Annotated in this window: 98 protein-coding genes and 1 tRNA gene (2 of these 99 cut by a window edge); 33 read left to right on the top strand and 66 right to left on the bottom strand. The window is 43.0% G+C overall.

What is annotated here, in order from left to right:
• Positions 1-1,121, bottom strand: partial view of a M28 family peptidase gene (locus O3Q51_03520; protein MCZ4407862.1) — the 5' portion only. It extends 100 nt beyond the left edge of the window; only the first 1,121 of its 1,221 coding nucleotides appear in the window; the start codon lies at positions 1,119-1,121; its stop codon lies off the left edge, out of view.
• On the bottom strand, positions 1,118-1,834 hold the full coding sequence (locus tag O3Q51_03515; protein ID MCZ4407861.1) for a hypothetical protein: 717 nt from the start codon (positions 1,832-1,834) through the stop codon (positions 1,118-1,120). The genes O3Q51_03520 and O3Q51_03515 overlap by 4 nt, the downstream gene beginning before the upstream one ends.
• Before the next feature lie 112 nt (positions 1,835-1,946).
• Here O3Q51_03515 and O3Q51_03510 point away from each other — a divergent pair, with 112 nt between their 5' ends.
• From O3Q51_03510 to O3Q51_03500, 3 genes are all read left to right on the top strand, one after another.
• Positions 1,947-2,555, top strand: coding sequence for a thymidine kinase (locus O3Q51_03510; protein ID MCZ4407860.1), 609 nt, complete (start codon positions 1,947-1,949; stop codon positions 2,553-2,555).
• The gene (locus O3Q51_03505; GenBank protein ID MCZ4407859.1) at positions 2,548-5,022 is read left to right on the top strand and encodes a bifunctional UDP-N-acetylmuramoyl-tripeptide:D-alanyl-D-alanine ligase/alanine racemase; all 2,475 of its coding nucleotides are present in this window, start codon (positions 2,548-2,550) and stop codon (positions 5,020-5,022) included. The genes O3Q51_03510 and O3Q51_03505 overlap by 8 nt, the downstream gene beginning before the upstream one ends.
• Positions 5,023-5,116: 94 nt before the next feature.
• On the top strand, positions 5,117-7,780 hold the full coding sequence (locus tag O3Q51_03500; GenBank protein MCZ4407858.1) for a S8 family serine peptidase: 2,664 nt from the start codon (positions 5,117-5,119) through the stop codon (positions 7,778-7,780).
• Here the strand turns inward: O3Q51_03500 and O3Q51_03495 are convergent.
• The 6 genes from O3Q51_03495 to O3Q51_03470 form a co-directional block, all read right to left on the bottom strand.
• Entirely contained in the window at positions 7,777-8,892 is a 1,116-nt protein-coding gene (locus O3Q51_03495; GenBank protein MCZ4407857.1) for a hypothetical protein, read from the bottom strand. The two genes, O3Q51_03500 and O3Q51_03495, sit on opposite strands and share 4 nt — an antisense overlap.
• 18 nt (positions 8,893-8,910) lie before the next feature.
• Positions 8,911-10,359: a hypothetical protein gene (locus O3Q51_03490; GenBank protein MCZ4407856.1), complete on the bottom strand. Its 1,449-nt coding sequence runs from the start codon at positions 10,357-10,359 to the stop codon at positions 8,911-8,913.
• An 88-nt stretch (positions 10,360-10,447) separates the two neighbouring features.
• Positions 10,448-12,103 carry a S41 family peptidase gene (locus tag O3Q51_03485; protein MCZ4407855.1) on the bottom strand — a complete coding sequence of 552 codons (1,656 nt, stop codon included), beginning with the start codon at positions 12,101-12,103 and terminating at the stop codon, positions 10,448-10,450.
• A gap of 71 nt (positions 12,104-12,174) precedes the next feature.
• On the bottom strand, positions 12,175-12,561 hold the full coding sequence (gene rnpA, locus O3Q51_03480; protein ID MCZ4407854.1) for a ribonuclease P protein component: 387 nt from the start codon (positions 12,559-12,561) through the stop codon (positions 12,175-12,177).
• Between the two features lie 68 nt (positions 12,562-12,629).
• A complete protein-coding gene (locus O3Q51_03475; protein ID MCZ4407853.1) occupies positions 12,630-13,376 on the bottom strand; it encodes a uroporphyrinogen-III synthase in 747 nt (248 codons plus the stop codon).
• Between the two features lie 29 nt (positions 13,377-13,405).
• Positions 13,406-14,083 carry a DUF4271 domain-containing protein gene (locus O3Q51_03470; protein MCZ4407852.1) on the bottom strand — a complete coding sequence of 226 codons (678 nt, stop codon included), beginning with the start codon at positions 14,081-14,083 and terminating at the stop codon, positions 13,406-13,408.
• A gap of 67 nt (positions 14,084-14,150) precedes the next feature.
• Here O3Q51_03470 and O3Q51_03465 point away from each other — a divergent pair, with 67 nt between their 5' ends.
• Positions 14,151-15,329 carry an acyl-CoA dehydrogenase family protein gene (locus O3Q51_03465; GenBank protein ID MCZ4407851.1) on the top strand — a complete coding sequence of 393 codons (1,179 nt, stop codon included), beginning with the start codon at positions 14,151-14,153 and terminating at the stop codon, positions 15,327-15,329.
• Between the two features lie 53 nt (positions 15,330-15,382).
• Here the strand turns inward: O3Q51_03465 and O3Q51_03460 are convergent, their stop codons facing one another.
• The 6 genes from O3Q51_03460 to O3Q51_03435 all read right to left on the bottom strand — a co-directional run bounded on the left by O3Q51_03460 (position 15,383) and on the right by O3Q51_03435 (position 23,051).
• Entirely contained in the window at positions 15,383-16,045 is a 663-nt protein-coding gene (locus tag O3Q51_03460; GenBank protein MCZ4407850.1) for a uroporphyrinogen-III synthase, read from the bottom strand.
• Positions 16,029-16,949: a hydroxymethylbilane synthase gene (gene hemC / locus O3Q51_03455; protein MCZ4407849.1), complete on the bottom strand. Its 921-nt coding sequence runs from the start codon at positions 16,947-16,949 to the stop codon at positions 16,029-16,031. The genes O3Q51_03460 and hemC overlap by 17 nt, the downstream gene beginning before the upstream one ends.
• Positions 16,949-18,181, bottom strand: coding sequence for a glutamyl-tRNA reductase (gene hemA / locus O3Q51_03450; protein ID MCZ4407848.1), 1,233 nt, complete (start codon positions 18,179-18,181; stop codon positions 16,949-16,951). Before hemA ends, hemC begins: the two co-directional genes overlap by 1 nt.
• A gap of 291 nt (positions 18,182-18,472) precedes the next feature.
• Complete coding sequence (locus O3Q51_03445; GenBank protein MCZ4407847.1) at positions 18,473-20,830, bottom strand: ribonucleoside-diphosphate reductase subunit alpha; 2,358 nt, start codon at positions 20,828-20,830, stop codon at positions 18,473-18,475.
• 40 nt (positions 20,831-20,870) lie between these two features.
• The gene (locus O3Q51_03440) at positions 20,871-21,908 is read right to left on the bottom strand and encodes a ribonucleotide-diphosphate reductase subunit beta (protein ID MCZ4407846.1); all 1,038 of its coding nucleotides are present in this window, start codon (positions 21,906-21,908) and stop codon (positions 20,871-20,873) included.
• A 564-nt stretch (positions 21,909-22,472) separates the two neighbouring features.
• Positions 22,473-23,051 (bottom strand): DUF3109 family protein, encoded by a 579-nt coding sequence (locus O3Q51_03435; protein MCZ4407845.1) that lies wholly within the window; start codon positions 23,049-23,051, stop codon positions 22,473-22,475.
• A 99-nt stretch (positions 23,052-23,150) separates the two neighbouring features.
• On the opposite strand from O3Q51_03435, the gene O3Q51_03430 reads away from it, so the two are divergent.
• Positions 23,151-24,692, top strand: coding sequence for a glycine--tRNA ligase (locus O3Q51_03430; GenBank protein ID MCZ4407844.1), 1,542 nt, complete (start codon positions 23,151-23,153; stop codon positions 24,690-24,692).
• A 76-nt stretch (positions 24,693-24,768) separates the two neighbouring features.
• On the opposite strand, the gene O3Q51_03425 is transcribed toward O3Q51_03430, so the two are convergent.
• From O3Q51_03425 to O3Q51_03410, 4 genes are all read right to left on the bottom strand, one after another.
• Positions 24,769-28,128, bottom strand: a complete 3,360-nt coding sequence (locus O3Q51_03425) for a T9SS type A sorting domain-containing protein (protein MCZ4407843.1) — start codon at positions 28,126-28,128, stop codon at positions 24,769-24,771.
• Between the two features lie 69 nt (positions 28,129-28,197).
• A complete protein-coding gene (gene pth / locus O3Q51_03420; protein MCZ4407842.1) occupies positions 28,198-28,761 on the bottom strand; it encodes an aminoacyl-tRNA hydrolase in 564 nt (187 codons plus the stop codon).
• A 19-nt stretch (positions 28,762-28,780) separates the two neighbouring features.
• Positions 28,781-29,422, bottom strand: a complete 642-nt coding sequence (locus tag O3Q51_03415; protein MCZ4407841.1) for a 50S ribosomal protein L25 — start codon at positions 29,420-29,422, stop codon at positions 28,781-28,783.
• 12 nt (positions 29,423-29,434) lie between these two features.
• Positions 29,435-30,370 (bottom strand): ribose-phosphate pyrophosphokinase, encoded by a 936-nt coding sequence (locus tag O3Q51_03410; GenBank protein MCZ4407840.1) that lies wholly within the window; start codon positions 30,368-30,370, stop codon positions 29,435-29,437.
• A 172-nt stretch (positions 30,371-30,542) separates the two neighbouring features.
• Here O3Q51_03410 and O3Q51_03405 point away from each other — a divergent pair.
• The 3 genes from O3Q51_03405 to O3Q51_03395 all read left to right on the top strand — a co-directional run bounded on the left by O3Q51_03405 (position 30,543) and on the right by O3Q51_03395 (position 32,852).
• Positions 30,543-30,624, top strand: a tRNA-Leu gene (locus O3Q51_03405).
• A 156-nt stretch (positions 30,625-30,780) separates the two neighbouring features.
• Positions 30,781-31,236: a dCMP deaminase family protein gene (locus tag O3Q51_03400; GenBank protein ID MCZ4407839.1), complete on the top strand. Its 456-nt coding sequence runs from the start codon at positions 30,781-30,783 to the stop codon at positions 31,234-31,236.
• Complete coding sequence (locus O3Q51_03395) at positions 31,233-32,852, top strand: S41 family peptidase (GenBank protein MCZ4407838.1); 1,620 nt, start codon at positions 31,233-31,235, stop codon at positions 32,850-32,852. The genes O3Q51_03400 and O3Q51_03395 overlap by 4 nt, the downstream gene beginning before the upstream one ends.
• Before the next feature lie 79 nt (positions 32,853-32,931).
• On the opposite strand, the gene cysQ is transcribed toward O3Q51_03395, so the two are convergent.
• Together cysQ and O3Q51_03385 are read right to left on the bottom strand one after the other, a co-directional pair.
• Positions 32,932-33,717: a 3'(2'),5'-bisphosphate nucleotidase CysQ gene (gene cysQ / locus O3Q51_03390; GenBank protein MCZ4407837.1), complete on the bottom strand. Its 786-nt coding sequence runs from the start codon at positions 33,715-33,717 to the stop codon at positions 32,932-32,934.
• Positions 33,718-33,723: 6 nt separating this feature from the next.
• On the bottom strand, positions 33,724-35,493 hold the full coding sequence (locus O3Q51_03385) for an SLC13 family permease (protein ID MCZ4407836.1): 1,770 nt from the start codon (positions 35,491-35,493) through the stop codon (positions 33,724-33,726).
• Positions 35,494-35,836: 343 nt separating this feature from the next.
• Between O3Q51_03385 and O3Q51_03380 the strand changes: the two genes are divergently transcribed.
• Genes O3Q51_03380 through O3Q51_03360 form a run of 5 tightly spaced genes read left to right on the top strand, consistent with a single transcriptional unit; the run spans position 35,837 to position 42,694 of the window.
• The gene (locus O3Q51_03380) at positions 35,837-36,628 is read left to right on the top strand and encodes a polysaccharide biosynthesis/export family protein (protein MCZ4407835.1); all 792 of its coding nucleotides are present in this window, start codon (positions 35,837-35,839) and stop codon (positions 36,626-36,628) included.
• Positions 36,628-39,018 carry an AAA family ATPase gene (locus O3Q51_03375; protein ID MCZ4407834.1) on the top strand — a complete coding sequence of 797 codons (2,391 nt, stop codon included), beginning with the start codon at positions 36,628-36,630 and terminating at the stop codon, positions 39,016-39,018. Before O3Q51_03380 ends, O3Q51_03375 begins: the two co-directional genes overlap by 1 nt.
• Positions 39,019-39,036: 18 nt before the next feature.
• The gene (locus O3Q51_03370; protein ID MCZ4407833.1) at positions 39,037-40,233 is read left to right on the top strand and encodes a glycosyltransferase; all 1,197 of its coding nucleotides are present in this window, start codon (positions 39,037-39,039) and stop codon (positions 40,231-40,233) included.
• 18 nt (positions 40,234-40,251) lie between these two features.
• A complete protein-coding gene (locus O3Q51_03365) occupies positions 40,252-41,652 on the top strand; it encodes an MBOAT family protein (GenBank protein ID MCZ4407832.1) in 1,401 nt (466 codons plus the stop codon).
• A 7-nt stretch (positions 41,653-41,659) separates the two neighbouring features.
• Positions 41,660-42,694, top strand: a complete 1,035-nt coding sequence (locus O3Q51_03360; protein ID MCZ4407831.1) for a hypothetical protein — start codon at positions 41,660-41,662, stop codon at positions 42,692-42,694.
• A 41-nt stretch (positions 42,695-42,735) separates the two neighbouring features.
• Here O3Q51_03360 and O3Q51_03355 read toward each other — a convergent pair whose 3' ends face one another.
• Genes O3Q51_03355 through O3Q51_03340 form a run of 4 tightly spaced genes read right to left on the bottom strand, consistent with a single transcriptional unit; the run spans position 42,736 to position 46,850 of the window.
• Positions 42,736-43,521 (bottom strand): WecB/TagA/CpsF family glycosyltransferase, encoded by a 786-nt coding sequence (locus O3Q51_03355; protein MCZ4407830.1) that lies wholly within the window; start codon positions 43,519-43,521, stop codon positions 42,736-42,738.
• The gene (locus O3Q51_03350) at positions 43,518-44,558 is read right to left on the bottom strand and encodes a sulfotransferase (protein MCZ4407829.1); all 1,041 of its coding nucleotides are present in this window, start codon (positions 44,556-44,558) and stop codon (positions 43,518-43,520) included. The genes O3Q51_03355 and O3Q51_03350 overlap by 4 nt, the downstream gene beginning before the upstream one ends.
• 1 nt (position 44,559) lies before the next feature.
• A complete protein-coding gene (locus O3Q51_03345) occupies positions 44,560-45,528 on the bottom strand; it encodes a sulfotransferase (protein ID MCZ4407828.1) in 969 nt (322 codons plus the stop codon).
• Entirely contained in the window at positions 45,525-46,850 is a 1,326-nt protein-coding gene (locus O3Q51_03340) for an O-antigen ligase family protein (protein ID MCZ4407827.1), read from the bottom strand. The genes O3Q51_03345 and O3Q51_03340 overlap by 4 nt, the downstream gene beginning before the upstream one ends.
• A 237-nt stretch (positions 46,851-47,087) precedes the next feature.
• Between O3Q51_03340 and O3Q51_03335 the strand changes: the two genes are divergently transcribed.
• Complete coding sequence (locus O3Q51_03335) at positions 47,088-47,993, top strand: sulfotransferase (GenBank protein MCZ4407826.1); 906 nt, start codon at positions 47,088-47,090, stop codon at positions 47,991-47,993.
• Here the strand turns inward: O3Q51_03335 and O3Q51_03330 are convergent.
• Positions 47,990-48,937, bottom strand: coding sequence for a sulfotransferase (locus O3Q51_03330; GenBank protein ID MCZ4407825.1), 948 nt, complete (start codon positions 48,935-48,937; stop codon positions 47,990-47,992). The two genes, O3Q51_03335 and O3Q51_03330, sit on opposite strands and share 4 nt — an antisense overlap.
• A gap of 81 nt (positions 48,938-49,018) precedes the next feature.
• Here O3Q51_03330 and O3Q51_03325 point away from each other — a divergent pair, with 81 nt between their 5' ends.
• The gene (locus O3Q51_03325) at positions 49,019-49,951 is read left to right on the top strand and encodes a sulfotransferase domain-containing protein (protein MCZ4407824.1); all 933 of its coding nucleotides are present in this window, start codon (positions 49,019-49,021) and stop codon (positions 49,949-49,951) included.
• On the opposite strand, the gene O3Q51_03320 is transcribed toward O3Q51_03325, so the two are convergent.
• Entirely contained in the window at positions 49,948-51,321 is a 1,374-nt protein-coding gene (locus O3Q51_03320; protein MCZ4407823.1) for a flippase, read from the bottom strand. The two genes, O3Q51_03325 and O3Q51_03320, sit on opposite strands and share 4 nt — an antisense overlap.
• Before the next feature lie 285 nt (positions 51,322-51,606).
• Between O3Q51_03320 and cysC the strand changes: the two genes are divergently transcribed.
• Genes cysC through cysN form a run of 3 tightly spaced genes read left to right on the top strand, consistent with a single transcriptional unit; the run spans position 51,607 to position 54,407 of the window.
• Positions 51,607-52,215, top strand: a complete 609-nt coding sequence (gene cysC, locus O3Q51_03315) for an adenylyl-sulfate kinase (protein ID MCZ4407822.1) — start codon at positions 51,607-51,609, stop codon at positions 52,213-52,215.
• Positions 52,215-53,120, top strand: coding sequence for a sulfate adenylyltransferase subunit CysD (gene cysD / locus O3Q51_03310; GenBank protein ID MCZ4407821.1), 906 nt, complete (start codon positions 52,215-52,217; stop codon positions 53,118-53,120). The genes cysC and cysD overlap by 1 nt, the downstream gene beginning before the upstream one ends.
• 12 nt (positions 53,121-53,132) lie before the next feature.
• Positions 53,133-54,407: a sulfate adenylyltransferase subunit CysN gene (gene cysN, locus O3Q51_03305; protein ID MCZ4407820.1), complete on the top strand. Its 1,275-nt coding sequence runs from the start codon at positions 53,133-53,135 to the stop codon at positions 54,405-54,407.
• Between the two features lie 76 nt (positions 54,408-54,483).
• On the opposite strand, the gene O3Q51_03300 is transcribed toward cysN, so the two are convergent.
• Genes O3Q51_03300 through O3Q51_03285 form a run of 4 tightly spaced genes read right to left on the bottom strand, consistent with a single transcriptional unit; the run spans position 54,484 to position 58,858 of the window.
• Positions 54,484-54,711 (bottom strand): hypothetical protein, encoded by a 228-nt coding sequence (locus O3Q51_03300; GenBank protein ID MCZ4407819.1) that lies wholly within the window; start codon positions 54,709-54,711, stop codon positions 54,484-54,486.
• 33 nt (positions 54,712-54,744) lie between these two features.
• The gene (glmS, locus tag O3Q51_03295) at positions 54,745-56,592 is read right to left on the bottom strand and encodes a glutamine--fructose-6-phosphate transaminase (isomerizing) (GenBank protein ID MCZ4407818.1); all 1,848 of its coding nucleotides are present in this window, start codon (positions 56,590-56,592) and stop codon (positions 54,745-54,747) included.
• Between the two features lie 6 nt (positions 56,593-56,598).
• Positions 56,599-58,008, bottom strand: a complete 1,410-nt coding sequence (locus tag O3Q51_03290) for a DUF4270 domain-containing protein (protein ID MCZ4407817.1) — start codon at positions 58,006-58,008, stop codon at positions 56,599-56,601.
• A gap of 16 nt (positions 58,009-58,024) precedes the next feature.
• Complete coding sequence (locus O3Q51_03285) at positions 58,025-58,858, bottom strand: glycogen/starch synthase (GenBank protein ID MCZ4407816.1); 834 nt, start codon at positions 58,856-58,858, stop codon at positions 58,025-58,027.
• 127 nt (positions 58,859-58,985) lie between these two features.
• Here O3Q51_03285 and panC point away from each other — a divergent pair, with 127 nt between their 5' ends.
• Genes panC through radA form a run of 4 tightly spaced genes read left to right on the top strand, consistent with a single transcriptional unit; the run spans position 58,986 to position 62,692 of the window.
• The gene (panC, locus tag O3Q51_03280) at positions 58,986-59,819 is read left to right on the top strand and encodes a pantoate--beta-alanine ligase (GenBank protein MCZ4407815.1); all 834 of its coding nucleotides are present in this window, start codon (positions 58,986-58,988) and stop codon (positions 59,817-59,819) included.
• Positions 59,820-59,831: 12 nt separating this feature from the next.
• A complete protein-coding gene (locus O3Q51_03275; GenBank protein MCZ4407814.1) occupies positions 59,832-60,839 on the top strand; it encodes a lysylphosphatidylglycerol synthase transmembrane domain-containing protein in 1,008 nt (335 codons plus the stop codon).
• Positions 60,823-61,341: an adenylyltransferase/cytidyltransferase family protein gene (locus O3Q51_03270; GenBank protein ID MCZ4407813.1), complete on the top strand. Its 519-nt coding sequence runs from the start codon at positions 60,823-60,825 to the stop codon at positions 61,339-61,341. Before O3Q51_03275 ends, O3Q51_03270 begins: the two co-directional genes overlap by 17 nt.
• Complete coding sequence (gene radA, locus O3Q51_03265; GenBank protein MCZ4407812.1) at positions 61,334-62,692, top strand: DNA repair protein RadA; 1,359 nt, start codon at positions 61,334-61,336, stop codon at positions 62,690-62,692. Before O3Q51_03270 ends, radA begins: the two co-directional genes overlap by 8 nt.
• On the opposite strand, the gene O3Q51_03260 is transcribed toward radA, so the two are convergent.
• Positions 62,689-63,666 carry an OmpA family protein gene (locus tag O3Q51_03260; GenBank protein ID MCZ4407811.1) on the bottom strand — a complete coding sequence of 326 codons (978 nt, stop codon included), beginning with the start codon at positions 63,664-63,666 and terminating at the stop codon, positions 62,689-62,691. The genes radA and O3Q51_03260 overlap by 4 nt on opposite strands.
• Positions 63,667-63,773: 107 nt before the next feature.
• Between O3Q51_03260 and O3Q51_03255 the strand changes: the two genes are divergently transcribed.
• On the top strand, positions 63,774-64,463 hold the full coding sequence (locus O3Q51_03255) for a hypothetical protein (protein ID MCZ4407810.1): 690 nt from the start codon (positions 63,774-63,776) through the stop codon (positions 64,461-64,463).
• 6 nt (positions 64,464-64,469) lie between these two features.
• Here the strand turns inward: O3Q51_03255 and O3Q51_03250 are convergent, their stop codons facing one another.
• Entirely contained in the window at positions 64,470-66,209 is a 1,740-nt protein-coding gene (locus O3Q51_03250) for an ABC transporter substrate-binding protein (protein MCZ4407809.1), read from the bottom strand.
• Complete coding sequence (locus O3Q51_03245) at positions 66,209-66,982, bottom strand: exodeoxyribonuclease III (GenBank protein MCZ4407808.1); 774 nt, start codon at positions 66,980-66,982, stop codon at positions 66,209-66,211. Before O3Q51_03245 ends, O3Q51_03250 begins: the two co-directional genes overlap by 1 nt.
• Before the next feature lie 116 nt (positions 66,983-67,098).
• Here O3Q51_03245 and O3Q51_03240 point away from each other — a divergent pair, with 116 nt between their 5' ends.
• The gene (locus O3Q51_03240) at positions 67,099-70,554 is read left to right on the top strand and encodes a hypothetical protein (GenBank protein MCZ4407807.1); all 3,456 of its coding nucleotides are present in this window, start codon (positions 67,099-67,101) and stop codon (positions 70,552-70,554) included.
• On the opposite strand, the gene O3Q51_03235 is transcribed toward O3Q51_03240, so the two are convergent.
• The gene (locus O3Q51_03235) at positions 70,555-71,466 is read right to left on the bottom strand and encodes a hypothetical protein (protein ID MCZ4407806.1); all 912 of its coding nucleotides are present in this window, start codon (positions 71,464-71,466) and stop codon (positions 70,555-70,557) included. It lies immediately after the preceding gene.
• An 80-nt stretch (positions 71,467-71,546) separates the two neighbouring features.
• Here O3Q51_03235 and O3Q51_03230 point away from each other — a divergent pair, with 80 nt between their 5' ends.
• From O3Q51_03230 to O3Q51_03220, 3 genes are read left to right on the top strand one after another with little or no spacing between them, the layout of a single operon-like run.
• Entirely contained in the window at positions 71,547-72,245 is a 699-nt protein-coding gene (locus O3Q51_03230; protein MCZ4407805.1) for a phosphoribosyltransferase family protein, read from the top strand.
• 20 nt (positions 72,246-72,265) lie between these two features.
• Positions 72,266-72,724 (top strand): GAF domain-containing protein, encoded by a 459-nt coding sequence (locus O3Q51_03225; GenBank protein ID MCZ4407804.1) that lies wholly within the window; start codon positions 72,266-72,268, stop codon positions 72,722-72,724.
• On the top strand, positions 72,721-74,370 hold the full coding sequence (locus O3Q51_03220; GenBank protein ID MCZ4407803.1) for an Ig-like domain-containing protein: 1,650 nt from the start codon (positions 72,721-72,723) through the stop codon (positions 74,368-74,370). The genes O3Q51_03225 and O3Q51_03220 overlap by 4 nt, the downstream gene beginning before the upstream one ends.
• Here the strand turns inward: O3Q51_03220 and O3Q51_03215 are convergent.
• From O3Q51_03215 to O3Q51_03205, 3 genes are read right to left on the bottom strand one after another with little or no spacing between them, the layout of a single operon-like run.
• Positions 74,349-75,134 (bottom strand): amidohydrolase, encoded by a 786-nt coding sequence (locus O3Q51_03215; protein ID MCZ4407802.1) that lies wholly within the window; start codon positions 75,132-75,134, stop codon positions 74,349-74,351. The genes O3Q51_03220 and O3Q51_03215 overlap by 22 nt on opposite strands.
• Positions 75,131-76,285, bottom strand: a complete 1,155-nt coding sequence (locus O3Q51_03210) for a methionine aminotransferase (GenBank protein ID MCZ4407801.1) — start codon at positions 76,283-76,285, stop codon at positions 75,131-75,133. The genes O3Q51_03215 and O3Q51_03210 overlap by 4 nt, the downstream gene beginning before the upstream one ends.
• A gap of 45 nt (positions 76,286-76,330) precedes the next feature.
• The gene (locus O3Q51_03205) at positions 76,331-80,500 is read right to left on the bottom strand and encodes a lamin tail domain-containing protein (GenBank protein MCZ4407800.1); all 4,170 of its coding nucleotides are present in this window, start codon (positions 80,498-80,500) and stop codon (positions 76,331-76,333) included.
• A 66-nt stretch (positions 80,501-80,566) separates the two neighbouring features.
• Here O3Q51_03205 and O3Q51_03200 point away from each other — a divergent pair, with 66 nt between their 5' ends.
• Positions 80,567-81,556, top strand: coding sequence for an aspartate-semialdehyde dehydrogenase (locus O3Q51_03200; protein MCZ4407799.1), 990 nt, complete (start codon positions 80,567-80,569; stop codon positions 81,554-81,556).
• Here the strand turns inward: O3Q51_03200 and O3Q51_03195 are convergent.
• From O3Q51_03195 to O3Q51_03185, 3 genes are read right to left on the bottom strand one after another with little or no spacing between them, the layout of a single operon-like run.
• Entirely contained in the window at positions 81,553-82,227 is a 675-nt protein-coding gene (locus O3Q51_03195) for a hypothetical protein (protein MCZ4407798.1), read from the bottom strand. The genes O3Q51_03200 and O3Q51_03195 overlap by 4 nt on opposite strands.
• Entirely contained in the window at positions 82,224-82,910 is a 687-nt protein-coding gene (locus O3Q51_03190) for a hypothetical protein (protein MCZ4407797.1), read from the bottom strand. The genes O3Q51_03195 and O3Q51_03190 overlap by 4 nt, the downstream gene beginning before the upstream one ends.
• Positions 82,903-83,241 carry a PadR family transcriptional regulator gene (locus O3Q51_03185; protein MCZ4407796.1) on the bottom strand — a complete coding sequence of 113 codons (339 nt, stop codon included), beginning with the start codon at positions 83,239-83,241 and terminating at the stop codon, positions 82,903-82,905. Before O3Q51_03185 ends, O3Q51_03190 begins: the two co-directional genes overlap by 8 nt.
• A gap of 140 nt (positions 83,242-83,381) precedes the next feature.
• Between O3Q51_03185 and O3Q51_03180 the strand changes: the two genes are divergently transcribed.
• A complete protein-coding gene (locus O3Q51_03180) occupies positions 83,382-83,870 on the top strand; it encodes a hypothetical protein (protein ID MCZ4407795.1) in 489 nt (162 codons plus the stop codon).
• Here O3Q51_03180 and O3Q51_03175 read toward each other — a convergent pair.
• Genes O3Q51_03175 through ileS form a run of 3 tightly spaced genes read right to left on the bottom strand, consistent with a single transcriptional unit; the run spans position 83,832 to position 88,286 of the window.
• A complete protein-coding gene (locus tag O3Q51_03175) occupies positions 83,832-84,467 on the bottom strand; it encodes a lipoprotein signal peptidase (protein ID MCZ4407794.1) in 636 nt (211 codons plus the stop codon). The two genes, O3Q51_03180 and O3Q51_03175, sit on opposite strands and share 39 nt — an antisense overlap.
• A 9-nt stretch (positions 84,468-84,476) precedes the next feature.
• Positions 84,477-84,860, bottom strand: a complete 384-nt coding sequence (locus tag O3Q51_03170) for a TraR/DksA C4-type zinc finger protein (GenBank protein MCZ4407793.1) — start codon at positions 84,858-84,860, stop codon at positions 84,477-84,479.
• Positions 84,861-84,872: 12 nt separating this feature from the next.
• Positions 84,873-88,286 carry an isoleucine--tRNA ligase gene (gene ileS / locus O3Q51_03165; protein MCZ4407792.1) on the bottom strand — a complete coding sequence of 1,138 codons (3,414 nt, stop codon included), beginning with the start codon at positions 88,284-88,286 and terminating at the stop codon, positions 84,873-84,875.
• Between the two features lie 140 nt (positions 88,287-88,426).
• Here ileS and O3Q51_03160 point away from each other — a divergent pair, with 140 nt between their 5' ends.
• The gene (locus O3Q51_03160; protein MCZ4407791.1) at positions 88,427-91,372 is read left to right on the top strand and encodes a sulfatase-like hydrolase/transferase; all 2,946 of its coding nucleotides are present in this window, start codon (positions 88,427-88,429) and stop codon (positions 91,370-91,372) included.
• 78 nt (positions 91,373-91,450) lie between these two features.
• Entirely contained in the window at positions 91,451-91,849 is a 399-nt protein-coding gene (locus tag O3Q51_03155; protein ID MCZ4407790.1) for a glyoxalase, read from the top strand.
• On the opposite strand, the gene O3Q51_03150 is transcribed toward O3Q51_03155, so the two are convergent.
• The 8 genes from O3Q51_03150 to O3Q51_03115 are packed head-to-tail and all read right to left on the bottom strand — an operon-like array spanning position 91,846 to position 98,205.
• On the bottom strand, positions 91,846-93,384 hold the full coding sequence (locus O3Q51_03150) for a cryptochrome/photolyase family protein (protein ID MCZ4407789.1): 1,539 nt from the start codon (positions 93,382-93,384) through the stop codon (positions 91,846-91,848). The two genes, O3Q51_03155 and O3Q51_03150, sit on opposite strands and share 4 nt — an antisense overlap.
• 36 nt (positions 93,385-93,420) lie before the next feature.
• Positions 93,421-94,743: an AarF/ABC1/UbiB kinase family protein gene (locus tag O3Q51_03145; GenBank protein ID MCZ4407788.1), complete on the bottom strand. Its 1,323-nt coding sequence runs from the start codon at positions 94,741-94,743 to the stop codon at positions 93,421-93,423.
• Positions 94,744-94,752: 9 nt separating this feature from the next.
• Positions 94,753-95,412, bottom strand: coding sequence for a TetR family transcriptional regulator C-terminal domain-containing protein (locus O3Q51_03140; GenBank protein MCZ4407787.1), 660 nt, complete (start codon positions 95,410-95,412; stop codon positions 94,753-94,755).
• A 1-nt stretch (position 95,413) separates the two neighbouring features.
• Positions 95,414-96,217, bottom strand: a complete 804-nt coding sequence (locus O3Q51_03135; protein ID MCZ4407786.1) for an alpha/beta hydrolase — start codon at positions 96,215-96,217, stop codon at positions 95,414-95,416.
• The gene (locus O3Q51_03130; protein MCZ4407785.1) at positions 96,217-96,504 is read right to left on the bottom strand and encodes a TIGR03643 family protein; all 288 of its coding nucleotides are present in this window, start codon (positions 96,502-96,504) and stop codon (positions 96,217-96,219) included. Before O3Q51_03130 ends, O3Q51_03135 begins: the two co-directional genes overlap by 1 nt.
• A gap of 5 nt (positions 96,505-96,509) precedes the next feature.
• A complete protein-coding gene (locus tag O3Q51_03125; GenBank protein ID MCZ4407784.1) occupies positions 96,510-97,220 on the bottom strand; it encodes a lycopene cyclase domain-containing protein in 711 nt (236 codons plus the stop codon).
• Between the two features lie 19 nt (positions 97,221-97,239).
• Positions 97,240-97,704, bottom strand: a complete 465-nt coding sequence (locus O3Q51_03120; protein MCZ4407783.1) for a sterol desaturase family protein — start codon at positions 97,702-97,704, stop codon at positions 97,240-97,242.
• 6 nt (positions 97,705-97,710) lie between these two features.
• Positions 97,711-98,205, bottom strand: a complete 495-nt coding sequence (locus tag O3Q51_03115) for a SelL-related redox protein (protein MCZ4407782.1) — start codon at positions 98,203-98,205, stop codon at positions 97,711-97,713.
• Between the two features lie 59 nt (positions 98,206-98,264).
• Here O3Q51_03115 and O3Q51_03110 point away from each other — a divergent pair, with 59 nt between their 5' ends.
• Entirely contained in the window at positions 98,265-98,819 is a 555-nt protein-coding gene (locus O3Q51_03110; protein MCZ4407781.1) for a hypothetical protein, read from the top strand.
• On the opposite strand, the gene O3Q51_03105 is transcribed toward O3Q51_03110, so the two are convergent.
• The 15 genes from O3Q51_03105 to O3Q51_03035 form a co-directional block, all read right to left on the bottom strand.
• Complete coding sequence (locus O3Q51_03105) at positions 98,820-100,229, bottom strand: DASH family cryptochrome (protein MCZ4407780.1); 1,410 nt, start codon at positions 100,227-100,229, stop codon at positions 98,820-98,822.
• On the bottom strand, positions 100,226-100,369 hold the full coding sequence (locus tag O3Q51_03100) for a DUF2256 domain-containing protein (GenBank protein MCZ4407779.1): 144 nt from the start codon (positions 100,367-100,369) through the stop codon (positions 100,226-100,228). The genes O3Q51_03105 and O3Q51_03100 overlap by 4 nt, the downstream gene beginning before the upstream one ends.
• Complete coding sequence (locus tag O3Q51_03095) at positions 100,362-101,834, bottom strand: deoxyribodipyrimidine photo-lyase (GenBank protein MCZ4407778.1); 1,473 nt, start codon at positions 101,832-101,834, stop codon at positions 100,362-100,364. Before O3Q51_03095 ends, O3Q51_03100 begins: the two co-directional genes overlap by 8 nt.
• Before the next feature lie 100 nt (positions 101,835-101,934).
• Positions 101,935-104,706, bottom strand: a complete 2,772-nt coding sequence (locus O3Q51_03090) for a fasciclin domain-containing protein (GenBank protein MCZ4407777.1) — start codon at positions 104,704-104,706, stop codon at positions 101,935-101,937.
• A 372-nt stretch (positions 104,707-105,078) separates the two neighbouring features.
• Positions 105,079-106,383 (bottom strand): deoxyribodipyrimidine photo-lyase, encoded by a 1,305-nt coding sequence (locus O3Q51_03085; GenBank protein ID MCZ4407776.1) that lies wholly within the window; start codon positions 106,381-106,383, stop codon positions 105,079-105,081.
• The gene (locus O3Q51_03080; GenBank protein MCZ4407775.1) at positions 106,380-107,015 is read right to left on the bottom strand and encodes a flavin reductase family protein; all 636 of its coding nucleotides are present in this window, start codon (positions 107,013-107,015) and stop codon (positions 106,380-106,382) included. Before O3Q51_03080 ends, O3Q51_03085 begins: the two co-directional genes overlap by 4 nt.
• Complete coding sequence (locus O3Q51_03075; protein MCZ4407774.1) at positions 107,012-107,713, bottom strand: SDR family NAD(P)-dependent oxidoreductase; 702 nt, start codon at positions 107,711-107,713, stop codon at positions 107,012-107,014. The genes O3Q51_03080 and O3Q51_03075 overlap by 4 nt, the downstream gene beginning before the upstream one ends.
• Positions 107,710-107,886, bottom strand: a complete 177-nt coding sequence (locus tag O3Q51_03070; GenBank protein MCZ4407773.1) for a Lacal_2735 family protein — start codon at positions 107,884-107,886, stop codon at positions 107,710-107,712. Before O3Q51_03070 ends, O3Q51_03075 begins: the two co-directional genes overlap by 4 nt.
• A gap of 1 nt (position 107,887) precedes the next feature.
• Entirely contained in the window at positions 107,888-108,574 is a 687-nt protein-coding gene (gene folE, locus O3Q51_03065) for a GTP cyclohydrolase I FolE (GenBank protein MCZ4407772.1), read from the bottom strand.
• Complete coding sequence (locus O3Q51_03060) at positions 108,537-108,944, bottom strand: 6-carboxytetrahydropterin synthase (protein MCZ4407771.1); 408 nt, start codon at positions 108,942-108,944, stop codon at positions 108,537-108,539. The genes folE and O3Q51_03060 overlap by 38 nt, the downstream gene beginning before the upstream one ends.
• Positions 108,945-109,000: 56 nt before the next feature.
• Entirely contained in the window at positions 109,001-109,528 is a 528-nt protein-coding gene (gene idi, locus O3Q51_03055) for an isopentenyl-diphosphate Delta-isomerase (protein ID MCZ4407770.1), read from the bottom strand.
• Entirely contained in the window at positions 109,528-110,364 is an 837-nt protein-coding gene (locus O3Q51_03050; GenBank protein ID MCZ4407769.1) for a phytoene/squalene synthase family protein, read from the bottom strand. The genes idi and O3Q51_03050 overlap by 1 nt, the downstream gene beginning before the upstream one ends.
• Positions 110,365-110,372: 8 nt before the next feature.
• Complete coding sequence (crtI, locus tag O3Q51_03045) at positions 110,373-111,845, bottom strand: phytoene desaturase family protein (GenBank protein ID MCZ4407768.1); 1,473 nt, start codon at positions 111,843-111,845, stop codon at positions 110,373-110,375.
• 5 nt (positions 111,846-111,850) lie between these two features.
• Positions 111,851-112,357 (bottom strand): sigma-70 family RNA polymerase sigma factor, encoded by a 507-nt coding sequence (locus O3Q51_03040; protein ID MCZ4407767.1) that lies wholly within the window; start codon positions 112,355-112,357, stop codon positions 111,851-111,853.
• A gap of 192 nt (positions 112,358-112,549) precedes the next feature.
• On the bottom strand, positions 112,550-113,491 hold the full coding sequence (locus O3Q51_03035) for a MerR family transcriptional regulator (GenBank protein MCZ4407766.1): 942 nt from the start codon (positions 113,489-113,491) through the stop codon (positions 112,550-112,552).
• A 94-nt stretch (positions 113,492-113,585) separates the two neighbouring features.
• On the opposite strand from O3Q51_03035, the gene uvrC reads away from it, so the two are divergent.
• Positions 113,586-115,343, top strand: partial view of an excinuclease ABC subunit UvrC gene (gene uvrC / locus O3Q51_03030; protein MCZ4407765.1) — the 5' portion only. Its footprint extends 30 nt past the window's final position; the window shows 1,758 of its 1,788 coding nt (coding positions 1-1,758); it begins with the start codon at positions 113,586-113,588; the stop codon falls past the right edge of the window.

The following is a 115,343-nucleotide window of genomic DNA, read 5'->3' as shown; positions in this document are numbered from 1 at the left end:
ATGTTTCCTTCGGTGTAAATGAAGACAGCAGGAACTCCATTCTCGGAAAACCAATAATGATCGCTATTCGCGGCTTTTCCACGGAGTTTGATTTTGGGGACCAAGTCTCTCTCAGTATTGATGGCTGCCATTTGAGCCATACGCTCTTGGTAAAGCCGACCGTTAACAATGGTAATTCCTTTTTCGGCTGAGCCCATCAAATCTAGATTAATCAGAAACTTGATCTTGTCGAGATCGAATGTGGGATACTCCACGAAATACCGCGAGCCGATAAGCCCCGCCTCTTCTCCCGAAAAGAAGATGAAATAGGTATCGAACTCAGGTTGATTTTGGGAATAATAGCTTGCCAAATCAAGCAGCGTCGCCGTCCCTGTTCCATTGTCGCTAGCCCCCGCAAAAAGGGCATCTCCCATCATTCCCAGATGATCATAATGCGCTGTGAAAACCACGAGACTATCTGAGCTTTTCCCATCGATCTTCGCAATGATGTTTTGGGCGGTGAAGTCAATTTGCGTCGGTTGTGTTTTCAAACTTAACTTCTCTTCGCGCTCAGGGAAAGAAGAGGTGAGGACTTCAAAAATGGGATTACTCAATGATTGTTGACCTACCGACCAAGTCAATTTTTCTTTGAGAAGTATGACAGGTCCTCTGGTCAAAGCGGCCTTCACAAATTCGTGCTGAACCGTCACTTCTTCGGGAGTGTCTATACCCTTGGTATCGATAACGGGGATGGAGCCTTTCGGCAAAACGGGAACCGCAGAGGAAAGAAGAATCGCCGAATCCAAGCGCATAATCTTCCATTTGCCCTTCGCGGCAACTGATCGAGAATCGATGATAAAATCAAAACCCTCTTTGAGCTGCCGTTTGCCGACTTTTAGCGTCGAAGACTTCGGGAAAGTATTGACCGAGAAACCATAAGATTGAACGATTGGCTCCAGTCCAATGTCATTGAGTCGCTTTTGTAAAAATGCTGAAGCCTTCGCTAAACCGTTATCAACATAGCCCCTTCCCGCCAATTCAGGAGAAGCGAGCATCTCCAAATCTGATTTTACCTGATCGAGGTTTTGACCATATAGCTGAAATACGGTAATGAAGAAAATAAAAGCAAGAAGCCCTCTCATAAGTACCTGCGTTGAGCCAAGTCGATCAATTCTTTCACTGCGGGATCTTTGGGATTCCAGCCATACTGCTCACTTAAGGTATTTTGAATGTACTCGTCGGCCTCAATGTAGGAGCCAAACCTATTCAACTTTTGAATGGAGCCTTCGAAAGCGGTTTGATCATCATTAAAAAGTTGACTGATAAAGCGAAATTTCTGATTTATTCCGATCGCACTCACTAGATCTTCGATTGGCTTTTGCTTAAGTTTTTGGGCCAATGACTTTTCGTCACTTTTCTCGTGAAACTTATCGTTTAAACTTTGCTCCATCCGCTTAATCTCTTCAATAGAATCAATCAAGGAAATCTGATTTGGTGATACTTCGGCACTTCCCATCGGGATAACAGGCCCCGAAACTGCCTCATCTGTAGCAGCTATTTCCGTCTCATCTTCAGAGATAGCTTCTGTGATTACCTCTTTTTCGGTAGCAGCGGGAGCTACTTCAGGAGTTTCCGCTTTAGGCTCTTCCACTATTTCTGCTTCTCGCTCTTCACGGATGAGGTCTTCGTAGGATTTATGGCGAATTACCACCAAACGCTCGTAGAGATCTCGACTGAGATCAGCCATTTCTATTACTTCTTCTGCCTCTAATCGACCGGCTTCCAGTTTGGTGCCGAGCTCTTCGAGTTGTCTAATGATATCTTGAATCGTCATGAAACGGTTATTCTTGTTCATAATTTAACGTTGAGTCAATAGCACTCGTACCTTACTTGGCTATTGATAAATGTTAAATTTGCTGAAACACAAAACTAAGGCATATTGCCTGAATGGTTGTGTTTAGGATTATATGTTTTTAGAAGACAACGTCAGATCAAAAAAACCGGGAGGAGGCTGGATTGAAGTCATTTGCGGATCCATGTTTTCAGGGAAGACAGAGGAATTGCTTCGGCGACTCAATCGCGCCAAAATAGCGAATCAAAGAATTGAAATCTTTAAGCCCCGCATTGATACGCGCTACGACGATGAAGAGGTAGTCAGCCACAACCGAAATTCCATCCGAAGCACACCGGTAGATTCTTCCGAAAACATTTTGCTACTCGCCTCTGATGTAGATGTAATCGGTATCGACGAAGCTCAATTTTTTGACACCAACCTGCACAATGTCTGTAATCAATTGGCCGATCAGGGCATTCGAGTGATCGTGGCCGGATTGGATATGGACTTTCAAGGCAACCCATTTGGGCCCATGCCCAACGTTTTGGCTGTAGCCGAATACGTCACCAAGGTGCACGCCATCTGCGTGAAAACGGGAAAGCTTGCAAACTATTCACACAGAATAAGCGGCGGATCAGCGACGATTGAGCTGGGAGAACTCGACCGATATGAACCTTTGAGTCGTGAGGCTTATTTGAGAGCAAAGATTCAAGAAGAAACTTCCGCTAAAAACGATGAGTAGAACCTCATACCAGATCTCAGAAATCGCTCAAATCATTGGTGCTGAAGCCTCCATATACATTGATGAACCTATACAAGATTTACTGACCGATAGCCGCACTTATGTCGGCGGAGATGGCTTCTTATTCTTTGCGCTGATTAGCGGAAAAAATGACGGCCACAAATACATCGAGGAACTTTACATAAGAGGTGTAAGAAGTTTTGTCGTGTCTGACACAATCGATGGAAACAAATTTCCCAATGCGAACATTTTGCGCGTTGAAGATCCGCTCAAAGCTTTGCAAGTGCTGGCTGCTACCCATCGACAAAGATTTTCATATCCGGTGGTGGGAATAACGGGAAGCAATGGCAAAACGATTGTAAAGGAGTGGCTATTTCAGCTGCTCCAACCGGACTTTTCAATCGTGAGAAGCCCGAGAAGCTACAACTCTCAAGTAGGCGTTCCCTTATCTATTTGGCTCATGACCAAGGAAAACGATTTGGCTATTCTAGAGTGCGGTATTTCCAAAAATGGTGAAATGAGCCACTTGGCAAAAATGGTAAAACCCTCCATCGGCATCTTCACGAATATTGGCCCTGCGCACCAAGAAAACTTTCAAGACTTTCGAGAAAAAACATCGGAGAAATTAAAACTGTTTAGCAGTACCGAAATATTGATTTCTTGTCGCAACCACACCTTATTGCAAGAAGTGATTGCCGCTGAATACAGCGGAAAAAACTTGACCTGGGGTGAAGATTCCAAATGTGATCTGGTCATTCTAGATACGATAAAGGAATCGAATCAATCTGTCATTCGAGGCAATTACAACGGAAATGAAATGGAGGTAACTATTCCGTTTTCTGACGATGCCTCAATAGAAAATGCCTGTCATTGCTGGTTATATCTACTGCAAGAAGGCATTGATAAAGCTAAAATTGCCCATCGGCTTTCGAACCTGAGCCCTATAGCTATGCGCCTCGAAAAGCGCACAGGGATAAACCGATGTACCATCATCAATGATTCCTATAATTCAGATTTAGCCTCTTTGGACATTGCGCTGGACTTCCTGGCCATGCAAGCTCAAGGACGAGGCAAGACTTTGATCTTAAGCGATATTTTGCAAACGGGTAAAGATCCGGCTTCATTATATACCGAGGTGTCAGATATTATAAACAGAAAAGGTATCGAACACATTTTTGCTATAGGTGAAGAGATCGGAGCAAATTCCTCAATATTCGGCGATTTGAATATCCGCCTATTCGAAGATACCGAAGCCTTTTTGAATTCATTCAGCGAGAAAGATTTTGAGGAAATGGCCATTCTTGTAAAAGGAGCGAGGGCGTTTCGCTTTGAACGAATTGTTCATAGACTGGAGCAAAAGACCCATGAGACCGTTATGGAAATAGACTTGAACAAGATGAATCAGAATCTTGACTACATCAGGTCATTGCTCAATCCATCGGTTCAAATCATGGCAATGGTAAAGGCTTTTGCATATGGGAGCGGAAGTTCGGAAGTAGCAGCGGCATTAGAATATGCCGGGGTAGATTATCTGGCTGTAGCTTACGCCGACGAAGGAATCGCGCTCCGAGAATCAGGGATCAAAACGCCGATTATGGTTCTTAACCCCGTCTCTTCAGCATACGACTCGATGATAAGGTATGAGCTGGAACCGCAGATCTACAGCTTCCTGACCTTGGACAAATTCACCAAGGCATTGTCCGTTCATTCGGAGAAAATGCCTTACCGCATTCACCTGAAGGTAAATACGGGAATGAACAGATTGGGCTTTGACTTGAATGAAATCGATCGTTTGTCATGCGAACTTCTTTCTTTAAAATCTGAAGTCAAAGTATATTCGGCTTTTTCTCACTTGGCTGGAAGCGATGATGAAAAATTTGATCAATCGACAAAAAGACAAATCGATCGATTTGATGAAGCTTGCAAAAGACTAGAGCAAAAAGGGATCACGGGGTTCATTCGCCACATTCTGAACTCGAATGGAATATTGCGACATAAAAACGCTCAAATGGATATGGTACGGCTTGGACTGGGATTGTATGGACTTTCCTCAAACGAAAAATTCAGGCAAAAGCTGCAGCCAATCAGTCGGCTAAAAACCGTCTTATCACAGATCAGAATCGTTCCAAAAGGTGAGGGAATCGGTTACTCTCCAGAGAAGGTTTTGGATTCAGAAAAAAGGATAGGAGTAATAGCCATGGGTTACGCGGATGGATTGCCCAGAGCAATTGGCAATGGCACCGGTCAGGTCTTTATCAACGATAAATTTGCGCCCTTAATCGGAAACATATGTATGGACATGGCCATGATCGATCTATCTGAAATCGAATGCGATGAAGGTGACGAGGTGGAAATTTTCGGCGAAAATAATTCCATTTACACTTTGGCTGAAAACCTTAACACGATTCCGTATGAAGTTCTGACCAATATATCTACCCGAGTGAAAAGGGTCTTCTACAAAGAATAGAATTCCAATATTCTGAACAAGAGCAAGGGTTTCTGAGTTGTTAATTTGTGATCTTGCAGTGCGAGAAATTAATTGAACAATACCACCACCAAACATGAGATTTAAAGCTTTACTCTTTACGGCTGTATTTACTGCCTTATTATCCTTTTACATGGACGGGCAAATGGCCAGAGTAGAAGGAGAGATCCTCGTCCAACTGAAAAAAGGTGTGACTCCTGAACAGCTTGCTGCAGAATATGGCAACCTGCATTCAGACAAACTTCTATCGGGTCCCATGAATATTTATCGCTTTCTATTTGATGAAAGCTCAAATGCACAAGCACTTCTGGATGACTTACGGTCGAATCCAAAAGTGAGTTTGGCTCAATTCAATCACTTTGTAAAAGAGCGTTGTGATGAAGTAAACGACCCTCTGTATACTGCCCAATGGCATCTGGAAAACACAGGAGAAGATGGAGGTACGGAAGATGCCGATATAGACATTGATCTGGCTTGGGGCCTAACTACAGGTGGTACTACTGCGATGGGAGATACCATTGTAGTTTGCGTAATAGAAGGCGGGAATCTCAATCATCCCGACTTACAGGCTAATGCTTGGAGAAACAACGAAGAAATACCTGACAATGGCATTGATGATGACGCAAACGGATACGTAGATGATTTCTTCGGTTGGAATGTTGCCGATGAAAATGATCAAGGTGTGTTTCAAGGTGGACACGGAACCAACGTAATGGGAATGATCGGCGCAACGGGAGGAAACGAAATCGGAGTGATCGGTGCAAACTGGGATGTGAAAATCATGTCCGTAACAGGTGAAAACCTAGGGAACGAAGCTTCTGTAATTGAGGCCTATAACTACCCTCTTGTAATGCGGCAGCGTTACGATCAGAGCGAGGGAGAATCCGGAGCATTCGTAGTAGCCACCAACGCATCTTGGGGTATCGATTTCGGAGATCCTGATGAAGTTCCACTCTGGAGTGCTTTCTACGACACGCTGGGAACGTATGGAATTCTAAATTGCGGAGCTACTTCAAACCAAAACATCAATATTGATGTAACGGGAGACATCCCGACGGCGGCTCCAAGCGATTACATGATCAGTGTAACTGCAACCAATAACAATGATCAAAGAACTTTTTCAGCTTACGGAGCTACCACAGTAGACTTCGGAGCACCCGGAGAAGATGTGGTAACCACCGCAGGAAATAACGGATACACTTCTACATCGGGAACCTCATTTGCCTCTCCGCTAACAGCTGGAGTCATTGCCCTTTTGTATTCAGCTCCATGCGAAAGCTTTGCTGAATTCGTGAGAAATGACCCTCAAGCCGGGGCTGATTTGGTCCGTCAAGCATTATTTGACGGGATAGATATCGTTCCAAACTTGGTTGGGGAAACAGTAACGGGTGGAAGAATCAACGCCTTCAACAGCATGCTAGAAATCATGAACGGATGTCTAGACGAAAATGTCTGCATTCCACCTTTAGCTTTCGAATCTCAATTGGAAGATGACACGGTATATACTATTTCTTGGGTTGACGTATCAGGAAATGGAGCCACCGTTAGGTTCAAACCACAAGACAGCGAAGACTGGATCGTAGTGGAAGGAATCGAAGGTACTTCATTGGTTCTTGACACCCTGAGCATCTGCACGACTTACGACTTTGAAATCGGCTCATCTTGCGAAGAAGGCGGTGAAGTAGTGTATACTTCTTGCTTGACCATTTCAACCTTGGGTTGCTGTGTTGTTCCTGAAACTTTCATAGCAGAAACATCTGTAGAAACAGAAGCTGACGTTTCGTGGTCTACTGATTTCGGAGTAGCGTCATACAATCTTTATTACCGTGCGCTAGGAACAGATGACTGGATCCTTTTTGGAAACTACGAGGAGGTTAATGATGCCACAATCGACGGGCTCGAGTCATGCACGGATTATGAATTTCTCGTTACGCCCTCTTGTGCAGAAGATCAAGATGCCGGTATAGTGAGTAATGCACGTACCAAAGGTTGTGGTGCTTGTCTTGACAATACCTACTGCGCCAATTTTGGAGAGGATAGCTCAGAGGAGTTCATTGATGAGATAGTCATTGGTGACTACACCTTCGAAACAGGAAATAACGGTGGATACCAATTGTTTGAAGACTTTGACATCATCTTAGGCCAAGGAGAAACCTACGAAACTGTTCTAACTCCCGGGTTTGACGGACAAACATTTGATGAGTTCTTCAAAGTTTGGATAGATTTGGATCAAAACGGAACATTCTCCAATGATGAGGAATTGCTAAGCTCTGATCAAGGGTCTTCTGCACCTGTTGAAGGTGACCTTACCATTCCAGAAGATGCGCTGCTCGGGGCCACCAGAATGAGAATTGCTATGAAGTATGTGGGAGGTTTCGGGATTCCAGATGACGTTTCTACTTGCGAGACTTTTAATTGGGGAGAGACTGAAGATTACTGCATCACCATCGCTGATGTGACCTCAGTAAACGAGAATAATGGCGTAGTGGCCTTTGGGTTGTATCCAAATCCTTCAGGAAATAACTTCAACCTCGATTTCAATTTGACCAAAGCCGTGAGTGGCGAAAATGTGTTGTTCCGAATTTTCGATATCTCAGGCAAGGAGGTAAAAGCCTTGAGAGTTTACCAAGGGTTACAACAGATCAATGTTTCAGAGCTGGAAAACGGAATGTACATCTACAGACTGCAAACGATTGATGGAAAAGACCTCCGCTCAGGGAAATGGGTTAAGACACTCTAGCGAGCACGAGCCTTTTTAGGTAAAGCATGTATAAGCGCTTCAAGGTTTTCCTTGAAGCGCTTTTTTGTGTATTTCTCACCTACATACTCCTGACTTGTGATCTTGAATGAATTCAAAAAAGCCGTGTTCATAGCTTCTTCAAATACCTCAGCAGTATCCCTATCCGTGTAAATTACACCAATCTTACCGTTCTCCAGTAATTCATCTGATACCAGTGATTTTGGTGCTATAGGCAGAACACCAGCCATGAGAGCTCTTCTGGTAATTCCTACAAAAGGTTCCCTTTCAGGATCAATAAATAATGCATCCAAATGGGCATACATATCGGCATCATGGTGATCAAATGGGGTCGCTCTAATGACATCTTTGAAAGCGTGCATTTCAGGAATCTCCGCGAAAAAATCCTCTAGTGTAGATCCTTGTAGGTTCAAACAAAGGTTTATTCCCTTATTCAATCTGAGTAACTGCAAGAGCTTCCTTCCCGTGCGCTGAATCAGCTCTTGGTTTTGCGGCAAACTCCATCCTATTACCATCCTCTCAGAATCACCGAAAAGGATTGACTTCCTCAAGCTTCTTTCATCTTCATCAAACTGGAATGGTTTTCTGGGAATGGGAAGAGGCAAAACGTGAACTTTGTCTAAAGCGAGATGAGTGGCTGCCTTTACGCTGTTGGCTGTTTGGTTGATCGGTGTGATCCAAGCATCGATTTGATTGAACCGAAACGTATGCAAGAAATCAGGCCTCATCTCAGACAAATGTCTATCCTGAATAAAAACCAGCCTTAATCTGCCTTTCATTAGAAACTTGGCCGTAACCAGAAGATTGGTCGAACGATGATTCCGAAAAATAACGGTCGAAATTTCTTTGTCCTTAAGCAGTTTGGTAAACTTAAGAGAAGCGTCAAAATCATGGCGACCTGCAATTTTACCGAGTTTGACATAATTGAGACGGGCATGCGATGCAGCGGCCTTAAGCTTGCCTTTGCTCATACCAAAAAGGGTTATACCAAAATCGCCCCTATTTATAATCTTAGCTGCAGTAAGAATTTCACGTTTTGATGCGTTCATCTTCTTACCGTAGATCAGAATTCCGATTTTTTCTTTATTGATCACACCCTAAAGTTAGAGAAACTAATCCTCTGATGAGGCAGCGGAAAAGAGACCCACAAAGAATGAAAAGAAGGTAACTCCTGCTTGGGTCTCCAAAGTGTCTTCAGACAAGAAAGAAACAAGGGCTACAATGGCAAAGAAGAGGAATAGCCTGTGATTCCTCCACCTATATATTAAGACTCCCAGAAACGCTAAAAAATAGATGAAGCCAAGCAGCCCGAAAGTGACTAAAAAGGTGATGTATTGATTGTGAGCTCGGTGGCGATATTTCGACTCTATAAAAATTGGAAAATCGACGTATGCATCATTGAAAGATTGCTTGACATCCCCTGTGCCCACACCTGCGAGCAGGTTTTCACGTGCCAACGTATACCCTATTTGCCAGTACACAAACCGCTGATAGAATGAAGAACCTTGCAAAACGCCTTTGGTCAAGTACAAATGGGTTCCGTGCAAAAATGTGTGTATCCGCAATTCCAACCCAGACTTCTCCGCATATGCTACAGCAGGAAATCCTGCTTCAATGTTTGCAATATCTTGAGAGGAAAGACTCTCGACACCTCGCTTGTCTTTTGCCAGACCCTTGGAAGTGAGGTAGCGTAAAAGTCTATCGAAAAGGACATTGGTCTCTTTGGGGTCAAAGTCTATTTTCACTTCACTGCGCTCGTTCCAAGCATCTACCATTTCATGCTCCGAAATATTTGCGTAGAGGTAATTCCCATTCTCTATCTGCAAGGTGTCATAGTGGTTGTAACCATTGCCCTCAGCGGTCTTATCCATCATTGGAAGTGCATCGTCTGCAAGCTCAAAATAGCTCGAATAATAGCTCTTCATAGCAAAGGCCAAAAAGACAGGAATAGCTACCAAACTTGCTAAAACAATAATTCTCACACCTTTTCCCGATCTGATTATAACCTGTCTGATCAAAAGAATCCCCAGGCCACCAAAAAGAACAAAAAGGACCGTAAGCGTTTGGAGAAAGTAGAGGAATACCAACGCATTCAAAACTGAAATGATCGAAAACAGTTTCCATTTAGCACCCACCTCACTAAAAAACTCAAGACATCCACCGATGAAAACCACAATCATCAGACTAAGTCTGATATGAGAAATATCCGGGGCCATACTTCTGGGATCCATCTTCACCATAGGGTCGGAGAAATAGAGGTAGTATCCTACCATGGTGGCTATAAATATCCCAATACCTAATGCAACGAATACCTTCTTTAAATCGGTTCGGGAAAGTTTAATGGTTCCCAATGCCAAAGCTAAAACAAGCAGGGGAAGCTTTATACGTAAGTCCTTAGCCGCGTAAGCCCAATCAGAAGTGTTGATCAACCAGATCAGGTGAAGAGCAAAAAGCCCCGCCATCCAGGTCGCAGGGTTATTGAACGTTAATCGACTGATTCCTTTTTTTACTCCAGGATCAATAAACCAAAAAATGAGCAAAAGGATAATTCCTATGCTCATTAAGAGATTCAAATTCGGCATCCCAATTGCCAAAAGGCAAATGATATAAAGCCGGTATTTATGAAGCCTTCCGGAATCTAAGGCCAACTTATTGAGGCGTTAAGATTTGGCTGTACTTTTCAGAATCGGTAAAGATTGTCATAGCAGAATCGATCGCGGGATCTTCCGCCAGGCTATTTTGAATTCTGCCCTTTTGGTAATAATATCGAGATACAATCTCGTTCTCAAGAATTGGCTCAATATCACCTCTGAAGATTTCCAGATCATTGTCTTTCTTCGAGCTTATGGCCTCTTCCATTTGCTTAAAGGCCTCCTCGGTTATTCCGTAATACTTTTCATCCTTCGCCACGGTAACCAGTTTCTCAAATTCCTTTTCGGTGTCGGTCGTGTAGGAATAGTTTTTTCCTTCTAAATATTTTACGAACTCATTGTAGCCGTCATCAGTCAGTTTGAAGTCAGCTGCATCGGCAATAGATTCTCGATCCTTTGCATAATCATTAGCATATTTGAAGAAGAGATTCTCTGTAAGCAGGCTGATTACCACGTGGGGAATTTCTCCATTCTCGACTTTTACGTCAGGTTCAATTCCTCGTCCATCCATTACAACCCGGCCACTATTGGTTTCAAATTTCTTCAAAAGGGAATCGGGTACTTCTTCCACTTTTCCATCTTCTGTCTTGTGCGAGTAGTCCAGCTTTTGGATACAGCGACCACTTGGGATGTAATACTTTGCCACAGTTAGTTTCAACATACTGTTGTATTGCAAGTCCTTCGTTTGCTGAACAAGTCCTTTACCGAAGGTGGTGTTTCCTACAACCACTCCGCGATCCAAGTCTTGGATGCTCCCTGAAACAATTTCAGAAGCCGAGGCGCTTCCTTGATCAACCAAGATGACCAAAGGCATTTCCAAGTCTAGAGGCTCATTTAATGCAACATGGGTTCGGTCCCATTCAGAAATCTTTCCTTTTGTACGAACTACTTCTTGTCCTTTCGGAACAAAAAAGTTTACAATGTTGATAGCTTCACGGAGCAATCCTCCACCGTTTCCTCTCAGATCGAAAATCAATTTCGTCATCCCTTGTTTATCTCTCAGCTCTAAAAAGGCCTCGCGCACCTCTTTACTCGCTGTTTGAGTAAAACTACTCAGGCTGATATAGCCCACTTCGTCATCAAGCATGCCGTAATAAGGCACATCAGGAATCTTAATCTCTTCACGAGTGATTTCAACTTCGTTCATCATGCCAAACCTTTCGTAGGTCACCTTCAACCCGGTTCCCGATTGACCTTTCAGTAAAGAGCTAATTTCTTCTTGATCTTTGTCTTTGATGTCGGTGCCATCGATCATTATAATTTTGTCGCCAGCACGCAATCCCGACTTTTGCGCAGGAGAGTCTTCATAGGGCTCGGAGATGTAAACGTCTCCATCAATAGATCGAATTAAGCTCCCGATTCCGCCGTACTGACCCGTGGTCATAAAGCGGTAATCTTCAATATTGCTCTCCGTAATGTAGTTGGTATATGGATCGAGTGATTCAAGCATAGCATCAATACCCGTTTTCATCAGATCGCCAGGTTGAGTTTCATCTACGTAGTAGAGGTTCAACTCTTTGTATAGCGTCGCAAAAATTTCCAAGTTCTTTGAAACTTCGAAGAAATTATCGCCCGGAGCTACGGCTCGTATTCCTAAAAAACCTACAACCAAAATGGCTGCACCTACAAATATTTTCTTTCCCTTAACCTTCATATATCCGTGAATTGAGGACTAAATTTAAAACAGAAATTCAAGCTATACCTTGCTTTGGCTACTATTGGCAATTAAATCTTGTTAATCACTTTTGGAGTCTCATTGATCATTCTGACAAAGTTTGACTCAAGCTGTGAATACTTCGATCTTGGTTGCCCGTTGTAAATAACGGCAATCAAAAGCCTTTTATTGGAATTTACGACTTCATTTTCGATTGCTTTTTTATTGAGTCGAATGACTTCACGTATCTGTCTCTTAAGCCGATTGCGATCCACCGCTTTTTTAACCCGCCTTTTTGGCACAACCACGAGAAATTTTAAATGCGGCCATTCTTGCGTTTCCTGAAGCAAGAGCTTAAAACTCAAAGAGCCGGAACGGAAATTTCTGCCCTCACCAAAAAGCGCATCGATCTCGTACTTCGAACAAATTTTTTCGGCTTTTGGAAATTTAAAACTCATCAATAGGCAATAATAAAAAAAGGCAACCCAAAAGGTCGCCTTTTTCATTGATCAATATTCTTTTGAAGCTATTTCGCTTTCTTGATATAGTGTTCGATGGCCATTGACATGGATGGAAACCCCGGAGCAGGCGCGTGCACATCCAAAGTCAAGCCGGCATCTTTTACAGCATCGGCCGTGGTGGTTCCGAAAGCAGCTATGCGAGTGGCATTCTGCTTAAAATCAGGGAAATTTTTGAGCAAAGACTCAATTCCTGAAGGACTAAAAAACACCAGCATATCGTAGTTAACATCAGCCAAGTCTGATAAATCACTGCAAACCGTTCTATAAAAAATGGATTTGCTGTATTTGATATTGAAACTATCCAATTGGTCGGTGATACTGCGCTTATGGATATCAGAGCAAGGAAGCAAGAACTTTTCGTTCTTGTGTTTCTTGATCACTTCCATCAAGTCTTCAAATTTTTGCTTCCCGTGAAAAATCTTTCTCTTGCGGTATACCACATATTTCTGCAGGTAGTATGCCGTAGATTCTGACAAGCAAAAATATTTCAATGACTCAGGCACATTCACTCTTGTTTCTTCGCACATTCTGAAGAAATGGTCAACGGCGTTCCGGCTGGTCAAGATTATTGCTGTGTGCTCCAATATATTTATCCTCTGCTGACGAAACTCCTTTGCAGGAACTCCTTCAACATGGATAAAGGGGCGAAAGTCAATTTGAATCTTGTACTTATCTGCCAATTCGAAATAAGGTGATTTATCAGAAGCCGGCTTGGGCTGAGAAATCAGAATTGATTTAACTTTATCTGCCATATGCATCCATTATTGAACTCCTTGTGCGCCTAAGCGAGACTCTTTTTAAAGAGGCTCAAAAACAGCACGAAGGGCAAAATTTCGAGGGTGCAAAGGTACAAAATTATATAGATTCGAGAAACCTTGTAAGAAAAGCTCATCGCTAAGCCTTGGACAGTTCTGAATACAAAAGATACAATGAACAGAAGGGCAGCTAATGGAAAAACCCATTCCAGCTTTCCAACATTTACAGAAACGGAAATAAGTGCCAATGGGAGATAAATCAAACCCAAAATTTTACTTACCGAAAACACTTCAAAACGATATTCCCTGAGTAATCCCTTGTCTTGATAAACCCACTTCAGGACACTCATGAAAAGGAATTTCAGAAGATATAAAAGAAGAAAGCTAAACAGCACCATGAGGTAGAGCGAAATGCCTAGACTTTCTTCTCTAATCACTCCGTAATAGTGCAAAGCTGCGTAGATGATCAGCGAAGCCATAGCCACAAAATGAGCGAAGAGCACCAAGGAAGCCTGATGAGAAAACAGTAGCTCCTCGCGCATGACCTGCCGAAGAATCTGCAAGCGCGCTGCCGTTTTGAGCAAAAGGCCGAACCGCTTGGAGTACACCATACGAATGTATCCTAAAGCTGCTAAAGCTATGAGGAACACCACTGTCATCCAGGGCTCAAAAAGGATCGGATTCTCTCGTAATATTGGCTCCATTCGCAGCGCAAATCTGGCGATTTCTGCCGACAATATGCTTAACTTTGCAGCCGTAAAACAAAAGAATATGCGCACCGATCAATATCAAGGACACGATTATTACGAGATGGATGAGATGCTCACCGACGAGCACAAGCTCATCAGAGAAACGGCAAGAGCCTGGGTGAAGAAGGAAGTGTCTCCGATCATAGAGGAGTATTACGAGCGATCAGAGTTTCCAAAACAGCTGATTCCCGGATTGGCTGAAATCGGAGCTTTTGGACCATATATCCCCGAGGAATATGGCGGAGCAGGAATGGATCAAATCTCTTATGGTTTGATCATGCAGGAATTGGAGCGTTGCGATAGCGGGCTTCGCTCTACTGCATCTGTGCAGAGCTCATTGGTGATGTTTCCCATCTGGAAATATGGCACAGAAGAACAACGACAGAAATTTCTTCCCAAATTGGCTTCGGGAGAATTTATTGGGAGCTTCGGCCTTACCGAACCCGATCACGGATCAAACCCGGGAGGAATGCTCACCAATTTCAAAGACGCCGGAGACCATTACGTCTTGAACGGAGCGAAACTTTGGATCTCCAATTCACCGTTTTGCAATGTCGCAGTGGTTTGGGCCAAAAACGAGGAAGGGCGTATCCACGGACTCATCGTAGAAAGAGGAATGGAAGGTTTTACCACTCCTGAAACTCATGGAAAGTGGAGCCTTCGCGCCAGTGCTACGGGCGAGTTGGTATTCGATAATGTAAAAGTTCCCAAAGAGAATCTTCTTCCGGGAAGATCGGGTTTAGGAGCGCCACTCAGCTGCCTGGATAGCGCCCGTTACGGAATTGCTTGGGGTGCCATCGGAGCTGCTCTCGACTGCTATGACTCAGCATTGCGTTACAGTAAAGAACGTGTGCAGTTTGGAAGACCCATTGCCGGGTTCCAGCTTCAACAAAAGAAATTGGCTGAGATGATCACAGAGATCACCAAGGCGCAATTGCTCACTTTCCGTTTGGGTCAGCTCAAAAATGAAGGCAGAGCTACCAGTGCTCAAATCTCAATGGCCAAGCGAAACAATGTGGACATGGCATTGAAAGTAGCTCGTGACGCACGACAAATGCATGGCGGAATGGGAATCACAAATGAATACCCGATTATGCGACACATGATGAACTTGGAGTCGGTAGTGACTTACGAAGGAACACATGATATCCACTTGTTGATTACCGGATTGGATATTACGGGTGAGAACGCGTTTACCTAATTCTGTGTGATACCTAAAACGTCAAATTGTTTTATTTGGCGATCAAGTCTAAGCTATAAACCCTCGAGATGAGCTTCAATTCGTTGAATGGAGCTTTCCTCTCCTGGTTCATCCGTCACAAGTATTAGAATGCTTGACTTCGCTTGAAGAGCGGATTTTGTGCTTTCGCCAAAAACGACTGCAACCACTTTATCGGGCAAAGTTTGTTTGGCCAAATAAGCCTCCGCGTTAGACGGTGAAGTGAAAATGTAGACATCTGCTTCGACCGAGGGAATCTCATTCTTCGGCTCAGAACGATAAAACGGCCAATCGATGATTTGCTCGGCTTTCAGCACTTCTCGCAAGCGCTCAAAGCTGGTCTCTCCCCTGGCTTGAACCACTCGCTCTTCTGCAGAAATTATTCCCTTGAACTCTCTCATCACCTGAGAAGTGTCGGGCGATTTTCCTACGAAATCGGGCTCAATTCCTCGCTCTCGAAAGATGCGTGCCGTACCCTCACCCAAAGCCGCCCATTTGGCTCGATAATCTCCGAAATTTTCGAAGAACATTTCTACTGCAGACGGGCTGTAGAAGAATATCCAATCCGCTTCAGGAGGTCCTTCTCTTGTAATTAGACTCTTTCGAATACAGGAAAACCAGGTAAGTTCCCAAGCTAATTTTTGGGCGTGAATGACTAGGGCTTCGCTTGGCTTATTTCGACTAAGAAATACCTTCAAGGGCTTTGGACTTTAGCTGAGCTACGGCTTCCTGAGCCAGCTTTTCGGGATCGGTACCTGTCAGCATCACGTCGACGGGCCTGTGATTAACCGATTCAGCCATAACGGCGCGCAACTCAAATTCCCCATTACCGGAAGGCAAACAATAAGCACCCAATGGCATCTGACAGCCACCTTCAAAAAGGTTGAGCACACGTCGCTCAATGGACGTAGTCGTAGCGATATCTTCTCGATTGAGCTTGGTCATCACTTCCTTCATCCGCTCGTCGTTCTCGCGGATTTGCAGGGCTAGGGCACCTTGAGCAGGAGCGGGAATAAACTCAGTGGGATCAAAAACGTGCACATGTAGATCACTCACGTCGTGCTCCAAGCGATCGAGTCCTGCTTTGGCCAAAACGATCGCATCGAACATACCATCGCGCAGTTTATTGACACGGGTGGGCACGTTTCCGCGAATATCGTCCAAGCGAATATCGGGACGATGCTTTTTCAATTGCACCTTTCTTCGGGCGCTGGATGTTCCAACCAAAGCTCCCGCTTTCAATTCCCATTTCTGAGAAGTGTCTGTTTTCTCTTTTCGAATGAGTAAAACGTCTCTTGGATTTGCCCGATCAGTGATCGCACCGATAGTCAACCCATCCGGATAATTGGTCTCTAAATCTTTGAATGAGTGAACCGCCAAGTCGATGGTTTTGTCCAAAAGCTCCTTCTCAATTTCTTTCGTGAAAAAACCCTTACCCTCCATCTTATCAAAACTCAAGTGCTGAATAATGTCACCTTGGGTTTTAATTATCTTGATTTCCACTTCATGTCTGAGGCCTTCCAGCTTCGACTTGATATGGTAAGCCTGCCAAAGCGCTAAATCGCTGCCTCTGGATCCTATCGTAATTTTATTGTTGTTCACTATTTGGAATTAAGCATCACCTCTCGCGCCATCTTCATGGGCACGGAAATGTATTTCTTCTCAAGGTAAGAGATCACCTTGTCGAGTACTTCTTTTGATTCAGGGTTGAGACCTTCGATTTCTTTAGCGTAGACTGTGCTCACCGCTTTCTCACGGATTTCTTTCACCTTCCTCGGAATTTCACGCATCGCCAATTCCACCATTCGTTCTTTGTGAATTTGGTCAAAGTCTGCGATACCTTCTTCTACGATGGCCTCGCACTTGGAAATATCTTGAGATCTTTCGTGCAGATTCTTCTCGGCGATAATCCGCAATTCCTCGATGTTAATGTGAGTCAAGCGCAAATCGCTTCTATCGAAAACGCTTGCTTCAATATCGGCAGGAATGGCTAGGTCAATAAGCACCTTAGGCGTCGTTTCCTCACCACAAAGGTGATCAAATAGTTCTCTGCTTACCACATGGCTCTCTGAACCAGTGCAGGCAATTAAAACATCAAAGCCCTTATCGTAGGATTCAAGTTGATCGAGGGCGTAACTCGTCGCACCCACTTGAGCTGCCAATTCAGCCGCCCGTGACTCGGTGCGGTTGAAGATGGCGATATTCTTGTATCCGTGCTTGGAAAGGAACTTGGCCATGGCCTTATTGGTTCTTCCCGCTCCCACCAAAAGCATTCTGGCTTCAGCAGGCACATTCAAGTCTTTTAATTTGTGAAAAGCAAGTGAAACCACCGAGACAGGCTTTCTGAAAATTGCAGTTTCAGTAAATACTCGTTTCGCTGACTCAATATTCTTTCGCATCAAAAGGCGTAAGAATTCTCCTGCCAAACCATTCGCCTCAGCGAATTCGTATGATTTTCTCACCTGGGTGATGATCTCGCGTTCACCAATCACCATCGAATCGAGAGAAGAGGTCACTTTGTAAAGATGCCTCACAGCGTCTTTTCCAAAGTGGATTTCTGCATTCGATCTCGCGATTAGGGCATTTTCTTGAGAAAGATTAAAAAGACCTGAGTCGAGAATATCTTCGGCAGTTTTGACCTGTTTAGATACCATGAAGAACTCCACCCGATTGCAAGTGGACAAGAACATCAACTCCTCTAAGCCTAATTTTTCTTTTAGAGCAGTGAGAATTGTGGCTTGATTGTCCTCATCAATATGGAATTTGCCTACCACCTCAAGCGGTAACCGCTTGTGGTTGAATGCAATAGTGTAAAAACGATTTAGCTCTTCCATATTATGCGTTTGCAAATGTCTACACGGTGCGTCGGCGTAGTGTCATAGAACTGTCAGAAGCTTTTATTTAAAGGGATTCTAAATAAGAAAAGGCCACCTTTCAGTAGCCTTTTCTCCAATCAAATAAAACAAACAGTAAAACTTTAAGCCTTTTGAATAACCCAAGGGACTAGGTCAGAGAGTTCAGGATCACGGCTTGCCCAGTTCTGAAAATTTAGAGTCCGCCTTAGGCGGATGACTGTTTTCAGAGCAAGCGTAACGCAGATATTGGACTCTCTGGTCAGGCACGAACTAGCCACTGCACATTTCACAGTCAGGCCCATTCTCAATCGAACAAGCTTGTGCGGCTATCTCTTCCTCGGTCAATGCTACCGGCTGCTCAAGTCGTGACTTGTCAACGGTAAACTTGATCGCATCGGCTGCAGCTCTGGTTCTGAGGTAGTAAATACCCGTTTTCAAACCTTGCTTCCACCCGTAGAAGTGCATGGACGTCAACTTCGCGAAATTGGCACTTTCCATGAAAATGTTGAGCGACTGCGACTGGCAGATATAGGCTCCTCGGTCGGCGGCCATATCAATAATGGCTTTTTGGCTCAGCTCCCAAGCGGTTTTGTAAAGTGCTTTGAGATTGTCAGGAATTTCCTTGATGTTCTGTACCGATCCATTCGCTGCCATGAGTTTCTGACGCATGTCCTCATCCCAAAGGTTGAGCTTTACCAAGTCTCGGAGCAAGTGTTTGTTCACCACGATGAACTCACCCGACAATACTCTTCTCGTGTAAATATTCGATGTGTAGGGTTCGAAGCATTCATTGTTTCCAAGAATCTGAGCCGTACTTGCCGTTGGCATTGGAGCCAGCAGCAATGAGTTTCTCACTCCGTGCTCCTTGATTTCTTGTCGCAGAACATCCCACTCCCAGCGGTCAGTTGGCTCAACATTCCACATATCGTGCTGAAGAATGCCTTGGCTCACAGGCGAACCTTCGTAGGTCTCGTATGGTCCGTCTTCTTTTGCCAAATCTTTTGAAGCTGTTAGAGCTCCATAGTAGATGGTCTCGAATACTTCTTTGTTCAATTTACGAGCTTCCTCACTATCGAATGGGTAGCGGAGCAATACGAAAGCATCGGCCAATCCTTGTACTCCGATTCCAATCGGGCGGTGACGCATATTACTGTTTCGTGCCTCTGGCACAGGATAGTAATTATTATCGATGATTCGGTTCAAATTCTTGGTCATCAAGTACGATACCTCGAAGAGCTTATCGTGATCAAATTTTCCATCGATGACAAATTTCGGCAATGCTACAGAAGCCAAGTTGCACACTGCTACCTCATCAGGAGCAGTATACTCGATAATTTCGGTGCAAAGGTTCGAAGACTTGATCGTTCCCAAATTCTTCTGATTCGACTTTTCGTTAGCCGCATCCTTATAAAGAATGTAGGGAGTTCCCGTTTCGATTTGGGCTTCTAAAACCTTGAACCAAAGCTCTTGTGCTTTGATAGTCTTGCGACCTTTTCCTTCTTTTTCGTATTTCGTGTAGAGTTTTTCAAACTCTTCTCCATGACAATCAGATAAGCCGGGACATTCGTGCGGACACATCAATGTCCACTCTCCGTTTTCTTCCACTCGCTTCATGAACAAGTCGGGCACCCAGAGGGCATAGAACAAGTCACGAGCACGCATCTCTTCCTTACCGTGGTTCTTACGCATATCGAGGAAATCGAATACATCAGCATGCCAAGGCTCCAAGTACATGGCAAATGATCCTTTGCGTTTTCCACCACCTTGATCTACGTAACGAGCCGTATCGTTGAATACTCTCAACATTGGAACGATTCCGTTTGAAGTTCCGTTTGTTCCTCTGATGTATGTTCCTTTTGCTCGGATATCGTGAATAGATAGTCCTATTCCTCCGGCACTCTGCGAAATCTGAGCGCATTGCTTCAAGGTATCGTAAATACCGTCGATACTGTCTTTCTTCATCGTAAGCAAGAAGCAAGAAGACATTTGTGGCTTAGGCGTACCTGCGTTGAAAAGAGTTGGTGTCGCGTGAGTGAACCAACCTTCAGACATTTTGTGATAAGTCTCAATCGCTGCATCAATATCCTCTTTGTGGATACCAACAGCCACCCGCATAATCATTTGCTGCGGACGCTCAGCCACTTCTCCATTGAGCTTAAGCAAGTACGAACGCTCCAAGGTTTTGAAACCGAAGAAGTCATAGCGAAAATCTCGGTCATAAATAATCGCAGAATCCAGAATCTCTTTATTTTCCTCGATGATGGCATAGACATCATCAGCAAGAAGTGCTGCCGGTTCTCCCGTATTCGGATCGATATAATTGTATAGTGCTTTCATCGCTACTGAGAAGCACTTCTCTGTATTCTTATGGAGGTTGCTTACTGCAATACGACTTGCCAAAAGGGCATAATCGGGATGCTTTACGGTATTGGTAGCAGCTACCTCTGCAGCCAAGTTATCCAGTGCACTCGTGGTAACGCCTTCATAAAGACCATTGATTACCTTCTTTGCCACTTCAATAGGATCTACCGCAGGGTGCAGACCATAACAAAGCTTCTTGATTCTCGCTGTAATTTTATCAAACTGGATCGCTTCACGCCGACCGTCTCGCTTAAGTACGTATGACATATTGTTTTATGAGGATTTAATGGTGGATCAGATGGATTGATTAAAAGTCGGCGTCCATGGTGAAGCTCTTGTCTTCGGCTGACGTATTTGAGACGCTCGCTTTTTGGTACTCGCCTACACGGACCTCAAAGAAGTTTGACTTGCCTTGGAGGCTGATCATATCCATAAAGTCGAATGGGTTCGTTGCATTGTATACCTTATCGTTTCCAAGCTCAACCAAAAGTCTGTCAGCCACAAACTCGATGTACTGAGACATCAAGTCAGCATTCATACCGATCAATTTTACAGGAAGAGCATCGGTTACAAATTCCTTTTCGATGTTTACCGCATCGACTATAATTTTTTCTATTCGTTCCTTTGGAAGCTTGTTTACAATATGATCGTTGTATAGCAAGCAAGCGAAGTCGCAGTGCATTCCTTCATCACGAGAAATCAGCTGATTGGAGAAGCTCAAGCCTGGCATCAGACCTCTTTTCTTCAACCAGAAAATAGAACAGAAAGAACCGCTGAAAAAGATTCCTTCAACCGCTGCGAAAGCGATTAACCTTTCGGCAAAAGAGCCATTATCGATCCAATCCAAAGCCCACTTTGCTTTTTTCTTCACGCAGTCAAGTGTCTCGATGGCATTGAACAGTGTGTCCTTCTCCTGCTTATTTTGGATGTATGTGTCAATGAGCAACGAGTAGGTCTCCGAGTGAATGTTTTCCATCATCACCTGGAATCCGTAGAAGAATTTTGCTTCAGTGTATTGTACCTCCGAGAGGAAGTTCTCAGCAAGATTTTCGTTTACAATTCCATCGCTAGCCGCGAAAAATGCGAGTACGTGCTTAATGAAATAACGCTCATCGTCATTCAACTTATTGCTCCAGTCTACCAGGTCAGCTTCGAGATCGATTTCCTCTGCCGTCCAAAAGGAAGCTTCAGATTGCTTGTAGAATTTCCAGATATCGTTGTGTACGATTGGAAAAAGCACAAAACGGTTCTCGTTCTCTTCTAGAATCGGCTCGGTAATTGTGGTGTTTTCAGGGAGCACATTTTCAATCTCCACTTCAGTTTTGTTAGAGGTCACTTCGGCCATGATAAAATCTCTGTTTTTTTATCGGTTTATTAAATAAGTACGTATAATCCTGACAGGTAAGCTCTTATAGGAAGAGCACGGGGTCGAAGTCGATTAAAAGAGAGGAAAGCTCTCTGGAATATACTCGATTGACCGCCAACAAAAATTGGAAAAAAGGACTCGCAGACCTATCTGTTTTAATTCACATTCGGTTCAAGTTTTCAACACGAAAAGTTGACATTGGCTACCGGCTCAGTAGTAGCAGTGGATACAGAATTTGGAGAATGTTAATCAACGGGTGGATATTCACCTTTGGGGCAAAATTCCCGGCACTATTTTTCGGGATAGGTTTTAAATCAGGAACAAATCAGCATTTTACCAATTGATTCACTGGCGTTTATACCCCAATCCTGTTCTGTTGAAAAATATAGTCCACGGAGAAATAGCATTTTCGATGTGAATGTGTAGAGAACATATTCGCTGTTTTCCTAAGCTAACTGAGCATCAAATGAAAAAGACATAAACGGCCTTCTGCTTTTTCCGGTCTATCCAAAAATTTCATCATTAAAACTCTCAATTGAGTTCTTATTTTGAAGAAGACTCCATCAATTTATCTGCTTCAACGAGCTTGTCGAAAAACTCTCGCCCAAACTTTCTGGTAATAGGTTCTTTTAAAAACCTGAAGACTTTGACATCTAGTTTTGCACCGCAAGATCTGGCAGGATCGCAGATAGGCCAGTGGTGGTAATTCAAAGCGATATAGTCCTTTAGCTGAGTCAAACGAATGGGATATAAGTGACAAGAAATCGGTTTCAAAAAGTCCGTTTTACCTTCTCGATGAGCTTGCTCAATAGAGCACTTAGCGGTTCCATTGTCATCGAAGGAGACGAAGGCACACTCTTCATCGTTGACCAGTGGCGTTACATATTCCCCATCTACGTCAATGGTAAAAACTCCGGTCTCTTCCACTCGATCTATCCCTTCTTGGCGCATGTAGGGCTTGATATCTTCTAATGCGTCTTCAAGCATACTCACCTCTTCCGCCTCAAGCGGAGCACCGCTATCTCCTTCTACACAGCAGGCTCCTTTGCAAGCTGATAAATCGCACACAAACTTTTTTGAAAATAGGTCTTCTGAGAGCAGTGCGTTGTCAATTTGAATCATGGCTCAAAGTTAGGTATTCACCGTTTCAATATCGTCTTGATTACTTTACTTTTGCGCCTTCGAAGGAAACAACGATTTCTTGACTAACAAGATGACAACATGAGCCAAACGGAAGACTTACTCAAAAAGATAATAGGCCACGCTAAAGAATATGGTTTTGTATATCCATCAAGCGAAATCTACGACGGACTAAGCGCCGCATACGACTACGGCCCTTATGGATCAGAGCTGAAGAACAACCTGAAGCTCTACTGGTGGGAGGCGATGGTAAGGCTGAATGAAGAGATCGTAGGTCTGGACTCATCGATCTTTATGCACCCAACTACCTGGAAAGCTTCGGGACACGTTGATGCGTTTAACGATCCGTTGATCGATAACAAAGACAGCAAGAAGCGCTACCGCGCCGATGTTTTGATCGAAGACTACCTCGAGAAGTATCGCCAAAAAATCGAGAAAGATGTTGCCAAAGGAATAAAGCGATTTGGCGATGACTTTGACGAAGCTCAATTCCGAGCGACGAATCCCAACGTGCAGCGCAATCAGACTAAGATTGACGAAGTACATGGCCGATTTAAAGATGCCATGGAGAAAGAAGACTTAGCTGCCGTGAAGCAACTGATCGAAGACCTGGGCATTGCCGATCCCGAAACCGGCTCAAAGAACTGGACGGATGTGCGTCAGTTTAACCTGATGTTCAAAACGGAACTTGGATCTGTAGCCGGAGATGCCAGCACAATTTACCTACGTCCTGAAACGGCTCAAGGGATTTTCGTCAATTTCCTAAATGTTCAAAAAAGCAGCCGAATGAAGATTCCATTCGGTATCGCGCAAATTGGAAAAGCATTTCGAAACGAGATTATTGCGCGTCAATTCATATTCCGTATGCGCGAGTTCGAGCAAATGGAGATGCAATACTTCGTGAAGCCAGGTACCGAGTTGGAATGGTACGAGACTTGGAAAGTGCGACGAAAGAATTGGCACGATTCCCTTGGGTTGGGCCAGGAAAACTACCGTTTTCACGATCACGTGAAATTGGCTCACTACGCCAACGCTGCATGCGACATTGAGTTTAACTTCCCCATGGGTTTTAAAGAGTTGGAGGGAATTCATTCCAGAACCGACTTCGACCTTGCAAGTCATGAAGAGCACAGTGGGAAGAAGCTTCGCTACTTCGACCCTCAAGATAAAGAAAGCTACATTCCTTATGTAGTTGAGACGTCCATTGGTTTGGATCGATTGTTCTTGGCAGTTATGTCGGCGGCATACACAGAAGAGAAATTAGAGGATGGCTCGGAAAGAACGGTCTTGAGAATTCCACATGCCTTAGCTCCAGTGAAAGTTGCCGTGCTGCCATTGGTGAAAAAAGATGGACTTCCGGAAATGGCTCGCCAGATAATGGATCGACTCAAACTCGACCACAACTGTCAGTACGACGAGAAAGACGGGATCGGCAAGCGCTACCGTCGTCAGGATGCTATCGGTACTCCTTTCTGTATTACGGTTGACCATGACAGCTTAAATGACAATAGCGTCACTATTCGAGAAAGAGACAGCATGGCACAAGAAAGGGTGTCTTTGGACAAACTAGAAGAAGTCATCAGCGGTAAGGTTTCGATGAAGGGGATGCTAAAGATGTTGTAGTTAGTATTGAGACTATTACAAAAAAAGCCCCGCTGCGAGATTCGCAGCGGGGCTTTTTGTTTTATTCAATTTCTATTTACTCAACGATAAGCTTCAGTGTAGATACCTTTCCTTCGCTAGAAGCTTGGAGAAGATAAACACCCGGCTCAACATCATTTGTGTTGAATTCAAATCGCTCAGCAGAAGTGATGTTCCATTCTTTTACGCGTTGTCCAAGAACATTCATCAAAGCTACATTCTCCAATGAAACGGGAGATTCTACGGTAACCATTCCATTTGTTGGATTAGGGTACGCATTGAACTCGAATTCATCAGAATTGTCAGTAGAGAGAAGACTAGTAGCAGTCATCTGCATGCAGAATTCTCCATCAGCTCCTTCGTATCCGTCAATCATCACTTGGTAAGTTACACCTGCCTCAGTCAAAAATGAGATTCCCGCAGGATACTCTGTGTCAGTAGCTTGTGGGCCGTCCTCATTACAAGCGACCTGAGTCAGATCTCCACAGTCTCCTGTAAAGATGGCCATTTGGGTATCGCCGTCATCGATGTAATCTGTTACTCCACCGCAGTTTACTGTTTCGATGAAGTACTCATTTCCATCTCCTTCGAAGCTAAACCAAACTGTAGTCGAAACAAGAGGGTCTCCGAACCAGCAGTCAGCTTCAACGTCATTTGGATTCGGATCATCTATTGATGTGGCGCCTACGTTAGAGAATACTCCTGAAGTTTGCGCTTCATCAACGTTTCCTCCTGTGAGGTCAGTAATGCTAATCGCACCTGGACATTCATCGTTAGAAGCAGCCAATCGTGTCATTGACAAGCAGAAATCACCTGCTGCTCCCGCAAAACCGTCAACCATAAGTGTATAGTCTTGACCAGCTACTGTTGGAATTTCCAATCCTGCAGCAAAGTTTCCAGGGGTAGCATTTGGCCCGTCTTCATTACACAAGAATGGAGATTGGAAAATTCCACAGAATCCGATGTATACAGCTATTTGAGTATCTCCATCAGGAACATATTCTTCCGCAGTTCCATTACAGTCGTTTGTTTCCAAGAAGTAAGTGTTTCCATCACCTACAAATTCGAACCACACCGTGTTTTCCAATGAAGGAGCTGAACCAGTACCATCAGGCTCTCCGAAACAATCAAATCCACTTGTTACATCGTTGTCTTCTACAGTTGCACCATCATTCGAAAATTGGCTTGAGAACTGAGCTTCACCAATTGGTCCTCCAAGAAGGTCGTCGATATTGATGGCTGCGGCACAATCATCGTTTACGGGTGGGGTTACAATTCCACACTCTTGAGACACGATATCTGAACTTCGTCGTGGAAGTAGTTGATAGCCTTCGGTAAGTGGAGCATCGCTGTCAAACTGCCCTCCAATACCCGTTACGTCAAACGTACCTGAAGGTGCCGGAGCGCTGTAAAGATCCACATCATTGTCGATTCTTACAGTGTATTCAGTAGAGCCATTGCTTACAGTAACATTGAAACCTGAACCTGAACCGGTCCATTGTCCCGGATCAACCAAGAATACACATTCCAATTTAACCAACTGAGATTCCATGGCGTCAGTATATTCTGTGATTACGGTTGGCTCTGCGATTTCATTTCCTTGAGAAATCAAGTTTATAGAGGAAGGACTCATTTGAGTGAGTCCTGCAAACTGGTTGATCGTACCTGTGAGTACAATACTGTCTCCTTCTGTCACGACGTAGTCGTCTACCAAACCATTGGAATAAACTCCTACTCCACCAGTCTGGTCAATTATTGTAAACGAAGTACCCGTACCATTCATGTTCTCGCCATATACGAGACCTGCCACGGTAAATTCCGTACCATTGTTTACTGCTACTCCGGTAGCATCTTCCTCAGCGGCTGTCGCGATGTCAGTAAGCTCAATTTCCGTATCATCATCTTGAATAGTCAAGGTCAATTCTCCCGTTGCAAGGGTGGCTCCATTCGTTGCATTCTGAAGTGTGAAGATCACCGTGCGGTCATCATTTGGATCTAAGTCATCCAAAATTTCTACCTCAAATGTTTGCGCAGTAGCGTCGCTTGCATTGAAAGTTAATACTGTAGGATCAGTGAAGTTGTAGTTTGTTCCGTTCGCGGCAGTACCACCGGTCACTGCTACATCAACAGTTGTCTCTACATCAGCAGGGTTGATGATCTCAACAGAGATAGTAATTGTTCCGGCAGATTCATCTTCGCCAATGGCTGAAGCTTCAAATGCCAATCCAAGTTCACTCGCATCTTCGTTTAAAACGACATCTGCTGCGTCTCTGGGAAAAAGTTTGAAGTCACCGAAGCTGTAAAAAGCCACACCTGTAAGGTCATACCCCACTAGTAGCTGAGGATCTGCATCGTACAATTCATCGTCTACTCTGTAGTCTCCTGATCCGTCGTTGATCGACCATTCGCCAAATCCCAAGTCGTTATCCGTACATGTTACGTCTAGTACTTGAATTAAAACGTTTTCAAATTCTTCCACTCCTGCTTCAGCTGTAGTAAGTACTTCCGCTGCAGGAAGGGCATTCCCCATTGACTCAACTACAAGTTCAGTTACGTTGTTGATTCGAGTCAATCCGAAGTTTTCTTGAACGATTCCAGTCACGGTAACGTCGTCTCCAACTGCTACGGTAGGGTTGTCACCTCTTACAAATATTCCACTCCAAGCACCTGTTCCATCTTGAATCCAGTATCCTTCATCATAAACAGCTGTTACGATACCTGAGGTAATCACGATTTGATCTACGAGCGGAGAATCTCCACTCGGGTCAGTCGTTTCTTGAATTTCCTGAATCGTAGCTTCTACGGGGTCACCTCCGCCACCTTCGGTAGAGTATGTTCCTGCAGGAAACGGAAAAGCAGCTTCTGCGTTGGTCAAAAATCCGTCTAGCAGACCTACACCTTCTACAGGCCATTCTGATTCTGTGAATGTAGTAGATGGACCTGTGCCGTTTTGGCGATAAGCCCAACCATCGGTATAATCCCAAGATTCACCATCTCCATTTACGTTGATGTCTCCGAATACGTCTACTACTACATCATTTAGGAAAAGCTCAACAGCATCATCTCCGTTGATTGCAGCTGCTCCTGAAAAATAATCGGCATCAAAACCGAAATAACCACTAAACAATACATCATCACCTCCGTCAGCAGAACTAACGTAAATAAAGTCTCCTGCGGATGCGGCGTCGGCAGGGAATACAAATTCAACACCGTCGGAGCCTCCGCCATTGTTAGCAGATCCTATTCCGTAGACGCTAAGATCAGCAATATCATTGATCACATAAAGTTCGATGGCCTTAGGTTTCCCCCCTGTAAGGTCTCCATCTACGACTCCTGAAATCAGAAGATCGCTCTGCGCAACAGCTGACTGAAAAGTCATAAGCATTGCTGCAAATAGCAAGAAGTAAATTTTCTTCATTTTAATTGGGTTTAATTTTGGGTGCAAAAGTATGAGTTAACGCCAAGTTAAGAAGTTTGTAGGAGTTAACTATTTGTTATTAAAAGTTGTCATTGTTTGAGGCCCACCGATCGAACAGAAAGAGAGACAAGTATCAGCGGCAACATCAATTCTTTCTGAAAGGATCTTGTTCTCGGCGGGGGACCAATCGCCCAATACATAATCTATTTGCCCGCCCTTGTGAAACTGGTCTCCTATACCCACTCTAAGGCGAGCATAATCTTGCCTTCCCAAAATGGCATTGATATTCTTGAGGCCATTATGACCGCCATCGCTTCCTTTCATTCGTAGCCTCTGCTTGCCATAAGGCAAAGCCAGATCATCCGTTACTACAAGAAGCTTTTCAATGGGAATCTTTTCTTTCTGGAGCCAGTAGTTCACAGCCTTTCCACTGAGATTCATAAATGTGTTTGGCTTCAAAATAATCAAGGTTCTACCCCTGTGTTTTATGGTCGATACAGCGCCATACCTTTCCTCTGAAAACAAAGCAGCCGATCGCTCTACGAGAGCGTCGGCTACTTTGAATCCTATATTGTGGCGGGTGTTGAGATACTTATCACCCACATTGCCCAAACCGACTACGAGATATTTCAAGGTATCGGTTGAGTTAGGTTTATTCTTCGGCAGGAGCTTCAGAAGAGGCTTCAGCAGCTTCGCCTTCAGCACCCTCTTCACCTTCTTCACCTTCTTCTTCTTCGTCCTCATCAACAGCACCACGGGCCATTTTCACTCCTACTACTACCGCTTTTGGGTTGTGCAGAATCGTAGCGGATGGTAAGCTCAAGTCTTCAACTCGAATGAATTGACCAATACGTAGTTTTGAAATATCAACTTCTACTGCTTCCGGAAGATCGGCAGGGATACCTTTGATATTAACTCGACGGAAGTTTGCCAAAAGGCGCCCCCCGTTTCTTACTCCGATTGAATTTCCTGATAATCTTAGAGGAAGCTCCATTCTAACAGATTTTCCTTCAATCAGCTCCAAGAAATCAACGTGGATTGTTTCATCGGTTACCGGGTGAAATTGGATATCGCGAATGATCGCTTTCACCTTTGTTCCGCCCAAGTCCAATTCATAGATAAATACATCCGGCGTGTAGATGAACTTGTTAAAATCTATGGCATTAATGGAAAAGTGTTTTTGGTCTTCGCCACCGTAAAGAACACAAGGAATATTTCCCTCTGCTCTGACGAGACTAGCATCTTTTTTCCCTACGTTCTCTCTGGGAGAACCGCTCAACGATACTGTTTTCATTTTTGATTGTGTTTATGAAACGATAAAATATTTGCTAATGGATTGGTAATTGATCGCGCTGTGAATAACGTCTGCAAAAAGATCTGCAATGGTCAATACACGGATTTTATCACTCTTCTTTTTAAGAGGAATGGTGTCGGTAACAATCAATTCTTTGATAGTAGACTTTTCGATTCTATCGTAAGCTGGTCCTGAAAGTACTGCGTGGGTGCAAAGAGCACGAACGCTTTTAGCACCTCGGTCCATCATCATGTCAGCAGCAGTAGTCAATGTACCTGCTGTATCAATAATGTCGTCTACTAGTAGTACATCTTTTCCTTCCACATCTCCGATTACCGTCATGCTCTCAATTTGGTTGGCGACTTTTCTCTGCTTGTAGCAGATGGCCATGTCCACATTCAGATACTTGGCGTAAGCATTTGCCCGCTTGGTTCCTCCCGTATCAGGGGCAGCCATAATCAAGTTTGAAGTATCAAGAGTCTCGATGAAAGGCAAGAAAATGGAAGATGCGAAGAGGTGATCTACGGGTACTTCAAAAAATCCTTGGATTTGATCTGCATGAAGATCCATAGTCATCACCCGATCAACTCCTGCCGCAGTGAGTAAGTTGGCTACCAATTTGGCACCGATTGCTACTCGTGGCTTATCTTTTCTGTCTTGTCTGGCAAAACCAAAATAAGGCAGTATGGCAACAATTCTTTTGGCAGACGCTCTTTTGGCAGCGTCTACCATGAGGAGCAGTTCCATCAAATTATCTGAGGGTGGAAAGGTGGACTGGATGATAAAAACATCGTTTCCACGAATACTCTCCTCGTAAGAAATCTGGAACTCACCGTCACTGAATTTGGACATCTTCAGATTTCCTAATTCCTGACCGTACGCTCGCGCGATTCTCGTTCCGATATCTTCGGATGCGCTTCCTGCGAATATTTTGACTGAGTTACTCATCTTTAAAAGGGCTGCAAAGCTACGATTATGGCACTGACATCCAAAGAAATATTGCCCGCAAATTTAGCCTTTTGAGATTTTGTTTGGCTTATTGGTCTGAATGAGTAATTTTGCCGCTCTTAATTTTGGTTGGAATAATTGATAATTATCAAATCGCACGACCGATTTTAATGCCCGGGTGGCGGAACTGGTAGACGCGCTGGATTCAAAATCCAGTTCTTTCGGGAGTGCGGGTTCGATTCCCGCCCCGGGTACAAAAACAAAGCGAGAGTGGAAGCGGTGAGCGCCTACTCTCGCTTTTTTTATTCCGTATATCATGTTGACTCTACTCAACACCGAAAGAGCTTTCACTTAATTTAACTTACCTCCTCGGCAACCATAGCCCATAATTCCGTTTTATCTTCGCGTTTATGATTGCAGAAGGAGTTCTAACATTTGAAAACAAGGCAAAACAGCACCGATATGACGTGGCTTATTTACGAATGGCAGCTGAGTGGAGCAAATTGTCGCATTGCAATAGAAAGCAAGTAGGAGCTATTATTGTAAAGAATGGCATGATCATTTCTGATGGATACAACGGTACGCCTGCGGGATTTGACAATTGCTGTGAAGATGGTACAGGAGAAACGCATTGGTTTGTGCTTCACGCTGAAGCGAATGCTATAACCAAGGTGGCCCGCTCGACCAACAATGCACAGGATGCTACGTTATACTTAACCTTATCTCCTTGCAAAGATTGCAGCAAGCTTATTCTTCAAGCCGGTATCCTGAGAGTGGTATTTGCCAAACTCTACAAAGACGGTGAAGGCGTTAAGCTGTTGAGAGATGCGGGAATAGAAGTTGAACACATTGAACAACCGGAATGAATCAAAATTCGAACAGAAATAAACTGATTATCTACTATCCGCTAATGCTGGCCTTTATGCTCGTATTCGGTATTTATCTGGGCACCTTTTTCTCAGATGATGGCTCGAGGAGTTTCTTGCCTACACGCAGCTCGTCCAACGCTGACAAGATCACTCAGATCATCAGCTACATTGACCGTGAGTATGTCGATACGGTAGCGAAGAATCAGATGATCGAAAAAGCGATTTCCTCCATTTTGGAAGATCTGGACCCACACTCATACTACATCAGCGCTGAAGAGATGGCCGCATACACAGAACCGCTGGAAGGAAATTTTGAGGGAATAGGTGTAGAGTTCTTGATTCAAAACGACACTGTAAGAGTAGTCGCCGCGCTTGATGGCGGACCCAGCCAAGAGCTAGGTATTCAAGCCGGAGACAAGATCATTAATGTCGATGATGAAAACATCGCGGGTGTAGGAATTAAGAATGATGACGTGATTTCCCGACTCAAAGGTGAGGGTGGAACTTTGGTGAAGGTCGATGTTCTACGAAATCGCAAGCTTATTCCTTATGAAATCATCAGAGGTACTATTCCTATCAATAGCATAGCCACTTCTCAAATTATTGACAATTCGATTGGCTACATTAAAATCAGCAGATTTGCACGGACCACTTATGATGAATTTGCCCAAAGTGCCCAACAACTTATGGATGAGGGTATGAGCGAATTGGTGATAGATCTGAGAGGGAATGGCGGTGGATACTTGACTGCTGCAGTGCAAATCGCAGAAGAATTTCTGCAAAAAGGGCAACTCATTGTCTACACCGAAGGAAAGTCCAGTCCTAAAAAATCATATTTCGCATCCAAGAGAGGGGAATACTCGGATATTCCTTTGGCTATCTTAATTGACCAAGGATCAGCCTCAGCATCTGAGATATTAGCTGGGGCCATTCAGGACAATGATAGAGGAGTGATAGTTGGTCGTCGATCCTTTGGAAAAGGACTCGTTCAAGAACACATGAGCCTACCTGATAATTCAGCATTACGGCTTACTGTAGCTCGTTACTACACACCTTCAGGCCGAAGTATCCAGAAACCATACGGTGAAGATATCGACTACGAAGCCGATTACGAAAATCGATTTGAAACAGGTGAACTCGTTTCTGCAGACAGCATCCATTTTCCTGATTCGCTCCAGTACGTGACCCCTGGCGGACGCATCGTTTACGGAGGTGGTGGGATCATGCCCGACATTTTCGTTGGACTTGATACCGTGGGAGCGTCTGAATACTTAAGCATAGTAAGCTACCGAGGCATTCTGAACCAATTCGGCTTCGACTATGCCGACGCTCATCGAACAGACCTTGAAAGTTTTGAAGGTTACAAAGAGTTTGAACGCGACTTTAATGTGGACACAAACCTATTTGACAGTTTTGTGGGTTATGCTGAAGAGAAGGGGGTTACTCCCGACACAGGCGGTATCAAACTTTCAAAAGAAGTCTTGGAACTTCGCATAAAAGCTTACATCGCCAGAAACATTTGGGGCAACGATGGCTTTTACGCCATTATGAATGATGACGATAAGGTGATTAGGGAAGCTCTGATTTCCATTTCAGATACGGCATCTTTATAGAGCACTGACAAGACTTAAAAGCATAAAAAAGTCCCGCTTAGGCGGGACTTTTCGTTTTGAAATTCCATTAATCTTCGTCTTAGTTTACAATGAACCAATTATTTAGCAGATTCTCTTTATTGTACCTCATCTCTTGCTGTGTGGTGTGGTCCATAATGTTCTTTCCAGCACCTTTGGCAATAGCATGACCCGCGGCCGTATCCCATTCCATAGTAGGAGCGAATCTTGGGTAGACGTTAGCTGATCCCTCTGCCACAAGGCAAATTTTAAGCGAACTTCCCATGGAAACAATCTCTATTTCGCCGTGCTCTTTTTTGAGTTCCTCAAAGAACTCTTCCGTTTCAGGAGACATATGCGATCTACTTCCCACAGCTCTGTACGGAGTGGAATCATTTGAAGCTGGCAAAGATTCAGCTTTGCCTACGAGTTCATACCATTGATAAGCATTACCATCGTAATTTGAGATCTTGTAAGAACCCATCCCAACTGCTCCAAAATAGAGGTCCTTTTTCACCGGAACGTAAATGACTCCTCCTACAGACTTTCCGTCTTCAATCAAAGCGATGTTTACGGTAAACTCTCCGTTTCTCTTGACGAACTCTTTGGTTCCATCGAGCGGATCTACCATCCAAAAACGATCCCAATCCGCCCGCTCACTGAATTCAATAGACTTCCCTTCTTCACTCAAAACAGGTAAATCCTCTCCTAGAATTTCTACAATCTTCAAGTGAGCTCTCTTATCAGCTAGCGTTAACGGCGACTTATCGTTTTTGGTTTCTACGGCAAAATCACTATCGTAAACATCTAGAATTTCGAGGCCACCTAAGTAGGCTGCTTCAATTGCGGTAGAGATTAAATCTTTCATTTTGTTTTAGTTGAGGTTGTAATAGCTATTTAATACGAGGGTGCAAATTAAAAGGCAAATAATGGTAAGAGGCAAGCCAAATCTGAAATAATCGTTGAAAGTATATCCTCCGGGAGTGTAAACCATCAAATTGGTTTGGTAACCAATAGGAGTAATAAAGTTGGCCGCTCCACCAAAAGCTACCACCAGAATAAATGGCTCAATGGGCATTCCCATATCATGAGCAATGGTTAAAGCCACAGGTAAAACGATGGCCACCGCCGCTTTACTTGTCATGAATGCCGAGAGCAAGTTGGTTACGACAAAAATTCCTGCAATGAGCCCATATCCGCCAAAAGGTTTCAATAGATTCAGTCCACTATTGGCCAAAAGGTCTGCTAATCCACTATTGATCATTCCTTTTCCCAAGGCTAATCCGAGCGCAATAATGACAATAAGATTCATGTCTGCATTCTCCTTTATTTCCCTGGTCTTGATAAGATTTAGCAAAATGCAAACGGTAATAAGCGCTACCAGAGAAATGAACAGAGGAACCACATTGGTGGCAGCCAAAAGAATGGCCAATAATAAACCCCCGATAATCACCAGCGTTTTCCACCAAGAGAGGTTATGTACTTCCTTAACTTGAGATAGGATATAGAAATTTTGGCTGGCTTCTACCCTTTTAATGAAGCCATTTCCAGAGAGAACTAAGAGAACATCCCCTCCTCGAAGCTCTACATCACCGATTTTTCCTTTCAACCTCTCTTCACCTCTGTGGATGCCCATTATGGCCCCATTGTAACGATTGCGGAAGTCGGTATTTTTAACAATTTCTCCGATTAAATTGGATTGAGGAGCAATTACGAGTTCGATCACCCGTGATTGACTCTCCTTTGGAAGTTGACATTCCTGAGGTAAGGAAAGACCTAAAGAAGGGGAAGTCAGTTCGGCTACTCCCGCCGGGTCTCCGGCAAAGAATAGTTTGTCTCCTTTTTCTAAAATCATATCAGGAGGCACGGGCGTAATATCCTTTTTCTTTCGTCGTATCTCCACAAGGAAAAGACCCTTCAAACTTCTCAAAGAAGCACCTTGTATCGACTTCCCAATCAATTTACTTCCCGGTTGTACATGAGTTTCAACAAAGTACTCTCGCGCAGCAGATTCTTCAGTAGCAGAGCGATTATTCGGAAGCAGTGCTTTAGAAAAAGCAAATAGATAAAATCCCCCGATGAACAATGCAGGGATACCGAGAATAGCAAAGTCGAAAATTCCTAAACTCTGCTCCCCATACTCGATCGCTAATCCGTTTACAATAAGGTTTGTGGAGGTACCAATAAGTGTTACACAGCCCCCGAGAATGGAAGCATAAGAGAGCGGTATCAAAAATTGAGATGCGGCTAATTTTTTCTGTTCAGACCAAGAATACACATAGGGCATCATCATGGCCACAAGTGGAGTATTGTTGAGCAAAGCCGAAGCCACACCAACGCTTCCTGTCATTTTGGTCATAAATAGCCCTCTCCCGTCGGTAGGTTTGAAGAAACTCTGAAAAGCTCTATCCAGAAGATTGGTTTTGCGCATGGTATTGCTCACAACCATGAGCATAACTATTACGGCCAGCTGCTCATTTGCAAATCCGCTTAATGCCTCTTTTGGAGAAATTACACCAAACAACAATAGCACAACCGTCACGATCATGAACGCGATACCTGGCCTGATGAGCTCACGGTATAGCACTATGATCAAGAACAAGATTGAGAAAGCTACAACTAAAGCTTGAGCAGAAAATTCCATGTTCTGTTAGCGGGTGACGAGAGGCAAATATATTCAGTAAATCGGATGATGCATTAAACACCTTTAAATCATCCAATCATAAAACCAAAGAAATGCAATAAAAGTTACGATTGATCAAAATGGTTGATAAGGAAATCCTTTTACATTTGCCTTACCAATCGTCAATCGCTCTAATATGCTAACTCGAAGTTTTTTACCCATAATGAAACATATGTTGCTTTCATTTCGAATAAATGGGGATAAACAATCGTACAGGAAAGACTAACTCTGCTCAGCTAAGCTGGAATTTCCTATCTGATTTTTTATAAAAAAACATTCGCAAGAAGTAACAATATCCCCTTAAATGAAGAAGTTAAGAAGATTTCTACCAATAGTATTTATTGGTTTTTTCCTCGCCTCTTGTATCTCAAACAAGCGTATTGTCTACGTACAGGATTATTCCGAGAATAAGCCGTATAATTATTTGGCTGACACCACTTTTGCAAGCGAACCTGTAGACTACAAGCTTCAAACAGGTGATATCTTGTATGTCAGATCTGATCACCCAGTCTTGTCCAAGTCATTCGGTCAAATTGACCAATTCTATATGGACGATACAAGGATTGTACAGAGCCTACCCGTTTTGGCCGGTTTTACCATTGATGAGAATGGTCAGATTGATCTTCCCTTGGTTGGACTGATCAACGTAGGCGGAATGACGATGCTTGAAGCAGAAACCGCCGTAAAAGAGGGTGCCTCTGCTGTATTCTCTGACCCTTCAATCAAAGTTTTCATGCTCAATTATTTTGTCACTGTATTGGGTGAGGTCAATAGGCCCGGGCGCTACCCCGTCTATAACCACAGGCTCAACATCTTTGAAGCTATGGGTCTGGCGGGTGATGCAACGGACTTTGCCAGCAGGGAAACCGTAAAAGTAATCCGATCTCGTGATGGTAAGAACCACCTTTATTCAGTTGACCTAACCGACCAAAATATCTTGGCTTCAGATAAATTCTATTTAAAGCCGAATGACATCCTGATGGTGAAGCCTCAGAAGCGCAAGAAATATGCGACCAGAGATGTGCAGAACTTATTCAACGCTATTTCTGCTACAGTTAGCGTACTTACCCTTTACTTATTAATTACAGATAACTAATGATCGACGAACAAGAAATTATTCGAAAAGAAGAGGTCGACTTTAGAGGCGTAGTAAACCGTTTCAAAAGAGGGTGGCCAATTATCACAGTGTCACTCGTTTTCTGGCTTGCAATTGGTGTACTGTTTCAAATTTCATTCCCTCCTTACTATACAGCTAAGACAACCGTTCTGACAGAAGAACCAAAAGGTCAGGACGATCCGAGCATCTTGGTAACAGGTGAGCCTGTGTTCAGAAAGGCAGAAGCCTATTACTTCAACAACCAAAGAATAGTTTTTGCCAGTTATCCACTGGTATCTGAAGCGTTGCAGAAAACGGGGATGGTGAAGTATATCAAATCCGGCCTTCTCAACAGAGAGGTTTATGACTCTTCTCCCTTCAAACTCGAGTTGGACTCTACCTACATGAGTTTTGAGCGATTTGAAACCCCTTACGAAGCTCCGTTTTATGTAAACTTTACGGATTTTAATAAATACACTATTGAGGGAGAAGGTGAGTATTTGGAAGGCTCAGGAGAATATTACTATGAAGGTGAGTTTCAGTTTGGAGAATGGGTAACACTAGGTCAAATGAAGTTCCGATTGATTCCTCAAGATACCTTGATGAATCCAAATATCACCTTGAAGAATGAACTCTTCGAAGATGAATTCGGCTTCGTACTGATGGATTTGCCTACCCAAATCGCTGAGATGATTAAGTCGCTCGAGGTAGTAGATCAAGATATAGAGTCTACTGTCTTCACGGCTTCGCTATCAGGCGTTTCAGCACCCCGACAACTGGAGTTCTTATCTACCTTGGGTGATGCTTTTATCGCCAATCACTTGGATTTAAAAACACGCACACTGCGTATGGCTCTTGATTTTTTAGAAAAAGAAATTGAAAATACATCTAGCCTTCTTGAAGATAGTGAGGACTCTTTGAAGTACTTCAAGTCAGAGAACTCAATTACAAGCATCGACGCAGAAGGTGCTCTTCTGCTCAATCAAAGTGCAGAACTCCAAGACGAGAAAATCGAATTGGTTGTGAGAAACAAGTACTTCAGTTACTTAGAAGAAACGCTACGCACAAACGATGACTACTCTACTCTGATTTCGCCAGAAGCATTTGGTATTACAGATGGTCTCCTTTTGCGTTTGACGCAAGAGCTTGTCGACCTTCAACAGGATATAAAATCTCTGGAAGCTCAAGGAGCTCAGGATAATCCCGCATACGGGCAAGTGAAAAATGCAATTGAAGGAAAACGTGCTACAATTCTTCGATCCGTAGAAGGTTTCAAGTCGAGTAATCTTATGAAACTCGGTGATATCGAAAAGCGAATTGGCGAAATTGACGCGAGTTCTAAAGAGTTTCCAAAAGAACAGAGTGAGCTGCTAAAATTAGAAAGACGTTTTAGAATCAACGAGACATTATACACTTCTTTAATGGAGAAGAAATCCAACGTGGAGTTAAGTCTTGTCTCTACAACATCTGACTTTCGCATTATCGAACCTGCGCACCTTACCTCTGCAAAACCCATTATTCCTTGGGGTCCTCTCACCATAACAGTGGCAGTGCTTCTTGGATTAATTACAGGAGTAGGAATTCTAATATTGATGTGGGTTTTTAACAGCGGAATCGACTCAGGTGTGGATCTTAAGAGGCATTTGCCTCAAGCTTCACTTCTATCAGAAATATACTACACCAATATTCGTCGGCCGGGAGAATTGGAAGACTACCCACTCTCTACTCTGGCAAACCAAGTAAATGGTCTGATTTACAACATCGGAGTCAAAAAGCCTGATGCCTCTACCTTAGGTATCAGTTCTTTCAAGAGAGGTGAAGGAAAATCATTTACATCAAGTATGCTGGCGGTTCAATACGCTCAAGCAGGATACAAGGTCATTGTTATTGATGCCAACCGAAGACATCCTTCGGTCGCCAAATTGTTCAGAATTTCAGGTGGCCACGATGAGTTAAATTCATTCGACATCAACGAGATTGATAGTGCCATAAAGAGCACGTCAAATGGAAACATTGATGTATTAAGCTTGGGAAAAGTGATCTTTAACAACGTCGAGGTTCAGTCTTTTTCAGAGCTATTGCGCAACTTAGGGTCGTCTTATGATCGTATTATCGTAGATACGGCTCCGATCGGAAATGACGCCAGATCATTGGCCATACTGAATGCCACTGATATGCCGATAGTTATTTCGAAGCGCAGTCATACTGATATTCAAGACCTGCTGGATTTGAAAGAACTGTATAAAACAGGTTCTTTAAAGGAGTTGAATTGTGTTGTTACCGGGACGTTCAGCCCAAAAACTTCACTGAGCATGCGTCGAAACCCCTATCAAAAGAATAAAAAACGAAGTTTCAAAGAACGAATCAAAACTGTATTCGCTAAAGTCTAAACGGCGTTTTCTTGGAAGATGAAGATTTTGTTTCTGACTACTCAACTACCTTACCCTCCCGTTAGTGGAGGGGTCATTAAGACTTGGAACCTGGTCAAGCACTGGTCCTCCAACGAGCTAATGCTGGTTTGTGCATTAAAAGAAGGTGAGGAGGAACATCTTGCCGAATTCCATGATAGAGTCCCTGAGGTTAATCTGTTTGCCATTCCATTCGACAGAAAGCGCACTCCTTTGAATTTACTCAGAAGTTACTTTACCGCCCCTTCGCTCAACGTATTCAGAAACTACAACAAGCAATTGGAGGCCAAGGTAAAAGAATGGGCCCCTAAGTGCGATTTGATCTTCATCGATCATTATGAAATGGGACAATACGTTCCGAAATCATTCGACAAACCTGTGGTATTACACGAGCACAACGCTGAGTTTGTAATGTGGGAAAGATTGGGAGAAATAGAAAAGAATCCACTCAAAAAAGCGCTCATCAACTTGGAAGCTTCTAGAATTAAGAGAGCCGAAAAGATGTATGCAAAAAATGCATCTGTGATTTTTGCAGCACCCAACGATATTGAAGAATTGGCGGGGATAGGAGTTGATCGCAAGAAACTCAAGCCGACTTATCATCTTGGTGAAGATTTTCTTTTGGAACGCCCTGACTTGGAATTTGACCTAACAGAAAAAGCCCTGCTTTTTGTAGGAACTTTAACCTGGGAAGCGAATATTGATGGTCTCTTGTGGTTCTTGGATGAAATTTATCCATCCGTTTTAGAGAAGCAGCCTGACATCCACTTTTATATCGTGGGTAAAAATCCTGATCCGAGGCTCATTTACAGAGCACAGAGGTTTGAAAGTGTGGAGCTTACAGGATTTGTTGAGGATTTGGAGCCTTACTTTAAAAAAGCAAGAGCCTTTGTGATTCCTTTGCGTTTTGGGAGTGGCATCAAAGTGAAACTTCTCAATGCGATGTACCGTGGAATTCCCATCGTAACTACGCCTATTGGCACCGAGGGACTGGAGGTGGTTTCAGGAAGAGATCTCTTCTGCACCCAATCTGAGAAGGAGCAGGTAGAAGCTATCTCGACCTTGATTGATTCTAAGGCAACATGGGAAAGTCTGAGAGATCATTCGCGAGCAATAGCTCAAAATTATACGTGGAAAAAACTTCTTAGCGATCACGATGAGGTCATTCATTCGATCGTTGAAAACAAAAAAAACTAGCACTAAAAAGAGTAAGGAATGCTTTTTAATTCACTAGACTATCTGATTTTTCTGCCACTGGTAGTTGCTGCGTTTTACCTGATTCCAAATCGTTTTAGGTGGGTGCTGCTTTTAGCTGCCAGTTACTACTTCTACATGTGTTGGAAGTGGCAATACATTTTCTTGATCCTCATCTCAACTATGGTGGATTTCTACGCAGGAATTCAAATAGCCAAAACCCCTGATAAAAAGAAAAAGAGGTGGTTTCTGCTACTGAGTCTCTTTGTGAATCTGGGATTTCTCTTCTACTTTAAGTATTTCAACTTCTTTACTGAGAATACAGCCATAGTGCTGTCTCAGTTTAATATTTTGGCCGATTTCGAGTACTACGACATCCTCTTACCGGTAGGTATTTCTTTCTATACATTTCAAACGCTTAGTTATACCATTGACGTATACCAAGGCAAATCAGAGCCTGAAACACATCTTGGATACTTCGCGTTGTATGTCGCTTACTTCCCCCAGCTGGTAGCAGGACCGATTGAGCGATCCACCAGGCTTATTCCTCAACTTAGAAGAGAACCAAAAGTCACTCCTGATGATATCCGATACGCGATAAATAAAATTCTACTTGGTTTCTTCAAAAAGCTGGTAGTTGCAGATACGGTTTCTCAGTATGTCAATTTGGTTTATGCCAATGTCGATGGCACTACGGGGACACAACTGTACTGGGGTGCATTTTTATTTGCCGTTCAGTTGTACGCAGATTTCTCAGGTTATACCGATATCGCAATGGGATCAGCACGACTGATGGGAGTGAAATTAATGGAGAATTTCAAAAGACCCCTGTGGCAGGAGAATCATAGTGCTTACTGGGCGAATTGGCACATTTCCCTCACTAGCTGGATTAGGGATTATGTATATATCCCATTAGCCAAAATTAACCGATCGAAATATGCCCTTATGTTTTGGTCAGTCTTCATTCTCGTCCTTATTGGGTTTTGGCATGGTGCGAACTGGACCTTTATTATGTTTGGATTGGTGAACGGTATCGTTATGCTCATCCAGAGGTCAATTCGTAATACTCGATTTGCAAGAAAAATCAGAAGTAATGTCTTTACATTACAAATTCAGAAATATATAAATCTAAATATCCTTCTTCTAGAAGCAGTCTATTTCCGTTCAGTTGATGTCAACATGGCACATAAGATTTATGGCAAAATTTTTACAGAATTCAATTTAAATTTCGTGGAACTTCTGTCCCTTTATAAGTTCGAATATTTGATGGCCATGTTTGTCAGTGGATTATTGTGGTTAACCGTTTTTTTTAATAATCAACTTAGATTCAAACACAACTGGCTGTACGTCACCGGAATGCTATTCCTGATCATATTCTTGGGCCAAGACTTGAAGAACTCATTTGTTTATTTCCAATTCTAAAACAACTATGACACCATTTGGCTCTTCGCAAGGATTGAAATTAGTCACTTTAACATTAGTGACCGCCGCATTGATTGCGGTCGGTATTGATCAGATCTTTCAATATTTCGTACTTCCTAAAAGAACAGATATTTCGAATTCATTTAAGATAGAACGATTGCTGGCAGAGACAGACCCTGAAGAGATTCCTGTATTCGGAAGCTCCAAAGGAAGATCTTCTTTTATACCAGACTCCTTGGGGGAAAATGTATTCAATTACTCGATGGAGAAAGCCAATTTCGACGTGATCTTTTTTCTTTTAGAAACAGAGCTTGCAAAAGACAAAGACGGCCCGATAATTATAGAGTTCAACACGCGCTCTTTTGTTCATCGCCCCGATCACACTATAGACTTGTCCACTTTTATGCCCATTCAGAACAGTCAAGAAGTCATTGACTTCCTTGATGAGAACGGACGGCTCGATAATTTTCAACTCTTACCGGGAGTTCGATATTATGGAAGTTATGTTCGCTATTTGCGCTCCTTGACTCGTAAAGTCACTTCTAATAAAATCACCAATCGAGGTGGGATTTTCATCGACTACTATCCTGGTGATAAACTTCTCACACGATTTACCGACAGCCGTTATAAAATGATGGAGAAAAGGGTGGAATTGGAAACTAAAAAAGAATCAGGTATTCCTCTGACCTATATGGAAGTGCAGATGCTGGACCAACTTCAGATCAATTCTGATTTCGCGGAGAATAAAGAAAGAATTCAAAAATTTGAAGCCATGGCAAAGGGTTACCCGAATCGAGATTTCATTATGGTATTCACACCCCATCACCCAAGCGAGTTAGCCGGTGTAAGAAATTTAGAAAAGCTGGACTCCCTCTTCAATCACTGGAACACGGATATTCCGAATATCCATGCTTTTGATTACTCAACCTTCCAATTGCCGGACAGCTGTTTTAAAAATTCCAGCCACATTAATCTCGAGGGTGCCAGAAGGTTCTGCGCCGTGTTGAATGATGATCTGGATTCACTTCTGAACTCTAATTAGAGTTCAGCAAGGGCGATTAGTAGTTTAGAAATAGCGGCGGATTATCCTTTTTTCCTTAATTCGGAAATCGCGATACCCAGAAACGGAAGATCATCCCACAAATACCTCTTAGCCAATCTTCGTGGCTCAGAAATAATTCTGTGAACGAATTCAATTCCCGCCTTTTGATAAAACATGGGTGCTCTTTTCTTGGTACCCCAGTAGAATTCGAATGAGGCTCCCAGAAGGAATGTTTTGGGTAGATTCTTATTCTTGCTTTTGAGCCTCTTGAATATCTCCAGGGCAATGTTCTCTTGCTTTGGGAAGCCCAAGCCAACGAAGACGTATTCCGGTGGGTTCTCATCGAAAAAGGACATGACATTGGTCATCACCTCATCAAATTCATCCTGATTTTCCAATTTGAAAAATGGCGGTGCGTAGTAAACCGTGTTCGGTCGTTCGTTCTTAAACCGCTCACCAAGATCTTCTCTGGGCAAAACAAACAACACTCTTTTGCTTTCATCGTCTTTTAGGATGCTCCACATCTCGGGAAAAAAATCACTACCCGTCAATCGGGCCTCAAGTCCTTTTTCCTTTCCAAACTTCATCCGACTAAGCGCAATCACGGGCTGACCGTCAGGTAAAATCCACCTGGCTGTTTTCAATTTCTCTCTGAGCGGATGGTTCTCTTTTCGATCCAGCCGCACGATCTGATCTACATTTGGAGTAACCATAAGAGGAATAACCCCTTCTTCGGTCACTTCATCATTATACACAAAATCGGCGATGACCTTTACATCCTTGGCAGAGTAAAAGTTAAAGCCCAGCATTTCTAATCGCTTAATCATTGAAACAATCTTCTTTTTAACGTATCACCAATACTCCTCATCCGATTCAAATTGATGAGCAATGCCAGCATCATTTTAAATGGGAAAATCAGGTATTTCCATGCCAATTCAATTGGGTTGACTTTCACATCAATCGGCTTGTAATCGTATTCTCTCATCAATTCTCCGCAAGTGTTCTGGCAAATTTGAATCTCCGTTTTTGTCAATCCCTTTTCCAGCCATCCTTTGGCTCTGGTTTTTCGAATACCCAACTCCGATTTCTTATCGGCCTCACTCGATGAGCCGGCATGTGGTACCTGAAGCATCTCCGGTTCGAAGGGAAAATCAGCAAATGCACAAATCGACTTTACCGTCTCATCGGGCTTTTGCAATATATCTTCAAACCGAACCGTCATAAATCTAGGCTCACTTGCGAAGGGCTTCGCCGCTGAAATGGCCGCATTCCAAAGCTTGCTTACCGCGAGCGGATGGTAGTTAATTTGGAGTCTCAGCGTTTCCTTCTTCGTCATAAAGTCCGCGCCCAACGCTCTGCGTTTCCATTTGCGCTTTTGCGAAAGCATCACCGCTCGCGGATCGCGAACCATGTTAATGATCCTGGCATTCGGAAACTTGTCTAAAATCTCCCTGACATAAAAGATGTTTTGAGGCGTCTTTTCGCAAGGAATGGATTTGCCGTTTACCTCCGTTTCGTATTTCAGAAATGAGGAGTATACGGCGAGTCGAGAAGGGCTATCGCCAAGTTGAGCCACCAATTGGTCAATTTCAGCCTTGTACTTCGCCACGTGCTTCTCTACGGGCTCAAAAAATCCCGCGCGCTGGCAAGTGAATAACTTGGCGTATAGATCAAAAGCCACTTTAGCATTGATCGGAACTCCATCGTCTTTTGGTGTCCACATCTTTTCAAAAAAGTGCGGCTCGTTGATGGAATGAACCATGCTGTGGTTATTCATAATGCGCATCATCATAGTTGTTCCACTGCGAGAATTTCCTACAATAAAGACAACGGGGTCGTCGCTATGCGGTACTTTATTATCCATTCTATTGGCCAAATTCAGGCCATTTCTTAGTGATGTCTATTTCGAGAAGCTCGGACAATTGTCCAACTTCATTTTGGTAATAATCGCGAAGCCATTTTGCGTCAGCTTCCTGCAGCTTTGGCATATTCTTATCAGAATAAAGGGCTCCCGCTAATTTTTGCCTGAGTGGCTTCGGTGTCAATTTTTTGGCGGTTGTCATGATCCCTGAATTTACCAAGAACCGATTCAAACCTGCATTTCGAGGTAAGGCAGATGCATTACTTTTTTCTGAGAAATCAAATTCAAATGAGGCATCAATTTCTAGAAAAGTACAAATGCTAGCCAGAACGTCATCAGGGCTTTTCTTGTAGTCTTCAAAGAAAATCGGGAGTACTTGATCCTTTCCAAAAAGATCAAAATACCTTTTGAGTTGATCTGAATATTTTCCCAATTCGAGGTACTGATGGTTCACACCCCAACCTTTAGGATTTTGAGCGTGGTCATTCTCTAATTCCTGAATAAAATTGTCCGCGTCACTTTTCGCTTCTCGTAAATTCATCAAAAACTGAGACCAAGCTCTTCGAATCGGATTTCTCAAAATGACCAGAATTTTAGCCTCAGGGTTGAAATCATATATCGCCTTCGCTGCATTTGGACAAATCATGTAAGAATTGCTGATCTCACCGATCGCATTCTCCTGCTCAACTTTTGAAAATAATGCGTTGTAGTGGTGATCTTCATTCACATGTGCAATGTGAATGGTCTCTTTCATTCCGCCCTTAATATACCTATCGAGATCAAGATTGACATCTTGAGCATAGCCCTTTAAAAAGTCCTTTTCGGAAATATCGCTAGAGGCAAAGTGGTTGGTCTCCTTGATGGGAGGTAGATACACATCGGGGTGTTGCGCCAAGTAATGGTACAGGCTGGTTGTACCTCCTTTTACCACTCCAACTACAAAGAAATTGGGCAATTGCTTATCGGTTGTCATGATAGTGCTCGGTCTTTTCTCAATGTTCCCTCTACTTTAATAGCTTCGATCGATTCGCCATTATTGACTCTGGCTTGAATTACTCTATCTCTTTGATAGAAATAAAAAATCAATAATATCATCGTGAGCGTTTGCCCGGAATAAAGGGTGAGGTATTCGGTTGTGATGGCATCCAGTGCGTGAATGAGTAACGTTATTTTCAACGTAACTAGAAACACATTTTGCTTGATATACTTGATCCCTCTGATGTATTTGATTGCTAGAACGAATTGGAAGAAAACTATTCCAAGCCCAATTACTCCCGCAGAAAACAAGTAGCCGAATATTCCTACATCTGATGTATAGAAGAAGCCATAAAAATGATTGTATCCGTCGGGCAAGAAATAGGTACTTATTTTACCCTTTCCAAAGATTGGACTATCCAGAAACCCTTTCACCGCAATGTCTACTTCCATAAGGCGAATATTGTCCTCTAGAGAACCCGATCCTGCCTTACCTGCCGTATTAAACACATCGAGGAACATGTGGTAGTATTGTTCATAAATATCTGCCTTAAAAATTGCGATAATCAAGGCAACAGTTGTCAGCGGTATCAATGCTCTGAAGATGGTAAGCACTTGCGTTTTGGCCGGAAGGGCAGTCAGGAAAAAGACACCCAAACCAAAACCCAAGACCGCAATAGATGTGCGGTCGAGACGAATGAAAACGACGTAGAATATGAATAAGGCAGCTATGCCGAGATAGATTAGATTTTTTTGATAGAATGACTTCACCGTGAAATAGACTGATCCAAAAAAGAACAAGGACATGTTGAGGCGATAATACACGTCTCCTCCTTTCTCGGGGTTTGCCCCTGAAATGGCAGTATCTTGAAACTGGACAGGATCAATGAAGATGGTGAGAAAATAGGAGAAGAACATGTAAATCAATGCCAACGTGACAAAAGAATGTTCTACAGTTTTGATGCTTACATAGCCTTCTTTGAGAAGGTTATAAACGATTAAACCTCCAAACAGAAGGTAAAAATCCCGATAAGTCGCTACACCAAAAAACATTGGTTGATCAAATTCTCTCCATGCCGCGAAAGCTGGTATTATGGGGAAAATAAAGAGGATACCGAGGTAAATTTCGATCCCACTGAATGTGTAGTTCTTTTCGATGATCCTACATACCAGACGGTACAGGATGTAAAGAAAGATAAGTCCTTCTAAGAGGGCCTCTAAAACGAGCTCGACGGGATACATTACACTTGCCCAAAAACTCCTGAATGTCAGCGCCACTATAAGAGCTATGGCAATCATAGTGAAAAAGTTCTTTTTCACTGCAAAATGATTGCCTTGTCGGTCTAATGAAAAATATGGGTTCTTTAGCATTGTCTAAGGGGGGCTACCAATTTCTTAGAACGAAGTATCAGCAAGTTAGGTTTCAATTCAAAGATGACAAAATAACCCTATTTTCGCTTCGCAGGGTACGGTTTAAGTTCGAATTATTTAAACCTGATTCAGTTATCGGTTGATTTTTAAATCAAAGCAACAAATTAAACACTTCGAAAAGAATATATGAGCAATTCTCATTTTCTATTTGTTGGCACGGCCAAGGCAGGCACGACCTCCATTTTTGAATACCTGCGTCAACATCCGGAAATCGATATTCCCGTAAAAGAAACATTTTATTTCCTCCGCGATGTTTTCACGGACTTTGGGCTTGGCTATCCGGCACAGCGACCCAAGTCAGAGCTCATTCTTGATAAGTCGAGTTTCGTTTCTCTCTATCCCGAGAACAGCGCTAAAACCTACGGAGAAATCGGAACAGGATACCTCTACCATTACAAGAAGAGTATTCCTCTGATAAAGGAAACCTTTGGTGAAGATGTGAAAATCTTGATAATTCTCAGAAATCCCGTCAACAGAGCCTATTCCTCATACATGCATTTCGTGAAGGATGTACACGAAAAATTGAGCTTTGAGGAATCGATGAAGATGGAAGTACTGCGGCAAGAACAGAAGTATGACTTCATGTGGATGCACCGAGATATGGGGTTGTACTTTAAGCAAGTGAAAGCATTTATGGAGGCTTTCAAGAACGTAAAAGTCTTAATCACCGAAGAGTTCAAAGAAAATCAAGAAACAGAAATGGCGAGTATCTTGGAGTTTCTGGGAGTAAATCATGAGGTGCAATTTAACACGAATAAGGAATACAATAAGTCGGGCGAGCCCAAGTTTAAAAGTCTTCAAAAGCTCATCACTCAAGAAAACTTAGTTAAGAAAACCTTGAGGCCCGTCTTCAGAGCGGCATTCAACAAGGAGAAGAGAGCCAAAATGAGAAAAAAGGTAAAAAATATCAATATTGCTTCCTACCCTCCTATGAATGAGGAAACTCGTCGCGAATTGGTTGAATTTTACCGTACGGATGTTGCTGCTTTGGAGGGCTTGTTGGGAAAATCTCTGGAGAGTTGGAAAATCTAAGCCTTAGGCTTTTCGATTGCGGCATACCACTTTGACAAATCCCTGTTCAAGATCTTTTCGAGCTCTTGGATATCTGATTTGAAATATTTCTCTGTCAGCTCCATCCGAACCACAGGGTCCAACTCAACCCTTTCGATACCTTTTTCCATCAGCTTCGATTTCAGGGCATAAAGCTTGAATAGCGCTTTGCCGGGAAGGGCCTTTTTCATGAAAGCCTTCAGAGGATTCTGATGATTCAAGGCTGAGATCAAACCCTTTCTCTTTGGCAGGCCACTTGGGTTTAATCTAGCTTTGGTATTGATATCCACATCTACCCGTAGATCACAAGCCGTTAGAAACTCTTCCAAAAGCTCAGATCTTTTCAGGTCGCTGGTAATGTAAACGACTGTTTGAGGAAGTTCTTCCAGAATATCTTTAATCCTTTCAGCATAAAGGCTTCCGCCGATGTAGTCGAAACCCAACTGCTCTTTTCTTCTCTGCTCTACGATTTCAGGCGCCAAAGCCTCTTTAAAATCAAGATCCTCCAGCTGATTTTTTACAAACATCAGATAATGACTGAATGATCTGTCTACAGGGTTTCGAAGTATTATGAAGGTCTTTAGCTCCTTGGTTTTTTCTCCGTACAAGGCTTTGATATTGCGCAGAGTATCTTTGTGATTTGTGAATTGAGCAACGGAACTATCACAGATTTTTTGCCCTTTACCAACCGGCGCATACATATCAGTATATTCCTTCAGATCTACTATTTGACGGTCCCTAATGCCCGAAGGGATCTCAGATACATCTCTATCGTGATAGGCAAAGAATCCCGGCTCTTTTCGTGGCATAAACACATCAGGATGTTGCTTAAGGAAAAAAGCGAGGGAAGTGGTGCCGCTTTTGGCAGCGCCTAAAATCAAAATATCGGGAAGATTGAGGTCTTGGCCGTTTATATCTATCAGCATAAGTGAGAGTTGCTCTGCAAATGTTGAAAATTAGAACGAGACTTTCTTTCAACTGGTTACATATTTATCAATTTTGCGCCGATGTTCAACTACGATTACAAAGGACAGACCTATCGGCTTCCTGATTTCATTATTCCGGGAGCAGCTAAAAGCGGCACAACTACACTATACCAACTGCTGTCTCAGCATCCCGATCTGTTTTTTCCTCCTTCTCGAAAGGAGCCATTCTACTTTAGTTTTGGCGGGGACAAACCGACTTATACCGACGAGAAATTCAATGCCATACCTATTTGGCAAACGCAAAAGTACCTGGAGCTGTTCGATTCAGCCAAGAGCAGTCATCTTTGTGGTGAGGCGTCTACATCATATCTATACACCTATGATAAAAGCTTAAAACTGCTCCATGATTTTTACGGACAAGGGCTGAAAGACTTGAAGTCCTTGATCATCTTGCGAAATCCTGTAGACCGGGCATACTCACATTATACCTACCTGATTCGCAATGGTTTTGAAAATCGCACGTTCGAAGATGCCATTTCTGAAAAAGGCATTAGCGAGTGGAAAAATAAGCGATGGGGTTTTGACTACTTGGCTTATGGTAAATATGCCGATCAGGTTTCTGCTTTCAAAAGTGCCATTCCTCAAACCAAAGTGTGGCTGTTGGAAGATCTAAAAAAAGGAAGCGAAACCACCGATGAAATGCTCAATTTCCTAGGTGTGCCCTTGATGCAATTTGACACCTCGATGAAAGCCAATCCGAGCGGTATTCCCAAAAGCAAGGGGTTGGTAAATCTTCTTCGGAAAAATCCTGTAGCGCAAAAAATAGGAAAGGCTTTGCCTTCATCTCTTCAAAGCAATTTGAAAAACAAACGTGACAAGCTGATGAGTAGGCTATTGACAAAAGAACCCATGAAACCCGAAACAAGAAAAGAGCTTACATCTTATTTCAGAGAAGACATTGAAAAGCTTCAAGAAGTGATGGATCGGGATCTAAAATACTGGCTAGACAACTAGCCCTTTTTCAACATCTTGAAAATACTGAAGGGATTGAAGAAAGTAGAGATCTTATAACGCTTGTAGATAAATCTCACTCCTACAATATTCCATGTTACCGTGCTGCAAAGTGTGGCAAATGCCGCGCCCTCCATCCCATATATCGGAATGAGAATGAGATTGAGTATAATATTCATTGTAGTCGTAATCGAGACGATCTTCGTAAAGAACATTTGATTACCCGACATATTCAGAAAGACAGCGACCATTCCAGACCCTGCATTGATCAATTGCATCAATGCAAATATTCTAAGTACACCAGCCCCTTCAATAAACTCTTCGTCGATTAAGGATAAGATGAATTCAGGAAAAATCATGAGAACAAGCGAGACAGGAAAGGCAAAAGCAAAGATGAAAAGAGTCGAGAAGTGAACGACTTTCTTAAGTTGATCTTTTTTGTTTGACCAAAATAACTCACTGATCTTAGGCATGGCAATAGCCTTCATTGCCCCAATCACGAAGTTGGTAATGATAGATAACTTAAATGCCATCCCGAAAACACCTGCAACACCCGTGTCAGAAAAATAACCTAACATCAATATGTCCACCCGTCCATTTAGGAGTTGAATAAATGAAGTCATGATCATGGGAAGAGAGATCATCAGGTGATTTTTGAAAGAAAAAAAAGGTTCTGGTTCAGAAGCTACTTCTTTAGACTCTGTAGCTTTTTTCAAATACCTATGTATAAAGATCGTAGTGCCGACCAGAGCCAAAAACGCGCCGCATGCATAAGCGATCAAAGGGTCTTCAGCCGCTAGTGAATAATATGTCATTACAACAGTACCGATCAGAGCCGTCACTTGCAAAACCAAGGTTCTGAAGAACTCACTGACTTGAATTCTCTTCATCCCTCGAATAAACTCCACGTTGATCGTGGAGATAACGACCAGAGGAACAATGAACCCAGTTATCTTCAAGGGAACATTCATCGCAGGGTCTTTGAAATAGTAGGTCGCCAAAAATTCAGAAGAAAAGAAAAGAATGGCCCCCAAGGCAATACCACTCATGCTGGAATAGCGCATTATCACTCGATAAAGCGTTCTTACCGTTGAGTGCCAGTTCTTAGCGCGGTATTGTGAAACAAATCGAACAATGGAAGTATTGAATCCGAAACACCCGATCATTACCCAAATATTAAGGGTGGCGATGCAAAGATTCCAAACACCTACACCATCTTTTCCCAGCTGTTTTGAAATCAGAATAACAAGGCCGTAACTGACGCACATGGTGATAAGGCGGTAACCAAAGGCAAAAAGACCCCCTTTCACCAGTTCTCCAAGGTTTTGATCGCCTTTTCCTGAAAGGGTTCTTTGGATGGATTGAAGATTCATGAATCTCGTAAGGCTTTGTGCGGGACGATAATAAGGTTAGTGCAAAGAAAGCAGAAATGCCATCAATGATGGAATTGATTTCTCTGTAAAAAACCCTTGCCAACCGATAAGACCTTTTTTCTGTGCCGTACATTTCTGCATTTTAATAGTTTACCACACCCAGATGGTAACCTAAACTGATCTCTCACCGTTAGTAAAGCCAATACTTATTTATTTCTTAAAGCGATAGAAACGTTATTCGCTTCATTTGCAGCCAAGTATTCGTACTTTTGCGCTCCAATCATTATGAAGGAAAGAGAAAACAACATTTTTACCTTTTACGACGAAGTCGTTCAGCGAGGTGAAAAAGAAGCACTACTAAAGCAAAAAGCCATTTCCATTTGGATGACGGGCTTATCCGGTTCAGGCAAAACTACAGTAGCAAAAATTGTGGAGAGAAAGCTTCACGATAAAGGACATCTCGTACAACTTCTTGACGGTGATAACGTACGCCATGGCTTAAATAATAATTTGAGTTTCACGGAAGAAGACCGTAGAGAAAACATTCGTCGTATCGCAGAAGTAAATAAACTTTTCAATGAGTGTGGGATTATTACCATCAACTGTTTTGTAAGTCCTACCGTGGAAATTCGGAGCATGGCCCGCGAAATAATTGGTGATAACAGTTTCAATGAAGTCTTTGTAAACACTCCGCTTCACATTTGTGAAGAGCGAGATGTGAAAGGTTTGTACAAAAAAGCCCGAAAAGGTGAAATCAAGAACTTTACCGGGATTGATTCTCCTTTTGAAGCTTCTGCCAGCCCTGAATTAACTCTATTTACCGAAAATCAAACAGCGGAAGAATCTGCTGATCAACTATTGAATTTTATATCAACCAAAATAAAATACGACTGATGCAATCTTACAGTCTAACACACTTAAAAGAACTCGAATCTGAGTCAATCTTCATCCTACGGGAAGTAGCCGCTCAATTTGAGAATCCGGTAATGTTATTTTCCGGAGGAAAGGATTCTATTGTAATGTTTCACTTAGCCCGAAAGGCGTTCTATCCGGGCAAGGTACCATTCCCCTTGCTACACGTAGACACAGGACACAATTTTCCGGAAACCATAGAATTTCGGGATAAATTGATGGAAGAAACAGGAGCTGAACTTATTGTCGGATCCGTTCAACAATCAATTGACGAAGGGAAAGTAGTTGAAGAAAAAGGATACAACGCCAGCCGTAATGCTTTGCAAACGGTCACACTTCTTGAATCATTGGAGGCAGGAAAGTACGACGCCGCCATGGGTGGGGGAAGAAGAGATGAAGAGAAGGCTCGTGCCAAAGAACGCTTCTTTAGTCACCGAGATGAGTTTGGTCAGTGGGATCCAAAAAACCAGCGACCTGAGCTTTGGAATCTCTTTAACGGAAAGAAAAACATGGGAGAACACTTCAGAGTGTTCCCAATATCAAACTGGACAGAGATGGATGTATGGCAATATATCTTATTGGAAGACATCGCCATTCCTCACCTCTACCTCAGCCATGAAAGAATGGTGTTTGAGCGCGACGGAGTGCTCCTTGCTGATACAGAAGTTATCACAAGAAAAGATGGAGAAATTCCTGAAATGAAGAAGGTGCGTTTCCGTACCATTGGAGACATGACTTGCACGGGTGCCGTAGAATCGGATGCCGACAATCTTGAAAAAATAATTGAAGAAGTTTCTGCCACTCGAGTTACTGAACGTGGCGCACGATCTGATGACAAGCGAAGTGAAGCTGCCATGGAAGACCGGAAGAAACAAGGATACTTTTAACCTACCTCAACAATGACTAAAGAACACGCATATTTAGATATGGATCTACTGCGCTTCACCACGGCGGGAAGTGTAGATGATGGTAAATCAACCTTGATTGGTAGAATGCTCTACGATTCAAAAAGTATTTTCGCCGATCAGATGGAAGCGATTGAACAAGCTTCTAAAAAGAGCGGTGTTGAAGCTGAAGTTAACTTGGCACTTTTAACCGATGGTCTTCGTTCTGAGCGAGAACAAGGAATCACCATTGATGTTGCCTACCGATACTTCGCAACTCCAAAGAGAAAATTCATCATTGCTGATACTCCCGGTCACATCCAGTACACACGGAATATGGTGACGGGTGCTTCAACGGCAAACCTGGCAATCATTCTTGTAGATGCTCGCCACGGGCTTGTTGAGCAAACGGCTCGACACTCGTTTATCGCATCTTTGTTAAAGATTCCGCATGTAGTTTACTGCATTAACAAAATGGACTTGGTTGACTACAGCGAAGAACGTTTTGAGGAGATTAAAGAAGAGCTTGAAGCCTTTAGTTCCAAGTTAGAAGTGAATGACATTCGCTTTATTCCGATTAGCGCATTGAAGGGAGACAACGTCGTACACAAATCCACAAATATGGATTGGTACGAGGGCAGTACCCTGATGTATACCTTGGAGAACATCCATATTTCCAGTGATCAAAACCTTGTGGATTGCCGCTTCCCCGTTCAATACGTAGTGCGTCCGCAATCCACTGAGTACCATGACTACAGAGGTTATGCCGGTCGCGTTGCAGGTGGTGTACTCAAAAAAGGTGATGACGTAGTAGTACTCCCTTCAGGATTTACCTCAAAGATCGCGGCTATTGACACATTCACAGGCGAGATAGATGAAGCTTTTGCTCCTATGAGCGTCACTTTGCGATTAGAGGATGATATTGACATCGGTCGCGGTGATATGATCGTAAGGCCCAATAACCAGCCCGAGGTCGGTCAGGATATTGAGATGATGATTTGCTGGATGGGTGAAAAGCCTCTCATGGCGAATGGAAAGTACGCTGTAAAGCACACGACCAAAGACGCAAGATGTATTGTAAAAGAGATCAAATACAAGGTAGATATCAATTCTTTGCACCGTTTAGAGGATGAGAAAAACATCGAGATGAACGACATGGCGCGCATCAAAATCAGAACAACTCAACCTTTGTTTTACGATCGTTATTCACGAAACAGAATAACCGGTAGCATTATTTTAATAGATGAAGCCACGAATGAAACGGTTGGTGCAGGAATGATTATAGAATAATCTGAATTTACACAAACTAAAAACTCCGTGACCCATTGGATCACGGAGTTTTTTATTTGTTTTAAAAAGAGTCAAATTACATCTCTTCTTCGTCTTGCATAAGTGTATCTGCTGCTTCCTCAATAGACTCTCCGGCATCTTCCATGGCATCTTCCATATCCTCTCCTGCTTCTTCCATGTCATCCATGAGCTCATCAGTCATTTCTTCTGCTTTTTCCTGAGCATTTTCTGCAGGAGTTTCAGATTCGCAACCTACAAAGGTCAATGATGCAATTAGGCTTAAGGTGATAAATACTCTTTTCATTCTTTAGACTTTATTTGATTTGTTAATTAGGGTTTATTCAACAGTAACACTTTTAGCGAGATTTCTTGGCTGATCAACATTGCAACCTCTCATTACGGCTACATGGTAACTCAAAAGTTGAAGGGGAATAACGGTAACCAATGGCATTAGGCACTCATCGACATCGGGGATTTCGATCGTATGATCAGCCATTTCCTTTATTTGCCTTTCTCCTTCAGTAATTATCGCAATAATCTTTCCTTTCCTTGCCTTCACTTCTTGAATGTTGCTGACAATTTTCTCGTAAGATCCTGCGCGAGGGGCAACCACAATGACTGGCATTTCCTCATCAATCAAGGCAATAGGCCCATGTTTCATCTCAGCTGCAGGATATCCTTCGGCATGAATGTATGAGATCTCTTTAAGTTTCAAGGCTCCCTCAAGAGCTACAGGAAAGTTATATCCTCTTCCTAAATAAAGTGCATTTGGCACATCCTGATAAATCCGTGCTATTTCCTTCACCAGCTCATTCGATTCAAGAATTTTCTCAATCTTATCCGGAATACTATCTAGCTCGATCAACAATCGCTGAAATCTGCTTTCGGGTATCGTCCCCTTCTGCTTGGCTATATGAAGGGCCATCAAAGTAAGAACAGTCACCTGAGCAGTAAAAGCCTTCGTCGATGCTACTCCGATTTCTGGACCTGCATGTGTATATGAACCTGCGTGAGTCATTCGCGGAATCGATGATCCAATAACGTTACAAATTCCAATGATCGTAGCTCCTTTTGACTTTGCCAATTCAATGGCAGCTAAAGTGTCAGCTGTTTCTCCCGATTGAGAGATGGCAATGACCACATCGTTCTCGTAAATGACAGGATTTCGATAACGAAACTCCGATGCGTATTCCACTTCAACAGGCACTCTGGCCAGATCTTCAAAAAGATATTCTCCAACCAACCCGGCATGCCAGCTGGTACCACAAGCCACTATGAGTATTCTGTTGGCGTTTACGAATTTCGATACATAATCGCGAATACCACCCAATTCTACTTGTCCTGAATCTACTCTTAATCTTCCGCGCATGGAATCCCTCACCGACCTGGGTTGCTCGTAAATTTCCTTTAGCATAAAATGCTCGTATCCGCCCTTTTCCAGGACTTCCAGTTGCATCTCTAACTCTTGTACATAAGGGGTTTTCTTCTGATTCTTTATGTTCATTAGGGTGAACCCTTCCACTCTATCTAAGATGGCTATTTCCTCATCATCCAAGTAAATAACGTTCTTGGTGTATTCAATAATAGGAGTAGCATCAGATGCAATGAAAAACTCTTTATCGTGCCCAAGTCCAATGACCAATGGACTTCCCTTTTTCGCAGCAATCAGTTGATTTGGGTTATTCTTATCCAAAACTACGATAGCATATGCTCCTATGACTTCACCTAAAGCGATACGCACTGCATCGAAAAGACTGTTATTCTCGTTTTTCTGAACATTGGAAATCAAGTGAATGAGGACTTCAGTGTCAGTGTCACTTTTGAAAACATGGCCCCGCTTTGTTAACTCCTCTCTCAAAGCCCCGTAATTCTCAATGATTCCATTATGGATGATAGCCATATTCCCGTCTTCACTTTCGTGCGGATGAGAGTTCACATCATTTGGGGGGCCATGAGTAGCCCAACGAGTATGACCAATGCCGATGGTACCCGTCATTGCTTTACCCTGTTCAACTTTTTCTTCCAGGCCGCTTACTTTTCCTTTCTGTTTGACGATTCGTAATTCGTCATTCTCCAGGGTTGCGACTCCCGCACTATCGTATCCACGATACTCGAGCCTTTTTAATCCTTTTATAAGAATAGGGTATGCCGTTTTGGTACCTATATATCCAACTATTCCACACATCGGCTGTCAAAAATTAGTAAAGAGTATTTCAAGTCTGAGATTATCTTCAGGATTCTCGCTGTTTGGGAAATTCGCTCCGTTAAGAACAACTCTATTTGCAGTGGTGGAAGCTCTCTGTACGACAATTTCCAAACCGTCAAATTCCCTTTCTTCAGAAAGAATTTGTTGTAAAAATCGCGTGATAAAAAAGCGGTATTGCCCATTTTGAGCATCGAAGGCCCCATCGATAAAAGAGTAATTTTGAGGGTCTTGCAAGAATTCATCAAGCAAGAAGGCATCACCATTCTCATCCAGTCCAAATATCAAAAGTCTTTCGGGAACCGGATATCTGCCTCCACTATTCGAATTGACAGGTAAAATCAGCTCAGCTTTAGCAATTGCAATTCCTTCTTCTTCGCGTAATTTCTCTAAATAAGGCAGGTCCACCTGCAATTTCACACCGCCTATCGACTGCGCATAAAGCGTTTGTTCCCCCGGAGAAGCTACTCCGTTGACTACTTGTCTAACGAGTGATGGCTCACCTCCTCTCACAAAATCATGTTGGAATGAATTAAACTTTCCCGTGCTACCCCTAATCTCAAAATCATAGAAAAGGGTATCGGGCTCCGGGTCGTCTTCCGTAACCAGCGTATCTCGGTAATAAAGCTCCATTCGACTTGTTCCCAGAAAACTATTGAATGAGACGATCCCGGTATTGGCAAGGTTGACTCCCGCAGCATTATCATCAACTGTAATTTTAAAGCCCTTCAATACTTCGAGAAATTCCGTTGCACTTAGTCCATCTCCTTCACTAGCATCAAATATTCTTTGGCCGAGTTCCTCTGTTAAAGGCAATCTGATTGAAGGTCGGAATGCAACTCCATCGACTATAGAAGAATCGCGGTAATTTGGACTAACCAAATTACTTCCTTCCAAAACCAGATCCTGATCTGAAACGGCTAACGATTGATTGCTGTAGTAAGCTTCGGTAACATCCAGCGAATCCGCCACTTCAAAAACTTGAAAATATTGCGCTCCGGTAGACCCATAGACAGGTACACCCTGACCAAACTCAAATGCCAGATTCAAAATAAGGCTATCTATAACCAGATTCTCCAAGGACGAACCTTCCGTAAAAAATATGGGGTTCGACGAGGTTAACCTCAGTTCTGAATAGTGATCAGCTTTACTATATCCAAATATGGGGTCGATATAGGCCCCTACCATTCCCGTTACTACCCCATCCGTTCTCACAGAATCCTCTGGCAACGAAACAGCAGTAACAGTGAAAGTATCAATGCCTGAAACGTTCAATATATCGTCATCGGGTTGCAGGTCAATACCTACTGACCCTTCGGGTTTTTCACATGCCGTAAATACAGCAAATAAAAAAAAGATAGCGGCCCACTTACGCGGCCGCTTATCTATGTTTAACATATTACCTTCTTTAAGTCTATTCTGCGAGAATAGTATTTTCTTCAAGTATTTCGTCGTAGAATTCACTGTAATTCTTAACGCAATTTTCAGGATCGCAGTATTCAAGTTTCGGCTTATCGGAAGATTCAATTTCTGACTTAATTCCATCTGACAAATCATCACTGGCTTCAATAATACCATCAGCGTATTTGAATGCAAATTTGGTCAAAGTTTCAAAGTCAACCTCGCCATTTTTCAAATCTCCCAAATCTTCATCAGAGAAACCATCAAACTTTAACTTCTCCGCTACTTTTTTATCAAGCTTACCTTCAAAATCTCGAGAATATGCCGAGAACACAACTTTGGAATCAGCAAAATGAGGATCCTCGTTGTAGAATTTTTTCAGGTAAAGTGGCAAGAACGAAGTAAACCAGCCGTGGCAATGAATCACATCAGGAGCCCAGCCAAGCTTTTTAACTGTTTCCAATACACCTCGACAGAAAAATATCGAGCGTTCATCATTGTCTTTGAAAAACTTACCCTTCTTATCAGTAAGCACTGCTTTTCTTTGGAAATAATCCTCATTATCTATAAAGTAAACCTGCATACGCGCAGTGGGTATTGAAGCTACTTTAATAATAAGAGGGTGATCGGTATCGTTCACCACTAAGTTCATTCCAGATAGGCGAATTACTTCGTGAAGCTGATGTCTACGCTCATTGATAGAACCATATTTGGGCATGAATACTCTGATTTCTTTGCCTTTCTCATGTATTCCTTGAGGTAAATTTCTAGAAACTTCTGACAATTCATTCTTCGGCAGGAAGGGTGTAATTTCCTGGGACACATATAAAACTCTCGTCTTCTTCATAAAATGCTGGGAATTGTTTAGATAGTACAAAAATAACTAAATTTTCTCGGTTTCTCAATCTATTCGTTAGCTTTGGCCAATTTCGCTTTGGCGTTTTGAACCTTAAATTCCCTCATTTCGGAAGCATATGAAAGTGATCAGAAAGGCAGGTGAAATGACTTCTCTGGCTGAAAACTTACCGGAAAAATCAATTGGATTTGTTCCCACAATGGGTGCATTGCACAATGGTCATTTAAGCTTAGTAGAGAAGAGTTCTTCCGAAAATGACCTTACGGTCGTTTCAATCTTTGTCAATCCCACTCAATTCAATGATCCTAAAGACTTTGACCGATATCCTCGCGAAGTTGACCAAGATCTGGAGCTTCTGAAAGCAGCCGATGTTGACTATGTCTTTTTACCTAGCAAGGATGAGATTTACCCCGAAAAAGACGAACATCACTATGAACTCGGAGAAGTATCTCATGTGATGGAAGGAGCTTTTCGACCAGGCCATTTCAATGGTGTTGCCTCTGTTGTGAAAAGATTGTTCGAAATAGTTCAGCCGAAACGAGCTTATTTTGGCTTAAAAGATTTCCAACAGTTCCGAATTATCACGGAACTGAATAAAAATTACAACTTAGGTGTGGAAGTAATAGGATGCGATACCGTAAGGGATGAAGACGGTTTGGCTCTCAGTTCGAGAAATATGCTACTCTCTAAAAAGGAGAGAAACCTAGCCCTGCATCTATCAAAAACGCTTCAATTGATGTCAGAGAACAGCACCTCGATGAATCATTTGGAATTAGAAAACCTTGGGAAGCGTTATTTGACCAATTTTCCCGAACTTGAGCTTGAGTATGTCAAGGTAGTCGATCCCAGGAGTTTTGAGCCTCCATCCGACCATGCGACTCAGGGTGATAGAATAGCACTCTTAGCTGCGAAAATTGGTAAGGTGAGACTCATCGATAACATGAAGATTTGAATCTAGTCTATTATGTTTAAAGCTAAGGCCATTCAGCTTCTTAAGATAATTATCCCTGTTGGTTTGGGTATTTATTTGGTGTGGCACATTTACAACCAACTCAGCCCCGACCAGAGAATCGACCTTTTTAAAGCTTTCGAAAGTGCCAATTATTTTTGGGTCCTTCTTTCATTTTTTATGGGCCTACTGAGCCATTGGATCAGAGGATACCGATGGAAATTTCAGCTTGAGGCAATGGGCTACTCTCCCAGTACGACCAATAATTTTATGGCCGTAATGATCGGATACGTGGTCAACCTGGCCCTTCCTAGGGTAGGTGAAGTAAGCAGAGCTGCTGCCCTTACTAAGTACGAAGGAGTTCCTTTTCAAAAATCTTTTGGGTCTATTCTATCCGAGCGGGCTCTTGACTTCATTATACTTCTGATCATCACGTTTACTACCCTTTTGCTTCAGTTTGAGCTTTTAGAAAAATATGCACTGGAAATAATCAGTGTTGCGAGAAATCAGTTTGAGTGGCCCCTTATATCTGTCGGAGGCATAGCTGTAATTGCTTTGATCGCATTAGGGTTTTACCTCCTCAAAAAATTCTCTCACATCCCTTTGGTTAGTAAAATCCGTAGCTTCATCAACGAATTGCTGGAGGGTTTGCGCAGTATTGTGAGAATGGAAAAGCGCTGGTTGTATCTGCTGGCAACCCTTGCAATCTGGGGGCTGTATCTTGCCATGTTTGGTGTTTGTTTCTTCGCACTGGAAGAAACTTCGAGCGTAGGGATCAGTGCAATTTTTGCCGGTTTCGTATTGGGTAGTTTTGCAATTGTCATTATTCCCGGTGGCATAGGAGCTTTTCCTGCAGGGATCATGCAAGCGCTTATGCTATATGGGATTTCTGCCGAAAGCGGATTTGCATTGGGATGGATTCTCTGGTTTTCACAAACGATCATGATCGTCTTGGTAGGAGGATTATGCATGTTTCTTATGCCCATCTTAAATAAAAATCGCCTCAATGAGCAGACTGGATAGAGTGAACGAAAAGATTATCGAAATTGATAAACTCGATAATCTGGCCCAAAGACTCAGAGTAAAAGGAAAACGAATCGTTTTCACCAATGGAGTTTTTGACATTCTTCACAGAGGACATGTGACACTGTTAAATCTTGCCAGCGAACAAGGAGATTTTCTCATTGTGGGAGTTAACTCTGATACTTCCGTTAAGTCATTGAACAAAGGACCCGAAAGGCCAATCAATGGGGAGCGTGATCGCGCTACGTTGATAGCTGCTTTGCAATGCGTTGATGCCGTGGTAATCTTCAGCGATGGCACCCCTTATGAATTGGTAAAACGAATCAAACCTGATGTCTTGCTAAAAGGTGGGGACTACGATCCCGATCAGGATGATCCAAAGCAAAAGAATTACATCGTTGGATCGGATATTCAACGTGCCAATGGTAAGAGTACGGTTTCCATACCGCTTGTAGAAGGGTACAGCACAACAGCGATTATTAAAAAGTCTAAAAATGGCTAAATCGAAATCTGTTTTCTTTTGCCAGAATTGTGGTTTTGAATCGCCTAAGTGGCAAGGCAAATGTCCTTCTTGCGGAGAGTGGAACACCTTTATTGAAGAAACTGTCGTGAAATCAAAAAAGGGATTCTCCTCAGAGAGAAAAAAGGAGAGCTTGCCCGTGGCCATAAGTGAAGTGCAAAGTGAGACCGGCAAGCGCAACCATACTGGTGATGCAGAGGCAGATCGCGTTTTGGGGGGCGGAATGGTCCCCGGATCGTTGGTTTTAATAGCCGGTGAGCCAGGCATTGGAAAATCGACTCTTCTACTTCAGACCTCTTTAAAATACGAAAAGGCAAATGTGCTATATGTATCCGGAGAGGAGAGCAAAGCCCAAATTGCTGATCGGGCCTCACGAATCGGGGAACTCAACCCAAAGTGTTTCCTACTTACCGAAACCGATCCTGATGCTATTATTGAACACGCAAGTAGCCTCAAACCTGATTTTATTGTGATAGACTCCGTTCAAACGCTGAATGCGTCGTGGATTGAATCTTCACCGGGATCGATTAGTCAGATCAGGGAAAGCGCCGCTCGACTAATGCGATTTGCCAAAGAAGAAGGAGTCACGCTCTTTTTAATCGGGCATATTACCAAAGAGGGAAACATTGCAGGACCGAAAGTCCTGGAGCATATGGTAGACGCTGTCCTTCTTTTTGAAGGGGACCAGAATCATGTCTTTCGCTTGCTCAGATGTACTAAAAATCGATTTGGTAGCACAAATGAATTGGGCATTTACCGCATGGAAGGTTCAGGACTTCAAAGTGTAGAAAACCCTTCGGAACTTTTGCTGAGTGGCTATGCTGATAATTTAAGCGGCTCCGCAGCTGCAGCCATTATTGAAGGAATTCGCCCACTCATCATAGAGGTTCAAGCCTTGGTGAGTACCGCCGTTTATGGAACTCCTCAACGATCAGCTACGGGTTATGATGTCAAGCGCCTCAACATGCTACTGGCCGTTCTCGAAAAGAGATGTGGGTTTAAATTGGCGGGCAAAGATGTCTTTTTGAATATTGCAGGAGGACTCAAAATACACGATCCTTCCATTGATCTCGCGGTAGTTGCGGCAGTATTGTCGTCGAGTGAAGATTTAAGCCTGCCACGCCAAACTTGTTTTGCAGGTGAGGTCGGCTTATCAGGAGAAATAAGACCCATCAATAGAATTGAACAACGCATTGCTGAAGCGGATAAACTTGGATTCAAATCCATTTTCATCTCCAAACACCATCAACTCTCTAAGTCTGCTCTATCGGGTAAACTGGAAATTCACTCGGTAGGACATGTGCGCGATATGCTCACGGAAATGTTTGGTTAATCCTCGCTCACCATTTCAAGCAATTCATTCAATTTAGGCGAAAGGATAATTTCAATTCGTCGATTTTTCGCCTTGTTGTTCGGGTCAATGGGCATATATTGACTTCTTCCCGCAGCCACTAGCATTTCAGGGTTGATGTCTGAATTGGCCAGCATGATATTTATAACAGAAGTGGCTCTGAGAACACTTAGATCCCAGTTGTTACGTGGAAAGGTAGATCTCTGAAATTCATCAGTATCGGTATGACCTTCTACTACGATGTCAAGATCGTCTCTATTGCCAAGAGCTCTGGCTAAATCAATAATCACTTCTTGCCCCTTCTTATCCACAGCAGTTTCTCCAGTGGCAAACAGCAGCTTTGCCTCCATGCTTACATATACGCGACCATTTCGCTTTTCAATCGTGAGTCCATTGCCTTCAAAACCAAGTAAAGCGTCAGAAACACTTTGCCGTAAAGCGTTCATCAACGAGTCCTTCTCAGTGATCGCTGCTCGTAACTCTGTAAGCTTTGCCTCTCTTTCTAAAAGCTCTTCCTCTTTCGTATTCAATGCTGTTTCCAGTTGGTTCAATGCATCCTCTTTTTCTAAGAGAGACAGTCGAACTGTTTCAAGCTCAGCCATCAAGGTTTGCTTCTCTGCTTCCGTACCTTCGCGCAAGCTCGCAGTCTTGGAAAGAAGTTGATCATTCAAAGTGTTGATCTTGTCGTATTGTTTTCTCAAGATGCGCAAGCTATTCCCCAATACCGCCGTATCAGATTTCAATGCGTCAATTTTTCGCTCAGACACATTATACTTTGTGTCGAACTCATTCAATTCTGTGCTCAACTTTTCATTCTGGAGCCTCAGCTGCTCATTTTCACGTTCACACGCTTCTTGCTTTTGTGATACATCCATAAATTTTCCATTAGGAACACAAGATGTAAGGGTGACAATTGTAAAAATGAGAAGGATTGCTTTGGAATAAGTATTTGACATATGGCTAGTTTAAGATCGTTGAACACACAATAGCAAATTTCTTACCTTTTTGCGTTAAGTATATCAAAGGTCGGCAACTTTTATTCACCAAAAGAGTATTAATACTTATGAGTAGGCTTAGCAATGATTGGCTAATTGAGCCTGTATTCGATTACGAATACAAAACCTACCAGGTGCTGGCATACACATCTCAAGCCCAAAAACGGTTTGAGGAGTCAATGCTATTCCCTTATCTCCCCGACATTCAGAATCATTTGAGAAAGCTTAACTTTTACAAGCAAAGCGTTCTGAATCTCGAAAATGAGTTGAGAACGAATTTGATCGGTGTTGATGTGAAAAAACTCAGATTAATCCGCGAACGACTTTCTGATGACGGGGTAATGAGCACGCTCAACAACGTGCTGGGATTTGCACTGGAAAAACTATCTTCCACCTACCAACTTGGTATTTCAGAAAAGGAACAGCTGATGGAGCAAATCAATATTCGCCCTATCGGGCTGTTGAGCCCTCAAAGCAGCGGAGGCCTAATCCTATTAAATAGGTCTAAAAAAACTCGAATCTACAAATATGAGTACCGATTTGTGAGAAGACCTTACGAAAGTGAGTCCTACAAAGATGTGATGACACAATTTATAGATGAAAAAATGACGGGAAGGTTTCCAAACTATCGTGAACTGAAGATGCAGTATCGAGAAAATCATGAGATCAATACGTATCTCATCGAAACAGAAACGGAGATTCCCATTTTCGAAACCTTATTGCCCGTTGCAAAGGAGTTTCTTCTTCAAAACGAATAGTAATTCTTAATCTTCCTCTTTCGAGAGGTAAACTTGGGAAAGATCAAGGTTTCCCATTGGGCTAACTGAAAGATTCTGAACTCGCTTATTGACCAACCAAACCCATTGTTCGTAATACAATGGTGCAACAGCTGCCTTGTCTATAACAACGCTATCTGCTTTGAACAACAATTTCTGTCTTAACTCAGCATTGGTCTCTCTGGTTGAGCGCTCAAAAAATTCATCAAAGTCAGGGTCTTTAAACCTGACAGTATTCAAGTAAGAGGCTTTAACAGAATCATCCGGCACAAGCTTACCGTGAAATAATTTCAAAAAGTTCTCAGGATCAGGGTAGTCAGCTATCCATCCATCTCTCCAGATGTCTACATTTCCCAATTCAATTTCTTCATAGTGTTTATCCCTCGGTAGAATTGAGAGTTCTATGGTTAATCCAAGATTAACAGCAAGCATTTTTTGAACAGCTTCTGCCACATCCAGTGCCGTAGGGTTACCATCATTTATTTGAATAGTTAGCACGGGAAAATCTTGGGAATCTTCGAACCCTGCACCTATCAATAGCTGTCTGGCAAGGTCGGGGTCGAAAGAGTAGCCTTCAAGACTCTTGGCGTTGTAGCCCGGGGCAGAAGGAGGAACAAAACCGTATATGGCAGGCTCCCCAAAACCTTTAAGGACGCTGTCTACCAAGAATTGTCGATCAATGGCATAATTTATCGCCTTTCGAACATCTTCATTTTCAAACAAGTCGCTTCTATGCTGAAAACCATAGTACTCTACACGCATTCCGGGAATGGTCATGATGCTATAGCCTGCATCGGTGCTTTTTGCTGATTCAACCAACTGTTGAATATTCTCTCTTGGCACGCTGAAGATTAAATCCAAATTACCATCCAGGAGGGCGTCAAGTTGATCTCTTTCATTTTCTACAAAGTTGCACCGAACAGCATCCAAGTAAGGAAGTGATCGTCCCAAACTGTCCATTTCTCGATAATTCTTATTTCGTTGAAATATGATTACGTCGTTCATTTTAATGGTAAAGGCCTTGAAAGGTCCTGTACCAATGCACCAATTGTTAACCTGATCTTCATATTCATACAGTTCTTTTGGGAAAACCCAGCAGCATGGATGCGTGAGAACAGCCAAAAAATTTGGAGTGGAATGCTCTAATTCGATTTCGAGAATATAGTCATCTATCAATCGCAACCCTTCGGGACTCTCGGAGGTCTTTCTCCCATCCATTTTGGATTTTCTGAATTCAGATGCTCCCTTGATAAGATCTATCACATAGGGGTAAAGCGCATTATTTTCTGAAGGCTCACAGAGTTTGGTAAAGCAATGTACAACGTCTTCAGCTTTAACTTCTCTTCCTTTTCCTCCTGGAAAAATGGGGTCATCGTGAAAGAATACTCCTTTCTTAAGAACGATTGTATAAACCTTTCCGTCCTCACTAATGGAGTATGACTCGGCCAATTGTGGCTTAAAACTATTTGTCTTTTCATCTAGCTCAAAAAGGCCTTCATAAACTTGATTCATCAAGTTGAAAGCTGCAGCGTCAATTAAGTTGTGCGGAAAAATGCTGAGAATGTTGTCTGAAAGACTCATTTTAAATAGCCCTCCACTTAATTCGTGATTTACCTCACCGTTTACTCCGGCGCTATCTGATCGCGAATTATCGCAACCGTTTACGAGAAAGAACAAAAAAGCTACGAGAAGAAGTCTGCTTAGAAACGATGGAACTGTTCTAATCATTATAAGTTAAGTTCTAGGGAAACAGGACAATGATCGCTATGGAACACGTCGCCTAATATATCCGCTTTAACGATAGATTCCAGCAAAGGTTGCGACACCATATGGTAGTCAATACGCCATCCCAAATTCTTTTTTCGTGCGTTAAAGCGATAAGTCCACCACGAATATTGATCAGTCACATCACCATTCACACTTCTGAATGAATCGATAAAACCTGATTCTAAGAATTGAGTGACCCATTCCCTTTCTTCAGGAAGAAATCCACTGGACTTTTTATTTGAAACAGGATTGTGAATATCGATAGCTCGGTGACAGATGTTGTAATCTCCCCCTATGACCAGGTTTGGTCTTTCCTCCTTCAGCTTTTCAATAAATACAGAAAAGTCTGCTAAAAAATCCATCTTAAAAGCCTGTCGATCCTCGCCACTGCTTCCAGAAGGAAAGTAAGTGCTCATAATGGAAAGGTCTCCAAAATCAGCTCTCAAAACTCGGCCTTCGCGATCATACTTTTCAATTCCACAACCAACTACTATCTTATCAGGCTCAATTTTGCTTAAAATTGCTACTCCAGAGTAACCAGCCTTCTCTGCACTATGAAAATATGACTTATACCCCAGTTCCTCTGCTACTTTGAGGTCGATCTGTTCGGGCTTTGCCTTGGTTTCTTGTATTAAAACAAGGTCAGGTGAAGCATCTTCGAGCCATTCGTAAAATCCTTTTCGAATGGCAGCACGAATGCCATTGACATTATATGATATAATTTTAAGCTTCAAATTGCGTATTCTTAGGAGCCCACGTGGGCGAATCGATGTTCTTTCAGACGCTCAAAGTTAATAGATTCCCTATACTACCGTGTTTTTGTCGTCTAAAGAAAACGGCAATAGTAGGGTTGTATCTTATCGCTCTTGTAAGCGGTACGACGCATCTTTGTGCTCAAGATTTCGGATCTTACAGAAGTAAAACACTTCTTCTTCAGGGCGATACTACTTCTATTGATACTGTGAGCATTGACCCGGGTTCTTTTGTGGTTAAATCCAATGGTGTAATTGTATCGGACTCTTCGTATTCGCTTTTGCCCGCAGAGGCAAAACTGGTCTGGAAAGAAAAATCGCCTCCAAAATATATTGAAATTTCATACCGAGTATTTGCTATAGACTTAACGAGAAAGTATCAAAGACGATCACCCTCCATCATACAGCGAGGAGAGGACTATTACTCCGATCCATACACCTTTCGCCCTGAAGCACAGCAACAATCCGTTTTTGGCTCTACTAGATTGAATAAAACCGGAAGCATATCGCGGGGCCTGGGCTTTGGAAACAATCAAGACTTGACCGTGAATAGTACGCTCAGCCTTCAACTCAGTGGAAAACTGACTGACGAGATCAGTGTCCTAGCATCGGTTACGGACGACAATATCCCTATTCAGCCGGAGGGTAATACGGCCCAATTACAAGAGTTTGATCAAGTTTTTATTCAGCTCTATGACGATCAGAATAAGCTTACCGCAGGTGACTTTATCATTCAAAGACCATTGGGTTATTTCTCAACCTATTTTAAACGTGCTCAAGGAGCTTCATACGAAACTCGGCGCAAAATGGGGGCAGGCAACTACACCTTCTTCACCCAAACCAGCGCCGCCATATCTCGTGGTAAATTCTCCAGAGATATATTAAAGGGAACCGAGGGAAATCAAGGGCCTTACCGACTTACGGGAAATGAAAATGAATCGTTCATCATCATTTTAGCAGGAACCGAGCGAGTATTTATTGACGGTAAGGAGATGCAACGAGGGCAACAAAACGACTACGTTATTGACTACAACACTGCAGAAATAACCTTTACTGCGAATCAACTGATTAACAAAGACAAACGAATAGCCGTCGAATTTCAGTACACTGACGCAAACTACAGCCGCAGTCTCGTACAAACCTCTACAGGAGTAGAAAATGATCGCTTCCAGTTTTTCATCAATTTCTTTAGTGAGCAGGACGCTAAGAACCAACCACTTCAACAAGATTTAACCGATCAGGACAAAACTATACTGAGCCTTGCCGGAAATGATCCGTCTCTAGCGATAGCCCCGGGGTTTACGGAAGTATTTGAGTATAGTAATGATCGAATTCTCTATACGCTGACAGACTCTCTGGGCTATGATTCTGTTTTTGTGCGAGTCACGGAGCCAACTACTCCGCTCTACAACGTAAACTTCAGCGAAGTAGGCGAAGGAAACGGAGATTACGTACAGGCAGGCTTTGATGCAACCGGAAGGATATTTCAATGGGTGGAGCCGGAGGTGATTGGCGGACAAGTCTTTCACAACGGTAACTACGCTCCTGTTCGACAATTGGTCGCTCCAAAAAGAAACCAGCTATTCATGGCAGGTGCCAACGGAAAGTTTACCGAAAAAACATCGGCCGGTATTGAGGCGGGATTTTCGAACGATGATCAAAACACTTTTTCTGAGATTGGCGATGAAAACAATTTGAGTCACGGACTATTCGCCAAGGTGGAGCATACCGAAACGCTCTCAAAAAAACCCGATGCTGCTGAAGTTTTTGGAAGGGCTATGATAGAGTCGAGAGGCAAAAACTTCAGGCCAATCGAACCTTATCGCTCCGTCGAGTTTACCAGAAACTGGAACTTGAGCTTGAACGATAGTTTGGAGAACAATGCCCAAAGCATAATCACAGGAGCGGTGGGGATTAAAAAGGCGAGTATGTACGATCTGACTTATTCGCTTGACCGATTTGATGCGGGAAGTGATTACACTGGATTAAAGAATAACCTAAATGCCAATTTAAACTTAGAAGGCTTCAGGGGATGGTTCATTGGTAGCTTGCTTGAAACCGAAGGTGCCGTTAAATCTCGATTTACCAGACATAAATCACTGGTCGAAAAAGATATGTGGATTACGAAAATCGGATTTACCGATGAGCGGGAAGATAACCTCCGCTTTGCGCCCGATAGTGACACTCTTTCCGCGACAGCCTATAAGTTTTACGACTGGCAATTCTACATAGCCAATCTGGATTCTTCAAAACTGGGTTACAAAGTATTCTACCGCGAAAGAACTGATTTTGCCGCTGCCACAGACGACTACTCAGAAAGCACGCATGCCATTCACTATGGTGCTGAAATGTCATTGTTGGGCAACCCAAAAAACACCCTAAAGGCGACCGTATCTAACAGAATATTGGAAATTGTAGATGAAGAGTCTACCGAACAGGAGCCTGAACAAACACTTCTCATGAGAATTGAATATGCGGGTAGGTTTTTCAAAAACACCATAACCGCCAATACATTTTACGAAATCGGTTCAGGGCTAGAGCGCAGACAAGAGTTTATTTACATCCTTGACCCTACCGGACAGGCGCCTTTTACTTGGATCGATTACAACAACAACGGAGTAAAAGAGCTCAACGAATTTGAGACAGCAAGACCAGAAGATGGAGAGCGATACCTTAGGGTGTTTACCCCGACTGATGATTACGAAAGAGCATATTCCAACCAGTTCTCGCAAAGCATTAATATTAGTCCTGCGGGAATTTGGATGAAAGAAGAAGGAATAAAGAAAGTTCTGGCCCGATTCAGTAATCAAACGGCCTTTCGAATTCAGCGAAAAACCCGTAAAGAAGACGAGGTAGATCGCTTCAACCCCTTTGCTGATCCCTCAGGAACCGAGAATTTGATTTCTCAATCTTCGAGTATTCGAAACACGTTTTTCTTTAACCGAACGAGTTCCAAATTTGGCGTGGACTATACCTACAGTGATCAAACAAGCAAAACGCCGCTGACTTCAGGTTTTGAGGAACGAGAAAATACTGCGCACATTTTGCGCTTGCGATACAACTTCACGGCTAAGTACGGAGTTATTCTAGAACAAGAAACAGGAACTCGATTAAGTGGTTCTGACTTTCTTGAAGGGCGCACCTATGCCATCGATTACATATCGCTCAAACCAACTCTCTCTTACCAGCCAAGCACGGCATTCAGGGCAAACCTCTCAGGAACTTATACCCTAAAAGAAAACGCAGAAAACTTGGGTGGAGAGCAAGCAGAAATAGTGGATTTCGGCGCCGATTTGCGATTGAGCAAAATTGAAAAAGGTACATACTTCGCGCAGATAAACTACATCACAATCGACTACGTTGGAGGTGTGAATAACAGCTTATCTTATGAGATGCTCGAAGGATTGCAAAACGGTCAGAACATTACTTGGGCTGCGGGCATTCAGAGGAATCTTGGAAAAAACCTTCAGCTCAGCTTAACCTATAACGGTCGTAAATCCGAAGAAACGCGGTCTATCCACACAGGGAATGTGCAAGTGAGAGCCTTCTTTTGATTATTTCAAATCAAAATCTGCTTTTCCTATCAATGCACCGCCCTCATACATCTCTACGATGTAGTTTCCTTCAGGAATTTCCGAATCTGCAGGAATGTTGAAGAAGACACAAACATCTGCACTCTCGTTGGCATATTCAAAAGTGCGCTTCACCGAATACTTTCCACTTACTCCATCAAAGTTGAAGCTTTGGTCTTCTGACATTTCAGGCTGCAAGACCACTCCGTCTTGAGAAATAATTCTGAGATAGATCGTTTTCCGACCAGCAGTAGCGATCCTGTTTTCTCCAATTTTGGCGCAGGTTCTGATGATCTCCGTCTTGTCCGCCCTGTTGGTTTCCTTCTGTGTTCCGTTATTCCTCATTCTGAGTCCTACGGCAGTCATTTCAAGCGTTTGCAGAATTGATCCCGTCGCTACTATATTTTCTAAATTCTCCTTGGTACTCTCCAGCTCTTTGGTTTTTGTCTTTGCCTCAACCAGTTCCTCAACCAAGTAATTATTGTCCCTGATTAGGTCTTGGTTCATGGTGTTCAAGGAATCAATGGTCACCAAGTATCCCTTCATAATATCTCGGAGAGTGGCGGCCTCTTTTTTCAATTTCGAAATGATGTAGGCATCGTCCTTGTGCTTATCAATTTCTTTGAGCATCTCTCTGATTTGCTCTTGTTGGGCAGTTATCTCTGCCGACAGCTGTTCGTTAGCAACCGTAACCGTATCATACTGAATCAACATGTCTTGCAAATCGTTCTGAAGCTGAAGCTTTTCAACCTCCAATCCCGAGATCGCGTTTACTTTTGTCTCAACGGTTTGTGATTTGGTAAAGACCAATATCCCCAAGACCACCGTAGTAATGGCAAGAATGATAACTGCTATGAGAAGCTTTTTGCTGTTAGAATCCGCACTGTCAGTCATAATTTCAATTCTTTAAGAGATTATCAAAATTCCTTGTTTTCAGTATCTTTCAATGACGAAACGTGAAAACTTGGATTAGAATGAAGCAAAAGTACAATTTTGGTTGGTTGAGAGATTTCGCCGGGTTATTCTTTCCAAAAATTTGTATCGGTTGTGCCCAACCTCTAAACGGAACAGAAGACACCATTTGTATAGATTGCCTTATCAAGCTGCCTCGCACCAATTATCACAGGCTCGAAACGAACCCTGTTTTCAATAAATTTCGTGGAAGAATTCAAATCGACTCCGCTTCAGCTTTTCTCTATTTCGCTCGAGGCAATTCATCCAGAGCATTTTTACATCATCTAAAATACAACGGAAGACAGGATATTGGGAGAAGGCTGGGTGCACTTTATGCCAAAGATCTGTTGAACGATGGTTACGCCGTTCCCGATGTCATTATTCCACTTCCGCTTCACCCCTCAAAAAGGCGCCTCAGAGGATACAATCAGTGCGACTCAATAGCAGAAGGACTCCAAAAATACTTGGGGTCCGAAATCGGCTCGGATTTTGTAAAACGCATTTCAAACAATTCCACCCAAACCAAAAAAGGACGATTTGAGAGATGGGAGAATGTAGAACGAATCTTTACAGTAACAGAACCTGAAAAAATCTCAGGAAAGCACGTTTTGCTCATTGATGATGTTGTGACCACAGGCTCGACTCTCGAAGCTTGCGGGCACACCATACTTGAAGCGAAACCAAAAAAACTGAGTTTTCTCACACTCGCCACGGCTTAAATTTGATCTATCTTTGCGCCATGAATCGCAATTACGACCTCGCTCTCCGGCAAATAGAAGGTGTCGTTTCAGGGGAACCTGACTTGATTGCCAATCTGAGCAATATTGCTGCTATTCTCAAAGAACTCGAAGGGTATTTTTGGGTTGGATTTTACCTTGTAAGAGGTGATGAGTTGGTGGTCGGGCCCTTCCAAGGACCGGTGGCATGTTCGCGAATAGCCAAAGGAAAGGGTGTGTGCGGAACTGCCTGGAGTGAAAACAGAACGATCGTCGTTCAAAACGTACATGACTTCCCTGGCCATATTGCCTGCAGCCCTTTGTCGCAGTCAGAAGTTGTCGTACCAATTCGTAATCAAGAAGGAGAAGTAGCTATGGTTTTAGATGTGGACAGCAGCTCCATAAGCGACTTCGGAGAAAGCGACCAATCGGCTTTAGAAAAACTCGCAGAGATCATCACTAAAATTATTCCCATACAGTGAGAATATTCTTACTCTTCGCCTTCGTGCTCATTCTGGGCTGTGCTAAGCAAAACAGCCTTACAGGTGGAGACAAAGATATCACACCACCACAAGTACTGGAGTACAATCCCCCGAATCTCAGTACCAACTTTTCAGAAAAACGTTTTGAATTAGAGTTCGACGAGTTCATTCAAGTCAAAAGTCTCGCTGAACAATTGATCGTTTCTCCACTTTTAAGTGAGCCTCCCGAATATTCCTTGAAGAGTAAAACACTTATTATTGAATGGGAAGAGGATTTGCTTCCAAACACTACCTACCAATTCAATTTTGGCTCAGCTATTTCAGACTTAAACGAGTCAAATGTCAATTCTGATTTACTCTACGTTTTTTCGACAGGAGATTTAATTGACTCGCTTTCCATATCAGGAAAAGTGCTTGCTGCAAAAGACAATAAACCCTTGGCAGGAGCATCAGTACTGCTCTACCGTGGAAAAACGGACAGTTTACCACGAACCACCCAACCTGATTTTTTCGCCTTGACCAATTCAGAAGGCTTTTTTCGTTTGAGGTATTTGCCGGAAGGTGACTTTAAACTCTTTGTACTCTCTGAGGAAGCTTCCAACTACATTTACGACGGTCCGCCTGAAATAATCGGGTTTTCTCCATATCGCATCTCCTCGGGTATTGCCGATTCTACTGAAACGCAACTCATTATTCCTGCTTTCACAGAACAAGACACCACCCAGTTCATTTTGGGTACTGAAAAGAAGGACTATGGATTCTATCAAGCAGTCTTTAATCTTCCCACGGAGAAACCTGAAATAATATTCAAAGAAGTAGAATCGGGCATAATATTACCTGCACTCAACCTTCTTAACCCAGGCAGAGATACATTGACCTCTTGGATTCCATTGTACCTGAAGAAAGAGCCAATCGAAGAAATTGAAGTATTGATTCAAGATGGTGATGCCATTCAGGACACCTCGTTTTGGTATCCGGAGATCGACCCAAAATTCAGGCAAGAGCCAAAACTTAAGATTACTTCAAACCTCCAACAAAAGCGATTGGATCGATACGAAGAAATTAAAATCAATCTTTCAAATCCATTGGATCAGCTTGACACAACTCTGATCACTATATTGGAAGACAGCGTAGAGATAGCGCCTCGGTTCTTCAAAAAATCTGTTAGTGGCCTTCACTTTTTTATTCATTTGGAGAAAAAACCAACCTCTATCTATCAGGTGATCATGAAAGAAGGTGCTGTCAAAGATCTCTATGGGATTTACAGCGATAGCACGAGTTTTGAATTTAAACTTGAAGAAGAAGAATACTACGGAGACTTAACGGTGAGTATTAATGACAGCCTTATTCAATCAGAGCCTAACCCTGTTTTTGAATTCACCAATGAGGCAGGTAAGGTCTTGTATTCCGAACCTCTCGCTGGTCGAAATGTCCTAATATTCGAGAAGCTTCAACCCGGTAAATACGGTCTTCGCATAAACTTCGATACAAACGATAATGGCGAATGGGATACCGGAGATTACGCCACGGGTACTCAACCCGAAGGACGACTTTTTTATCCAGAAGAAATTGAGGTAAGATCGAACTGGGATCTGGAAATAGACTGGACGCCGGCGCCGATTCCTTATGGCGTTATTTCAAACTGATCTGCATCCAAAGCTACCGGGAATTTTTCCCTGAAAACATTTAAAACGTTGAGATCCAGCGTCGAGAAAATCCATTCTTCGGCCTTATTGGCAGCGGCCGTCATCACATCTCCTTTCGGGTCAATAGCTACCGAATGACCGCTATAAGCTATACCGTTTCCGTCCTGTCCAACTCTGTTTACACCTGCTACGTAGCATTGATTCTCAATGGCTCTTGCCAAAAGTAACTTGTCCCAAGCGGCTACTCTGACTGCAGGCCAATTGGCCACATAAATTTGTAGATCAACATCGCTTGAGCGCGACCAGACCGGAAAACGTAGATCATAGCAAACCCGAGGCATGATATTCCAGCCCTTGAATTTAATTCTTACATCATTCACCCCTTGGCTGTACACTCTGTGCTCTTCCGCCATGCGGAAAAGATGGCGTTTATCATAAGTGTATTCGAGATTGCCTTCGAAAATCCAAAAAAAGCGGTTGAAATAACTCCCCTTTTCCTTTGCGGCAAAGCTTCCGCAGATGGCGTAGCCTTTATCAGCTGATAGGCTTTTCAGGAGAGTCATTGCTCTGCCACTATTGGCCTCAGCAACTTTCGAAGGATTCATGGTAAATCCCGTAGAAAACATTTCGGACAAGATGATAATATCCAAACCATCAGGAAGGAGCTCCATTTTCTGTTCCACCATTTTCAGGTTTTCCTCTACAGACTCCCAATGCAACTCCGATTGAAGTAAGGCAAGTTTGAGTTGGGAGGATCCACTCATAATTCTTTCAGAATTGCAGCGGCCTTCTCCAATGTTTCATCCGACTTGGCAAAGCAAAATCTCAACATGTACTGCTCGACAGGCTGATGGTAAAAGACCGAAACGGGAATAGATGCTACACCATGCTCTTTGGTAAGCTTCTCGGCGAATTTGACCTCGCCCATTTTACTGATTGCCGAGTAATTCAGCAATTGAAAATAAGAACCGGAAGAAGGCAATGCCTTAAAACGGGAGCCCTTAATATGACTCAAAAACGTATCGCGCTTCTGCTGATACATTTCGGCAATATGATTGTAGCGATCAGGCTCTTGGAGGTAATCTGCTATAGCAAACTGCATTGGTGAATTGACACAATACACTAGGTACTGATGCACTTTTCTAAACTCCGTCATCAAATTTTCAGGAGCCAGAATATATCCGAGCTTCCACCCGGTAACGTGAAACGTCTTTCCAAAGCTACCTACGACCAAAGATCGCTTTGCTAGTTCAGGAAACTTTGAAGCACTCCAATGTTTCTTGCCGTCAAAGACGATGTGCTCGTATACCTCATCACTAAGGACCAGAGCGTCACTATTGGTGGCAAGTTTTTCCAGCTCTTTCATATCATTCTCATCCCACACGGCACCGGAAGGATTGTGCGGAGTATTGATAATGATCAGTTTCGTTTTCCGCGTGATGACCTTTTTGACGTCTTCCCAATCGACCTTAAAATCAGGTCCTTTGAGCTGAACGTAAACAGGTTTCCCGTGATTCAACACGATCGGCGGCACATAACAGTCGTAAGCGGGTGTAAAAACGATCACCTCATCTTCTTCCTTTACCAATGCCGTAATGGCCGTATAAATGGCCTGTGTCGCTCCCGCCGTTACCGTAATCTCCGTATCGGGATTGTAGGTAGCTCCGTGTAATTCTTTGGTCTTTTTGGCAATGGCCTCTCGCAAAACCATTGCACCGGCCATAGGAGCATACTGATTCCTGCCATCTTTCATATGCTTGGTCACCATTTCAAGCAAAACAGGATCTACATCAAAATCAGGGAAACCCTGCGATAAATTGATGGCACCATGGTCTTGAGCCATTTTACTCATAATGGTAAAAATGGTCGTGCCGACTTTAGGAAGTTTGGTTGAAATATCGACGGGTGAGCGCATGCTGGAGGTTTCGTTTGGGCCCACAAAAGTAGTAAACCGAATGGATTAGTTAGAAAGATTTCCCGCTACAATGCACGGAATTTTGAAGGTCTCAGTATCACCTGCGGGATTGAAAATCTCAATCAGAATAATATGTGGACCAATTCGGGCTTTTGATCGATCATCGGTTGTTCCATCCCAACTCAATGTTCCCTCCGTGCCCAAGAGGAGATTATTAGTAAGCTCACGAATCAAGCGTCCTCTTCGGTCGTAAATGCGAATTGTAGCCAGATAATCAGGGCCATCCAAGGAGTAGTTGATCAGCAGCACATCCTCAAATCCATCATTGTCCGGAGAGAAAACTTCATCCTCTAGCTCGAATTGAGCTGAGGCTCGTCCTTCTGGCAAAAATTGAGAATTGACGTATCCCGGAGTGGCGAATCCAACTCTTTCAGAAGCCGATGACCAATTGCCTGGTTCGTTGGTAGGTCGAGTGTAACTCAACCGCTCTAAACTCACTCGGTCAAAGGTGTTGAGCAGGGGAAAATGGTAATCCTCCAGATAGTCGAATCGATCGATCGGATTCTCCAAAGAATCAGCCAGAATTACCGACCCTTCTCCATTGTTGTAAGATGGAAGTGATTCCATTTCATGGAAATTCTCCCGGTAAGCTCCTGACATCGGATACTCCTGAATGGTGGCGTTCACATCATCGGTCAAAACGAGGTGCTGACCGGGGAATATCACCAGCGGATCTTCGCTGATGACCCTTGTGGTTAAATCAGCGTTTTGAAGAACCCAATTTTTTAACCCGATGTTCTTATCAGAAGCATTGTAAATTTCAACGAAGTCACGTCCTGCCGTTCGCGGATTGAAAAGTACTTCATTGATCAGCAAGTCACCGGGCTCCCCAGGTTGAGGAATCGCAAATACAAATGATTCAGTAGATTCTATTTCGTTTCCAACACAATCAGAAATACCCTCGAGACTTAACTCATAACGCACACCTTCTTCAAGAGGCTCAATAAGTTGGATCAGCAAAGAAGAATAATCAGGCGGAGCATTAAAAACGGCATCTACTCCGACCTCGGGAGTAATGGTGATATCAGTAAGCAGCACTGATAAACTGTCGATCACTTCTGAAAAACGCACCTCGATGAGATTGGATCCCTGAGCAAAAACCGCGTCAATTTCAGGAGACATCAAATCGGGGTCTTCGCTGTAAACGCTATTCTGTGCGCCAGGCGTTCCTCCAAATTCTGCCTCGGTTCCTGTCCAGTTATCTGCTCCCCTGCATGGTTCCGAAAGGTTGATACGTTCCAAGCTATATCCGCCATCTTCCTTGTCGCCATCGTTGTACCAAGAGAGGTCGTAATTCACGCGATCTACTCGCTCTCCTTCAGGATTCAAAAGTTCCAATTCTCTCCCTCCATTGGTCAAGAAAGTAGTGCTCATGTTCTCCAAAAAGATCACATCAGGAGAAGTCAGAAAAGCCACTTGATTACTAATCGAAGCAAAAAATAAATACTCTCCGGGCGCTATTACCACTGATTCCTCGAATTCTACTCCCGATAATGAACAATTGAACAGGTCGATGGCCACATTCGAGGCATTGAACAATTCAAAGTATTCGCCTTCCGGCAAACCAACCGAAGGAGATGGATCTGCCATGATCTCTGTAATGAGGATTTCGTTCACCTCTGGAGAAACTCCCAGCAAGATGTCGACAGTTATTGCCGAAGCTTCATTTCCCGCACAGTCAGTAACTCCTGTCAATTCCAAAGAATAGACCGTACCCACTTCAAACGGTATAATCAGCTCGATCAACAACCCATCGGGCTGAACTTGAAAGATTCCCGCTACGGAAGATTCAGGAGCAAAATTGGCCACAATACCGTTGATACTCTCCTCATCCAAAGGCTCCGAAAAGGTGAGCTGAACTTCATTGTCTTGAGGAATACTAAACGATACCAACGTGGGCGCGGTCTCATCAGGGTCGTCATTGAAAATACTGTTCTGCTCACCCGGAGTTCCACCAAGCGGACTGTTTGAAGCCGACCAGTTAAAAGCTCCGCTACAAGCGACATTGGGGTTAATCAACTCCAGTGAATAGCCACCATCATCTTTGTCGGAATCACTGTACCAATCATCGCTGTACTCTACAAAGTCAAGCTGTTCCCCTTCTGAATTGGTGAGGGTCAGTTCCCTCCCTCCATTGGTGAGAAAAGAAGTGCTCATGTCCAAAAAGCGAATGCCTTCCAAATTGTCAAAGAGTTCTGCATTTGAAATGGATGCAAAAGCGACATAATCACCGGGCTGTAGAATGATAGATTCTTCGAAAAAGACACCCGACAACTCGCTACCCTGCAATTCCAGCGTCTTATCCGAGTTATTGAACAACTCAAAGTATTCGCCTTCCGGCAAACCGATCGATGGAGTAGGGTCGGCCATGATTTCAGTAATGATGAGGTCACTGATAGCCGGCAGTTCACCGATGAAAATAGGCAGCGTTTCAGTGTCCGATACATTTCCTTCGCAATCCACAAGCCCTGTGACGGTTATCTCATAAGCGACTCCCGTCTGAAGCGGCTCAACCAAGAGCACTTGGATTTGATCGTCCTGCACCAAGGAAAATTCATTGATAGAAATGCCTTGATCCAGGCCGATCGATGCGGAATTCAGATCTTCAAGAGGCTCTGATACCACGATCAGCAAATTGAGCGGATCAATCACCGAAACGGAAATCACCGAGGGGGGCGTAGTGTCGGGCGCATCGTCAAAAAGGCTGTTCTGACTTCCGGGAGTTCCGCCCGACGGGTCACTTGAAGCAGCCCAATTGGTGGCTCCGCTGCAAGATAGAATCGGGTTGATGCGTTCGAGGCTATAACCACCTTCGTCTTTGTCTGGGTCTTGGTACCAGTTATCCGTGTAAGAAACGATGTCCAAAATCTCTCCGGTTCCATCGACTAGCGTGAGGCTATCAGCCGCATTTGCCAAGGCTGTAAATGATGTGATCCCGACAACGGTTCCAAAAGACGCAAAGACGTCGACATTCGAGGCATCACAAAGAATCAGGTAGCTATTGGGAGGAAAAGAGATCGAAGGCAAAATTCTCTCTGTTGTGGTATTGACCAAAATCCAATCTTCGGTGTCAAAGAAGGATTCACTCCGATTGTAAATTTCGATGTATTCCGATTCGGGTAATCCAACAGAAGGACTAGGGTCGGGAAAGAGTTCGTTGAAAATCACATCTCCCGGACTTGGGTTGTCGGGGATGAAAAAAGTAAAATCGGCTGTTTCTCCATTGGCGACATTTCCCGAAAGGTCAACTACTCCAGATACGGTGACGGCGTATTGCTGTCCATTGTTGAGAGGCGAGGCAAGGGATAAGTTCACGGTATTGGGTGAGCCTCCGTCAAGCATGGCGGTTGCCGGATTCCCGATTCCTCCGTCGATGGAATAGTTGGCAATGTTACCGGCCGAAGTTTCCTCGAGTGCTTCCGAGAATTGAAGGACAACTTCGGTAGCGCCAACAGCATTGGCCGAGATCAATTCAGGAGGATCTTCATCCACGGGAATTAGCCCGATTTCTATGTCATCGAAGAAGTGATTATTCACAGGCGAGGCTGCGCTGGATTGCTCTATTCGAAAACCAAAATGACTAGTAGATGTAATATCGCCATCAATAACACTACCCGCTCCTGCGAAAACACCTGTATTGTCTTCGTCGAGTTCGAGGGTCCAAAGGCCCGCAGTTGTTCGTGTGAGTCTTACTTTGTAAATATTGTTGCTCGAGCCGAGTTCACCATCGGAGCCATCGATTAGAGTACTTTCGGAACCTGCAGAGAGTTTGTAGAATGATATTTCATCAGCTGTATCGCCAAAACGAATGAAGTAACCATTGGCTGCAGCCGACAAATCAGCATTATCCGCCATGACAAAAACGTCTACATAATTGGCTCCTGAGGTGGCAAAATCAAGGTTGATCCAAAACTCCCACTGCACATCGTCGACTAAAACATTTGCAGTAGAGATATAATAGTTGATTGATGCATCTCCGGGGTCAATATTGCTTCTCAATATTCCGCCGTCAACAGTAAAAAATGCATCGTCACCCGTCCAAAGTGTTCCATTGGTAAAATCCCCATCAGAAAAATCATCACTCACCTGAGCCGATACAGTTGATGTAGCGAGAATAATCAAACTAAAGAAAACGAATAAAAGAGTGGATTTCATAGAATTTCAGTGCGGCTAAATATAGTATTTTTGCTTCTTGCCGTTTGTTAACGAAACATCAAGAATATGAAGGTAGCCTTAGTAGGTGCCACCGGTATGGTAGGTCGAGTGATGCTCGAAGTTTTAGCCGAAAGGAAATTTCCCGTTTCGGAACTGATCCCCGTTGCTTCACAGCGAAGTGTCGGAAAAATGATCGAGTTTCTGGGAAAGGAATACCGCGTTCACTCCATGGAAGAAGCCATTGCTAAAAAGCCTGACATTGCACTTTTCTCAGCGGGAGGAGGAACGAGCTTGGAATACGCTCCGAAATTCGCGGAGGTGGGTTGTACGGTGATCGACAATTCCTCGGCGTGGCGCATGTCGCCCGATCACAAATTGGTCGTTCCCGAAATCAATGGCGACTCCTTGACGGCAGACGACAAAATCATTGCTAACCCCAACTGCTCTACCATTCAATTGGTGCTGACCCTTGCTCCGCTGCACAAGCAATACGGCATAAAAAGAGCGGTAGTTTCGACCTATCAATCCATCACGGGAACGGGAAAAGACGCGGTGGAACAATTCGAAAACGAAAGAGCAGGAAAAGACGGGCCAATGGTCTACCCTTACCCGATCGATAAAAACTGCTTGCCTCATTGCGACGTCTTCGAACTGGAAGGCTATACCAAAGAAGAGATGAAGCTGACGCGAGAAACGAAGAAAATTCTCAACGACAATTCAGTGGAGGTGACCGCCACTGCAGTGCGCGTGCCCGTAGTGGGAGGCCACTCAGAGTCGGTGAATGTCACTTTCGAGAAAGAATTCGACTTGGGAGACATTCGAAAAATTCTGCACGATAGTCCCGGCATTCAGTTGCAAGACAATCCCGACGTGAATTTATACCCAATGCCTCGCTACGCACAGGGGAAAGACGATGTATTTGTCGGTAGAATTCGTAGGGATTTCTCCTTTCCAAATAGCCTCAACATGTGGATCGTTGCGGATAACCTGCGCAAAGGTGCCGCTACGAATGCCGTTCAGATCGCTGAGTTGATTGCCAAGAAAGTGGCTGTCTAACCTAGAACTTCTCTCCTTGATGTTTGCGCTTTGGCTCGGATAAACAGGTGACAATAAATGTAGGTTAAGTGTCCGAGCACCATGTAGTAAATCACGTGCAGCACGAAAGCGTTTTCTCCCGGAAACAGGGGATAGAATAGAGCTTCATTTGTCGTCCAAAAGGACATAAAAACGACGTAAAACATCGATACACTCATTGCTGCAGTTGCTCTAAGGTCATGTGATTTGTACTTGCGGAGATGAACATATGACGAAACAAGGATATACAGCACCAGTACAATTAAAGCTGAATGGATCAAATTGAAAACCCACTGGGTTTCGTCAAGAGGTAGTCTCAGCAGTGCGATAAGTCCTGCGATCAATCCGAGAGTAATTACCACTTTTGGCGTTAGCCATAGTTCACGCAATAAGCCAAGTACATATCGCTTAATGGATTTATCCGCATATTTCCAATGTGCGTGCTGCAGCTTGCGCAATTTGAACCAAGAATTTTCAGAAACGAAAACCTGAAAAGCCTCATCGAATGAAGCACCGTTCTCGATCTGCTCTTCCATCTGTACCGCATAATGATCGGTCAACTCATCGCATAAATCGTCGCTTTCGATTCCGTATTTCTTTAGAACAGCTCTGACCTGTTCGAGCTGAAAATCACTCAAGTATTGGTTGTTCATCTGACTTGATATTTATTTGGTTCAACTAAATATTCTTCCGTAAGCCCTTTCAGCTTTTGCCATAACTTGGAATACAAATTGTACTGATAAAAACTTAGAATTACCACTATGATCACAAGTACAGTTTTCCATTGAAACAGGTCAGATGAGTATGCGAACCCATCTGACTCTGCGCTTTTTATGAAGTGATAAATGGTCCAGTAGTAAATCAGTCCACCAACCAAATTGTCTCTGATTTCAAATATTCTTTGGTATTTTTTGATCCAGTAGAAGTAGCCAAATCCAATGTAATATACTACTGATAAAGCGGCGCTAAGACCAAGTACTTCGATACCAAAACCGCAGTAAGTAGCAAATAAAACCGCTCCGATACAGACCGATAACCATAATAGTTGAGTGGAAGTAAAAACAGTTTTTAGGGCTTTGATCTGTGATCTAGTCCACTGTTCCTTAAAGCTCCTCTCAAACTCGCTTTGAATTTTCTTCAGGCTTAGGAAATGTTTTTTTGTCTTCCAGCTGTCGAGCACTTCTTCAAAAGACCAGCCCTCTTCCATTCTTTCTTTGGCCTCCTCGCAATAGTGGTCGGTCAACTCAAAAACCAATTCGGGTGAGTCGATTCCCCATCGCTTGAGAAAGTCGATGACCAGACTTACTTGTGCGTCTGTCAAATCTTTCTCAGCCATGACTTAAGTTGGGATTTAGAAAAAGCTGCAAGTTTTGGGCGTACTCTTTCAACTCGGCAATGCGGTCTTTGGCTTCCTTTCCGCCTGATTCGGTGAGCTTGTAGTATTTTCTGGATCGCTTCCCGATCATTTCGACTTCAGTGGTTACCAATCCGGTTGCCTCCAATTTGTGCAACGCAGGATAGAGCGCTCCTTCGGTAATGTCCAAATCTCCGTTGGTCAAATCCTTGGCCTTTTTAGAAAGTTCGTAGCCATACATTCTGCCCTCCTCCGACAGAAGAGTGAGCAAGATGCTACTGAGCGTTCCTTTGTACAAATGATTTTTACTCATCTTTGATAGGTAAATTTCTTGTAGAGCAAATATACATAAGTTTCTTATGCATTTGCAAATTAGGTAGTGGTATTGGGTATTGGGTATGGGAGTATGACCAAAAAACTGAAGCTTGGCTTTAAATTTGTTTCTTTTGTGATATGAAACGCTTTCTCTTGATCTTATCACTGGTTTTTACACTCGTTTTTTCTAATTCGAGTCAAGGTCAGATACGCGTATTCGCAGGCAATGCGAATTACATTACCGATCAAGTCCTTCATTTCACCAATAACCGCATTTTCCCTGCTTATACATTCGACTTCAACGCAGTTCTCTACACCGTGATAAGAGATAAGATTATGGTAGGGGGTTCAGGATCTGAATTTGACCTGATCTACACCTATCGCGACGGAAGGCTTTATACTGGAAATGCCATGTATTCGGGTCAAATAGCTTATACCCTTGGCGAGAATGGAAAGATTTACAAAGGAGATTCCAACTTTGAATTGGATGTGTTATACACCGTGCAGAATAACGTAATTTACGCTGGAAGCGGTACTTTTGCGGGAGACGCAATTTACTTTATCGAAGGCAGATATAGCCCTGCAGATCTATTCGGCATTTTGCTCAGCCTCGACTTGATTTCCTGATTTTTCTTCTTTGAAAAAGCGCTTTTGATTGATCAATATCAAAGCCATTCCCACCGTAATCGATGAGTCGGCAATATTGAAGATGGGTCGAAAGAACTGTAATCTCCCGCCACCCAAAAACTCAGGCCAGTTGGTGTCGATAATCGGAAAGTAGAGCATGTCCACCACTTTTCCTTGAAGAATGCCGGCATAGCCTCCGCCATCAGGAAACATGGTAGCCACAATAGGTAAAGGGGGACTTTCGCTGAAGATAAGACCGTAAATCGTACTATCGATAATGTTTCCTGCAGCGCCGGCAAACACCAATGCCACAGACACAATGAGTCCTGTATGAGCCTTTTTCTTGATAAGACCGTTGAGGTAAATCCCGATAAAGACGATGGCTACGATTCGGAAGAGACTAAGAAAGATCTTTCCTGTCTGTCCGCCAAATTCAAGACCAAAGGCCATACCCGGGTTCTCGATGAAATGGATGAAAAACCAGTCGCCAAATACGGCAATGCTTTCATCCAAATGCATATTGGTCTTGATCCAAATCTTAGAGACTTGGTCAATGAGTAGAACTACAAAAATGATAATGACTGCTTTCCTGCCCACGAGAGGGGTTTATCGCCTGTCTTGATTGAGCTTAGCCTCAATGCTGAGTGTGGCGTGAGGAACCAACTTGAGCCTTTCTTTACTAATGAGCTTACCCGTTGTGCGACAAATTCCGTAAGTCTTGTTCTCAATTCTTCGAAGAGCGTTCTCTAAGTGACTGATGAACTTCTCTTGACGCGAAGCCAATTGAGCAGTCTCTTCACGAGACATCGTCTCAGATCCGTCTTCCATCATTTTGAAAGTAGAAGCAGTATCATTCGTGCTATTATCAGCATAAGAAAGTGATTGCTTCAACTGATTCAAATCTTCGCGCGCATCTGCGAGTTTCTTTTCAATCAGCTCCTTGAATTCAGCGAGCTCATTGTCAGAGTATCTTGTTTTATCTTCTGCCATTCTGTAAGTGGTTTAAATCTTTTCGAGTGCGATTTTAGTTGAGATGTTTCCATCTACTTCGATCTGTGTAGCGCCATCGCCCTCTATTTCCGATACGAGGTCGAGAGACCCCGCCAGCGTTTCGGCGCAAATATAATCCAAATTATTCTCAATAGCCTGCTCGATCTCACTTGTACGCTCGATCAAAAGTTTGATTTTATCGGTCACCTCAAGACCTGAATCTTTTCGCAAATTCTGTATCCGATTGACAAACTCGCGAGCGATTCCTTCTTCCCTAAGTTCCTTAGAAAGAGTGATGTCCAAAGCAACAGTGATATTCCCATCTGCAGCAACCAGCCACCCGGGAATATCCTTGGCGGTGATCGAAACGTCTTCGATAGTGATCTCGACTTCTTGACCGTTTAACAAAAGTTTAATACTGCCCTCTTTTTCTAACTGAGAAATTTGATCAGCATTGAAGCCATTGATTTGGGCGGCCAACGTTTTCATCTCCTTACCGAACTTAGGCCCCAACTTTTTAAAGTCAGGCTTAATCTCTTTTACCAAGACGTCTGCAGCATCTTGGAGGTACTCCAACTCTTTTACGTTGACTTCGCTCAAAATGATACCTTCAACGTCATGTAGCTGTCGCTCAAAAGTGGAATCGATGATCGGAACCATGATTTTCTGCAATGGCTGGCGCACTTTGATCTTTTCAGATTTTCTCAGAGCTTGTACCAAGCTGGTCATTCGCTTGGCGATGTCCATGCGCTCCTCCAAATCTCGATCGATGGCTGAAGCATCAGAAAGCGGGAAATCCGCCAAGTGAACTGACTCTGCAGATTCGCGATTCGTTGCGCCATTCAAATCTTTGTAAAGGCGATCCATAAAAAATGGTGCAATAGGCGCAGATAGCACGGCCACCTTTTCCAGACAAGTGTAAAGCGTTTGGTAAGCTGCAAGTTTATCCTGACCGTAATCTCCTTTCCAGAAGCGGCGACGGCATAGACGCACGTACCAATTGCTCAACTCATCTGTGACAAAGTTTTGTATCAATCGCCCGGCTCTGGTCGGTTCATATTCATCGTAAGCCTTATCGACAGCAGCGATTAAGGTGTTGAGCCTGCTCAAGATCCATCGATCTATCTCCGGGCGATCAGCCACAGAAACTTCCTCCTCAGAATAGTCGAAGCCATCGACATTCGCGTAAAGCGCAAAGAAGGCATATGTATTGTACAGCGTACCGAAGAACTTTCGCTGAACTTCTTGGAGACCGTTTAGATCAAATCGAAGATTGTCCCAAGGCTGCGCATTGGTGATCATGTACCATCGCGTAGCGTCAGGGCCATAATCTTTTAGTGTTTGAAAAGGATCAACCGCATTGCCCAGTCGCTTGCTCATCTTCTGTCCGTTCTTATCCAGAACGAGACCATTTGAGACTACGGTTTTATAAGCCACCGAGTCGAAGCACATGGTTGAGATGGCGTGAAGGGTGAAAAACCATCCTCTTGTTTGGTCTACTCCCTCTGCAATAAAATCGGCGGGGTAAGTTAGTCCTTCATCTATTTTTTCTTTGTTCTCGAAAGGATAATGCCATTGGGCGTAAGGCATACTTCCCGAGTCGAACCACACATCAATGAGGTCTTTCTCTCTCGTCATCGGCTCTCCTTTTGAAGAAACGAGAACGATGTTATCAACGTGGTTTTTATGCAGGTCAAAGGTGTCGTAATTCTCTTTTGACATATTGCCTGGTACAAAATCACTCAACGGATTCTCGTTCATTATTCCCGCTTGCAGGGCTTTTTCACACTCTGCTCTCAGTTCTTCCGCGCTGCCGATGCACTTAGCCTCACCTCCATCTTCAGTTCGCCAAATAGGTATAGGTATCCCCCAAAAACGAGAACGAGAAAGATTCCAGTCATTCAGGTTTTCTAACCAGTTCCCAAATCGGCCCGTCCCGGTAGATTCAGGTTTCCAGTTGATTGTTTTGTTCAAGGCAATCATTCGATCCTTGGCGGCAGTGCTACGGATAAACCACGAGTCAAGTGGATAGTACAAAACGGGTTTGTCGGTTCTCCAACAGTGGGGATAACTATGAACATACTTCTCTACTTTGAAAGCCTTTCCTTCTTCCTTCAGCTTGATTCCAATTAGGATATCCACTGATTTGTCAGGAGCCTCATCGTAGTATTCGTTTTTCACGAATTTCCCACCGAGCTCAGGGCCCATGGCCTTCACAAACTTTCCTTGAAGGTCGACCAACGGAACAGGATTTCCCTGGGCATCGGCGATAAGCATTGGCGGAACACCTGCTTTTTTAGCTACCTCAGCATCATCGGCTCCGAAAGTCGGCGCAATGTGGACTACTCCAGTACCATCCTCAATGGTCACGAAATCTCCGGGAATTACTCTGAATGCTTTCTCAGGGTTTTCCATGGGAAGCGCGTACGGCAACAGCTGCTCGTATTCCAAATCAGTCAAATCAGCACCTTTCAAACTTCCGATTACTCTAAACGGAATGTTCTTGCCATCCTTGGCGTAGACCTCTAGTTCTTCTGCGCTTTCTGCTGATTTGTATGGCTTTCCAAATACTTTCCCAACCAATTCCTTGGCCATGACCACCCCCATGGGCTCATGGGTATATCGATTGAAGGACTCAACGATTACGTAATCGAACTTAGGGTTAACTGCCAGAGCTGTATTAGAAGGTAGCGTCCATGGAGTAGTCGTCCATGCAACCATATAATAGGTCAAATCTTTGACTTCGGATTTTTCCTTCATCAAATTCTGGCCAGGTTCTTTTAGTTTGAAAAGAGCCGTTGCTGAAGTATCCGTAACGTCCTTGTAGGTTCCGGGTTGGTTCAACTCATGCGAGCTCAAGCCTGTGCCTGCCGCAGGAGAATATGGCTGAATGGTGTACCCTTTATAGATTAATCCCTTCTCGTAAAGGTTTTTGAGAAGCCACCACACCGACTCCATGTATTTGTTCTCGTAGGTGATGTAAGGATCATTCATATCCACCCAGTAGCCCATTTTTCGGGTGAGGTCATTCCATACATCGGTATATTTCATTACCGCCTTTCGGCAAGAGTCGTTGTATTCTTCTACCGAGATTTTCTTTCCAATGTCTTCTTTGGTGATTCCCAACTCCTTCTCAACCCCTAGCTCTACGGGTAGTCCATGCGTATCCCAACCTGCTTTTCTATCTACACGAAAGCCTTTGTTGGTCTTGTACCGACAAAAAATATCCTTAATGGCTCTACCCATTACGTGGTGAATGCCAGGCATACCATTAGCAGATGGAGGACCTTCGAAAAATACGAAAGGCTTATCAGCAGGCCGAGATTCAACGCTTTTTTCAAACGTTTGATTCTCTTCCCATTCCTTCAGAATTTCGTCGGCCAATGCTGGAAGATTTAGGCCTTTGTATTCAGGATATTTCGGCATTTCAGGGTAATTTTTTGAAGGGGCAAAGATAGGTAATTCGCAAAGTCATGGTATCAATATAGACCACTATTGAAATCGTGCTTGATTAAGCGTAACTTTCGGTCGTCAATCAACCAATCTGACACAACCAACGTTTCGAAATGTTCTACAAGTTAAAATTAGGACTAGTCGCTCTTTTAGTGGCAAGTTCATGTTTCTCGCAGAGTGATAATAAACCTAATATCCTCCTAATAATTTGTGATGACCTAAATCGGATGGGGATGGGGACCATGGAAGACCCAATGGTCTACACGCCTAATATCGATAGCTTGGTTTCCGAGAGTTTCGTCTTTACAAATGCTCATGCCAATGTAGCGGGTTGTGGCCCTTCAAGGGCTAGCATGTTTACAGGGGTTTTACCTCAAACCAGCGGTCATTCCGGATATAAAATGTCGCAAAACTCTTGGCTTGACAACCCTATACTGGCGCCGACGACTTCCGTTTTCAAACAATTTCTAGACCATGGTTATGACGTGTATGGCAGCGGGAAAGTATATCACGGCTATAGGCTTCGTTCGGAAGATTTCACTGAATTTAACAGCGAACCCCTACAAGGGCCGTTTGCCTCAAACAAGCAAATTCATTCTGACCTTCCCGAGTCTTTTCAAGCTTTTGACTTATCGTTTGCAAGACTGGAAAATGTGCCTTCTTATCCGGAATATACTGGATGGCAGCATCGAGACGGGTCGCCTTTCCATTTCGAAAATGATGAGAACAGAGATCTGTTGGCAGATGAAATGACGGTAGAATATTGCCAAGAAGTCCTTGCCTCCTTAGCTTCTGACACATCAGATAAGCCGTTTTTTTTAAGTGCCGGAATTTTCAATCCTCACCAACCACTTCATGTGCCGGGCAAATATTGGGATTTATATGACACCACGTCATTTGATTTCGGATATCTTCAACCGGATACTACCCTTCCATCTTTAACAGCCCTGACGAATCGATACAATGCGAATTCGAATCTGGCCTATGACGTTATGGAGGATGAATCACCTTCAGATGATCCTTACTTCTTTCTGAGACAATTCATTCAAGGATACTATGCGAGCGTGTCATTTGTGGACGATCAAGTAGGTGCATTAATTGAAGCTCTTGAAATAAATGGCTTCAGTGAAAATACGATTGTCATTTTAACCAGTGACCACGGATTCCACCTCGGCTCAAAGGGCTTGTTGGCAAAATCGACTCTTTGGAACGATGCCACATCGATTCCTTTCATTATAAAAGTACCTGGGGAATCTCCTCAAATCATTAGTGACCCTGTTTCCTTAATTGATCTTTACCCAACTTTACTTGAGTATGGACAAGTACCTGAACCTGAGAGTCATGCGATGGACGGGCTGCCTCTTCAGAGTTTGATTTCAGGAGAAAGGGAAAGCACGGCTATCCTCAATGGCTCGTCCAAAGAGTTCTTAGAAGTTGGAGAGCTCAATGAAGTATTTCATAGCCATCATGCTTATCTAAAAGACAGCTACAAATATGTCTACTATTCAAGTGGCGAAGACGAATTATATGATATTGAAATTGATTTCAGAGAAACAAACGATCTATCAGGATTGCCTGAATTTCAAAAAATTCGAAATTCAATGTATCGGGGACTTAGAAATAAGATTGGGTTTATCAGGCCTCCTGAACAGTCCTTCGAATGCCTTTACTATGGTGATTTCGAACAAGATTTAAACGGATGGGGGCCTTCCGAACCCGACTCAAATTTCGGACTGGCTGAAAATGACTCTATAATTGATTCGCAACATCTCTTAATGTTCGGAAACTCATCGCGCCATATTAGCAATGAGAACGTGATCTTCAAAACAACAGGAGCACATACTTTTGGCCTCACAGGCTACTCCAATGCAGATAGCGCTACAGTCTTTATTCGAATAGCAACGGAAAACCATATTTTTTTGGATACCGTGCTGACAATCTTTCCTGACCTTACTAGCTACGAATTCTCATTTGACGTATCTGAGCCTTTGCCTGCTCACGGTGATCTCGCCTTATATCTAAAATCGAATTCAGATATAGACGTACATGTAGACGACGTCTTTTTACGCAATCTCGATGCGTTTAATGAGTCTTTGACTCCGTGTCAATTTGCTGAACCAATCCAAACAGATGTTCTCTTTACACAAGTAGAAAATAGGGCTATGAATGATCTTCTAGACCAATCCTCTGTAACCTGTGAATCTATAAGTGGAAGTGCACCTCAACTTTGGCAACAATTTTCTCCCGACCAAGCTACAGGTATAATAGGAGTTCGAATTCAAGATTTAAACCCTGTAATTGAACTGTTTTCAGACTGCAATGCTCAGAGCTCCATTTGCTTGAATCAACAGACAAGCGACGGAGAAGCTTCTTACCTCACAGATCTGAACCCCGGTGCAACCTACTATTTAAGAATCACTTCTGAAATTGACTCCCCCATTGATAACCTCAATGCCCCTCAGGTTAAAAGTATCTTCCTTAACGCTACGCCTGCTCAATTGGCAGGAGAAAGTTATGAAGTATTGAATCAGACTGATTTTCTTGAATTAGTTGATCAGCCGGTATTTGATCAGCCCATTAAAGATGTGCAATTTCACTTTGAGAAAATACCGACTGGAGAATCAATAACGTATTCTGTCGATTTCGATCCTAGCCTGATCTACCCCATGTCGCTTTTTCCTGATCTTGTCGCAAATGAATTGTACATTATTAAAGTGAAATATAGAGTAGGGGTAATCAGCACGACTGTACCTTATGGCCCTGTAAAGAAGATATTTTTTAAGAGTGAATTCCCTATAATTTCTCAGTTTCTTTTGTTTCCAAACCCTACGACCACAGACCTCTCATCAATAAGTCTTCGATTCAATAATATGGAAACAGGTATGGGCATCGTAAACATCTTCGATATGACAGGGAGACAGATCTTTAGTAAGCAGGCTTCCATTCAATCTTCTGTATTAAACCTATCAGGTCTTCCCCCTCTGTCGCAAGGCACTTACGTAGTGGCTTTTAAGACGATGGAAGGAAAGTCAGCACAAGAATTGCTCTTTGTTCACTAACTTGTCCCTGCGAAAAACGGATGTAAGGCCTTAGAACTTGGGCTGCATTTGTTTGTTATCTAACAAAGAGTCTTAACTATGACAAGTGAACGTGATGACAGATTAATTCAGCTTAGACCGGGTATTTCGCTTGAGAATGAAAATGCGACCGGTGATAAGCCTATCGGGGCATTTCAAAATGATGTGCTCAGACCAATTCTAAAATTTCAAAACAGCATTATTCTTGCACAATTCAAGCAGTATCTGATTAAATTCAAACCAGCATTTAACGCCTACAATAGCCAAGTACAGAAGAACTATATCCAGGACGTTTTAAAGAGTGATTCTCGGATCAAGAACTCTCTTATTGCGTCGGTGGTGAGCGTAATGACTTTGGATGAGTACTCCTACTACTGCGAGAACAAGACCGAGATCAACAAGCGAATTGTGATGCTACTTACCAAGCGTATCCAAGATCAGCTCGAAATGCTCTTTTAGAGATTGTCAAGATTTTTTAAGTATTCATCAGCCTGCTTTAGGAGCTCTGCTCTCTTTTCGCTATTCATCTTGTTCAAGGTTGGGTAGACAAAGCCTATTCTTGGATTTTTCTCCAATTTATCTCTATGACGATCGTAAAAATCCCAATAGAGTGAATTGAAGGGACACGCCTTTTCTCCTGTTTTCTTCGACTTGGAATAGTGACAATTTTTGCAATAGTCACTCATCTTGTCGATGTAATTAGCAGAAGAGATATAGGGTTTGGTGCCAACTATTCCGCCATCGGCAAATTGGCTCATTCCCCTGGTATTGGTAATTTCTACCCATTCAATAGCGTCGATATAGACTCCCAAATACCACGCATCTACTTCATTGGGATGAATTCCTGCCAGTAGTGCGAAATTCCCGGTTACCATTAATCGCTGAATATGATGGGCGTAAGCATAATCCAAAGACTGACCAATGGATTGACTCATGCAGTTCATTTTTGTCTCACCTGTCCAATACCATTCAGGGAGCTTTCTATCATGACCAAAATAATTCATCTCGGAATAATCGGGCATCTTAGCCCAATAAACGCCGCGCATGTACTCCCGCCAGCCCAAAATTTGACGAATAAAGCCCTCAACTGCCGAGATGGGATACCTGCTTTTATCGTCTCGCCAAGCTTCTTCGACTCGTTCTATTACTTCCTTCGGACTCAGGATTTTACTATTCATCAAAAAGCTGAGTCGGGAATGATAAACAGACCATTCATCCTGACGCATCGCATCCTGAAAATCTCCAAAATTGGTCAGGCACTCGTCGATGAAAAAGCGGAGCATACTCAGCCCTTCTCGACGTGAAACGGGCCAGATAAAATTATAAGGATCGATACGCCCAATAGTTGTGACTCCCTCTTTCTCGAGCATTTCAGTAATTTCTACAACATCCTTTGAGTATGTTTTCGGGTCAATTACCGTATGGGCTTTCGGAAGACTTTTGCGGTTTTGCTTGTCGAAATTCCACTGTCCGTCTGTCGGGTTTTCCCCATCCATCAGGATATCGTACTTTTTCCGCATGTCGCGGTAAAACGACTCCATCAAATAGGTCTTCTTCCCTTTAAAGAAAGTAGCCAAATCGTCTCTCTCAGATAAAAAATGCTCAGTATCTGTTACTCTAAGAGGAATATCGAGCGAACTTGAGAGACCTTTTAAAGCCTCATCAAGTCGGTATTCATCAGGGAGCTGATAAGCCCAAGAAGTGCACTTTTTTTTATCAATATGGTACCTAAGGTTTTCGACAATGGAGCCTTGATTGAGCTCATCATCTAATTTGACGTAGATCACTTCAAAACCTCTTTCTTCGAGCCAGAAGGCAAAGTCTCTCATGGCCAAAAAGAAAGCCACGACTTTTTGGATGTGATGTTTTACATAATCAGTCTCTGATCGCGCTTCGCAGATCAGCACTACTATTCCTTCGGGATCATCATCCCACCAGCTGTGTTGGCGGTTGAGTTGATCTCCGAGTACTAACCTTAACTCTTTATTTGGCATAAGGCAATAACAAGCGCCAAAAAGGAAGGTTTGATTTTAAGATGCCTTTGGCATTTTTAAGAGGTCAGTCGGAACCTTGGTCTTGACGTTGGCTTCAAGCATGTGCAGAATGTTATACAAACCGAAATAGGTGCGATTGATGTAAATTCCGTGCTTCGAACCTCGTGCTGCATTGCTCTTTCGGAACTGCTTATTAGCAGCAACTTGGTCTCCCAAAGCATAAATACCAGCGAAGTATTCTTTGCTACTAAAATCAAATTCATCCACTCCAAAGGGCTGGCATAGAAGCGACACCATTTCACCGAAGACGCGCGTGAAGTACTCCGTTTCTGCGGGTTTGTCTTCAGGGAGAAGAAATTCCATTTTGTGAAGGAGCGCATTGAATTCAAGCGGTTTTCCCACCAACTCTATATCCATAAACCGGAAGTAGTCGCTATAAAAGTCAAGTGGAATTTCTTTGACACAGCCAAAATCCAAGACAGCCAATTGGCCCTCATCAGTAATCAGAAAGTTTCCCGGATGAGGATCGGCATGAACCATATGGAGTTCATGAATTTGGTAATTGTAAAAGTCCCATAGAGCTTGCCCTATCTCGTTTCGCTTCTCTTGTGAAGGATTGGTTGCAATCCACTCACTCAAGTGAGTTCCATCGATCCAATCCATTGTGATAACGCGTTCGGAGGAGTATTCAGGGTAGTACTTTGGAAAGCGAATGTTCAGATCCCGGCACTTTTTAGTTAGGTCAATTGATCGACGCAATTCCAAACTGTAATCCGTTTCTTCCAAGAGCTTCTCTTCGACTTCTTGGAGGTATTTGTCTAAATCCTTGCCCTTCACATTCATCAAGCGCATGGCAATGGGTTTGGCCAATTTCAAATCGCTGGAAACGCTATTCGCCACTCCAGGATACTGAATCTTGACAGCCAACTTTTTTCCCTTTAGTGTGGCTTGGTGAACTTGACCAATCGAGGCCGCATTCAGAGCTTTCGCGGAAAATGTATCGAAAAGTTCGTCCGGGCTTTCGCCAAAATACTTCTTGAATGTCTTTACAACCAGGGGATAAGACAATGGCGGTGCATTGTATTGCGCCATTTGAAACTTATCGGTATAAGCCTTTGGCAATACGTTTTGATCCATCGACATCATTTGGGCCACCTTCAGGGCGCTTCCCTTCAATTGACTCAATGATTCGTACACATCAGCTGCATTGGCTTCGTCCAGTGAGTCCCGACTCATTTCGGGATCAACCATTTTCTTGGCGTAATACTTCAGGTAATTTCCTCCCATCTTGGCTCCCGTTCCCACAAATTTTGCGGCACGTTGAACCTTAGAGACAGGAATCTTGTGTTGCTCTTTCATCTCCTTCTCTTATTTTGTTTGCCAAAGAAACTTCACAAAATCGACGGCACGATCCAAAGTGGATTCGCTCAATAATTCAAACGACAGATTCACCGCTTTCTCAATGGCAGCATCTGTCTGCTCAAAATCAGCACTAGTATCTTTCACCCAGAAATCGATCACAAAAACCAACTGCAGCCAAAAAGCTTGATCGTATCGATCTGAGATAAATGAGCGCTCCTTGATCTCATCACCATTGATGCCTTCTACAATAACTCGTTTCGCGAATTTCAAAAAATGCTCTTTATAAGATTTAAGGCTGTCCGGTGTTTTCATAACTTCCTTCAATCCCGTCCAACGCATCATGATAAAGCTACGTCTTCCTTTCATCACCTCTAAATGAGTGTAGTAGAAAGAGAGTAATTTCTCCCGAGCGTTAAAAGACTCGTAATTCGAATCTTTCTCTATCGCTTTGAGCGTTTCAGCCATAAGGTCTTCCCAAATGTGCTTTTCAATCGATTCGAATGAAGTAAAATGCGAATAGAAATCTGCTTCACCTATGCCTAAGTCATCGGCAAATTTGAACACAGACGGTGGCTGCTTACCTTCCGTCAATACATATTTCAAATAAGCATCAATAATGTGCTTGGGTGTTATTTTCGCTTTTGTTGTTCTCGTTTTTGTTGCCATTCTACACGGTTCTTTGTTCCAATTTTAAAATAAAGCTGAAGCATCGCTGATTGAACTCAGCTGCCCGCTCAATATTGCAGACATGTCCACATCGGTCAATCGTCTCCAGAAGTACCTCTCCATATTTTTCAACGTAATCTCTAGCTGGCTGAAGAAATACATGGTCCTGCTCTCCCATAACGATTAGGCAGGGTGCTTCTATCCTTTTCGAAAAAAGATCTTTAAGCGTTCGATTAAGTTTTTTCAATAGTCCAAACCACTTCTTGGCTTCTTTATCTTTTAGTTTTTGAGCTTCTCGAATAAATACTCTTCTCGAGGCGGAATGATTGTTTCGCGGAAGCAATACCACCGCAAACACTTGATAAAGCGTTTGAAACGGCAGAATTGCCGAAAGGGCTCGAGCTGAAAATGCCAACACTTTAATCTTGCGGCTCATTTTAAATATTCCGCCGGCAAGAACCACAGAGGTAACTCTCTCAGGAGTCAAAAGCTCGATGTGTCGAATCACAATGCTTCCCATTGAAACACCGATAAAATGAGCTTCTTCAATCCCGAGATTATCCATCACGTCGATAACGTCATTTCCTACCAGATCAAAACCAAATGCTTTATCAGACTCGAGATCTTTTGATTTTCCGTGATCACGAAGGTCGATGAGCAAAAGATTAAATTTTCCCTTGAAAAAATCGACTTGCTTTTGCCAGGTTCGCACGCTGCCTCCGGCGCCGTGCACAAAAACCATCCATGCCTCATGCTCTTGAGTATGATGAATTTCGTAATGAAGTATGGAGTTTGGTTTAGACACTATCTTTTGGATATTTTATTGCCTGAGATATTTCTCTGACGACTGCATTTAAATCTATCCGCGGGAGAAGTCCCCGCGTGTTTGGTCACTCGACCTTGCACTCTCTTTCTCCACATTCTGAAACTTGAAGGCTTCATATTTCTCCGCATGAGATTGATGACCACTTTCTCAGAAATACCGAACTGATCTTCAATGGTATCAAAGGTAGTACGATCTTCCCAAGCCATCTCGATTACTCGATCCAGCCCTCTTTCTCCCAACTTTTCTTCGACTTTTTTCAGATTCATTTGAACTAACTAACGGTCAATACGCCTGAGAATTTTCTCACTTTGTATTGCTCAAGTACGGTTATAACAATCAAAAGCATAAGCATGTTGTAGCCAATGTCATCAACAGGGATTGTGAGTATTCTCAAATTGAGATTTTCGGCATTGTTGTACCACACTATCGGCTCTTCAGTGAATAGTCCTGTCAGAGCACCGTTCACCATCAAGAACGGTATCTGGATGATTAAAAATGCCAGAAAGAACTGACCGAGGTAATCACTTTTGTTAATGAGCAAGTGCCAGATCAACAAGAGACAAAGAAGTGAAAAGGTGGTGAAGGTGTAAATCCTGTCAACAAAAAGGACGGATAAAACGAAACTCACTAAAATGAGCACAGCTGTGATTTTGTCTTGGGCAGGCTTGAGGGGTGAATTGGGTAAGAAATAATTGAGCACTTCATAAATAAAAGAGCAGGCGAAAGGAACAACGATAAAAAACAGCCATTCCTCGATAGGAAGGTTAGCTATATGAATACCCGAAATGTACTGCTCATTAAATCCCCAAACCCCCTTTGAGGTAAACCAGACATCCCATGGAACGAACAGAATCGACATGACTGCGATTCCTAAAAAAACTCCGGGCCAATACCTCACGAATTTTAAACGGCTCTCGAAACTCTTCGCTAATGGATAGGAGAGGGTGAGCAGGTCGAGTATAAGATAATAGTAGTGCTCCAAGTGCCGTGCTATTGATGGTTCACGATGTTTTCATCGAGCGCTTTGCTTCGCGGAAATACTTGAAAGGCACAATCAGCATCCCAAAGCATTCTCCTTCTTCTTTATTCAAATGCTTATGGTGAACCTTGTGCGCTTTTCGAATCGCTCTGAAATATACATTATCGGTTCGTTTGAACCAATCGAATCTCCGGTGAATGAAAACATCATGCACCAAGAAATAGCTCAGACCGTAAAGTGCTATCCCCAAGCCCACAAATAACTTCCAATCATTTCCATCCATCATTCCGAACATGGTAAATAACCATGAGGGAATGGCAAAAATGAGAAAGAACACGTCGTTTTTCTCAAAAAAACCACGTTCATGCTGATGGTGGTCTCTGTGAAAATACCATCCCAAGCCATGCATCACATACTTGTGTGTGAACCAAGCCATAAACTCCATAAAGAAGAATGTGGACACTAAAATGAGAAAGTTTAAAACCATTTAGTTTCAGGCTATTTTGGCGACTTTCACCAAGTCGGGACGGTCGGAAACGTACCTGTAGGCAAAGTTATTAATAACCTTCTTCTTGTGAAATAAAACGATACCCGGCATTTGAAATGGATCTCCAGCAGGTTTTCCGATAAGATGCCCTTTCACAACGCCGGCCACAAAGGCTCTCCACCAATTTTTGATTCCAAACAGCGCCCTGAAACTCACTTTGTACAATCCAAAGCGGTTGTATAGTTTTTGATGAATGTCGGAGATGTGGCTAATATCTTCTAAGTGATATAACTTCAGCATATCCGCAGCCATTTCACTTTTTACCATATGCACGATCACTATTTTGACTCCTTTCGATTCAATATCATGACGTACTTCGGCCAAGTCTGCCATTGTTTCTCTGCAAAATGTGCACCCGAAGTGCCGCAGAAAAACCAACAGTACTTTTTGATTCTCGGCCAACTCAACTAAGCTTTCTCCTCTATTGGTAATAAAATTCATACAGTCCTTTCTATTAGGCTTTTACTTAAACAAGGCTACAATAGTATTGTTTAGTAGTTGTGAAAAACGCTAAACTCTTCAAATGGTTCTTGCTTTGGACGATTTGCATGCTGGCCATCATCTTGTTGACGCTCCCTGATGAGCGTCCTGATAAGATCGACACAATCGGATTTGCCACCACCGAATCGGCAGAATTGTACTTTAAAAATGTGAGGTCGTTTTACTACAAGCATAATTCAGAAGCTGAGGGCATATTGGAGGTTTACCGCCTGGAGAGCATTTTTAAAGACTCCTTACCGACGCTACCATTTGCCTTGTACAATAATTGGCGAACAAATGAGACTTTTATACGTCTTGACACTGCATTTATAAATACCAGGGCATTTCTCGCCGTGGTCGCAGATTCATCTGGTATCAAGACCGATACTTTAACGTTTCCTGAGATGTCAAATGAGTCACAATATATTTTCGCACGAGACATCTATAAAGCATTAGATAAGAATGAAAAATTAGGCCTTGCCAAGGAAAACGAAGTAGTATGGTTCTCTGAAACCATGAACGTTTCGGTGAAACGAACTCTAACAGACTATTTCAGATTACTCGGAAAAATCTGATCACCACTTTGTGTTCACATATATCGGTTTCCCAAAAGCAGAGCCGTGTAAACCATACTTGCTCTTCTCCGAATCAGATAGTTCCCAAGGTTTGTGAATGAAATCCAACGGCAGATCAGATAGCTCGGGAAGCCAATGTTTGATGTATTCGCCTTTGCCGTCGTATCGATTTGCTTGCGTCAAAATGTTGAAGTAGCGGTTTTCCCTAGGATCATTGCCCACACCCGCGACATAAGCCCAGTTGCCCCAGTTGCTGGTCACGTCATAGTCGATAAGCTCCTGCTCAAAATAGGCCGCACCACAACGCCAATCTTGTTTCAGGTCTTTAACCAGATAGCTCGCAACGATTTGACGACCACGGTTACTCATAAATCCGGTTTCGTTCAGTTCTTTCATATTTGCATCGACGAAAGGAATACCTGTTTCCCCCTTCTTCCATGCTTCCAACTTCTCTATGTCGATCTTCCAGTCCATTTCCTCATTTCTAATTCCTCCCGGATAGAAAAGCTCATTACCAAACTTCATGGCAACATAGCGGAAGTAGTCTCTCCAAATCAATTCAAAGACCATCCAATAAGTGGAAGAGTTTTTCTTCACGGACTTCTCATAGCGCTTCACTTCACTATAAATCATACGTGGCGAAATACATCCATGGGCCAACCATCCTGAAAATTTGGAAGAATAATCCAACCCGAGTAATCCGTTACGGGTACTCTTATAGGTGCTGATGTTATGGGTTTCCCACAAATAATTTTCCAGACGTTTCCTAGCCTCACGCTCACCGCCTTTGTATGCTACCGCCGCTTTTTCAGAAATTGGCTTTGGCTCAAAACCCAAATCTATGAGTTCAGGAATATCTGCAGAATGAAGAGCTTTGGGCACCTTTAACTTTTCAGGAATCGGAAAGATAGACCGCACTTCAGATTCTTTCTCGCACTTCTTTCTGAAATTGGAAAAGATATCAGGGATATTCTCTGTTTCGAAAGGAATGTCATCGGGGTTGTAGAGCGAATGACCGTAAAAGAATTTGACAACAACTGATTCTTTCAGAGATCGTTTTATCGCTTGCTCGACTTCGACCTCCTCCTGAGTCACCTCTTTTTGAGCAAATAGTGCTGTTACACCATGCTCTTCTGCTATTCGCGAAAGCACCTGATCAGGCTTACCAATTTCAACTATCAGGGAGCCGCCAAGAGCGTTGAGAGATCTCTTCAAATCCTCCAGACTTTTCAAAACGAACTTGACTCTGCGCGCACCAAATTTTCCGGATCCGTATCTCTCACTATGCAGATATGATGGGTCGAACACGTAGACTGGAATTACCTCATCACACTCCTGAGCCGCACCATAAAGCGCTTCGTTATCGGTCACACGCAAATCATTTCTAAACCAAACTATTCCTCTCTTCACTTCGATTTGTTTTTTCGGCAGCGATCGCTGCAGTATTTTACCTCATCCCAATTTTTCTCCCATTTCTTTCGCCAAGTCATTGGCTTACCACAGAAAACACAAGGCTTTTCGGGCAGGTATGATTTGTTTCCTTTATGCATTTCGAGGTCCCGGATTGGTGTGTCTTGCCAAGATCCGGGTAGACTCTTTTCGCCCTGCCTTCGTCTTTCGCATTCCATAAAGTCGATCAGATGCCTCTTTGCGCGCACTATCCAAATTTATAATCGGAATCGGGTAATTCCTTCCGGGAATAAAATCAAAAAGCTGCTGGTCGATCGGACCAAGCTCCCAAGGTTTATGAATGGCATCGCTCGGTAAATCCGTCAATTCAGGAACCCATTTCTTAATAAATGTACCGTGAGGATCATGGTCAATCGATTGCTTAATAGGATTGTAAATTCGGATGGTATTGATCCCCGTCATTCCGGCTTGCATTTGAATTTGCGGGTAATGAATTCCTGGTTCAAAATCCAAAAAGATTCTGGACAAATGCATTGATACGGGCTTCCATGGCTGCCACAAATGGTGAACGGCAAAGCTGGTCAACATCGCCCTCATGCGGAAGTTGACATATCCCGTTTCGCGCAAACAACGCATGCAAGCATCTACCATCGGAAAGCCCGTTGTGCCAGTCATCCAAGCTGCCAGTAACTTTGCATTGATCGGTTTTTCCAAAAGGTCGTAGGCCTTGTTAAAATTCTCATATTCGATGCGCTCTTCCATTTCAAACTTTTGGATAAAGTGACAGTGCCAGCGCAGACGAATCATAGCAGCATTAAGTCCCGACTTTGATCCTTGCCCGGCTTTCTTGGCTACATTCATAGCTTGGTAGACCTCGCGTACCGAGAATATTCCCCAACTCAAATATGGCGACATCCGGCTACAGCTTTTTCGCGAGAGCTCAGGCTTGGAGATGCCTTTACCATAATTCTTTGAGCGCTCAGTGCAAAAGCTCTTTAGGTAGCGCATCCCTTTTTCTCTTTTAGCTGATTGCCTCATTGGGTTTCTTGAAAGCCAAGAAGGATACGGTAAGTCTCTTCCTATTTCGGTCTTATTCAAAAGCGATAACTTTCTCAAGCGGTTCAAGTCCGGAGTAGCGGTTTCAGCGGACATATAACTATACCATCGCTTTAACCAAGATGATCGATTGCTCAGTTTTCTGACTACTCCGTTTTGCTGGTACTCCCTCCAAATGATTCCCTCTTTCGAAAAATAGTCTATCAGCGCTATGTCTCGATCATAGGTGGCTTTGAGTCCCGTTTCAGCATGAGAGAAAACCGTTTTTACTTCGAATTCGAGCTGCAGTTGAGTGAATACCTCTTCTACTTCAGCGAAAGCTATCCTCAAGCCAACTTGATACTCTTTTAATTGATGGGATAAATCCATCAATGCCTCCCAGACGAAGCTCCAGTGCATGTCACTATAATTCGGATGACGGAGCAAGCTGGGTTCAAAAACATAGAGCAGCAACAAAGGCTCTTTTATTTTCAAAGCTTCCATAAGCGGCTCGTGATCGGAAAGTCTTAAGTCGCGCTTAAACCAAAGGACATTTATTGGTTTTCTCATCTAACAAAGGGAACAGTATTTCTAAGCATGATGTTTTGACTAAAACAAAAAAGCCGTCTTCCAAGGGAAGACGGCTTTCAAAAAATAAAATAAGACTTGCTTATCTCACAACTTGAATCTTGTGCGTAAGCTGGTCGTTTCCGATAGTCACATTCATAAGGTAGAAACCGTCAGCCATATCTTGGATGTCGATTACCTCACGGTTCAATCCTGTGCTTCTTTGACCTAGGTCTACGCTTTTCACAACTTGACCAAGCATGTTGACAAAGTCGATTGAGATTCTTTCACTAGAGACCATTTCCAACTCAACATTCATCACGTTGTTAGCAGGATTAGGGAATACTGAGAAAGACTCAACTGCATTGATTTGATCTACACTCAAAGTAGTTGGTACCAATACGGCGTCTATTACGTGAACGACACCGTTGATTCCAACAAGGTCTGTAACGATAACCATGGCATCATTTACCATAACGTTCTCTCCATCAATTGTAACGGTAATGTCCTCTCCAAAAAGAGTTTCCACATCTCCTGCTGTGATATTGGCTGCAATATTGAAACCCTCAATCACGTGATAAAGAAGAACCTCAGTAAGGTCTCCTTCCGGATCAGCTAAAAGTGCGTCCAATACTCCATCAGGTAAATTGTCAAATGCTTCATCCGTAGGTGCGAATAACGTTACGTTTCCAGCGTCGCCGCTAAGCGCTCCATCTAGACCTGCAGTATTGATGGCTATTTCCAACGTATTATGAATATCGCTATCCACCACGATGTCATAAACAGTGGTCAATTCAGTTGGAAGGAGAACTGCGTTAATTACGTGAACTACACCGTTGTCAGCTTCTAAGTCGGCAACAGTAACCAATGCACCATTTACCAATACATCATCACCATCAAGAGTAATAGTAACGTCTTCACCGTTTACGGTAGTTACCATTTGCCCATCTGTAAGATCACCTGAAAGTGCTGTGATTGGAGCTACGTGGTAAAGAAGAATATCAGCCAAGAGGTTAGTCGGATCAGCCAAAAGAGCTTCAAGTAGAACAGGGTCTAATGCTGCAAATGCATCATCTGTCGGAGCAAATACTGTGAAGGTACCTTCACCTGAAAGTGTTCCTGCCAATTCTGCTGCGAGGATAGCCGCTTCCAGCGTGTTATGATCTTCGCTATTTGAAATGATCGTAAATACTGTGTTGTCAGAAGTACATGAAAGCGTTGGGAATCCATTGTTGGTCCCTTGGTTAGGTGAGCTATCGCCGCACTCTCCAACTTCCTGAATACCTATAATGTAAGTTCCATCAACGGGAGCTGTCCAAGTAATCTGGCAGTCCTGAGCAATGGCTACTAATCCTCCATCGGGATCGAATACAGTAAGTTCAGCATCCCAAGTGCCTGCACCCGGGCCATCACAAATCGAGAATGTATATTCCTGGCCTGCAACGAAATTATCTACAGTATAAGATTCACTTGCCCATGCTTCGAACCCTGTTAGTTGATTGGTAGGGCATACACCAAATTCAGAAACAGGTGCGCCTCCGAATGTTGTGTTAAAGTCAGTGAAGGGTCCTGCTGCTAAATCAACACAAATAGCGTCGGCAGGGACTAATACCGCATCAATAACGTGCACCACACCGTTAATGGCAGGCAAGTTAGCTACGGTTACTTGTGCGTCGTTGATGAAGACATCCTCACCAACAATTGACACTGTAACATCCTGACCATTCACCGTAGGAATTACTTGTCCGTCTGATAGATCTGCGGCCAATTCAATTGAACCGGCAACATGATAAAGAAGAACATCTGCCAATGCCCCCGTTGGGTCAGCAAGCAGAATATCAAGAACACCTGAGGGTAAAGCATCAAATGCTGCATCAGTTGGGGCAAACAAAGTAAATGTACCCGGACCGCTAAGCGTACCGTCCAATTCTGCAGCTATAACTGCTGTTTCAAGTGTGTTGTGATCATCGCTGTTCGCAACAATATCCAAAATGGTAGTGGCTCCTTCAGGGACCAATACAGCATCTATAACGTGAACGACTCCATTAATTGCAGGAATATCTGCAACAGTAACTTCGGCTCCATTGATAAAGACGCCTCCAACTAGATCGACAATTACATCTTCTCCAAAAAGAGTAGTAATGGCTTGATCTTGAGTCAATGTGCTCGATGGAGCAATAGATCCAACGACATGGTAAAGCAATACCTCGGCTAAAGTTCCTGTAGGATCTTCGAGAAGTGCGTTTACCAAATTTTCAGGTAATGCTGCAAAAGCAGCGTCTGTAGGTGCGAAAACAGTAAGAGCCTCTCCGTCCTGAAGCGCGCCATCTAGTTCGGCCGCGTTTACCGCTGCCTCGAGCGTGGTGTGGTCATCGCTCTCAACGATAATGTCATAAACAGTCTCCGCGTTTCCGGGAATCAAAACGGCATCGATGACATGAATAACACCATTCGATGCAGTTACATCAGGATCGGTTACAGTTGACATATTAATCATGACCGTTGTTCCGTCAATAGAAACTGTAGTAGTTTGACCTGAAAGCAAGGTGGTTAAGATCTGGCCATCTGAAAGAGATCCCGAACTATTATTTCCAGGGGTAACGTGATAGAGAACGATGTCGCGCAACAGACCGGTAGGATCAGTCAATAAAGCGTCAACCAAATTCTCCGGCAAGGCTTCAAATGCAGCGTCTGTTGGAGCAAATACCGTAAGTGGACCTGGACCTTGAAGGGCTCCTGACAAATTTGATGCATCAATAGCTGCTTCTAAAATTGTGTGGTCAGGGCTGTTCTGAATCAAGGTGTATATCGTCTGTGCTTGAGTTGAAAAACTCAGGACAACCGCCGATAAAAGGGAAAGTAAAAACTTTTTCATGGGATTACATTTAGGTTTATAGGAAAGGTTCTCGACAAATTTAACTTTCAAGCCGAGAATTGTCGCTAAAATCAACAGCAGTGTTTAATTAATGTTGACTATACAAGTTAAATTGTTAAACAAGAAATGGGGTTTCGAGTAAAGCTTCCTAAAAGGTTTTTGATCATTTTTTGAAGAAATTCAGACATATATAACTGATTACGTGATTTTTAATTCTTATACAGCACCTGTTTCGACAATACAAAAACTTGGACTCGAAAAACGCTCATTACTATAAAAAACTGAAAAGAATTTTTCTTTAGCGAGAGCCCTTTCAAATGGTGATTTTTCCATAAAAGGTTTAAACACGACTGTTCTTCAATATTATTTCTATTACTCACTTAGCGCTTTTTTGTAGGTTTCAATAGCTCGATTTCTCGCCATTTTATGTTCTACAACCGGCTTGTAAGTCAACTCCTGAAATTCAGGCACCCATTTTTTGATGTACTTCATTTCAGGGTCAAACTTTTTTGTTTGCAGTTCGGGATTAAAAACACGAAAATAAGGTGCCGCATCGCAACCGCTTCCAGAAGCCCACTGCCAGCCACCAACGTTTGATGCCAACTCATAGTCAAGCAATTTCTTGGCAAAATAAGCTTCACCCCACCGCCAGTCTATGAGCAAATGCTTCGTAAGGAAAGAGGCGGTGACCATGCGAACTCTATTGTGCATAAAGCCCGTCGCATTGAGCTCTCGCATACCTGCGTCCACTATCGGATATCCCGTTTTCCCTTGGCACCAAGTCTCAAATTCATCTTCATTATTCCGCCAAGGAATCTTATCGTAGGCAGGGCGAAAGCTATCCTTTGCAGAATGAGGAAAATGCCAAATGATCATCTGATAAAAATCCCTCCAGATGAGCTCTTTCAACCAAACGTGATTGTGCTTTTGAGCAATCCCAACTAATTTTCTAAGGCTTACCGTACCAAACCTCAAATGCAAGCTGAGTCGACTGGTCCCCCGTATGGAAGGAATGTCTCGACGCTCGTCGTATTTGTCTACAATGTTTATTTGGACTTCTCGAGAAGGGTACTCAAACTCAAACGACTCAAAACCCATCTCCTCAAGCGACGGCATTGACTGAACTTCATATTCCAAAAAGGAGTCGAAATACTTCTCATTTTGAAAGGGCTGATTCTTTTCAAGATCAAAAGCAGCCAGCCATTTCTTGCTGTATGGTGTGAATACGACATATGGGTCGCCATCGTCTTTGGTGACTTCAGACTTCTCAAAAATCACATGATCCTTGGAAGCTATTAGTTCTATTCCATTTTCTCTCAGCAGATTTGCTACTTGCTCGTCGCGGTTTCGGGCATAAGGCTCATAGTCATTGTTAACATACGCCGCTTTAATACTGTGCGTTTCCAATAAGTCCTTCCAGATATCAATGGGATTGCCATATCTAACCATCATGCCAGAACCAAAGCCTTTTAACTGCTTACTGATACGCTCGATTTCCTGATGAATAAATTGAACACGCGCATCTTTTTTGTCTTCTAGTTTATCTAAAATCTCGCGATCGAAAATAAACAGAGGGAGAACATTCTTGTGGCTCTTCAAAGCGTGGAAAAGCCCGGCATTATCTTCTAACCTCAGGTCTCTCCTAAACCAGAATAGGACAATTTCTTTCTTGTTCATTGTGGCAAAAATGTAATTTCTTGGTCGGGTCGGGCATAGTCAAATCGACTTCCCATTTCCACTTGATGATAAGAATCCATGCCGGAAATAGCTGAGACGCCTGCTTCTGCCAACGCATAGAATCCGTCCTGATTGAGAAATTTTGGATTTAACTTTACCTCTTTTACTTCGCCAATGATCAATCTTGTGTGGTTCACCTCCAATAATTGTTCAGATTTAAGCTCACAAGTCAAGGCGATGGGGCTTTCTTTTATATAAGGCACATCAAAATCATTGAATTCCGGAGTAAAACTCGTTTTATCAAACTCTGATTCTCCTTTTGGATATTTCGCAGAAGTCCGGTGTCCATCTTCCTTCATTAAAAAGGGGAGAGCGCTGATAGTATAAAATCTCTTGGCGATAATATTATTGTATGTGTGACGCTCAACGGTAGTTGGCCTCAAGATAAACCCGATCAGTGGCGGATTGGCTCCAATATGAATGACTGATGAAAAAATAGCCAGGTTGGTTCGGCCTTCGTTATTTACCGTACCAATGAGATTGGCACTTTTGAACCCTGAAATACTGTTAATGAAATTTGCACGGAAACGCTTATCCATTTCAACAATATCGCCAGAGGAAAATGTTTTCATATATTCTGTATGGTCCCCATTCCACCGTCCACGCCAAGTATTTGACCAGTGATCCACGAGGACTTACTGCCTAGCAGAAAAAGAGCCGCTTCGGCAGCATCTTCAGGGCGACCATAACGGTGCAGCGGATGGCGTGCATTGCTGGCCTCTTGCTTTTTCTCATTGTTCAAGAGCTGTTCTGCCAATGGTGTATCCGTGAGAGATAGGGCAATTGCGTTAACTCTAATATCAGGTGCCAATTCCGCACTCAAGGATTTCGTTAATCCCTCTACTGCGCCCTTTGCTGCCGATATTGAAGCATGAAAATTCAATCCCCTCTCGGCCGCTACCGAGCTAAACATCACAATAGAGGCTGAATCCGCATTCTTTAGCGCCTTCAATGAAGCCTGTATGGTATTTACAGCGCCGATTACATTTACAGAATAGTCATGCAAGAAATCTTCGTTTTTCAATCTCTTAAATGGTTTTAGATTTATCGTTCCCCCGCAATAAACTATCCCATCAAGCGAGTCGGGCAAAAAGGACCAGTCTGCTTCTGAATCTGTAGCGTCGATATCTACCACCGTTTGATTGGTAATTGATTGCATCCTGGAAGAGGCACTCCTAGAGGCGATGAACACGTGGTGTCCCTCGCTGACAAGGATTTCAGAAACTTTCAAACCAATACCTGTGCTTCCTCCAACTACTAGATAATTCATTCTCCTTTGCTTTTCAATTCGTCAATTTCTTTCAAAACCTCTTGTGCCTCTGCTTGCAACTTGTCTGATTCAGCTCTATTTGAATGTGACAACTGATGAGATTTTTCCAAAAGTTTCTTATGCTTGGCATACAACTTTTCAATGGGTGATTTTTTCTTGAATAGTCCGAACATCTTAATCTAGGTAGGTTAAAAATTCGCTTCTGACGTTGTCTTTCAAAAATGAGCCATGAAAGCTTGTGGTAACGGTGCTACTCGCATCATCTTCCACTCCTCTAAGTGAAACGCACATGTGGCGCGCATCAATCATTACGGCAACATCTTCGGTTTTAAGGATTCGCTTCAATTCTTCAGCAATTTGAACGGTTAGTCTTTCCTGAACCTGTGGCCTTTTCGCATAATACTGCACAATACGGTTAATTTTTGACAGTCCTATCACATTCCCATTTGACTTATAGGCTACATGAGCTCTCCCAACAATTGGCACAAAGTGATGCTCGCAGAAAGACTTTACCGTGATGTCCTTTTCAACCAGCATTTCCTTATAGAGGTACTTGTTTTCAAAGAGGGCCACTTTCGGCTTGTTCCTTGGGTCTAATCCGCTAAACACCTCTTCCACATACATTTTAGCCACCCTGGCGGGTGTTCCCTTTAGGCTATCGTCTGAAAGATCAAGGCCAAGAGTTTCCATAATTTGCTCAAAATGATGGGCAATTTTGGCTTTCTTCTCCTCATTCGAGAGAACGAAAGCATCATCCTTCATTGGTGTTTCAAGCGACGTCATTACGTGCTCATCCCCCATCATCTCATTTAGATCAATGAGATCATCCTTCGCATTCAACGAAATTCCGTTCAGTTTCATATAATGTTATTTTGAGTTCAAGTTTTTCATCCAATTCTTCGTTCAGGATGTTCCAAATGACTGCAGCAATATTTTCAGCAGTGGGGTTCAGGTTTTTAAATTCTTCGGTTTGAAGATTTAGATTCTTATGATCGAATCGATATTCAATTTTTTCTTTGATCAGGTCCTTTAAGACTTTCATATCAATTACATAACCCGTTTCAGGGTCTATCTCACCTCTTACACTTACGATCAAGTCGTAGTTGTGTCCGTGATAATACTGATTGTTGCACTTACCAAATACTTCTTGGTTTTTGGCATCGTCCCATCCGGGTTGATGCAATCTGTGCGCCGCATTGAAGTGGGCCTTTCTGGACACTGTAACTTTCACGAATATCGGATTTTGATAAAGTCGGGTTATGTAACAAGCGCAGCTTGCTATTGTTGCTAAGCTCTCTTTAACGAGCTGTAATGCTTACACATACGCTCAAATAGCAGCCTAAACCAAGGAGTGAAAACCTCAGGTTTTTTTTGAATCTCTATTCTTATTTCACGAATAGATACGTAACGATATGTGCTGACTTCCTCTGGATTAGGAGACAATTGCCCCTCGTAAAATCCATAAAAGACTTCATCATACTCATGTTCTATGAGTCCATTATCCAGCTTTGCTCGATAAGTAAAGTCAAATGCTTTCTCTACTTCCGTGCAGAACCCCATTTCTTGCTTCATCTTTCTCTGAAGAGCTTGAGTTTGATGTTCATCAGGTCTGGGGTGAGAGCAAACCGCATTGGTCCACATACCACCGCAGTGGTATTTGTCCTCTGCGCGTTGGTGCAAAAGCATTTCTCCGGCAGAATTGAAAATAAAGATGGAGAAGGCACGATGGAGCAACCCTTTCTGATGTGCTTCCATTTTCTCCATGGTGCCCAGTTGCTTGTTTTGAGAATCGACAAGAATGACGAGCTCAACCATTATAGCAAGTTGAAACTATGGCGCACATAACTGCTGAAAAATAACGCAAACTTGCGTTTGTCGCTTATTCTCACCCTACTGGATAAAATGTCTTCTGTCGTTTTCTTTCGAATCTTTTTGAAGAGCTTGAAGTAGTAAACATAAGCTACAAAAACCCCAAAACGCGCATCTTTCGGAAGCATCTTTATTCCTTCGTAACCCATCGCAAAGTCGGCCTCAATATCTTTTTCAATAGCCTTTCGCTCTTCTTCTCCGAATTCCTGAAGATCTACTCCTGGAAAGTATGTTCTTCCAAGGGCTTTATAATCTGCATGAAGATCTCTAAGGAAATTGATCTTCTGAAAAGCAGAGCCCAATTTCATTGCAAACGGTTTAAGCTCTGCATAACGCCTCTCATCGCCACGCAGGAATACGCTCAAACACATCAGGCCGACAACTTCGGCTGATCCAAGAATATAATTGTCATACTCATCTTTACTGTATGAATCTTTGTAAAGATCCATTTCCATACTTTTCAGAAAAGTCTCGATGCAGTCAAGATCTACCTTATACTCATTTACCACATACTGAAAGCTATTTAGAATAGGGTTTAAACTTATCCCTTCTTCTATTGCTCTGTAAGTGTCTGCCTTAAATCTGTCGAGTAAATCTTTTTTGTCAAACCCATGGAAAGTATCTACGATCTCGTCAGCAAACCTAACGAAGCCATAAATGGAATAAATAGGGTCGCGGAGATCGGCAGCCAAGAATCGTATTCCCAAAGAAAACGAGGTGCTGTAGGCCTTGGTGGTAAGCTTACTGCACTGCACGGAAACGTCGTCAAAGAGTTGTTTCATGGTTGTGTTTAGCTGGCTTTCATAACCTCCTTCGCCACCACGGCTCCGGAAATAAGCGAAGGAGGAACTCCCGGTCCGGGCACAGTCAATTGTCCCGTATAGTAAAGATTCTTCACTCGCTTGTTTTTCAAAGAAGGTTTGAGCACTGCTGTTTGATTTAACGTATTGGCAAGGCCGTAGGCATTACCTTTAAATGAGTTGTAGTCGTGCATAAAATCGCTACACGCGAAGTCACGTCTGAAAATAACATGATCTCGAATATTTTGTTCGAATGTTTCCTCCATTCGCTTGATTACCATTTCAAAATATTGGTCCTTAATTTTCTGGTCATCCATCAATCCGGGCGCAGTAGGAATCAAGATAAAAATATTTTCACATCCTTCAGGTGCAACACTAGAATCTGTCACTGATGTAGCTGAAACATAAAACAATGGTTCATCAGGCCACTCGGGCTTATCATAAATCTGTCCTGCGTGTTTCTCAAAGTCTGTATCGAAAAACAATGTGTGGTGTAAGATTCCGTCAATTCGCTTATTTAAACCCACATAATAAAGAATGCTCGAAGGGGCCATTGTGCGCTTTTCCCAATAATCGTCAGAATAATTTCGTGACTTTTCCTTCAACATTTTTGTCTCCGTATGGTGGTAGTCTGCGCCTGAAACCACAAAGTCAGATTTGTATTCAGCGCCGTTTTCCAATTTGATCCCTGTTGCTTTTCCACCTTCTACAAGAATCTCATTGACATTAGCTGAGGTGTGAAATTTCACTCCCTTCTCCTCTGCCAGTGAAACCATTCCTTCGACAATCTTATGCATACCCCCCATGGGGTACCAAGTGCCCAAGACAATATCAGCATAGTTCATCAAGCTGTAAAGCGCAGGAGTTTTTGAAGCCTTAGCCCCTAGAAACAACACTGGAAACTCAAGCAATTCAATCAAGTAAGGATTTTTGAAATACTTCCTGACGTGTGATGAGAGAGAGTTCAGGAGTTGCAACCGCATCGCGCCTTTTATTACGCGCATGTCCAAAAATTCCAATAAGCTTTGTCCGGGCTTGTAAACGAGGTCGTTTATCCCTACTTCATATTTGTAAGCCGCCTCTTCCAGAAATTTTTTCAGGTTATTGCTACTTCCTGGCTCATACTTTTCAAAAAGCTCGTACATGCCCTCCATTGACGCCGGAAGATCCATTTTATGGTCCTTGGCAAAATAAACTCGGTAGGAAGGGTCGAGTCTAATCAAGTTATAATAGTCTTTAACAGACTTTCCGAACTTATTGAAGTATTGCTCAAATACATCAGGCATCCAATACCAGCTCGGACCCATATCAAAGGTAAATCCGTCTTTTTCAAATTTTCTTGCTCTGCCTCCTAGAGAATCATTCTTCTCAAAGACTTCTACATGATAACCCTCGTGAGCCAAATGTGTAGCAACAGAAAGTCCGGCGAAGCCGGACCCAATGACAATAACTCTATGTTTCATTTAAATCAACGGTAATCGGGTAGTGCAAGCATAAGTTTCTTGCGAGCAAGAAATATACGACTTTTTATGGTCCCTATAGGTAGATTCAACTTTTCTGCGATCTCTTTGTACTTAAATCCTCGATTATACATCTGGAATGGAACGCGGTACTCATCATCAAGCCTGTCAATCTCCATTTTGATTTGATCATGGGAAATTACACTTTCAGGGTTTGTGTCTCCCTTTGTTGTGGCAGCAGTATTGATGTAATACTGTTCATCTGTTTTATCAATAATTGTATTAGCTCTTACCGCCTTGCGGTAATTATTGATAAACGTATTTCGCATGATCGTATACAACCACGCTTTTAAATTGGTACGAGCCTCAAATTTATCTCTATATGTCAGGGCCTTTAAATAGGTCTCTTGTAGTAAATCATTGGCAGCCTCGTCATCATTTGTAAATCCATAGGCAAACGACTTAAGGGACTTCTGGTAGGTGATAAGTAACTTATCGAAATCATAATTGCTCATTGCTCTTGGTCTTTTAGGCGTGTTTGTTTAACAAATGTAGTGATTAGTTAAACAAACCCAAGTTTTAGCACGTGTTAATTTGAGCCAAAAGCTGCTAAACGCACAGACACGTTATAGCTAAGTTATTGAATATCTGATGTATGAGAGGTAAATTTCTTGTTTAAGAATACACGAATATCCTTAAACAAAACCTTAAGGGAGGTCTAAAAATGACTTGAATTCACTTAAAGATTGATTAAAAACCAATCTTTCGTTCTCGAGAATCTCGCTCTCATCATCGAACCGGTTGGTTAAAATCACCTTCTGGGAAGGAAATATATCAAGCAATTTTTGAAGAAGTTTGTTTACACTTTCAGGAGCGCTCATGCTGAGCGTGGCCGTGATGATATAATCTGCCGGATTTAGCTCATTCACTTTTACTACGTCATCCAGTGGTACCGACTGACCCAAATAGATCACCTTATGGCCTGACTTCTGAATCAAATAGCTGTAGAAGAGCAATCCCAATTCATGAAGCTCGCCTTCGGGCAAGAAGAGAAGAAACTTAGAGGCTCCTTCTTTGACCATCATTCCTTGACTATCTATGGCTACGATGAGCTTTTGTCTAATGAGGTTACTTATAAAATGCTCTTGTGCAGGATTAATCGCACCAGCCTGCCAAAGCACACCGACCTTCTTAAAAAAAGGATAGATGATACTGAGGAGGGTCTGCTCGAAACCAAGTCGGAGCGTACAGTTGGCCAAAATCTTTTCAAATCGTGACTCGTCAACTTCAACCATCGCAATCACCAGACTCTCAATTTGGAGGTTTTCTTCCACCTCTTCAGTAGAAATCTCCAATACCTTCTTGTGTAGCTCTTCGCCCGACAAGCCTACAATTTTGGAAATCTTGATTCCGTAATTATTGAGAATCGAAATGTTGAGAATCTTCTTCAACTCCTCATTCGTATAGTAACGAATGTTCGTTTCGGTGCGACTGGGTTCAATTATCCCGTACCTCTTCTCCCAAATGCGAAGGGTGTGGGCCTTTATGCCCGAAATACGCTCTATATCTTTTATTGAATAGTTCCCCATCACAAATTCTTCAACTAGTGTATTGTTTTGTTTAACGTTGAGCTTTGAAGTATTGTTCAATTATACTTCATAGATATTAAACAAAATTACGAAAGGGATCTTACATAATCCGGTTATCGATTCATTATAATGTCAGTCATCACTACTTTTGAATGTGGATTTAACGGAGAAAATCAAACTACTCCCTCGCAAGCCCGGTGTTTATCAGTTTAAAAACGCTGAGGGAGTTATCATTTATGTGGGTAAGGCTAAGAGCCTTCGAAGTAGAGTGAGTTCCTATTTCATGAAACACGGGGGCCACTCAGGAAAGACCCGAATAATGATAAAGAGGATCGTCGATTTTTCGTTTATCGTCGTAGAATCTGAGTTGGATGCACTCCTTCTTGAGAACAATCTCATCAAAAAGTACAATCCACGTTACAATGTTGCTCTGAAAGATGACAAGACCTTTCCTTGGCTTTGCATCAAGAACGAACGATTCCCTAGTATTTTTCCGACTCGAACTAAGATCAAGGACGGTTCTGAATATTTCGGTCCTTATGCTTCGGTAAAAACGATGAAAACACTTCTGAAATTGATCAGAAGGATTTATAAAATCAGAACGTGTAAATACGATTTAAGTCAAAAGAACATAGAGCAGGGGAAGTTCAAAGTCTGTTTGGAATACCACATCGGTAACTGTCTCGGGCCCTGTGAAGGCAAACAAACTGAGGAGGACTACATGGCCCAAATAAAAGACATTCGAGAAATCATTAAAGGAAATGTGGCCGGGGTTATTTCTCATCTCGAATCGAGGATGAAGTTCTATTCCGAAAAACTCGAATTCGAACTGGCGCATGATATCAAAGACAAGATTGATCAACTAAACTCCTATAAAAGCAAGAGCACAATTGTGAATCCTGCCGTAGGAAATGTTGATGTATTTGGCCTGGTAACTGATCTTCACAATGCCTATATCAACTTTATGAAGGTGGTGGATGGCTCAATTATTCAAAGCCATACTATGACTTTTAAAAAACGACTGGATGAGAGCGACGAGGAATTAATCACCCAAGGAATCGCCGAAATCAAAGCTGAATATGACTCGCTTTTTGTAGACATTATCGTTGGTGCAAAGCCCGATATCGATATGAACGAGCATCGATTCATAATCCCTCAACGCGGTGACAAAAAGAAACTGCTTGAACTTTCAGAACGTAACGCAAAGTACTACATGATGGATCGGCACAAGCAGACCAAATTTGCCGATCCCGAAAAGCACACAGAACGTATCATGGAGCAAATGAAAAAAGATTTGCGCCTGCAAGAAGCTCCAACTCATCTTGAATGTTTCGACAATTCAAATTTCCAAGGTACCAATGCGGTGGCAGCCTGTGTGGTCTTCCGAAATGGAAAGCCCAGCAAGAAGGAGTACCGCCACTTCAACATAAAAACAGTAGAAGGGCCTGATGACTTTGCCAGTATGAAAGAGGTCGTTTATAGACGCTACAAAAGACTCTTGGATGAGGGAGAGGATCTTCCGCAGTTGATCATAGTCGATGGCGGAAAAGGTCAGTTGAGCTCAGCACTGGAAAGCCTGGATGAGCTCGGAATCAGAGGAAAAGTAGCCATTGTTGGCATTGCCAAAAGGCTGGAAGAAATATTCTACCCGGGTGATACTGCTCCATTATATGTTGACAAAGCGAGTGAAACACTGAAGGTTATTCAGCACGCTCGAAATGAGGCCCATCGCTTTGGAATAACGCACCACAGAAATAAGCGAAGCAAAGGAGCCATTCAAACTGAGCTCACATCAATACCTGGAATTGGAGAAGCCACGGCGCAACAACTACTCCAGCGCTTTACTTCCGTAAAACGGATAAAAGAAACTTCACTTGAAGATATTTCAAGTGAAATAGGCCCTTCAAAAGCA

The organism is Cryomorphaceae bacterium 1068 (assembly GCA_027214385.1).
Classification (GTDB): domain Bacteria; phylum Bacteroidota; class Bacteroidia; order Flavobacteriales_D; family Cryomorphaceae; genus JAKVAV01.
Note: the sequence above shows the minus strand (reverse complement) of the source record. Positions and strands in the feature narration are given on the sequence as shown.

What these genes read in the sequence shown, in the direction of transcription:
- O3Q51_03080 (MCZ4407775.1), bottom strand. Translation starts at nt 107,015, where the DNA reads ATGAAAACATTTTCCTCTGGCGATATTGTTGAAATGGATAAGCGTTTC.
- cysC (MCZ4407822.1), top strand. Translation starts at nt 51,607, where the DNA reads ATGAAGGAAAGAGAAAACAACATTTTTACCTTTTACGACGAAGTCGTT.
- O3Q51_03510 (MCZ4407860.1), top strand. Translation starts at nt 1,947, where the DNA reads ATGTTTTTAGAAGACAACGTCAGATCAAAAAAACCGGGAGGAGGCTGG.
- O3Q51_03490 (MCZ4407856.1), bottom strand. Translation starts at nt 10,359, where the DNA reads ATGAGCATAGGAATTATCCTTTTGCTCATTTTTTGGTTTATTGATCCT.
- O3Q51_03465 (MCZ4407851.1), top strand. Translation starts at nt 14,151, where the DNA reads ATGCGCACCGATCAATATCAAGGACACGATTATTACGAGATGGATGAG.
- O3Q51_03205 (MCZ4407800.1), bottom strand. Translation starts at nt 80,500, where the DNA reads ATGAAATCCACTCTTTTATTCGTTTTCTTTAGTTTGATTATTCTCGCT.
- O3Q51_03285 (MCZ4407816.1), bottom strand. Translation starts at nt 58,858, where the DNA reads ATGAAGAAGACGAGAGTTTTATATGTGTCCCAGGAAATTACACCCTTC.
- hemA (MCZ4407848.1), bottom strand. Translation starts at nt 18,181, where the DNA reads ATGGAAGAGCTAAATCGTTTTTACACTATTGCATTCAACCACAAGCGG.
- O3Q51_03050 (MCZ4407769.1), bottom strand. Translation starts at nt 110,364, where the DNA reads ATGAAACAACTCTTTGACGACGTTTCCGTGCAGTGCAGTAAGCTTACC.
- O3Q51_03235 (MCZ4407806.1), bottom strand. Translation starts at nt 71,466, where the DNA reads ATGACTGACAGTGCGGATTCTAACAGCAAAAAGCTTCTCATAGCAGTT.
- O3Q51_03275 (MCZ4407814.1), top strand. Translation starts at nt 59,832, where the DNA reads ATGTTTAAAGCTAAGGCCATTCAGCTTCTTAAGATAATTATCCCTGTT.
- O3Q51_03120 (MCZ4407783.1), bottom strand. Translation starts at nt 97,704, where the DNA reads ATGGTTTTAAACTTTCTCATTTTAGTGTCCACATTCTTCTTTATGGAG.
- O3Q51_03415 (MCZ4407841.1), bottom strand. Translation starts at nt 29,422, where the DNA reads ATGAAAACAGTATCGTTGAGCGGTTCTCCCAGAGAGAACGTAGGGAAA.
- O3Q51_03290 (MCZ4407817.1), bottom strand. Translation starts at nt 58,008, where the DNA reads ATGTTAAACATAGATAAGCGGCCGCGTAAGTGGGCCGCTATCTTTTTT.
- idi (MCZ4407770.1), bottom strand. Translation starts at nt 109,528, where the DNA reads ATGGTTGAGCTCGTCATTCTTGTCGATTCTCAAAACAAGCAACTGGGC.
- folE (MCZ4407772.1), bottom strand. Translation starts at nt 108,574, where the DNA reads ATGAAACTGAACGGAATTTCGTTGAATGCGAAGGATGATCTCATTGAT.
- O3Q51_03150 (MCZ4407789.1), bottom strand. Translation starts at nt 93,384, where the DNA reads ATGCCAAATAAAGAGTTAAGGTTAGTACTCGGAGATCAACTCAACCGC.
- O3Q51_03100 (MCZ4407779.1), bottom strand. Translation starts at nt 100,369, where the DNA reads ATGCATAAAGGAAACAAATCATACCTGCCCGAAAAGCCTTGTGTTTTC.
- O3Q51_03330 (MCZ4407825.1), bottom strand. Translation starts at nt 48,937, where the DNA reads ATGCTGATAGATATAAACGGCCAAGACCTCAATCTTCCCGATATTTTG.
- cysN (MCZ4407820.1), top strand. Translation starts at nt 53,133, where the DNA reads ATGACTAAAGAACACGCATATTTAGATATGGATCTACTGCGCTTCACC.
- O3Q51_03095 (MCZ4407778.1), bottom strand. Translation starts at nt 101,834, where the DNA reads ATGAGAAAACCAATAAATGTCCTTTGGTTTAAGCGCGACTTAAGACTT.
- O3Q51_03185 (MCZ4407796.1), bottom strand. Translation starts at nt 83,241, where the DNA reads ATGAGTAAAAATCATTTGTACAAAGGAACGCTCAGTAGCATCTTGCTC.
- O3Q51_03170 (MCZ4407793.1), bottom strand. Translation starts at nt 84,860, where the DNA reads ATGGCAGAAGATAAAACAAGATACTCTGACAATGAGCTCGCTGAATTC.
- O3Q51_03500 (MCZ4407858.1), top strand. Translation starts at nt 5,117, where the DNA reads ATGAGATTTAAAGCTTTACTCTTTACGGCTGTATTTACTGCCTTATTA.
- O3Q51_03370 (MCZ4407833.1), top strand. Translation starts at nt 39,037, where the DNA reads ATGAAGATTTTGTTTCTGACTACTCAACTACCTTACCCTCCCGTTAGT.
- O3Q51_03355 (MCZ4407830.1), bottom strand. Translation starts at nt 43,521, where the DNA reads ATGATTAAGCGATTAGAAATGCTGGGCTTTAACTTTTACTCTGCCAAG.
- O3Q51_03505 (MCZ4407859.1), top strand. Translation starts at nt 2,548, where the DNA reads ATGAGTAGAACCTCATACCAGATCTCAGAAATCGCTCAAATCATTGGT.
- O3Q51_03380 (MCZ4407835.1), top strand. Translation starts at nt 35,837, where the DNA reads ATGAAGAAGTTAAGAAGATTTCTACCAATAGTATTTATTGGTTTTTTC.
- O3Q51_03230 (MCZ4407805.1), top strand. Translation starts at nt 71,547, where the DNA reads ATGAAGCAAAAGTACAATTTTGGTTGGTTGAGAGATTTCGCCGGGTTA.
- O3Q51_03425 (MCZ4407843.1), bottom strand. Translation starts at nt 28,128, where the DNA reads ATGAAGAAAATTTACTTCTTGCTATTTGCAGCAATGCTTATGACTTTT.
- O3Q51_03320 (MCZ4407823.1), bottom strand. Translation starts at nt 51,321, where the DNA reads ATGAATCTTCAATCCATCCAAAGAACCCTTTCAGGAAAAGGCGATCAA.
- rnpA (MCZ4407854.1), bottom strand. Translation starts at nt 12,561, where the DNA reads ATGAGTTTTAAATTTCCAAAAGCCGAAAAAATTTGTTCGAAGTACGAG.
- O3Q51_03210 (MCZ4407801.1), bottom strand. Translation starts at nt 76,285, where the DNA reads ATGCGCTCACCCGTCGATATTTCAACCAAACTTCCTAAAGTCGGCACG.
- O3Q51_03260 (MCZ4407811.1), bottom strand. Translation starts at nt 63,666, where the DNA reads ATGTCAAATACTTATTCCAAAGCAATCCTTCTCATTTTTACAATTGTC.
- O3Q51_03270 (MCZ4407813.1), top strand. Translation starts at nt 60,823, where the DNA reads ATGAGCAGACTGGATAGAGTGAACGAAAAGATTATCGAAATTGATAAA.
- O3Q51_03300 (MCZ4407819.1), bottom strand. Translation starts at nt 54,711, where the DNA reads ATGAAAAGAGTATTTATCACCTTAAGCCTAATTGCATCATTGACCTTT.
- O3Q51_03075 (MCZ4407774.1), bottom strand. Translation starts at nt 107,713, where the DNA reads ATGAATTATCTAGTAGTTGGAGGAAGCACAGGTATTGGTTTGAAAGTT.
- O3Q51_03410 (MCZ4407840.1), bottom strand. Translation starts at nt 30,370, where the DNA reads ATGAGTAACTCAGTCAAAATATTCGCAGGAAGCGCATCCGAAGATATC.
- O3Q51_03250 (MCZ4407809.1), bottom strand. Translation starts at nt 66,209, where the DNA reads ATGATTAGAACAGTTCCATCGTTTCTAAGCAGACTTCTTCTCGTAGCT.
- O3Q51_03115 (MCZ4407782.1), bottom strand. Translation starts at nt 98,205, where the DNA reads ATGAATTTTATTACCAATAGAGGAGAAAGCTTAGTTGAGTTGGCCGAG.
- O3Q51_03430 (MCZ4407844.1), top strand. Translation starts at nt 23,151, where the DNA reads ATGAGCCAAACGGAAGACTTACTCAAAAAGATAATAGGCCACGCTAAA.
- O3Q51_03190 (MCZ4407797.1), bottom strand. Translation starts at nt 82,910, where the DNA reads ATGGCTGAGAAAGATTTGACAGACGCACAAGTAAGTCTGGTCATCGAC.
- O3Q51_03445 (MCZ4407847.1), bottom strand. Translation starts at nt 20,830, where the DNA reads ATGTCATACGTACTTAAGCGAGACGGTCGGCGTGAAGCGATCCAGTTT.
- O3Q51_03385 (MCZ4407836.1), bottom strand. Translation starts at nt 35,493, where the DNA reads ATGGAATTTTCTGCTCAAGCTTTAGTTGTAGCTTTCTCAATCTTGTTC.
- O3Q51_03180 (MCZ4407795.1), top strand. Translation starts at nt 83,382, where the DNA reads ATGAAACGCTTTCTCTTGATCTTATCACTGGTTTTTACACTCGTTTTT.
- O3Q51_03335 (MCZ4407826.1), top strand. Translation starts at nt 47,088, where the DNA reads ATGAGCAATTCTCATTTTCTATTTGTTGGCACGGCCAAGGCAGGCACG.
- O3Q51_03365 (MCZ4407832.1), top strand. Translation starts at nt 40,252, where the DNA reads ATGCTTTTTAATTCACTAGACTATCTGATTTTTCTGCCACTGGTAGTT.
- O3Q51_03440 (MCZ4407846.1), bottom strand. Translation starts at nt 21,908, where the DNA reads ATGGCCGAAGTGACCTCTAACAAAACTGAAGTGGAGATTGAAAATGTG.
- O3Q51_03515 (MCZ4407861.1), bottom strand. Translation starts at nt 1,834, where the DNA reads ATGAACAAGAATAACCGTTTCATGACGATTCAAGATATCATTAGACAA.
- O3Q51_03375 (MCZ4407834.1), top strand. Translation starts at nt 36,628, where the DNA reads ATGATCGACGAACAAGAAATTATTCGAAAAGAAGAGGTCGACTTTAGA.
- O3Q51_03090 (MCZ4407777.1), bottom strand. Translation starts at nt 104,706, where the DNA reads ATGAAAAAGTTTTTACTTTCCCTTTTATCGGCGGTTGTCCTGAGTTTT.
- O3Q51_03070 (MCZ4407773.1), bottom strand. Translation starts at nt 107,886, where the DNA reads ATGTTCGGACTATTCAAGAAAAAATCACCCATTGAAAAGTTGTATGCC.
- O3Q51_03155 (MCZ4407790.1), top strand. Translation starts at nt 91,451, where the DNA reads ATGACAAGTGAACGTGATGACAGATTAATTCAGCTTAGACCGGGTATT.
- crtI (MCZ4407768.1), bottom strand. Translation starts at nt 111,845, where the DNA reads ATGAAACATAGAGTTATTGTCATTGGGTCCGGCTTCGCCGGACTTTCT.
- panC (MCZ4407815.1), top strand. Translation starts at nt 58,986, where the DNA reads ATGAAAGTGATCAGAAAGGCAGGTGAAATGACTTCTCTGGCTGAAAAC.
- radA (MCZ4407812.1), top strand. Translation starts at nt 61,334, where the DNA reads ATGGCTAAATCGAAATCTGTTTTCTTTTGCCAGAATTGTGGTTTTGAA.
- O3Q51_03160 (MCZ4407791.1), top strand. Translation starts at nt 88,427, where the DNA reads ATGTTCTACAAGTTAAAATTAGGACTAGTCGCTCTTTTAGTGGCAAGT.
- O3Q51_03145 (MCZ4407788.1), bottom strand. Translation starts at nt 94,743, where the DNA reads ATGAAAGAGCAACACAAGATTCCTGTCTCTAAGGTTCAACGTGCCGCA.
- O3Q51_03395 (MCZ4407838.1), top strand. Translation starts at nt 31,233, where the DNA reads ATGAATCAAAATTCGAACAGAAATAAACTGATTATCTACTATCCGCTA.
- O3Q51_03215 (MCZ4407802.1), bottom strand. Translation starts at nt 75,134, where the DNA reads ATGAGTGGATCCTCCCAACTCAAACTTGCCTTACTTCAATCGGAGTTG.
- O3Q51_03485 (MCZ4407855.1), bottom strand. Translation starts at nt 12,103, where the DNA reads ATGAAGGTTAAGGGAAAGAAAATATTTGTAGGTGCAGCCATTTTGGTT.
- O3Q51_03255 (MCZ4407810.1), top strand. Translation starts at nt 63,774, where the DNA reads ATGAGTAGGCTTAGCAATGATTGGCTAATTGAGCCTGTATTCGATTAC.
- O3Q51_03435 (MCZ4407845.1), bottom strand. Translation starts at nt 23,051, where the DNA reads ATGATTCAAATTGACAACGCACTGCTCTCAGAAGACCTATTTTCAAAA.
- cysQ (MCZ4407837.1), bottom strand. Translation starts at nt 33,717, where the DNA reads ATGAAAGATTTAATCTCTACCGCAATTGAAGCAGCCTACTTAGGTGGC.
- cysD (MCZ4407821.1), top strand. Translation starts at nt 52,215, where the DNA reads ATGCAATCTTACAGTCTAACACACTTAAAAGAACTCGAATCTGAGTCA.
- O3Q51_03085 (MCZ4407776.1), bottom strand. Translation starts at nt 106,383, where the DNA reads ATGAACAAGAAAGAAATTGTCCTATTCTGGTTTAGGAGAGACCTGAGG.
- O3Q51_03225 (MCZ4407804.1), top strand. Translation starts at nt 72,266, where the DNA reads ATGAATCGCAATTACGACCTCGCTCTCCGGCAAATAGAAGGTGTCGTT.
- O3Q51_03195 (MCZ4407798.1), bottom strand. Translation starts at nt 82,227, where the DNA reads ATGAACAACCAATACTTGAGTGATTTTCAGCTCGAACAGGTCAGAGCT.
- O3Q51_03360 (MCZ4407831.1), top strand. Translation starts at nt 41,660, where the DNA reads ATGACACCATTTGGCTCTTCGCAAGGATTGAAATTAGTCACTTTAACA.
- O3Q51_03040 (MCZ4407767.1), bottom strand. Translation starts at nt 112,357, where the DNA reads ATGAGCAATTATGATTTCGATAAGTTACTTATCACCTACCAGAAGTCC.
- O3Q51_03345 (MCZ4407828.1), bottom strand. Translation starts at nt 45,528, where the DNA reads ATGACAACCGATAAGCAATTGCCCAATTTCTTTGTAGTTGGAGTGGTA.
- glmS (MCZ4407818.1), bottom strand. Translation starts at nt 56,592, where the DNA reads ATGTGTGGAATAGTTGGATATATAGGTACCAAAACGGCATACCCTATT.
- O3Q51_03130 (MCZ4407785.1), bottom strand. Translation starts at nt 96,504, where the DNA reads ATGAATCTGAAAAAAGTCGAAGAAAAGTTGGGAGAAAGAGGGCTGGAT.
- O3Q51_03475 (MCZ4407853.1), bottom strand. Translation starts at nt 13,376, where the DNA reads ATGGCAGATAAAGTTAAATCAATTCTGATTTCTCAGCCCAAGCCGGCT.
- O3Q51_03470 (MCZ4407852.1), bottom strand. Translation starts at nt 14,083, where the DNA reads ATGGAGCCAATATTACGAGAGAATCCGATCCTTTTTGAGCCCTGGATG.
- O3Q51_03350 (MCZ4407829.1), bottom strand. Translation starts at nt 44,558, where the DNA reads ATGGATAATAAAGTACCGCATAGCGACGACCCCGTTGTCTTTATTGTA.
- O3Q51_03325 (MCZ4407824.1), top strand. Translation starts at nt 49,019, where the DNA reads ATGTTCAACTACGATTACAAAGGACAGACCTATCGGCTTCCTGATTTC.
- O3Q51_03140 (MCZ4407787.1), bottom strand. Translation starts at nt 95,412, where the DNA reads ATGGCAACAAAAACGAGAACAACAAAAGCGAAAATAACACCCAAGCAC.
- O3Q51_03400 (MCZ4407839.1), top strand. Translation starts at nt 30,781, where the DNA reads ATGATTGCAGAAGGAGTTCTAACATTTGAAAACAAGGCAAAACAGCAC.
- O3Q51_03200 (MCZ4407799.1), top strand. Translation starts at nt 80,567, where the DNA reads ATGAAGGTAGCCTTAGTAGGTGCCACCGGTATGGTAGGTCGAGTGATG.
- ileS (MCZ4407792.1), bottom strand. Translation starts at nt 88,286, where the DNA reads ATGCCGAAATATCCTGAATACAAAGGCCTAAATCTTCCAGCATTGGCC.